104 protein-coding genes (1 of these 104 running past the window's edge) are annotated in these 115343 nt (G+C 64.9%); 44 read left to right on the top strand and 60 right to left on the bottom strand.

The window, feature by feature from the left end; genetic code table 11:
- The 3 genes from hydA to LY622_RS06510 all read right to left on the bottom strand — a co-directional run.
- Positions 1–1418, bottom strand: a 1418-nt coding sequence (hydA, locus tag LY622_RS06500; protein WP_234290138.1) for a dihydropyrimidinase, incomplete at its 3' end; no start/stop codon positions are given.
- Between the two features lie 70 nt (positions 1419–1488).
- Positions 1489–1905, bottom strand: coding sequence for an allophanate hydrolase-related protein (locus tag LY622_RS06505; protein ID WP_234290139.1), 417 nt, complete (start codon positions 1903–1905; stop codon positions 1489–1491).
- A 115-nt stretch (positions 1906–2020) separates the two neighbouring features.
- On the bottom strand, positions 2021–2755 hold the full coding sequence (locus LY622_RS06510) for a maleate cis-trans isomerase family protein (protein WP_234290140.1): 735 nt from the start codon (positions 2753–2755) through the stop codon (positions 2021–2023).
- Between the two features lie 271 nt (positions 2756–3026).
- On the opposite strand from LY622_RS06510, the gene LY622_RS06515 reads away from it, so the two are divergent.
- From LY622_RS06515 to LY622_RS06535, 5 genes are all read left to right on the top strand, one after another.
- A complete protein-coding gene (locus LY622_RS06515) occupies positions 3027–4025 on the top strand; it encodes a TRAP transporter substrate-binding protein (RefSeq protein ID WP_234290141.1) in 999 nt (332 codons plus the stop codon).
- Entirely contained in the window at positions 4022–4576 is a 555-nt protein-coding gene (locus tag LY622_RS06520) for a TRAP transporter small permease (protein ID WP_234290142.1), read from the top strand. Before LY622_RS06515 ends, LY622_RS06520 begins: the two co-directional genes overlap by 4 nt.
- Positions 4573–5856: a TRAP transporter large permease gene (locus LY622_RS06525; RefSeq protein ID WP_234290143.1), complete on the top strand. Its 1284-nt coding sequence runs from the start codon at positions 4573–4575 to the stop codon at positions 5854–5856. The genes LY622_RS06520 and LY622_RS06525 overlap by 4 nt, the downstream gene beginning before the upstream one ends.
- Positions 5857–5947: 91 nt before the next feature.
- A complete protein-coding gene (locus LY622_RS06530; RefSeq protein ID WP_234290144.1) occupies positions 5948–6709 on the top strand; it encodes an aspartate/glutamate racemase family protein in 762 nt (253 codons plus the stop codon).
- 57 nt (positions 6710–6766) lie between these two features.
- Entirely contained in the window at positions 6767–7447 is a 681-nt protein-coding gene (locus LY622_RS06535) for a GntR family transcriptional regulator (protein WP_255762361.1), read from the top strand.
- A 74-nt stretch (positions 7448–7521) separates the two neighbouring features.
- Here the strand turns inward: LY622_RS06535 and LY622_RS06540 are convergent, their stop codons facing one another.
- The 3 genes from LY622_RS06540 to puuE form a co-directional block, all read right to left on the bottom strand.
- On the bottom strand, positions 7522–8007 hold the full coding sequence (locus LY622_RS06540) for an ureidoglycolate lyase (RefSeq protein ID WP_234290146.1): 486 nt from the start codon (positions 8005–8007) through the stop codon (positions 7522–7524).
- A 232-nt stretch (positions 8008–8239) separates the two neighbouring features.
- The gene (locus LY622_RS06545) at positions 8240–9073 is read right to left on the bottom strand and encodes a bifunctional allantoicase/(S)-ureidoglycine aminohydrolase (protein WP_234290147.1); all 834 of its coding nucleotides are present in this window, start codon (positions 9071–9073) and stop codon (positions 8240–8242) included.
- A 207-nt stretch (positions 9074–9280) separates the two neighbouring features.
- Positions 9281–10213 (bottom strand): allantoinase PuuE, encoded by a 933-nt coding sequence (puuE, locus tag LY622_RS06550; RefSeq protein ID WP_234290148.1) that lies wholly within the window; start codon positions 10211–10213, stop codon positions 9281–9283.
- A gap of 606 nt (positions 10214–10819) precedes the next feature.
- Between puuE and LY622_RS06555 the strand changes: the two genes are divergently transcribed.
- The gene (locus LY622_RS06555; protein ID WP_234290149.1) at positions 10820–11587 is read left to right on the top strand and encodes an aspartate/glutamate racemase family protein; all 768 of its coding nucleotides are present in this window, start codon (positions 10820–10822) and stop codon (positions 11585–11587) included.
- A 94-nt stretch (positions 11588–11681) separates the two neighbouring features.
- A complete protein-coding gene (locus LY622_RS06560) occupies positions 11682–13058 on the top strand; it encodes an NCS1 family transporter (RefSeq protein WP_234280260.1) in 1377 nt (458 codons plus the stop codon).
- A gap of 324 nt (positions 13059–13382) precedes the next feature.
- On the opposite strand, the gene LY622_RS06565 is transcribed toward LY622_RS06560, so the two are convergent.
- The 8 genes from LY622_RS06565 to uraH all read right to left on the bottom strand — a co-directional run bounded on the left by LY622_RS06565 (position 13383) and on the right by uraH (position 21903).
- Positions 13383–14390, bottom strand: a complete 1008-nt coding sequence (locus tag LY622_RS06565; protein ID WP_234290150.1) for an ABC transporter ATP-binding protein — start codon at positions 14388–14390, stop codon at positions 13383–13385.
- Complete coding sequence (locus tag LY622_RS06570) at positions 14387–15460, bottom strand: ABC transporter ATP-binding protein (RefSeq protein ID WP_234290151.1); 1074 nt, start codon at positions 15458–15460, stop codon at positions 14387–14389. The genes LY622_RS06565 and LY622_RS06570 overlap by 4 nt, the downstream gene beginning before the upstream one ends.
- Positions 15457–16353, bottom strand: a complete 897-nt coding sequence (locus tag LY622_RS06575) for an ABC transporter permease (protein WP_234290152.1) — start codon at positions 16351–16353, stop codon at positions 15457–15459. The genes LY622_RS06570 and LY622_RS06575 overlap by 4 nt, the downstream gene beginning before the upstream one ends.
- 18 nt (positions 16354–16371) lie before the next feature.
- Complete coding sequence (locus LY622_RS06580) at positions 16372–17325, bottom strand: ABC transporter permease (RefSeq protein WP_234290153.1); 954 nt, start codon at positions 17323–17325, stop codon at positions 16372–16374.
- A gap of 60 nt (positions 17326–17385) precedes the next feature.
- The gene (locus LY622_RS06585) at positions 17386–19014 is read right to left on the bottom strand and encodes an ABC transporter substrate-binding protein (RefSeq protein WP_234290154.1); all 1629 of its coding nucleotides are present in this window, start codon (positions 19012–19014) and stop codon (positions 17386–17388) included.
- Positions 19015–19329: 315 nt separating this feature from the next.
- Positions 19330–20079: a GntR family transcriptional regulator gene (locus LY622_RS06590; protein WP_234290155.1), complete on the bottom strand. Its 750-nt coding sequence runs from the start codon at positions 20077–20079 to the stop codon at positions 19330–19332.
- 135 nt (positions 20080–20214) lie between these two features.
- Positions 20215–21423, bottom strand: coding sequence for a urate hydroxylase PuuD (locus LY622_RS06595; RefSeq protein WP_234290156.1), 1209 nt, complete (start codon positions 21421–21423; stop codon positions 20215–20217).
- Between the two features lie 126 nt (positions 21424–21549).
- Positions 21550–21903 (bottom strand): hydroxyisourate hydrolase, encoded by a 354-nt coding sequence (gene uraH / locus LY622_RS06600; protein WP_234290157.1) that lies wholly within the window; start codon positions 21901–21903, stop codon positions 21550–21552.
- 172 nt (positions 21904–22075) lie between these two features.
- On the opposite strand from uraH, the gene uraD reads away from it, so the two are divergent.
- The 3 genes from uraD to LY622_RS06615 all read left to right on the top strand — a co-directional run bounded on the left by uraD (position 22076) and on the right by LY622_RS06615 (position 25109).
- A complete protein-coding gene (uraD, locus tag LY622_RS06605) occupies positions 22076–22603 on the top strand; it encodes a 2-oxo-4-hydroxy-4-carboxy-5-ureidoimidazoline decarboxylase (RefSeq protein ID WP_234290158.1) in 528 nt (175 codons plus the stop codon).
- A 383-nt stretch (positions 22604–22986) separates the two neighbouring features.
- Positions 22987–24378, top strand: coding sequence for a uracil-xanthine permease family protein (locus LY622_RS06610; protein ID WP_234290159.1), 1392 nt, complete (start codon positions 22987–22989; stop codon positions 24376–24378).
- A 110-nt stretch (positions 24379–24488) separates the two neighbouring features.
- Positions 24489–25109 carry a phosphoribosyltransferase gene (locus LY622_RS06615; protein ID WP_234290160.1) on the top strand — a complete coding sequence of 207 codons (621 nt, stop codon included), beginning with the start codon at positions 24489–24491 and terminating at the stop codon, positions 25107–25109.
- A gap of 184 nt (positions 25110–25293) precedes the next feature.
- On the opposite strand, the gene LY622_RS06620 is transcribed toward LY622_RS06615, so the two are convergent.
- Both LY622_RS06620 and LY622_RS06625 read right to left on the bottom strand, forming a co-directional pair.
- Positions 25294–25722, bottom strand: coding sequence for a phasin family protein (locus LY622_RS06620; RefSeq protein WP_234290161.1), 429 nt, complete (start codon positions 25720–25722; stop codon positions 25294–25296).
- A gap of 101 nt (positions 25723–25823) precedes the next feature.
- Positions 25824–26531, bottom strand: coding sequence for a glutathione S-transferase N-terminal domain-containing protein (locus tag LY622_RS06625; RefSeq protein ID WP_234290162.1), 708 nt, complete (start codon positions 26529–26531; stop codon positions 25824–25826).
- A gap of 371 nt (positions 26532–26902) precedes the next feature.
- Here LY622_RS06625 and LY622_RS06630 point away from each other — a divergent pair, with 371 nt between their 5' ends.
- Entirely contained in the window at positions 26903–28603 is a 1701-nt protein-coding gene (locus LY622_RS06630) for an L-lactate permease (RefSeq protein WP_234290163.1), read from the top strand.
- Positions 28604–28704: 101 nt separating this feature from the next.
- Here LY622_RS06630 and LY622_RS06635 read toward each other — a convergent pair whose 3' ends face one another.
- The 8 genes from LY622_RS06635 to LY622_RS06670 form a co-directional block, all read right to left on the bottom strand.
- On the bottom strand, positions 28705–29973 hold the full coding sequence (locus tag LY622_RS06635) for an amidase (protein ID WP_234290164.1): 1269 nt from the start codon (positions 29971–29973) through the stop codon (positions 28705–28707).
- Positions 29970–31007, bottom strand: a complete 1038-nt coding sequence (gene ltaE, locus LY622_RS06640) for a low-specificity L-threonine aldolase (RefSeq protein ID WP_234290165.1) — start codon at positions 31005–31007, stop codon at positions 29970–29972. Before ltaE ends, LY622_RS06635 begins: the two co-directional genes overlap by 4 nt.
- A gap of 104 nt (positions 31008–31111) precedes the next feature.
- Entirely contained in the window at positions 31112–34108 is a 2997-nt protein-coding gene (locus LY622_RS06645) for an FAD-binding and (Fe-S)-binding domain-containing protein (protein WP_234290166.1), read from the bottom strand.
- 30 nt (positions 34109–34138) lie between these two features.
- Positions 34139–35344, bottom strand: coding sequence for a pyridoxal-phosphate-dependent aminotransferase family protein (locus LY622_RS06650; protein ID WP_234290167.1), 1206 nt, complete (start codon positions 35342–35344; stop codon positions 34139–34141).
- A gap of 189 nt (positions 35345–35533) precedes the next feature.
- On the bottom strand, positions 35534–36817 hold the full coding sequence (locus LY622_RS06655) for a TRAP transporter large permease (protein ID WP_234280227.1): 1284 nt from the start codon (positions 36815–36817) through the stop codon (positions 35534–35536).
- The gene (locus tag LY622_RS06660) at positions 36814–37401 is read right to left on the bottom strand and encodes a TRAP transporter small permease (RefSeq protein WP_234280226.1); all 588 of its coding nucleotides are present in this window, start codon (positions 37399–37401) and stop codon (positions 36814–36816) included. The genes LY622_RS06655 and LY622_RS06660 overlap by 4 nt, the downstream gene beginning before the upstream one ends.
- 89 nt (positions 37402–37490) lie before the next feature.
- On the bottom strand, positions 37491–38471 hold the full coding sequence (locus LY622_RS06665) for a TRAP transporter substrate-binding protein (protein WP_234290168.1): 981 nt from the start codon (positions 38469–38471) through the stop codon (positions 37491–37493).
- 145 nt (positions 38472–38616) lie between these two features.
- Positions 38617–39078 (bottom strand): GlcG/HbpS family heme-binding protein, encoded by a 462-nt coding sequence (locus tag LY622_RS06670; protein ID WP_234290169.1) that lies wholly within the window; start codon positions 39076–39078, stop codon positions 38617–38619.
- 273 nt (positions 39079–39351) lie between these two features.
- Here LY622_RS06670 and LY622_RS06675 point away from each other — a divergent pair, with 273 nt between their 5' ends.
- A complete protein-coding gene (locus LY622_RS06675; protein WP_234290170.1) occupies positions 39352–40035 on the top strand; it encodes a GntR family transcriptional regulator in 684 nt (227 codons plus the stop codon).
- A gap of 45 nt (positions 40036–40080) precedes the next feature.
- Here the strand turns inward: LY622_RS06675 and glcC are convergent, their stop codons facing one another.
- A complete protein-coding gene (gene glcC / locus LY622_RS06680; protein WP_234290171.1) occupies positions 40081–40917 on the bottom strand; it encodes a transcriptional regulator GlcC in 837 nt (278 codons plus the stop codon).
- Between the two features lie 213 nt (positions 40918–41130).
- Between glcC and glcD the strand changes: the two genes are divergently transcribed.
- The 5 genes from glcD (at position 41131) to LY622_RS06705 (ending at position 46101) form a co-directional block, all read left to right on the top strand.
- Positions 41131–42618, top strand: a complete 1488-nt coding sequence (gene glcD / locus LY622_RS06685; protein WP_114477010.1) for a glycolate oxidase subunit GlcD — start codon at positions 41131–41133, stop codon at positions 42616–42618.
- An 11-nt stretch (positions 42619–42629) separates the two neighbouring features.
- On the top strand, positions 42630–43751 hold the full coding sequence (gene glcE, locus LY622_RS06690; RefSeq protein WP_234290172.1) for a glycolate oxidase subunit GlcE: 1122 nt from the start codon (positions 42630–42632) through the stop codon (positions 43749–43751).
- Positions 43752–43771: 20 nt separating this feature from the next.
- Positions 43772–45031 (top strand): glycolate oxidase subunit GlcF, encoded by a 1260-nt coding sequence (glcF, locus tag LY622_RS06695; RefSeq protein ID WP_234290173.1) that lies wholly within the window; start codon positions 43772–43774, stop codon positions 45029–45031.
- A 191-nt stretch (positions 45032–45222) separates the two neighbouring features.
- Positions 45223–45624 carry a heme-binding protein gene (locus LY622_RS06700; RefSeq protein ID WP_234290174.1) on the top strand — a complete coding sequence of 134 codons (402 nt, stop codon included), beginning with the start codon at positions 45223–45225 and terminating at the stop codon, positions 45622–45624.
- Between the two features lie 225 nt (positions 45625–45849).
- Entirely contained in the window at positions 45850–46101 is a 252-nt protein-coding gene (locus tag LY622_RS06705; protein WP_223136012.1) for a PA2433 domain-containing protein, read from the top strand.
- 47 nt (positions 46102–46148) lie between these two features.
- On the opposite strand, the gene LY622_RS06710 is transcribed toward LY622_RS06705, so the two are convergent.
- Positions 46149–47078: a choline sulfate utilization transcriptional regulator gene (locus LY622_RS06710; RefSeq protein ID WP_234290175.1), complete on the bottom strand. Its 930-nt coding sequence runs from the start codon at positions 47076–47078 to the stop codon at positions 46149–46151.
- A 137-nt stretch (positions 47079–47215) separates the two neighbouring features.
- Between LY622_RS06710 and betC the strand changes: the two genes are divergently transcribed.
- The 5 genes from betC (at position 47216) to LY622_RS06735 (ending at position 53290) form a co-directional block, all read left to right on the top strand.
- Positions 47216–48778 (top strand): choline-sulfatase, encoded by a 1563-nt coding sequence (gene betC / locus LY622_RS06715; RefSeq protein WP_234290176.1) that lies wholly within the window; start codon positions 47216–47218, stop codon positions 48776–48778.
- A gap of 129 nt (positions 48779–48907) precedes the next feature.
- Positions 48908–50548 (top strand): BCCT family transporter, encoded by a 1641-nt coding sequence (locus LY622_RS06720; protein ID WP_234290177.1) that lies wholly within the window; start codon positions 48908–48910, stop codon positions 50546–50548.
- Between the two features lie 55 nt (positions 50549–50603).
- A complete protein-coding gene (locus LY622_RS06725) occupies positions 50604–50870 on the top strand; it encodes a DksA/TraR family C4-type zinc finger protein (protein ID WP_234280214.1) in 267 nt (88 codons plus the stop codon).
- Positions 50871–51011: 141 nt separating this feature from the next.
- On the top strand, positions 51012–51911 hold the full coding sequence (locus LY622_RS06730; protein WP_234290178.1) for a DMT family transporter: 900 nt from the start codon (positions 51012–51014) through the stop codon (positions 51909–51911).
- 164 nt (positions 51912–52075) lie between these two features.
- Positions 52076–53290 (top strand): GGDEF domain-containing protein, encoded by a 1215-nt coding sequence (locus LY622_RS06735; protein ID WP_234290179.1) that lies wholly within the window; start codon positions 52076–52078, stop codon positions 53288–53290.
- A 66-nt stretch (positions 53291–53356) separates the two neighbouring features.
- On the opposite strand, the gene LY622_RS06740 is transcribed toward LY622_RS06735, so the two are convergent.
- The 5 genes from LY622_RS06740 to LY622_RS06760 form a co-directional block, all read right to left on the bottom strand.
- Entirely contained in the window at positions 53357–54124 is a 768-nt protein-coding gene (locus LY622_RS06740; RefSeq protein WP_234290180.1) for a glutaredoxin family protein, read from the bottom strand.
- 53 nt (positions 54125–54177) lie between these two features.
- Positions 54178–55026: a carbohydrate ABC transporter permease gene (locus LY622_RS06745; protein ID WP_234290181.1), complete on the bottom strand. Its 849-nt coding sequence runs from the start codon at positions 55024–55026 to the stop codon at positions 54178–54180.
- A gap of 16 nt (positions 55027–55042) precedes the next feature.
- Positions 55043–55930, bottom strand: a complete 888-nt coding sequence (locus LY622_RS06750) for a carbohydrate ABC transporter permease (RefSeq protein ID WP_234290182.1) — start codon at positions 55928–55930, stop codon at positions 55043–55045.
- A 170-nt stretch (positions 55931–56100) separates the two neighbouring features.
- Positions 56101–57393 carry an ABC transporter substrate-binding protein gene (locus LY622_RS06755; RefSeq protein ID WP_234290183.1) on the bottom strand — a complete coding sequence of 431 codons (1293 nt, stop codon included), beginning with the start codon at positions 57391–57393 and terminating at the stop codon, positions 56101–56103.
- The gene (locus tag LY622_RS06760; protein WP_234290184.1) at positions 57390–58574 is read right to left on the bottom strand and encodes an ABC transporter ATP-binding protein; all 1185 of its coding nucleotides are present in this window, start codon (positions 58572–58574) and stop codon (positions 57390–57392) included. Before LY622_RS06760 ends, LY622_RS06755 begins: the two co-directional genes overlap by 4 nt.
- A gap of 219 nt (positions 58575–58793) precedes the next feature.
- Between LY622_RS06760 and LY622_RS06765 the strand changes: the two genes are divergently transcribed.
- Together LY622_RS06765 and LY622_RS06770 are read left to right on the top strand one after the other, a co-directional pair.
- A complete protein-coding gene (locus LY622_RS06765; RefSeq protein ID WP_234290185.1) occupies positions 58794–60377 on the top strand; it encodes a bifunctional GNAT family N-acetyltransferase/carbon-nitrogen hydrolase family protein in 1584 nt (527 codons plus the stop codon).
- A gap of 4 nt (positions 60378–60381) precedes the next feature.
- Positions 60382–61233, top strand: coding sequence for a M90 family metallopeptidase (locus LY622_RS06770; protein ID WP_234290186.1), 852 nt, complete (start codon positions 60382–60384; stop codon positions 61231–61233).
- Here the strand turns inward: LY622_RS06770 and LY622_RS06775 are convergent.
- The 10 genes from LY622_RS06775 to ltnD form a co-directional block, all read right to left on the bottom strand.
- The gene (locus tag LY622_RS06775; protein ID WP_234290187.1) at positions 61222–62109 is read right to left on the bottom strand and encodes an NAD(P)-dependent oxidoreductase; all 888 of its coding nucleotides are present in this window, start codon (positions 62107–62109) and stop codon (positions 61222–61224) included. The genes LY622_RS06770 and LY622_RS06775 overlap by 12 nt on opposite strands.
- A 51-nt stretch (positions 62110–62160) precedes the next feature.
- Complete coding sequence (locus tag LY622_RS06780; protein WP_234290188.1) at positions 62161–63621, bottom strand: aldehyde dehydrogenase family protein; 1461 nt, start codon at positions 63619–63621, stop codon at positions 62161–62163.
- Between the two features lie 27 nt (positions 63622–63648).
- Entirely contained in the window at positions 63649–64923 is a 1275-nt protein-coding gene (locus LY622_RS06785; protein WP_234290189.1) for a TRAP transporter large permease, read from the bottom strand.
- Positions 64920–65522, bottom strand: a complete 603-nt coding sequence (locus tag LY622_RS06790) for a TRAP transporter small permease (RefSeq protein ID WP_234290190.1) — start codon at positions 65520–65522, stop codon at positions 64920–64922. Before LY622_RS06790 ends, LY622_RS06785 begins: the two co-directional genes overlap by 4 nt.
- A 60-nt stretch (positions 65523–65582) precedes the next feature.
- Positions 65583–66590: a TRAP transporter substrate-binding protein gene (locus LY622_RS06795; protein WP_234290191.1), complete on the bottom strand. Its 1008-nt coding sequence runs from the start codon at positions 66588–66590 to the stop codon at positions 65583–65585.
- A gap of 71 nt (positions 66591–66661) precedes the next feature.
- Positions 66662–67624 (bottom strand): D-erythronate dehydrogenase, encoded by a 963-nt coding sequence (denD, locus tag LY622_RS06800; protein ID WP_234290192.1) that lies wholly within the window; start codon positions 67622–67624, stop codon positions 66662–66664.
- Positions 67625–67650: 26 nt separating this feature from the next.
- Positions 67651–68445, bottom strand: coding sequence for a 2-oxo-tetronate isomerase (gene otnI / locus LY622_RS06805; RefSeq protein WP_234290193.1), 795 nt, complete (start codon positions 68443–68445; stop codon positions 67651–67653).
- Between the two features lie 50 nt (positions 68446–68495).
- A complete protein-coding gene (gene otnC / locus LY622_RS06810) occupies positions 68496–69143 on the bottom strand; it encodes a 3-oxo-tetronate 4-phosphate decarboxylase (RefSeq protein ID WP_234290194.1) in 648 nt (215 codons plus the stop codon).
- Positions 69140–70450: a 3-oxo-tetronate kinase gene (gene otnK, locus LY622_RS06815; protein ID WP_234290195.1), complete on the bottom strand. Its 1311-nt coding sequence runs from the start codon at positions 70448–70450 to the stop codon at positions 69140–69142. Before otnK ends, otnC begins: the two co-directional genes overlap by 4 nt.
- A 2-nt stretch (positions 70451–70452) precedes the next feature.
- Positions 70453–71388: an L-threonate dehydrogenase gene (gene ltnD, locus LY622_RS06820; RefSeq protein ID WP_369413778.1), complete on the bottom strand. Its 936-nt coding sequence runs from the start codon at positions 71386–71388 to the stop codon at positions 70453–70455.
- 119 nt (positions 71389–71507) lie between these two features.
- On the opposite strand from ltnD, the gene LY622_RS06825 reads away from it, so the two are divergent.
- Together LY622_RS06825 and LY622_RS06830 are read left to right on the top strand one after the other, a co-directional pair.
- A complete protein-coding gene (locus LY622_RS06825; RefSeq protein ID WP_234290196.1) occupies positions 71508–72539 on the top strand; it encodes a LacI family DNA-binding transcriptional regulator in 1032 nt (343 codons plus the stop codon).
- An 81-nt stretch (positions 72540–72620) separates the two neighbouring features.
- Positions 72621–73310, top strand: a complete 690-nt coding sequence (locus tag LY622_RS06830; RefSeq protein ID WP_234290197.1) for a TVP38/TMEM64 family protein — start codon at positions 72621–72623, stop codon at positions 73308–73310.
- 12 nt (positions 73311–73322) lie between these two features.
- Here the strand turns inward: LY622_RS06830 and LY622_RS06835 are convergent, their stop codons facing one another.
- Complete coding sequence (locus tag LY622_RS06835; RefSeq protein WP_234290198.1) at positions 73323–74243, bottom strand: LysR family transcriptional regulator; 921 nt, start codon at positions 74241–74243, stop codon at positions 73323–73325.
- Between the two features lie 126 nt (positions 74244–74369).
- Between LY622_RS06835 and LY622_RS06840 the strand changes: the two genes are divergently transcribed.
- From LY622_RS06840 to LY622_RS06855, 4 genes are all read left to right on the top strand, one after another.
- Positions 74370–75251, top strand: a complete 882-nt coding sequence (locus tag LY622_RS06840) for an alpha/beta fold hydrolase (protein ID WP_234290199.1) — start codon at positions 74370–74372, stop codon at positions 75249–75251.
- Between the two features lie 10 nt (positions 75252–75261).
- On the top strand, positions 75262–76335 hold the full coding sequence (locus tag LY622_RS06845) for a tartrate dehydrogenase (RefSeq protein ID WP_305038564.1): 1074 nt from the start codon (positions 75262–75264) through the stop codon (positions 76333–76335).
- Between the two features lie 212 nt (positions 76336–76547).
- Entirely contained in the window at positions 76548–76994 is a 447-nt protein-coding gene (locus LY622_RS06850; RefSeq protein ID WP_234290200.1) for a YHS domain-containing (seleno)protein, read from the top strand.
- A 146-nt stretch (positions 76995–77140) separates the two neighbouring features.
- Entirely contained in the window at positions 77141–77581 is a 441-nt protein-coding gene (locus tag LY622_RS06855; RefSeq protein WP_234290201.1) for a hemerythrin domain-containing protein, read from the top strand.
- Positions 77582–77782: 201 nt separating this feature from the next.
- Here the strand turns inward: LY622_RS06855 and LY622_RS06860 are convergent, their stop codons facing one another.
- Positions 77783–78679, bottom strand: coding sequence for an SAM-dependent methyltransferase (locus LY622_RS06860; protein ID WP_234290202.1), 897 nt, complete (start codon positions 78677–78679; stop codon positions 77783–77785).
- A gap of 101 nt (positions 78680–78780) precedes the next feature.
- On the opposite strand from LY622_RS06860, the gene LY622_RS06865 reads away from it, so the two are divergent.
- The 8 genes from LY622_RS06865 to iadA all read left to right on the top strand — a co-directional run bounded on the left by LY622_RS06865 (position 78781) and on the right by iadA (position 86252).
- The gene (locus LY622_RS06865) at positions 78781–79326 is read left to right on the top strand and encodes a lipocalin family protein (RefSeq protein ID WP_369413779.1); all 546 of its coding nucleotides are present in this window, start codon (positions 78781–78783) and stop codon (positions 79324–79326) included.
- A gap of 112 nt (positions 79327–79438) precedes the next feature.
- The gene (locus tag LY622_RS06870; RefSeq protein WP_234290203.1) at positions 79439–80425 is read left to right on the top strand and encodes a succinylglutamate desuccinylase; all 987 of its coding nucleotides are present in this window, start codon (positions 79439–79441) and stop codon (positions 80423–80425) included.
- 260 nt (positions 80426–80685) lie between these two features.
- On the top strand, positions 80686–81456 hold the full coding sequence (locus LY622_RS06875; protein WP_234290204.1) for an ABC transporter ATP-binding protein: 771 nt from the start codon (positions 80686–80688) through the stop codon (positions 81454–81456).
- Positions 81457–81467: 11 nt separating this feature from the next.
- On the top strand, positions 81468–82169 hold the full coding sequence (locus LY622_RS06880) for an ABC transporter permease (protein ID WP_234290205.1): 702 nt from the start codon (positions 81468–81470) through the stop codon (positions 82167–82169).
- 1 nt (position 82170) lies between these two features.
- Positions 82171–82890 (top strand): ABC transporter permease, encoded by a 720-nt coding sequence (locus tag LY622_RS06885; protein ID WP_066452012.1) that lies wholly within the window; start codon positions 82171–82173, stop codon positions 82888–82890.
- 126 nt (positions 82891–83016) lie between these two features.
- Positions 83017–83784 (top strand): transporter substrate-binding domain-containing protein, encoded by a 768-nt coding sequence (locus LY622_RS06890; RefSeq protein WP_234290206.1) that lies wholly within the window; start codon positions 83017–83019, stop codon positions 83782–83784.
- 454 nt (positions 83785–84238) lie between these two features.
- Entirely contained in the window at positions 84239–85024 is a 786-nt protein-coding gene (locus LY622_RS06895; protein ID WP_234290207.1) for a transporter substrate-binding domain-containing protein, read from the top strand.
- A 79-nt stretch (positions 85025–85103) separates the two neighbouring features.
- A complete protein-coding gene (iadA, locus tag LY622_RS06900) occupies positions 85104–86252 on the top strand; it encodes a beta-aspartyl-peptidase (RefSeq protein ID WP_234290208.1) in 1149 nt (382 codons plus the stop codon).
- Here iadA and cadR read toward each other — a convergent pair whose 3' ends face one another.
- Positions 86253–86711 (bottom strand): Cd(II)/Pb(II)-responsive transcriptional regulator, encoded by a 459-nt coding sequence (gene cadR, locus LY622_RS06905; protein ID WP_234290209.1) that lies wholly within the window; start codon positions 86709–86711, stop codon positions 86253–86255. It abuts the gene before it with no gap.
- Between the two features lie 82 nt (positions 86712–86793).
- On the opposite strand from cadR, the gene LY622_RS06910 reads away from it, so the two are divergent.
- Positions 86794–89013, top strand: a complete 2220-nt coding sequence (locus tag LY622_RS06910) for a heavy metal translocating P-type ATPase (protein ID WP_234290210.1) — start codon at positions 86794–86796, stop codon at positions 89011–89013.
- A 35-nt stretch (positions 89014–89048) separates the two neighbouring features.
- On the opposite strand, the gene LY622_RS06915 is transcribed toward LY622_RS06910, so the two are convergent.
- The 8 genes from LY622_RS06915 to LY622_RS06950 all read right to left on the bottom strand — a co-directional run bounded on the left by LY622_RS06915 (position 89049) and on the right by LY622_RS06950 (position 98035).
- Positions 89049–89771 carry a glutamine amidotransferase-related protein gene (locus LY622_RS06915; protein ID WP_234290211.1) on the bottom strand — a complete coding sequence of 241 codons (723 nt, stop codon included), beginning with the start codon at positions 89769–89771 and terminating at the stop codon, positions 89049–89051.
- Positions 89772–89880: 109 nt separating this feature from the next.
- The gene (locus LY622_RS06920; protein ID WP_234290212.1) at positions 89881–91065 is read right to left on the bottom strand and encodes an iron-containing alcohol dehydrogenase; all 1185 of its coding nucleotides are present in this window, start codon (positions 91063–91065) and stop codon (positions 89881–89883) included.
- Between the two features lie 27 nt (positions 91066–91092).
- The gene (locus LY622_RS06925) at positions 91093–92478 is read right to left on the bottom strand and encodes an aldehyde dehydrogenase family protein (RefSeq protein ID WP_234290213.1); all 1386 of its coding nucleotides are present in this window, start codon (positions 92476–92478) and stop codon (positions 91093–91095) included.
- Positions 92479–92485: 7 nt separating this feature from the next.
- Positions 92486–93865: a glutamine synthetase family protein gene (locus LY622_RS06930; RefSeq protein WP_234290214.1), complete on the bottom strand. Its 1380-nt coding sequence runs from the start codon at positions 93863–93865 to the stop codon at positions 92486–92488.
- A gap of 104 nt (positions 93866–93969) precedes the next feature.
- On the bottom strand, positions 93970–95034 hold the full coding sequence (locus tag LY622_RS06935) for a TRAP transporter substrate-binding protein (protein WP_234290215.1): 1065 nt from the start codon (positions 95032–95034) through the stop codon (positions 93970–93972).
- Positions 95035–95097: 63 nt separating this feature from the next.
- The gene (locus LY622_RS06940) at positions 95098–96420 is read right to left on the bottom strand and encodes a TRAP transporter large permease (RefSeq protein WP_234290216.1); all 1323 of its coding nucleotides are present in this window, start codon (positions 96418–96420) and stop codon (positions 95098–95100) included.
- The gene (locus LY622_RS06945; RefSeq protein WP_234290217.1) at positions 96417–96920 is read right to left on the bottom strand and encodes a TRAP transporter small permease subunit; all 504 of its coding nucleotides are present in this window, start codon (positions 96918–96920) and stop codon (positions 96417–96419) included. Before LY622_RS06945 ends, LY622_RS06940 begins: the two co-directional genes overlap by 4 nt.
- A 155-nt stretch (positions 96921–97075) precedes the next feature.
- Complete coding sequence (locus LY622_RS06950) at positions 97076–98035, bottom strand: LysR family transcriptional regulator (protein WP_234290218.1); 960 nt, start codon at positions 98033–98035, stop codon at positions 97076–97078.
- Positions 98036–98205: 170 nt separating this feature from the next.
- Between LY622_RS06950 and LY622_RS06955 the strand changes: the two genes are divergently transcribed.
- Positions 98206–99003 (top strand): TraX family protein, encoded by a 798-nt coding sequence (locus LY622_RS06955; protein ID WP_234290219.1) that lies wholly within the window; start codon positions 98206–98208, stop codon positions 99001–99003.
- On the opposite strand, the gene LY622_RS06960 is transcribed toward LY622_RS06955, so the two are convergent.
- From LY622_RS06960 to LY622_RS06970, 3 genes are all read right to left on the bottom strand, one after another.
- Positions 99004–101364 carry a putative bifunctional diguanylate cyclase/phosphodiesterase gene (locus LY622_RS06960; RefSeq protein WP_234290220.1) on the bottom strand — a complete coding sequence of 787 codons (2361 nt, stop codon included), beginning with the start codon at positions 101362–101364 and terminating at the stop codon, positions 99004–99006.
- A 113-nt stretch (positions 101365–101477) separates the two neighbouring features.
- Positions 101478–102308 (bottom strand): cytochrome b5 domain-containing protein, encoded by an 831-nt coding sequence (locus LY622_RS06965; protein WP_234290221.1) that lies wholly within the window; start codon positions 102306–102308, stop codon positions 101478–101480.
- Complete coding sequence (locus tag LY622_RS06970) at positions 102305–103600, bottom strand: ferredoxin reductase family protein (protein ID WP_234290222.1); 1296 nt, start codon at positions 103598–103600, stop codon at positions 102305–102307. Before LY622_RS06970 ends, LY622_RS06965 begins: the two co-directional genes overlap by 4 nt.
- Positions 103601–103765: 165 nt before the next feature.
- Here LY622_RS06970 and LY622_RS06975 point away from each other — a divergent pair, with 165 nt between their 5' ends.
- The 4 genes from LY622_RS06975 (at position 103766) to LY622_RS06990 (ending at position 110217) form a co-directional block, all read left to right on the top strand.
- Entirely contained in the window at positions 103766–105208 is a 1443-nt protein-coding gene (locus LY622_RS06975; RefSeq protein ID WP_234290223.1) for an ethylbenzene dehydrogenase-related protein, read from the top strand.
- On the top strand, positions 105205–105756 hold the full coding sequence (locus LY622_RS06980) for a DUF2231 domain-containing protein (protein WP_234290224.1): 552 nt from the start codon (positions 105205–105207) through the stop codon (positions 105754–105756). The genes LY622_RS06975 and LY622_RS06980 overlap by 4 nt, the downstream gene beginning before the upstream one ends.
- Positions 105757–105911: 155 nt before the next feature.
- Complete coding sequence (locus tag LY622_RS06985; protein WP_234290225.1) at positions 105912–107933, top strand: PhoX family protein; 2022 nt, start codon at positions 105912–105914, stop codon at positions 107931–107933.
- Between the two features lie 259 nt (positions 107934–108192).
- Entirely contained in the window at positions 108193–110217 is a 2025-nt protein-coding gene (locus tag LY622_RS06990; RefSeq protein WP_234290226.1) for a PhoX family protein, read from the top strand.
- A gap of 131 nt (positions 110218–110348) precedes the next feature.
- Here the strand turns inward: LY622_RS06990 and LY622_RS06995 are convergent, their stop codons facing one another.
- From LY622_RS06995 to LY622_RS07015, 5 genes are all read right to left on the bottom strand, one after another.
- Complete coding sequence (locus tag LY622_RS06995) at positions 110349–111461, bottom strand: 5-(carboxyamino)imidazole ribonucleotide synthase (RefSeq protein WP_234290227.1); 1113 nt, start codon at positions 111459–111461, stop codon at positions 110349–110351.
- A 10-nt stretch (positions 111462–111471) separates the two neighbouring features.
- Positions 111472–111984, bottom strand: coding sequence for a 5-(carboxyamino)imidazole ribonucleotide mutase (gene purE, locus LY622_RS07000; protein ID WP_234290228.1), 513 nt, complete (start codon positions 111982–111984; stop codon positions 111472–111474).
- 118 nt (positions 111985–112102) lie between these two features.
- Positions 112103–114124: a TRAP transporter permease gene (locus LY622_RS07005; protein ID WP_234290229.1), complete on the bottom strand. Its 2022-nt coding sequence runs from the start codon at positions 114122–114124 to the stop codon at positions 112103–112105.
- A 30-nt stretch (positions 114125–114154) separates the two neighbouring features.
- Positions 114155–114667 (bottom strand): DUF1850 domain-containing protein, encoded by a 513-nt coding sequence (locus LY622_RS07010; RefSeq protein ID WP_234290230.1) that lies wholly within the window; start codon positions 114665–114667, stop codon positions 114155–114157.
- A gap of 31 nt (positions 114668–114698) precedes the next feature.
- Positions 114699–115343, bottom strand: the 3' portion of a protein-coding gene (locus tag LY622_RS07015; protein ID WP_234290231.1) for a TAXI family TRAP transporter solute-binding subunit. Its footprint extends 315 nt past the window's final position; 645 of the gene's 960 nt are visible here — the last part of the coding sequence; its start codon lies beyond the right edge, outside the window — the gene reads right to left on this strand; it ends in the stop codon at positions 114699–114701.

Raw genomic sequence — 115343 nt, forward strand, 5'->3', positions numbered from 1 at the left:
TTAGCCACACCACGAGGCCGGGCCGGCTGTGGCTTGTCACACTTCAGGAAGCGCCCATGTCCCGGCACGGCGGTCGGTTCACCGTCGCGGGACACCACCTGGCCGCGGCACAGGGCAAGCACCGGCCGCCCGGTAAGCTCTAACCCCTCATAGGGGGTGTAGTCCACGGCATGGTGCAGGGCCGCGTTGCGCACTGTGGTGCGGGCCTCAGGGTCCCATAGGGTCAGATCGGCATCGCTGCCGATGGCGATGGTGCCCTTGCGGGGATAGAGGCCATAGATCTTGGCCGGGTTGGTGGCGGTCAGCGCAACGAAGCGGGTGGCATCGATGCGCCCCTTCACCACCCCCTCGGAGAAGAGGATCGCCAGCCGCGTCTCGAGCCCCGGAATCCCGTTGGGGATATGGTGGAAGCCGGCCTCGTCTCCATGCAGCTTCTTGCCCTGAGGGTCATCGTAGCGGAAAGGGGCGTGGTCCGAGGAGAAGACCTGGAAGACGCCACTCTCCAGCGCCTGCCACACCGCCTCCTGGGCCGCCTTGTCGCGGGGGGGCGGGCTGCATACGCACTTGGCGCCCTCGAAGCCCTCCTTGTCCAGATCGGCGGCGGTGAGCATCAGGTACTGGGGGCAGGTCTCGCCGTAGACCCGCAGGCCGCGTCCCTGGGCCCAGCGGATCTGCTCGATGGCCTCGGGACCGGACACATGCACGATCAACAGTGGCACGTCGATCAACTCCGCCAGGGAGATGGCGCGGTGGGTGGCCTCACGCTCGGCGATCGCCGAATGCGCCACGCCGTGGTAGAACGGCGACGTCTGTCCCTGGGATTCGAGCAGTTCAGTGAGGTAGGCGATGCAGTCGGCGTTCTCGGCATGCACCATCACCATGCCGCCCTCGCGGCGGGCCATGGCCAGCACCTCGAGGACCTCCCGGTCATTGAGCTTGAGGTCGTCGTAGGTGAGGTAGATCTTGAAGGAGCTGTAGCCCTCGGCGATCAGCGCCGGCAACTCCTCCTTGAGCACCGTCTCGGTGGGGTCCGTGACGATCATATGGAAGGCGTAATCGATCAGCGCCTGGCCCTCGCTGCGGCGGTGATAATCCGCCACCGCGGCACGCAGGCTCTGCCCCTTCTGCTGGGCGGCAAAGGGGATCACCGTGGTCGTCCCACCGCAGGCCGCCGAGCGAGTGCCGCTCTCGAAGCCGTCGGCCATCACCGCGCCGTCGCTCAGGGGCTGATCCAGATGACAGTGGGCATCGATGCCGCCGGGCATTACCCAGAGGCCGTCGGCGTCGATCACCTCCTCGGCGCCCTCCAGGCCCTGGCCAAGGGTGACGATGCGCCCATCCTTGATGCCGATATCGGCGTGGTAACGATCGGCGGCGGTGATGATCAGGCCGTTCTTGATCAGGGTATCTAGCTGCATGATGTCACTCTCTTGTTATATTGATTGGCAGGTGCGCGCGGTTCGGCCCGCGCGAGGCGCCGACGCTCCCTCAGACTGGCGCGGGCCGATCACCCCGGCCCCGCCGTCCCGCCGTCGTTGTCAGCGTCTTCAGGTAGTTCAGCCAGCCGCCATGCCGGGTGATATCCACGACACCCGGCCGATCGATGGCGGCGTCGCGCAGACGCATGCTCAGGGCGCCCGAACCATCTTCCAGCTCGATGATGGTCAGCTCGAGTTCGTCCGGCTCATTCGGCAGCAGGCCTTCGCGCAGCTGGGAATGGGAGAGCGCGTAGAGCTCTCCCGGGACTCTCTCCCCTGCAGATGCCACGGGGAGCAGGCCGGGAAACTCGTCCCTCACCGAGTAGAAGCGATAGCGGGGGGCCGTCTCGATCGCCCCCAGGTATCGGGCTCCCTCCAGCGCAAAGCTGAGACTGCCGCCCGACATGGCCTGCCCGTTGACAAACATCCTCAGCACTCTCTCCTGGGGGGGCATACCTACCTCCTGCTCGTTGTCAGCCTGCCAGCCTGTCAGCCGGCGTGTGTTGTCGAGTCACTGCACCTGTGAGTGTCCTGGGGTGGCGTCAAGGGCCCAGCCGCGGGTCCTGGAAGAGGCCGCCCCAGCCCTGGATGCAAGTGGTGTCCTCCCCCGCAAGCTGCAGAGACTTCCATACCGCGACGCTCACCGAGTCATAGATTGGAATGCCCAGCTCCTGCTCCAGCGCCGGCACAATGGCGGCACCTCGCATATTGGTGCACAGCAGAGTAATGGCCTGGGGATGGCACTGAGCCACCTCCCGCACCAGCCCCGCCAGCGTCGCTTCGTCGTATTCCGAGAAGGAGAAGTTGCCACGGTCATTGAGGTGGCGCTCCGCCACTACCTCGATGCCCTCGGCAGCGTAGTTAGCGACGATGGCCCCCTGGATTTCATCGAGATAGGGCGTCACCAGTCCCAGTCGGGTCACCCCGGTGCGTGTCAGGATCTCGTTGAGCGCCAGCACACTGCTGGTGGCTGGCACCCCGGTCATCTCGGCGATAGCGGCGCACAGCTGGCGATCGGTTTCGAAACCCAACCAGCTCGCCGAGGTGCCGCTCCAGGCGATAACGTCCATCCGCGCGTCGTTGAGCAGCCGTGCCGCCTCCAATTGGGGCGTAGGATCGAACGCCTGGTCCGGGCCGCTCAGTGAGGTCTCCTTGACGGTGAAGCGCTGGAAGTGGGCTGTGACCCGAGGAAAGAGCCCTTGAAGCAGGGCCGCGGTATAAGGCTCTAGCACAGTATTGGAGGAAGGCGTCAGCATGCCCAGCAGGGTACGATTCATGGCTGGCTCCGGAGCTGTTATTGATATTCTGTATACAAAAACCTCACACCCCAACAGATTCGCACAGCCCTGATTTTTTGCAAGAAAAACCTCATTAAATCCAAATTTTCATGAAAATAAAAATATTATTCCATTGTTTTTTAAGAGTTTTTAAAAAAACTGTATTCTATGTTTTGTATTTTCCTGGAAGCTCCGCTAGGGTTCAGAAGGTCGCCCACACAGAAATGCAAGGCGATCGGCAGCCCACTCGTGAAAACAAAAGGAATCCTGTATGACAACAACAACACGACTCGCAAAACGTTCTGCAGCCATTCTGTTGGCGCTCGGCCTAGGCTCTCCCCTGCTCGTCAGTGCCGAGACCCTGCGCTTCAGCGGTAACTTCCCCGATGACCACTCCAGCAGCCGGGCAATGGAGATCTTCCGGGATACCCTGGCCGAGCGTACTGACGGCGACTTGAGCGCCCAGCTGTTCCCCAACATGCAGCTAGGCGGCGCCAGCGAGAACGTCGATCAGGTTTCGTCTGGGTCCATCGCCGGCACTTGGGTCGGCATCGCCTTCCTGTCGCGTACCGTGCCGGAGCTGGAGGCACTGAGCCTGCCCTTCGCCTTCGCTGATCGCGAGGATGCCTTCGCCCTGATCGATGGTGACGTCGGCGAACTGCTCGACGAGAAGCTGGCCGAGAAGGGATTCGTGGCGCTGGGCTATATGGAGCTGGGCTTCCGCCATGTGACCAACAACGAACGCCCCATCGAAACCGTCGAAGACCTCAACGGTCTGAGAATCCGCCTGCAGCCCAATCAGACTCACCTGGACACCTTCCGTGCCATCGGCGCCAGTCCGATCTCAATGGATATAAGCGAGGTCTACGGTGCCCTGCAACAGGGGGTGCTGGACGGCCAGGAGAATCCCTACAGCATCATCAGTACCCGCCGACTGGACGAAGTGCAGGGCCATCTCTCCGATACCGGCCACTTCTACGACTTCATCGTGGTGGTGGCCAACCGCAACGTCTTCAATCGGCTAAGCGAGGAAAAGCAGCAGGCCGTGCGCGAGGCCATGGCCGAGGCGGTGGCCTGGCAGCGGCAGACCGCCGCCGAAGAGGATGAGGCGGCCCGGGCGACGCTGATCGAACGGGGCATGCAGTTCACCCCGATCAGCGACGAGACTCGCGCCGCCCTGCGTGAGGCCAGCCAGGGTGTGGTGGAGCAGCTGCGCGACAGAATCGGTACCGAGGTCGTCGACCGGGTGCTCGAGGAACTCACGTCATGACTTCCGCCTGGCACCAGCTGGAGGCGCACGCCTCCAGCCCGGTCAAGCGCCACTTCCTGCATGGCCTGGTGCTGCTCGACCGGACATCCTATTACGCCATTCTGGTGGCCATGGGCATGATGACCCTCCTCGTCTCGGCCCAGGTGTTCACCCGCTATGTGCTCTCCAGCTCTATCGACTCCGCCGACGAGCTCTCGCGGCTGTTCTTCGTCTGGGCGATCTTCCTGGCCATTCCCCACGGCATCAAGGTCGGCATACATGTAGGTATCGACGCCCTGGTCTCCCACTTGCCCGAGGGGCTACAGCAGCGACTGGCGCAACTGATGGCCCTGTTCGGTGCCGCCATGATGGCGGGACTGTTCTGGATCAGCCTGGGAGCGGTGGCCAGCAAGTGGCAGGAGCTGATGCCCACCCTGCCGATCACCGCCGCCGTATTCTATATCGCCGTGCTGGTCTGCGCCGGCCATAGCTGCCTGCATCTGGTGGCTCAGGCCCTGCGCCTGGAGCCACTTCCCAGCGCCCCGACCCACCGTGGAGGGCTGCCATCATGACTCCTGCCATCGTCTTTACCTTCCTGAGCTTCGCCCTGCTGCGGATGCCACTGGCCTTCGCCTTGGGCTTGGCCTCCCTGGTGGGTCTCTATGTGGGTGGCATGGATTTCTCGATACTCCCTCAGCGCATGATGCACTCGGTCAATAGCTTCCCGCTGATGGCTATCCCGCTCTTCATGCTGGCCGGCGAGCTGATGGTGGCCGGCGGCGTCCTGCAGCGCCTGGTGGACTTCGCCAACTCGTTGATCGGTCGCATACATGGTGGACTGGCCCATGTCGCCATCGTCGCTGGCATGGTACTGGCGGCTGTCAGCGGGGCCGCCGTGGCCAGTGCTAGTGCGTTGGGCAGCTCACTGGTGCCCTCCATGCGTCAGCAGTACGGTACCGGCTACAGCAGCGCAGTGGTAGCCTCCGCCGCCAACCTGGGGGCCATCATCCCGCCCAGCAACGCCATGATCGTCTACGCCTTGATGGCTGGGTCATCCGTGTCGGTAGGCGGACTCTTCATGGCAGGCGTCGTACCCGGAATCATCTTGGCGGTGGGTTTCATGGGACTGGCCAGCTTCATCGCCATGCGCCGCCGCTACCCGCTAGGCACCGAGAGCAGGATCGGCCTTAAGCACGTGCTGGTGCAGACCTGGCGCGCCCTACCGATTCTCTTGATGCCTATCGTCGTAGTGGGCGGCATCGTTGGCGGTGCCTTCACCCCTACCGAGGGAGCTGCCATCGCGGTGGTCTATGCACTTCTCATCGGCTTTTTCGTGACCCGCAAGCTGCGCATCTCCGACCTGCCCAAGGCGATGTTCAATGCTGCCGTGACCGCGGCCATGGTAGGCGCCTTGATTGCCTTCGCTTCCACAATGACCTTCGCCTTCACCCTCGACCTGATCCCTCTGCAGCTTTCCCAATGGGTGCAGAACTTCACCCAAGATCCGCTGGTGTTTCTGCTGCTGGTCATGGTGCTGCTGATCGGGGTCGGCATGTTCATCGAGTCCAACGCCGCTTACATCATGCTGGTGCCGCTACTAGCGCCCATTGCCTTGGCATATGGTATTGACCCACTGCTGTTCGGATTCCTGTTCGTCATGAACTTGGTGGTAGGCATGATGACACCGCCGGTGGGTGTGCTGCTGTTCGTGATGTGCGGCATCTCGAAGATAAGCCTCAACGAGCTGATGAAAAGCGCCTGGCCCTTCATCGTTTTCCAATATGTGGTGCTGTTCGCCTGTATCGCTTTTCCCGGCATCGTCACCTGGTTGCCGCGGGCACTAGGGTACTGACTGCTTCTGCCTCCGGCTCCAAACAGGGGCCGGGGCTCTTTCTTTAAGCGGCGCGGGCTAACCCGCCACGAACATACTTAGTGAGCACGCCATGAAACTACTGGTCATCAATCCCAATATCTCAACCGATGTCACTGCCCTGATCGAACGAGAGGCCCGCCGCAGCATCCGCCCCGGCACCGAGCTGACCATGGCCACCGCCCCTTTCGGTGTGGCCTATATCGAGACCCGCGCCGAGGCCCAGATCGGCGGCTATGCCGCAATGCAAATTGCCGCAGAACAGTATGAAGGTCATGATGCCGTGGTGGTGGCGGCGTTTGGCGATCCGGGTCTTACCGCCCTGCGTGAGATCCTGCCGATCCCGGTAGTGGGGATGACAGAGGCAGCACTGGTAAGCGCCTGCCAGCAAGGAAGCCGTTTTTCGGTGATCGCGATCTCCCAGCGCATCCAGGCCTGGTACCGGGAAACCATAGCCGGCTACGGCTTCTCCGATCGCTTAGCCAGTATTCGCGCTCTGGACGAGCCCTTGGCCCATATCGGTCGAGTGCAGGAGGATCAAGGCGAGCGCCTGGTGGCTCTGGCCGAGCGGGCGGTACATGACGACGGTGCCGATGTCCTGATCCTTGCCGGGGCGCCCCTCGCCGGCCTAGCCCGCGATGTAGCTACACGCCTGCCAGTACCCGCCCTCGATGGTGTCACCTGTGCGTTGCATCAGGCTCAGGCCATGGTCAACTTGGGGGCGCCAGCACCCTCTGCAGGCAGCTTTGCCGCTTTGCCCAGCAAGCCCTGCCTTGGTCTGCCTGAGAAACTGGTAAAGTTAGTAGGCCGTCAAGTACTGACTAATCGCATCTGACTGGAATTCCATTGTATCAGTGGGGAAAATTGAACCATCCAGTCAAGAGGATAGCCTATGAGTACAGATTCCCCTGCGGGTGTGGCCCGCATCACTGCACCAACCTTGGCTCAAGAAGCCTACCAGACCCTGCGCCGACTTATCGTACGGGGCCAACTACCCCCGGGTGAGCTACTTCAGGAGCCCACCCTCTGCGCACAGTTGGGCATCTCCCGAACCCCTCTAAGAGAGGCCCTGAAGCGTCTGTCTGCAGAGGGGCTGGTGGTAATGCCCCGCAACCGCCGGGCTCGGGTGGCCCCGATTGACGCCAAGGAGCTGGACCATCTTTTCGAGGTAGAGGCTGGCCTGGAAAGCCTGGCCGCCGGCCTGGCCGCAAAACGCATGACCAATACTGAACTCAAGCGCCTCGAAACCTTGCAAGAACGTCTTGAGCGACTTCTGGTGAAGGGCGACCGCAATGCCTATTTCGAACTCAACCAGCGCATCCATGGATTGATCGTGACTGGCGCTAAAAACCCAGCGCTGGAGGAGACCCACCAAGGCTTGCTAGGGCGCCTGGAACGAGCGCGCTATCTAGCCTTGGATCGCTTGGGCCGCTGGCAGGAGTCGACTGAGGAGCATCGCCAGATCCTTGAGGCACTGAAGGCCCGGGACAGTGACCTGGCCCAGCGCCTACTGGCTAACCATATCCGACATACCGGGGAGGCGATTTCCTGCATAAACCGTCCCCCCTCTTGATGCCCTGACATCCTGCTGGAAAGCAAGAAGGGCCCTACCGCCTGGAAGAGCCACTTGCTTGGCAGCACCTTGAGTCAGAGGCTGACTCGCAGCGCCAGCGGGTGCTCATCGCAGTTATTGCCCTCACCGCCACGGTCGACGACCAGGAACTCCCCCTGTCGCTCGAGCACCGATTGGATCGCATGCCAGGTCCCGGCTCGATAGTTCACTCCCTGGCGGCCATCGGTGACGAAGGCGCGCACCTCGTCCGGGTCGATGGTCTCCCCCGGCGGGGCCACCACGATCACGAAACGCTCCTCGTGCAGCGGCATGAAGGCCTGGCTGCCCTGGGGATGACGCTCCAGGAAGTCGAGTTCGAGCGGCAATTCGATGGGCTCGCTGACGAAGATACTGATCAGCGTCCGAGCCTGCTCACCAAGGGTTTCTACCTTCGCCAGGTCGTGGTAACGACGGGTGCGCCCGGCGTTGATGTGAAAATAGTCGGCCGTGCGCGTGTCGATGACGTCGCCGAAGGGGGCGAAGGCCTCCGGTGTCAGCGGTTCGGCTTTCAGTTCCAGCATGAGGACTCCTTCATCTCAGCCATAGTGGCTTATTGTATGGCGCGGCCGTTCTACCGGCCCCAACGCAGCGAACCAAGCGAGAGGCGCCGGGGACAGGTTGGAGAAGGGGTCCGATGCCAGGGATGGCATCGGTAGCGCCCAGGGAGGGGTTCACAGCGCCCCCTCGAAAACCTGTCGCCGGCAAAGCCTCGAACGGTGCCACGACTGCAAGCGCCAAGCGCCAAGCGCCCTTTCAGCGAGCGCCCAGGCGCAGCGCCGGGTGGCGGTTCACGTCCTTGTAGAGCAGGTAGCGGAACGGCCCGGGGCCGCCGGCGTAGCAGGCCTGGGGGCAAAAGGCGCGCAGCCACATGAAGTCGCCGGCCTCGACCTCGACCCAGTCCTGGTTGAGGTGATAGACCGCCTTGCCCTCCAACACATAGAGCCCATGCTCCATGACATGGGTCTCGTCGAAGGGGATCACGGCGCCGGGCTGGAAGGTGACGATGTTGACGTGCATGTCATGGCGTACGTCGGCCGGGTCGACGAAGCGAGTGGTGGCCCAGCGCTCGTCGGTGTCCGGCATCGGCGTCGGCGCGATATCGTTCTCGTTGACCACGAACGCCTCCGGCACCTCGATGCCCTCGACGAACTCATAGGCCTTGCGCACCCAGTGGAAGCGCACCGGGGCATCGGACTCGTTGCGCAGCTGCCAGTGGCTGCCCGGTGGCAGGAAGGCGTAGCCGCCCGCGGCCATGCGGTGGCGCTCGCCGGCCAGCGTCAGGGTCATCTCCCCTTCCACCACGAACAGGACGCCCTCGGCCCCGGGATCGAGCTCGGGCTTCTCGCTGCCGCCCCCCGGCGACACCTCCATGATGTACTGGCAGAAGGTCTCGGCAAAGCCGGAGAGCGGCCGTGCCAGCACCCATAGCCGGGTGTTGTCCCAGAACGGCAGGTTGCTGGTGACGATATCGCCGAACACCCCCTTGGGGATCACGGCGTAGGCCTCGGTGAAGACTGCTCGGTCCGAAAGCAGCTGGGTCTGGGGCGGATGCCCCCCGCGGGGGGCATAATACGTGCGTTGGCTCATGATGCGTCCTGAAAGAATGCCAAAGATAGCGCTCTAGCTATCGTGACGGGTGCGTCTTTCGGGGCTGAACCGTCGACAGGCCTTCGAGGAGGCGCTGTGAACCCCTCCCTGGGCGCTACCTTCGCCATCCATGGCGAAGGACCTCCTCTTCGGCCTGTCCCCGGCGCCCCTCGTAAAGCAGCTAGGCTGTCCTGTCGGGGTTCGACGTCAGCGCGCCGGTGCCGGGTGATGCTCGGCCCAGTGCCGCGCGATGTCCACCCTGCGAGTCACCCAGACCCGGTCGTGGGCCTCGATATGGTCGAGAAACCGCTGCAGGGCGCGGAATCGGCCGGGGCGGCCCAGCAGCCGGCAGTGCATGCCCACCGAGAGCATTTTCGGCGACTCCTCCCCTTCCGCATAGAGCACGTCGAAGGCGTCGCGCAAATAGCTGAAAAAGTGGTCGGCGGTGTTGAAGCCCTGGGGCGCGGCGAAGCGCATGTCGTTGCTGTCCAGGGTATAGGGCACGATCAGGTGATCGTGTTCGCGACCCTGGCTATCCGCCTGGCGAGTCCAGAACGGCAGGTCGTCCCCGTAGTAGTCACTGTCATAGAGGAAGCCACCCTCGTCGAGCACCAGCCGTCGGGTGTTCGGGCTATCACGGCCGGTGTACCAGCCCAGCGGCTTCTCGCCATAGAGGCGCTGGAAAATCTCCATCGCCTGCTGCAGATGCTCTCGCTCGACGTGCTCCGGCACGTCCTGATAATGAATCCAGCGATAGCCGTGGCAGGCGATCTCATGGCCCAGCTCCTTGAAAGCCTGGGCCACTTCCGGGTGACGCTCCAGCGCCATGGCAACGCCGAACACCGTCAGCGGCAGGCCGCGCCGTTCGAACTCGCGCAGGATGCGCCAGACCCCGGCCCGGGAGCCATATTCGTAGATTGACTCCATGCTCAGGTGGCGGTCGGGAAACGAAGGGGCACCGATGATCTCGGATAGGAACTGCTCGGACCCCGAATCGCCATGCAGGACGCAATTCTCGCCGCCCTCTTCGTAGTTGAGCACGAACTGTACGGCGATCTTCGCCTTGCCGGGCCAGTTGGCGTGGGGGGGCGTGCGGCCATAGCCGATCAAGTCGCGGGGATAATAACTGCTTACGCTCATCAAGGACGTTCCTCTTGTTCTTTCTGGCTGGTTCTTCCTGGCTGGTTCTTTCTCGCCAGCCCTTCCTGGCTCGCTCTTCCTGCCTCACGGGGCCAAGGCGCTGCCTGGCAACATCATGATGCGACAATTAATGTATACAATAGAAAAGTATACTGTACCCACTCCTATTGCAAGGCATCGGCACCAACCTATTGAAGGGCCATTGGAGCCATGACATCTGGAACCGCTGCCGCTCTTACTCCTCATAGCATTAGCTTTTGTATACAAAAAATCAAGGCAACGTACTCGATATCTACCTATATCGCCGAATGCACCCGTCCCCTCGCAGCGCAGGCTGACAGCTGGCGTCACCACCCGGACAATAGTGTATACAACAACTTCTCCTCATGGTCGCCAATACCCTATGTCCTTTCAGAAATACGACCTAGGTCTAACGGCCAGAAAACGCTGAAATTCCTGCATTAATTGAATAAACATTTGTTTTTGAACAATAAAAACTCATGATCAGCACATCAACGGAATGCTTGCGCACACGACGCTGCCCGTCTATCTTGTGTACAAAGACATTTCATTTTGTTCACAACAAATCTCACCGCGGAGTTCCCGATGCAGATACGCGTCATCAACCCCAACACCACCCTGGCCATGACCGCGAAAATTGGTGCGGCCGCCCAGCGCATAGCCGCGCCAGGCACACATATTGCCGCCACTCAGCCCGCCAGCGGCCCGGTTTCCATCGAGAGCCACTTCGACGAGGCGATCAGCGCCGTCGGCGTGCTGGAGGAAGTGCTGGCCGGAGAGCGTGAGGGGGCGGACGCCTATGTCATTGCCTGCTTCGGCGACCCGGGGCTGATGGCCGCCCGTGAGCTGACCCGTGCCCCGGTGATCGGAATCGCCGAGGCGGCCTTTCACATGGCCGCCCTGATCAGCACCCGCTTCTCCATCGTCACCACCCTGGGGCGTACCGGCATCATCGCCGAGCACCTGCTGGAGCAGTATGGCTTTCGCCATCACTGCCGACGGGTCCGTGCCGCCGAGATCCCGGTGCTGGATCTGGAGGAGAACGGGGAGATGGCGCTGAATCGCATCATCGACGAGTGCCGTCGCGCCCGAGACGAGGACAACATCGGCGCCATCGTGCTTGGCTGCGGCGGCATGGCCGACCTGACCGAGGAAATCAGCCGGGCGGTAGGGCTTCCCGTCATAGAGGGCGTTACCGCCGCCGTGAAGCTGTCCGAGGCGGTGGTCGGCCTGGGGCTTGGCACCAGCAAGCATGGCGACCTGGCCTTCCCAAGACCCAAGGCCTTTACCGGCCAGTTCGAGCACTTTTCCGGCCTGACACCCATCGGCCGGGCACTCCCCAAGCAAGAGTAAGCACCACAGAAAGCCGCCAGCGGAATAGCGGCCCTATACGGCACGGACGACCGACAACGATAAATTTGGCAAACATCCTTGCGAGGACACAATAATGAGCGATCCGACAGCAAAGGCGCAGCCCGGCGCCCCGGACATCACTTTGGGCACGACACATGACGCCACCAAGGGCATAGGGGAGGAGAGCCTGGCCCCCCAGCAGACCCGCATCATGGGGCGGCCCTCCTACTTCCTGGCCTGGTTCGGCGGGTGCGTATCCATCGGCACCTTCGCCATGGGCTCCAGCGTGGTCGGCACGCTGAACCTGATCCAGGCGACACTCGCCATTGCCATCGGCTGTTTCGTGATCGGCATCGCGCTCGCCATCAATGGCGCAGCCGGCTACAAGTACGGCATCCCTTTCATGGTTCAGGCGCGCAGCGCCTTCGGCTTTGCCGGCACACGCATACCCGGCCTCGTCCGCGCCGTTCCCGCCGTGGTGTGGTACGGCTTCCAGAGCTGGATCGGGGCCGGTGCGCTGAACATGGTATCGGCCACCCTGTTCGGCTTCGACAACCTGATCTTCTACTTCATCACCTTCCAGTTCCTGCAGATCGGCCTCTCGGTAATGGGCTTCCAGGGCATCAAGTGGCTGGAGAACATCGGCAGCGGTTTCATCCTCGTCTCGCTGATGTACATGTTCTATGCCACGGTGCAGCGCTATGGCGATGAGCTTTCCGCCAACCTGCTGACCATGGAAGGTTCATGGGGCATGCCGTTCTGGGGCGCCACCATGCTGTTCCTGGGTATCTACAGCACCATGATGCTCAACGTCAGCGACTACTCCCGCGAGCACAAGAAGGGAACCGGCCCGGGCCTGCTGACCACCATCTACGCCATGTCGATCCTGCCCTGCACCATGTTCATGGGCCTGATCGGCTTCATGGTCTCGGAAGCCACCGGCACCGCCGACCCCATCCAGGTCTTCGCCAATGCCGTGGACAACACCCCCCTGCTGATGACCACCCTGCTGTTCATCGCCTTCGCCCAGGTCACCACCAACGTGCTCAACAACGTGGTGCCGCCGACCTACGTGCTGATGGACGTGTTCAAGCTGAAGTTCCCCATCGCCACCGTGATCGTCGGGCTGCTGGCCTTCGCCACCTTCCCCTGGAAGCTGGTGCAACCGGAATCCGCCGCCGGCCTGCAGCTGTTCGTGCAGACCTACTCCGCCTTCCTCGGCCCGATCTTTGCCATCCTGGTCGTCGACTACTACATCATTCGTCGCCGCACCCTGGATATCGGCAAGCTGTATGACGAGACCGGTCCCTACCAGGGCGTCAACTATGCCGCACTGATCGCCACCGCCGTCGGCATCGTGTCCGCCCTGACCTTCTCAGCCGTCTCCTGGTACGCCAGCCTGATCCCCGCCGGCATTACCTACTACCTGTTGATGCAGCACTGGGGCCCCTGCCAGCGCTTCCGTCAGTGATCCCGCTCCGCCCGGCCACGGCCGGGCGGGCGATCACCGCCTCCGGCTTGATGACCGGCCACATCCGAATCCAGACTGCCAAACCTATTCCCACTCATGCAGAAGCCCCGAGCCTAAGGCTCGGGGCTTCTGCATGAGTGGGAATGGCCAAAGGGTCCACTGACGCCCGCATGATGCGGCTCCCACCCGACTACTTGTTAAAACGCCAGGAAGACTTCACCCTCCGTCACATCGGGCTTACCGATGGAGAGGGAGGCCTCGATGGCCTTGAGGTGGCGGCTCATGAAGGCAGCGGCGCGCTGCCTCCGCGATGCGACTCAGGCATCACGCCCCCAGCCGATAACAGGCCGCCCAGTGAGTGTCGCTCAACGGCCGGACGATCGGCACCGCCGCCAGACAGTCGTCGGTCGCCTGCGGGCAGCGTGGCGCAAAGGCACAGCCCCGCGGCAGTTCGGCAAGGTCGGGCGGCGCGCCGGGAATCGCCTGCAGCCGCTGGCCGCGCTGCGCGCCCGACGCACGCGAGGCCATCAGGCCCTGGGTATAGGGGTGACGCGGCTGCCCGATGATCTCCTCGACCTTCCCCGACTCGACGATGCGCCCGGCATACATCACCGCAATACGATCGGAGACCTCGTTGGCAACGCCCATGTCATGGGTGACGAAGATCACCGACATCCCCAGCTCGCGCTGCAGGTCGCGCAGCAACAACAGAATCTGGATCTGCACCGTGGCGTCCAGCGCCGTCGTCGGCTCGTCGGCGAGCAGCAGCTTGGGCCGGCAGGAGAGCGCCAGCGCGATCATCGCCCGCTGACTCATGCCCCCGGAAAGTTCATGGGGATAGTTGGCCAGGCGGCGCTGGGGCGAGGGGATGCGGACCAGTTCGAACAGCTCCAGCGCCCGGGCCATGCCCTCGCGCCGGCTGACGCCTTCATGCCGACACGCCGTCTCGGCGATCTGCTCGCCGATGCGGTAGACCGGATCGAAGGCCAGCATCGGCTCCTGGAAGATCATCGATGCCGTGCGACCGCGAAAACGGGTCAACTGGCGCTGTGACATGGCCAGCACGTCCTGGCCATCGACACTGACCCGGCCCGAGATCTGCGTGCGCCGCTCCGGCAGCAGGCACATCAGGGTACGCAGGGTCACGCTCTTGCCGGAGCCGCTCTCGCCGAGAATGGTCAATACCTCGCCGCGGCCGAGAGTCAGGTCGACCCCGTTGACGGCGTGCACCTGGCGGGTCGGGGTGCGAAAACGCACCGTCAGGTCGGTGATTTCCACCAGCGGGGCCTGAGTCGCGGCAGCGGCGGCGGGCTTGGCAGCAGCTAGGGTCATGTCGGGCTCTCCTCTGACAGGCGCTTGATGGGGACGGCACCGGCCATGACCTCATCGGCACGCCGGCAGGCCACCTGATGAGCCGTACCGCAGGCTTCGAGCGCCGGCTCCGCGGCGCGGCAGGCCTCCTCGACCATCGGGCAGCGCGGGCAGAAGCGACAGCCCGGCGGCAGGTCGATGGGGTTGGGCGGGTCGCCGACGAGCGGCGCCTGCTCGGTGCGCTGGTCGGGATTCATCGACGGCATCGCCGACAGCAGCGCCCGGGTATAGGGATGCGCCGGGGCGCGATATAGCGCCTCCACCTCGCCCATCTCGGCGACCTTGCCGAGATACATCACCATCACCCGGTCGCTGATGTAACGCACCACGTTGAGGTCGTGGGAGATGAACAGATAGGTCAGGCCATACTCCTGCTTGAGATCCATCAGCAGGTTGAGCACCTGGGCCTCCACCGACTTGTCGAGGGCCGACACCGCCTCGTCGAGGATCAACAGCCGCGGCTCCAGCGCCAGGGCCCGGGCGATATTGACCCGCTGGCGCTGGCCCCCCGACAGCTCGTGCGGATAGCGATGCGCGAACAGGCTCGCCGAGAGGCCGACCTGGTCAAGCAGGCGCCGCGCCCGCTGGCGCGATTCGCGGCGCGTCACGCCGTGCACCTGGGGGCCGAAGGCGATGGAGTCCTCGACGCTCATCCGCGGGTTGAGCGAGGCATAGGAGTTCTGGAACACCATCTGCACCTGGCGCCGCATCGCGCGCACGGAAATGCCGCCGTACTGGCCGATCGGGTCGCCGTCGAAGACCATCTCGCCGTCATCCGCGGCCAGCAGGTGCATCAGCAGGCGCGCGGTGGTCGACTTGCCGCAGCCGGACTCGCCGACGATCCCCAGCGTCTCGCCCTTGAAGACATCGAAGTCGACGCCGTCCACGGCGTGCACCCGGGAGGCCTGGCGGCCGAATCCGCCCCGGGCAATGGTGAAGTGTTTCTTGAGACCGCGCACCCGCAACAGCGGCTGCGCCTTGCCGCCGCGGTCCAGTGAGGCGCTCCCGGAGAACGATTGCGATTTCATCATAGCTTGACGTCCATGGCCGAGCGCAGCCCGTCGCTGAGCATGTTGAAGCAGATCGACACCGTGAAGATCATCATCCCCGGCAGCACCGCCACCCAGGGATTGACGTAGATGGCATCGCGCATGGTGTTGAGCATCAGCCCCCACTCCGGCATCGGCGGCCTGGCCCCCAGGCCCAGGAAGGAGAGGCCCGAGGCGAGGATCATGCTGACGCTGATCAACGAGGTGGCATAGACGAAGATCGGCCCCAGCACGTTGCCCAGCACATGGCGGCGGATGATGGTCAGGCTTCGGGCGCCGCTGGCGCGGGCCGCCTCGATGTAGTCGACGCTGCGTACCTGGGTGGTCACGCTCTCCGCGACTCGGGCGATGGGCGGTATGAAGACCACCGTCAGCGACAGCAGCGAGTTGACCAGCCCGGCCCCCAGCGCACCGGCCAGCGCCACGGCCAGCAGCACCGCGGGGAAGGCGTAGAAGACATCGATCACGCGCATGATCACGCTGTTGGTCTTGCCGCCGACGAAGCCGGCGACGATGCCGATGGCGCTGCCGATCACGAAGGCGTTGATCACCGGCATCACGCCGATCAGCAGCGACAGCCGGGCACCGTGAATCAGCCGCGACAGCACGTCGCGACCCAGCTCGTCGCTGCCCAGGGGAAAGCCCGGCGAGCCGATCGGCTGCAGGCGACTGAGCATGCTGGTCTGGAAGGGGCTGGCCGGCGCCACCCACGGCGCAAACACCGCTGCCAGCACGATCAGCAGCAGCACGATGGCGGACACCAGGGCCACCGGGTCGCGGCACAGGCGGCCGAACACCGAGCGCCAGTAGCCCTTGACCGGCGCCGAGGGAGGCGCCTGGGAGGCGGCCTGGCCGCCCTCGAGGGTAAGTGACATAGCGTACTCCTCGGCCGTTCAGCCGCGCTGGATCCGGGGGTCCAGGCGCGCCTGGGCCAGATCGACGATGAGGTTGAGCATCACGAAGAACAGCGCCAGCACCAGGATGGTGCCCTGCAGGATCGGCAGGTCACGCTGGAAGATGGCGTTATTGAGCAGCAGGCCGGTACCCGGCCACGAGAACACCGTCTCGACCAGGATCGACCCACCCAGCAGATAGCCCAGCTGCAGCCCCATCACCGCCAGGGCCGTGGGTGCCACGTTCTTGACCACATGGCGAAACACCTGACGCTCGGCCAGGCCCTTGGCGCGCAGCGCCTCGACGAACTCATGGGCCAGGATATCGGCGACCATGGCACGCACCGTGCGCGTGACCACGCCCATGGGGATCACCGACAGGGTCACGGCAGGCAGGATCAGGTGGCGCAGATAGGCCCACTCGAAGGCCCAGTCGCTGGAGCTGCCGGGCCCGGCCCCCGAGGAGGGCAGCCAGTTGAGCTCCACCGAGAACACGATCACCAGCAGCATGCCCAACCAGTAATGCGGCACGCTGACGCCGCCCACCGCGATTCCGGTGACCAGGCGATCCAGCAGCGAGCCCTGGAAGTAGCCGGCCAGGGTGCCGAACACGCAGCCCAGGGTGAAGCCGATCAGCGAGGCGGCCACCGCCAGCAGCAGGGTGTTCTTCAATGCGCTGAACACTTCCGCGGTGACCGCCCGGCCGTTGGCCGCCGACAGCCCCAGGTCGCCCTGCACCGCGCGCAGCACCCAGCGGCCGTACTGCTCCGGCAGCGGGCGGTCGAAGCCATAGGCGCGCTGCACCATTGCCACCACCTCGGACGGCGCATCCGCCGACACCACCGCGTCCATTGGATCGCCCGGGGAGAGGTGAACCAGCGAGAAGCAGAAGAAGCTCACTGCCAGCGTAATGGGAATGACGTAGAGCACGCGCTTGAGGAAATAGATAGGCATGCGATCTCCAGGCGGGCAGCGGCACGGCGGCAACCTTCTGCCGCCATGCCGCTGCGCGGCTCACTCTTCGATGTAGACCGGGGTCAGGTCCTGGAACCAGTTCTTGGACTGCACGAAGCCCTGGACACGCGGGTTCATGGCCCGCGGCCCCACGTCGTGGGCCACCCACAGCCAGGCCGCGTCGTCGACCATGCGCGCGTGAAACTCGGCCAACAGCGCGTCCTGGGCCTCCTGGTCGAAGGTCACCTTGGCCTCGTCGAGCAGACGGTCATACTCGGGGTCATCCATGTAGCCCCAGTTGAAGCCGTTGGGCGGCGCCATGCTGGAGTGCATGAAGCGATAGAAGGCCGCGAAGGGGTCGAGCCAGCCGAAGGTGATGTTGGTGGCATGCGCCTCGAGGCTGGTCTGGTGATCGGCGCCGCGCCGCCAGTTGGGGAACAGCGACTCCCAGTCCAGCACTTCGAACTCCAACTGGATGCCGACTTCGGCGAGGTTCTGCTGGATATACTCGTTCATCGCCAGCGGCTGCATCTGGCCGGAGCCGGAGGTGGAGATCAGCACCTTGATCTCGACCGGGTTATCCGAGCTGTAGCCGCTCTCCGCGAGCAGGCGGCGTGCCTCGTCGGGGTCGTGGCCGATCTCGAACTCGGGCTCGCCGAACCAGGGATGACCCGGGGTCACGGTACCCACCGCCGGGACCATCATGCCCCCCAGCAGCGCTCCGAGGCCTTCACGATCCACCGCCAGGTTGGCCGCCTTGCGCACGTTGATATCGCGCCACGGGCTGCCCTCGAGCATGGAGAACTGGTAGGGCCAGGTGTGCGGATAGGGGTTGCTGGTGATGGTCATGCCCTGGGATTCCATGCGCGCGATGGCGTCCGCCGCCGGCGATTCGATCCAGTCGACCTGGTCCGACAGCAGCGCCGAGGTGCGGCTACTCGACTCCGGCATGGGCAGCAGCTCCACGCGGTCGACCTGCGGCACGCGATCGGCATCCCAGTAATCGGCAAAGGGTTCGAGCACGGCACGCTCACGGGGCACCAGGCGCGTCAGTTTGAACGGTCCGGTACCGGATGGCTGACGGGCAAATTCATCCCAGTCGCCGTCCAGCGCTTCCCACTGGGCCGGGCTGGAGAACAGCAGGAAGGTCAGCTGATAGGGGAACCAGGCATCCGGCTCGCTGGTGGTAAAGCTGATGGTGTAGTCGTCGACCTTCTCGTAGCCGTCCATGGAGGGGATGCGGCCACGCACGTTGCCGGCCTGGCGGGCATCGAACTGCGGCGAGTCCTCGTCGTAGACCTTGTCGAGATTCCAGATCGCGGCATCGGCATTCCAGTCGCTGCCGTCGTGAAAGGTGACCCCCTCGCGCAGGTGGAAATACCACACCTGCTGGTCATCCTCGTCGACCTCCCACGACTCCGCCAGGCCCGGCGTCAGGCCACTGACCTCGTCGGCGGACGACATGTCCCAGTTGATCAACGCATCGTAGATGGTGTAGCCGACGAAGCGATAACCCTCGAAGCCGCTGTCCGGCTGGCCGGTGGTCAGCGGAATGTCCGACGCCGTCATCGCGATCCGTAGTGTCTGCTCGGCCTGGACGGTCGTCGGCGATGCCAGGGCGGCGAGGCCGATGCTCAGGGCGGCGGGGGCCGCCCAGCGCCAGGTTTGCGCACTCTTGTTGTATACCATTTTTGCACTCTCCCCTCGTGGGTTTACCAGACAGGCAACGCGGCATCGCCTGTACTGCCGGGAGAGTTAATGCAAAAGTGAGGCCAGAATTGGATTGACCACCGTCATTGAGCAGACGAAATTTTCGTCTCCTAAAATACAAAACAAGCAAATATCGTATACGACAATGGCTTGGCTTTCCGCGACTCAATGCCGCTGGAGACCAGAAGCCGTCACGCCCGGCAAAGAGACAGGGCGGTACGCCGGGCCTGATGCACCAAAAAGTGGCATGCAGGCCGGTGAAGGCACCGTCACAGAGCGCGCGATGCCAAACGGTCAGCCGCTGGTAAAGATGCGCTGCAGATCGGGCACCTCCTCCTCCTCCTCGACGATGGAGAGGGAGGCCTCGATGGCCTTGAGGTGGCGGCTCATGAAGGCGGCGGCACGTTCACCGTTGTGTGCCTCCAGATAGCCGATCAGGTCGTCGTGATCGTGAGACTCGCAGCCCAGGTGGCCGGGGTTGCCGTAGACGGCAAGGATCAACGAGGAGCGTGAACAGAGTTGACCGACGAACGTCGCCAGCGTCGCATTGCCGGAGAGCCGGGCCAGGCGCTCGTGGAAGGCGGCGGAGAGCTTGATGGCACGGCTCTGTTCGCCGGCCTTCAGCGCCTCGCGTTCACGATTCGCCATGTCACGCAGCTCACGGACATCCTCTGGCGTAATGCGTCGGGCAACATCCGGCATCAGGCCGCACTCCACCATCTGCCGGGCATCGAAGACATCCTTGGCCTCTTCGGCCGTGGGACGGGTGACGCTGGCCCCGCGGCGCGGCGTCAGCGTGACCAGCTGTTCCATGGCCAGACGCTGAAGAATCTTGCGGATACCGGTACGGCTGATGCCGAACACCTCGGCCAGCGCATCCTCGCGCAGCCGGGCGCCGGGCTTGAGGCGATGCTCGATGATGGCATCGCTGATCGAGCGATAGATCGTCTCGTGCCGCTCGGCACCATCGCCGTTCTTTCCCAGGCGTCGGGGGGGCGCCTTGCCCGCCGCCTCGCCATCGGCAAGGCTTTGCCGCTGATTCATGGTATCCCTCCTTATGGGCCCTGCTATGGCAACCATTGTATACGCATCGTGGCTCGACAATGAACCTGACTGAAACGTACACAGCCCGCCTTGTGGCGGGCTGTGTATCGATCACAGGGGCGGCATGCCCCCGGGTCATTCCGACCAGGCGGCGATTATCTCGCGCTCCTCGTCGGTCATGCCGGTCATGTTGCCCAGCGGCATATACTTGCTGGCCACCACCTGCTGGATCTGGCTCTTCTGACGCAGGATCTGGTCCTCGCTGTCATAGGCGATACCGGCCGGCGGTGCGGCAAAGCCAGGCTGAGTCGGCTCACGGGAGTGGCAGGCGACACAGTGCTGATCGATCAGGGCATGAACCTCCTCGAGCTCGGGACCATCGGCTGCCGTATCCCTGTCCGTCGCCGCGGTCTGCCCGGCAGGCATCCCCATCCAGAACGCCGCCAGGATCAGTGCCACGCCCGCCACGGGATACGCCGGCTGTATCTTGCCCGCGTGCATCAGCACGAAGAACTGGCGGATCAGTGCGCCGGCAAAGATGAACAGCGACATCAAGATCCAGGCGTGCTCATGGTTGTAGGCGAAGGAGTAGTGGTTGCTGATCATCAGCAATACCACCGGCAGCGTGAAATAGGTGTTGTGCACCGAACGCTGCTTGCCACGCTTGCCGTCCAGCGGATTGGGCGTCTCGCCCGCCTTCATGGCGTTGACCATGCGGCGCTGGCCGGGAATGATCCAGAAGAACACGTTGGCCGACATGGCGGTTGCCATCACCGCACCGGTCAGCAGGAAGGCCGCCCGACCGGAGAACATCTGCACGCTCAGGTAGGCCACGACCACCATCATCACCGCCACCGCGATGCTGAGCACCCCGTCGCGGGTCATATCGGGGCTGATGCGCTTGCACAGCTCGTTGTAGACGACCCAGCCGCCGACCAGGAACACCAGTGCCAGCACGTTGGCCTGCCAGCCACTCATATTGGCCGCCCACTCCCAGTTGGCATTGGGGTTCACCAGGTAGAAGCCCGGATTGAACATATAGAGGGTGACGAATAGTGCAAAACCCGACAGCCAGGTGGTGTAGGACTTCCAGAACGACCAGTGCAGCTCGTCGGGAAGCTTGGCCGGGGCCGTGGCGTACTTCTGGTTGTGATAGAAGCCGCCGCCGTGCACCGCCCACATCTCACCGAAGACGCCCTTCTCACGATCTTCTGCGGCCTTGGGCTTCTTAAGGCCGTTATCCAGCATTACGAAGTAGATCGACTCGCCGATCCAGGCGATGGCGGCGATGACGTGCAGCCAGCGCAGCATGAAATTTGCGAAGTCGAGTAGGTAGGCTTGCATGAGGGGATTCTCACATTGCTTGATTGTTGTTGAGCGACCCGGTGCTGGCGAACATCGTGCCACCGGTGATCAGCCGACCACCACACGACCGCCTGTGCGGGCGGCCGGGGCAAAGAGCCGCCGTGATCAGCTGCCGCGGTAGGTGGAATAGCCATACGGCGACAGCAGCAGTGGCACATGGTAGTGCTGTGACGCATCGGCCACGCCAAAACGCAGCGGTATCACGTCCAGGAAGCGGGGCTCGTCAGCTGCCACCCCCTGGCGTCGCAGATAGGCACCGGCATGAAAGACCAGCTCGTACTCGCCGGCCAGGAAGTCGTCTCCTTCCAGGATGGGCGCATCGCAGCGACCATCATCATTGGTCACGACACTCTTGAGACGTGTGCGCTGCTCACCTTCCAGCCGGTAGACCGCTATCTCGATCCCCTCGCCGGGCTGGCCCTTCGCTGTATCCAGAACGTGCGTTGTCAGTCGTCCCATCGGTTTCTCCCATGCTTGGCTGGCGATGCTACCGTTGTCGGTGCATCATGGTAACTGGAAGCATGAAGACAGTTTTAGCTCTTTTTATAGTACATTTCAAAATTTTTTTGTATACACTTTCCCATGAGGTTTAATAAAACCTGTTCCCCGACCACTACTGAGGAGACCCACGATGAGTGACAAGACCCTCGAACCGCGCCCCAGCTCCCTCGACCGCCAGGCATTCGTCTCGCAGTACGGCGACATCTATGAGCACTCCCCCTGGGTCGCCGACCTGACCTGGCAACAGGGCCTCGACGGCGAACAGGACACCCCGGCCGGGCTAGCCGAGGCCATGGGACGAACGCTGAGAGAAGCGCCGGTGGAAAGGCAGCTGGAGGTGATCCGCGCCCACCCCGACCTTGCCGGCAAGGCCGCCATCGCCGGTGAACTGACCGATGACTCCACCCGTGAACAGGCGGGTGCAGGGCTTGACCAGTGCACACCGGAAGAGATGGCGCGCTTCCAGCGACTGAATGACGCCTACAAGGCCCGCTTCGATTTTCCCTTCGTGATGGCCGTCAAGGGTAGCGATCGCCACGCCATTCTCGACGCCTTCGTGGCTCGCCTGGAAAACACACCGGAACAGGAACGCCGCACCGCCATCGAGCAGATCAACCGCATCGCCCGCTTCCGCCTGGAGGCTCGTACCGACGGGTGATCGCCGAAGCGCCGGCACGTTGCCGGCGCTGAGCCCCTTTGCCGGCTGTGCTTGAGATGCCTGCCGCCCCCTCTTCCTGGCCGCCCCCTATCCCCTCCCGCCCTCCTTTCACGCGCTGGCCCGACTCATGCTTCCCGTCGACTCGTCGCCTCTCGCTCAGCGGCGATGAAGAAGAGTTTGACGGCAGGAACAGGGCGCCCAAAATATGACCAAACGGTCAGGATATGGGCCGTATCGAATTGTTTATAAAGAAAAATTCCAGGGGACGCTGAAAAATACACCTGGAGTGTCTTTCAAAATCACATCGATTGTGTACATTTAATTCACGCCCTGGCGCCAGAAAGAAGCGCCTATGGATACAATAACAAGTCTGAGAGCCTGACATGACCGATGCCGAGCACGCTTCCTTGCAGAAGAAACCCTCTCGTACCATCAACCAGAACCCCGACGCCATGCCGCCGCTGGGCAAGGCAATCCCGCTGGGCATCCAGCACATCATGGCGATGTTCGCGGGAAACGTGACCCCGCCCATCATCATTGCCGGCGTTATCGGCGCCACCACCGGTGAGCAGATCTTCCTGATCCAGGTGGCGCTCTTCGTGGCCGGGATCGCCACCCTGATCCAGACCATCGGCATGGGTCCCATCGGCGCGCGCCTGCCCATTGTTCAGGGCACCAGCTTCGGCTTCCTGCCGGTGGCCCTGCCCCTGGCCGGTACTTTCGGCCTGGCTTCGGTGCTGGGCGCCTCCTTGATCGCCGGCCTATTGCAGGTGGGCCTGGGCGCCTTCCTCAAGAAGATACGCCACTGGTTCTCCCCGGTGGTCACCGGCATCGTGGTACTCCTGATCGGCATTACCCTGATGCCGGTGGGCCTCAACTACGCCGCTGGCGGTGTGGGGGCCGATGACTTCGCCTCCCCCACCAACCTGGGCCTGGCGCTGTTCGTGCTGGTGGTGACCATCGTCGTTCATCAGTTCGGCCGCGGTTTCCTCAAGGCCTCCTCCATTCTGGTGGGGCTGGTCAGTGGTTACCTGGTCTCCATCGCCCTGGGCATGGTGGACTTCTCCAGCGTCAGCAACGCCGCCTGGTTCGCCTTCCCCAAGCCCCTCCAGTACGGACTGGAATTCCACCTGACCGCGATTATCGGCATGACCCTGATCATGTTTGTCGTCGGCCTCGAGACCATCGGCAACATCTCGGCCATCACCATCGGTGGCGCCGGCCGTCAGGCCAAGGACCGCGAGCTCTCCGGCGGCGTGATGGCCGATGGCGTGGCCACCTCCTTCGCGGCCATCTTCAACACCCTGCCCAACACCGCCTACGCCCAGAATGTGGGTCTTATCACCCTGACCGGCGTGGTCAGCCGACACGTGGTGACCATAGGCGGCATCCTGCTGATCTGCATGGGCCTGTTCCCGAAGCTGGGTGGCCTGGTTGCCGCCATGCCCCACGCGGTGCTGGGCGGCGCCGGGGTAGTCATGTTCGGCATGATCGCCTCGGCGGGCCTGAAGATCATCCAGGAGTGCGAGCTCAACCAGCGCGCCATGCTGATCATCGCCGTCGCCCTGAGCCTGGGCATCGGCCTGCCGGCAGTAGAGCAGATTGCCGAAACCATGCCCGGTCAGCTCGGCCTGCTGCTCAAGTCCGGCCTGGTGCCCGCCGCACTGACTGCGCTGCTGCTCGACGCGATCCTGCCCGGAAAACCGAAGCGCGAGCCCATCGAGACCGAAGTGGCGGTCGCTGCCAAGAGCGAAGAAGCCAAATCCAACCTTTGAGGAGACCCCTCGCTTTACAGAACGCCGCCGGATGGCCTCCGGCGGCGTTTTTTCAAGCTGGATGAATTGCTCGCTACACTGTGGGTAAGACCGCTTTCCGGAGATTTCCCATGTTCCGCGACCGTCTCGATGCCGCCAGGCAGCTTGCTCAGCGACTGGAGCACCTGAAGGGGCACAACCCGCTGATCCTGGCTATTCCCCGTGGTGGCGTGCCCATGGGACGTCATCTGGCCGATGCGCTGGAAGGTGAGTTGGACGTGGTGCTGGTGCGCAAGATACGCGCGCCGGGCAGTCCCGAATTCGCCATCGGTGCGGTGAGCGAAGATGGCAGCATGAAGCTCGATGATGCCGCTTCGCATTTTCCTCCCGAAGCCGTGGAGCGCGAAGTCGATCGCCAGCGCCAGCTGTTGAAGGAGCGCCGGGAGCGCTACAGCCCGGTTCGCCCACCGATACCGCCCGAGGGCCGAGTGGTGGTGGTGGTGGACGATGGCAGCGCCACCGGCGCCACCATGGAGGCCGCCCTGAAGACGCTGCGTGGCCGTCCCGAACGGCTTATCGCCGCCATGGGGGTCGGCGCTCCCAGCGCCGTGGCACGCCTGGAAGCCGTGGCGGATGAAGTGGCCTGCCTGGAGATACCCCGGGGCTTCATGGCAGTCGGCCAGTTCTATGCCGATTTCGGCCAGGTGGAGGAAGAGGAAGTCGTCGAGCTGCTGAACCCCTCGTCCGGCTGAAACGGGCCGTCAGGCGTCCCTCTCCACGCACTACGCACTACGCACTACGCACTACGCACTACGCAAGAGACCGCCATCATACGCAAAAGACCGCCATCCCGAAGGATGGCGGTCTCTACCCAGGCTTGAAGGCCTGATCCGGCTCGTTGCTGCTGAGCTTGTCTGGCGCTCTTGCCCGGAGGCCTTACTTGCTGGCCTGGACCTTCTTGACGGCATCTTCTGCCAGCTTCTGGCCATTCTTGACGTTTTCTTCCGCCAGCTTCTGGCCACTCTTGACGTTCTCTTCCGCCAGCTTCTGTCCCTTTTGCAGGAACTCCTGACTCAGGGTGACCACCTTCTGGGTGTCGCCCTGCAGGCGCTCGCCCAGATCCTGAACGGCCTTCTGCTGATCGGCCACGACCTGCTTGAGGCCTTCGGCGTCCTTGACGTCGATCCAGGCGCGGGCCTGGGCCAGGCTCAGGTCAGAGTAGGTGCGGAAGGCATCCAGTTGGGCAGCCATCAGCTTTTCGTAGTACTCCAGCGTCAGCGAGCCATAGGCACGCGCCGGCGCGACAAACAGGCTCTCGAACTGCTGAGTGGCTTGCTCGGTTGCTTGCTCGGTAGTCTTGCTCATGAAACACCTCCAGTACGGTTCGGGTAGCCAAGGCTGGTTCCCATCCGAAACCGCCTTGTTGCGATGCAGCATAGCAAGCATTTTTGTGCACTGCAACATATTCAGCGGTAGGCACCCTCGACATCGGTCACGCGCATGGCGCTGCGGCCAAGGCCGCCGTGCAGGTCGAGCATGCGTTCGAGCCATCCGTATACCGGATCGGCGTTGGAAACCAGGTCGGCACTGGAGACCACGCGTGCCCACATGAAGCTGCCGAAGACGAGGTAGTCGGCAGCGGCAGGGGCTGCTCCATCGATGAAGTCCGATTCCTTCAGTTGGCCACGCAGTGGCTCGAGGGCGGCATCCAACTGCGCGAGCCCCTTTGCGGGGGAGTGAAATTCTTCGAGAGCACGCCCGAAGCGCTTCTCCCGCGTCTCGCGAAAATAGTCACGATCCTTGGGATGGATGGCATTGAGCAGGTCCATGATGATGGTCCGCATCATCGCCGGCGCCAGGGCCCGCTCGGCATAGTGCTTGAAGAACCGGGCACGGGCCTCTGCCACCCCGTCAGCCAGCAGCGGTGCGCCGGGATAGCTGTGATCCAGATAGCGCAGGATCTCGTAGCTGTCGGCAATGGTCCGATCACCGTCGACCAGCACCGGCACCTTGTCGGAGCCGGAGAAGGCCAGCGCCTCCTTGTCGGTGAAATACCAGGGGCGGGTTTCCACCGTCAGTCCCTTGTGTGCCAGGGCGTAGCGAACCCGCCAGCAGTAGGGGGAGAAACGCAATTCCTCATCGATACCGCAGAGTTCGTAGAGAACCATAGCCATGCCGTCTCCTCGCTTTTGCCGGGGGTCATATAACGTAGGGGTCATATAGCGATAGTGCCAGCCTTTCCCCGACGATACCAATCCATCGCCTGTCACCTCGCAGTGGCTCTCTTGATATCCATTAGTCTAAATCCCCGATGACGATCAATGCCGACATCGATCCAAAAACTACAGATAAATTATTGTTTATCTTTATTTAATAGAAAAAACAGGGTGCAGTTTAATTAGAAAAATATTGGTAATACCAATTAACCATGATTGGAAATGCGGGCCATCTGCCCGTATCGTCCACTCCCATCGCGATGGTTCAAGGCCCAGCACTGAGCCGTCACCCGACTCCTGAACACGAGACAGCGAGGTAACGTCAGCTCATGACGGACACGACACTTGCCCTACTCGCCTTTACGCCGCTGATCCTGGCCGGCGTGCTGCTGATCGGCCTGCGCATGCCGGCGAAGACCGCCATGCCGGCGGTCTATGTGGTCACCGCCCTCATTGCCCTGCTCGCCTGGGACATGAGCTTCAACCGAGTACTGGCCTCGACCCTCCAGGGCCTGATCCTCACCGTGTCGATCCTGTGGATCATCTTCGGTGCCATCCTGCTGCTCAACACCCTGAAGCACTCCGGCGGCATCACCGCGATCCGCAAGGGGTTCTCGGGCATCAGTCCCGACCGTCGCGTCCAGGCGATCATCGTCGCCTGGCTGTTCGGCTGCTTCATCGAGGGCGCCTCCGGCTTCGGCACCCCGGCCGCCGTGGCCGCCCCACTGATGGTGGCACTCGGCTTCCCGGCCCTGGCCGCCGTGGTGGTGGGCATGATGATCCAGTCCACCCCGGTCTCCTTCGGCGCCGTGGGCACACCGATCGTGGTGGGGGTCACCGGGGGCATCAACCGCGATGGCATCACCGAGGCACTGGAAGCCGGCGGCTATACCTGGCTGGAATACTTCCGCTTGATCGCCGCCGAGGTGGCCGTGATCCACGGCATCGTCGGCGTCCTGATGCCGCTGATCATGGTGGTGATCATGGTCAAGTTCTTCGGCGCGAATAAATCCTGGAAGGAAGGCCTCTCCATCGCCCCCTTCGCGCTCTTCGCCGGCGTGGCCTTCGTGGTGCCCTACATGTTGGCGGGCGTACTGCTCGGCCCGGAGTTCCCGTCCATGATCGGCGCCGGCGTGGGCCTGGCCATCGTCGTGCCTGCGGCGCGCAAGGGTTTTTTGATCCCCAAGGACACCTGGGATTTCCCGGATGCCAAGAGCTGGCCGGACGCCTGGATCGGCAAGCTGGTGATCAAGACCGAAGACATCGTGGGCAAGACCCCGATCACCACCTTCATGGGCTGGCTCCCCTACGTGCTGCTGGCCGTGATCCTGGTCGCCTCCCGCACCATCGACCCGTTCCGCGAAGCGCTTCAGTCTCTGAGCTTCGGCTGGAGCAATATCCTCGGTGAGGCCGGGGTCTCCGGCGCCATCCAGCCGCTCTACCTGCCCGGTGGCATCCTGCTGATGGTGGTGCTGCTCACCGCCCTGCTCCACAAGATGCGCCTGGGCGAGCTCAAGGCGGCCTTCGGCGAGTCCTCGAAGACCATTCTCGGTGCCGGCTTCGTGCTGATCTTCACCATCCCCATGGTGCGGATCCTGATCAACTCCGGTGTCAACGCGGCGGACCTGGTCTCGATGCCGGTTGCCATGGCGCAATTCGTGGCCGACGGGGTGGGCAATATCTATCCGTTCTTCGCCCCGGCCGTGGGCGGCCTGGGCGCCTTCATCGCCGGCTCCAATACCGTGTCCAACCTGATGCTGGCCGAGTTCCAGTTCAACGTGGCACAGCAACTGGGCGTTTCCACCGCCATGATGGTGGCGCTACAGGCCGTGGGCGCCGCCGCGGGCAACATGATTGCCATCCATAACGTGGTCGCGGCGTCTGCCACCGTGGGGCTGCTCGGGCGCGAAGGGGAAACCATCCGCAAGACGATCCTGCCGACGCTCTACTACCTGATCTTCACCGGGATCATTGCCATGATCGCGTTCTATGTGATCGGCGTCACCGACCCGCTGATGCGTGCCGGCTGACCCTTTCCGGAAGCGCAGCAGACAGCCCCCATGGCCTCGGCCATGGGGGCTGGTTCGTTGATGAATCGGAATCGGGAGCAGATCGCCGGGCAAGTCCGGTGCTATTCATCCAGAGCGCGAGCGTAGCGTCCTAGCCGTGACAGCAACTCGTGGCTATACCCCAGGAGTACTGAATCGCGATAGCGGGGGGCAATCAACTGCATACCCACAGGCATCCCATGATGCCCACTCTCGATGGGTAACGAGATGGTTGGTAGCCCCAGCAGTGTCCAGGCGCGTGAGTAAAGGGGGTCTCCCGTCGAAATGCCCGATGCCAACGGAGCCACGTTCACCGCGGATGGTGAAAGCAGCAGGTCTACCTCCTTGAAAAGCGCCACGACACAGCGCTGTAGCCTCTCCGCTTCCTCTCGTGCGCCACAATACTCATCGAGGGTGATGGCAAAGCCGCGCTCGAGAATCTCGCGAAGCTTGTCGCTCATGTCGTCGGCATGCTGGAAATAAACGTCGGCGAGACAGTGTGATGACTCAAACGCCATTACCAGGCTCTGCAACTCGACGAGCCGATCCAGTTCCCTGGCATGACCAAGCGACGAGGTGATCGCGACGCCTTCGGCGCTCAGTCGCTGACAGGTCCTGTCGAGTGCACCCTCGACATCCCGGTCCAGGTCGCCATCGGACGGCACGCGTATCACGCCGATCTTCAGGCCCGCAAGGTCGAGCCGGGCCAGTGGGGCAAACTGAGTGCAGGTCAGAGCGGCGTGCACCAGAGCGATGTCGTCGACGGATCGCGCAAAGTAGCCAACGGTATCCAAGGTTTCACTGAAAGGCCTGATGCCGGCTCGTGAAATGAGGCCATAGGTAGGCTTGAAACCGATCACATTGCAGTAACTGGCCGGCCGGGTGATGCTGCCAGCTGTCTGGGTACCAAGGGCAATCGGCACCATGCCATCGGCCACCGCCGCGGCGGAGCCACTGGAAGACCCGCCCGGGGTCCTGTCGAGATCATAGGGGTTGCGCGTCTTTCCCGGTGAGAAATAGGCGAACTCCGTACTGACGGTCTTGCCCATCACAAAGGCACCCGCATTCTTCAGCAGCGCCACTGGCGAGGCATCCGAAACCGAGCGGTCGCAGCGGATGTAGTCGGTACCCCAACGCGTGGGGAAGTCACGGGTGTCGTAGATGTCCTTGATACCGACGGGGATGTTCTGCAGCAGCCCTTTACCGTGGGAGACTCGCTGTGGGGCGGCCAGGCATTCCCACGCCTGGACCTCACCCTCCCGCTGGTGAATCCTGTCGAAGCATGACGCCAGGTACTCACTGCCTGACAGCGACTTGTCCGCCATCCGCTGCAGGGCTTCGACGGCGGTCACTGGGCCCCCCGGAGTGCCGTGGTGTGGTAGTAATCGTTCACCGCCGCGACCGTCCGCTCGATATCGTCGGCAGTCACATCGAGGTGGGTCACCAGCCGGGTAACCGGCGCCACCGCCACCAGGATGCCGTGCGCCTCGAGATGGGCCTGCACCCCCCGGCAGTGAGCCTCGGGAAAGGCGGCGAAGACCATGTTGGTATCGCAGGCACGCACCTCTACGCCCGGCACGTCTACCAGGCCCTCGGCCAGGCCCTCGGCCAGGCGCCGGGCATTGTCGTGGTCCTCGGCCAGGCGTTCGACATGGTGCTCCAGCGCATGGTGACAGCCCGCCGCCAAGAGCCCCGCCTGGCGCATGCCGCCGCCCAACGTCTTGCGCCAGCGCCTCGCCCGGGCAATGAATGCCTCGTCGCCCAGCAGCAGCGAGCCCACCGGCGCGCCAAGCCCTTTTGAAAAGCAGAGCGATACCGAGTCGAAGCCCTGGCACAGCTCGGCGAGTGAGCGCCCGGAGGCCACCACGGCGTTGAACAGTCGTGCGCCGTCCAGGTGGGTGGCCAGCCCATGCTCATGGGCCAGCGCCGTGGCACGACGGGTATAGGCTTCCGGCAGCACCTTGCCCCGGAAGGTGTTCTCCAGCGCCAACAGCCGGGTGCTGGCATGATGAATGTCGGCTCCCTTGATGGCCGCCTGCACCCTCTCCAGCGGCAGGCTACCGTCCGGGTCATGCTCGATGGGCTGGGGCTGGATGCTGCCCAGCACCGCCGCACCGCCGCCCTCGTCGCGATAGATATGCGAGAACTGGCCGGCGATATATTCGTCGCCCCGCTGGCAGTGCACCATGAGGGCCGCCAGGTTGCTCTGGGTCCCCGAGGGGAAGAACAGTGCGGCCGCCATGCCGGCTCTCTCGGCCACCACCGCCTCGAAGGCGGCAACGCTGGGGTCATCGCCCCATACATCGTCTCCCACCGGTGCCCGGGCAATCGCTTCGCGCATGGCCGAAGTGGGTCGGGTCACGGTGTCACTGCGTAGATCGATCATTGTCGTCCGTCCTCGTCACGACGAAAGGGGCGACCCCTGTCGCCCCTTTCCATGGTGCCTGGCCATGGTGCCTTGCCTTGATCATGATGCCTGGCGGGTTCGCCTCAGGCCAGTGCCTGCTCCAGCAGCCGAGCCACGTGGATCGCCTCACGCCCCGCGCCATCCTTGATCTGGTGGCGACAGCTGGTGCCATCGGCCACCACGACGGCCTCGTCACCGGCCTCCCGGATCGCCGGCAGCAGCGACAGCTCGGCCATTTCCATCGAGGCGTCATAGTGTTCGACCTCGTAACCGAAACTGCCGGCCATGCCGCAGCAGGAGGACTCGATGGTCTCGACCTCGAGTTCGGGAATCCATGACAGCACCTGCTCGATGGGGCGCACGGCATCGAAGGCCTTCTGATGACAGTGGCCGTGAAGCATGACGCGCCGGTATGCCAGCGGCTTGAGTTCCAGCGGCAGTTCCCCGGCCTCACGCGCCTTGACCAGGAACTCCTCGAACAGACAGGCCGCCTCTGCCAGTGCCCTCGCCTCCTCGCCGAACCCATACTGCAGGAACTCGTCACGCATGCTGAGCAGGCATGACGGCTCGAGGCCGACAATGGCCATGCCACTGTTCACATAGGGCATCAGCGCCTCCAGCGTCCGCTGCGCCTCGGCTTTCGCCTTGTCGAACTGGCCGGACGAGAGGTAGGTGCGCCCGCAGCACAGCGGTCGCTCGCCCTGCTTCACGTTGAGGTGTACCTCGTAGCCGGCGGATTCCAGCACGCGCTTGGCGGCCCTGGCGTTGTCTCCCTCCATATAGTTGTTGAAGGTATCGACGAACAGGAGCACCTCGCGGGTCGCCGTCTCCTGCGCGGTGTGCGCTTCAGCCAGGAAGTTTCCAGCAAAGGCCGGCAGCGCGCGCTCCGGTGCCAGCCCAAGCCCGCGCTTGACCCCACGGGCGATGAAGGGGATCCGCTCGATTCCGTTGACCAGGGCGGAGAACCGGCTCGCCCAGGGCGCGTAGCGCGGCATCTCGCCGACCATGCGGTCGCGCAGCGACAGCCCCTTGACCCGCACCCGGGCGCTACGCGCCTCGATCTTGAACTTGGCCATGTCGACCCCGGTGGGGCAGTCCCGCCGGCAGCCCTTGCAGGAGACACAGAGATCCAGTGCCTCCTTGACGTCATCGCTGGCCAGGCCCTCCTCGCCCAGTTGACCGGAAAGCACCAGCCGCAGGGTATTGGCACGCCCCCGGGTCAGGTGTTTCTCGTCACGGGTGATGCGGTAGCTCGGGCACATGGTGCCGGCATCGAACTTGCGGCAGTGGCCGTTGTTGTTGCACATCTCCACCGCCATGGCCAGGCCATGGGTGGGGTCGCCGGCGCTGCCTGGTTTACTCTGCTCACCGGTCAGCGGGTCGCGCCTGACGTTCCACGCCGACCAGTCGAACACCGGCGTCACCGGAATCGCCCGGTAATCCCGGGGGAATCGAAAGTAGCGGTCGTCGTCCATCTTCGGGGTGTCGACGATCTTGCCCGGGTTGAAGCGATTGTCCGGATCGAAGAGCCGCTTGACCTCGCGGAAGGCGTCGTTGATCGTGGGCCCGAACTGCCAGGCCACCCACTCGCCGCGGCAGAGGCCGTCGCCGTGTTCACCGGAGTAGGCGCCCTTGTACTCGCGCACCAGTGCCGACGCCTGCTCGGCGATCTCGCGCATCTTGCCGGCGCCGTCGCGACGCATGTCGAGGATCGGGCGCACGTGCAGGGTGCCGACGCTGGCATGGGCGTACCAGGTGCCCTCCGTCCCATGGCGGTGAAAGACCTCGGTGAGCTTGTCGGTATACTCGGCCAGGTGCTCCAGGGGCACCGCGCAGTCCTCGATGAAGGAGACCGGCTTGCCGTCGCCCTTCATGCTCATCATGATGTTGAGCCCCGCCTTGCGCACGTTCCACAGCGCCTTCTGCTCGGCGGGCTCCGGCATGTCGACCACGCTGCCGCCCAGCCCCAGGTCGCCCATCAGCTGGTTGAGCGCGCGCAGCGACGCCAGCTGTGTCCCGCGATCCTCGCCGGCGAACTCCACCAGCAGCACGGCCTCGGGCTTGCCGATCAGGGCCTTTTCGATCACCGGACGAAATGCCGGATTCTCCAGCGACAGATCGATCATGGTGCGGTCGACCAGTTCCACCGCGGTGGGGTCGAGCTTGACGATATGCTGGGTGAAATCCATGGCCTGGTAGAAGGTGGGGAAGTTCACCACCCCGAGCACCTTGTGCTCGGGCAGCGGCGAGAGCCGCAGCGTGATGCGGCGACTGACCGCCAGGGTACCCTCCGAACCGACCAGCAGGTGGGCCAGATTGACCCGGCCAGCCGGGTCGTAAGGCTTGGGGTTCTGGCAATCGAACAGGTCCAGGTTGTAGCCGCCGACGCGGCGCAGCACCTTGGGAAAGTGATCGCGTATCTCGGGGCCGACCCGCTCGGCGATGGCCCGTACCTTGTCGGCAATCAGGCGCGCCCGGCTACCCTCGGCCAGCTCCTCGACGAAACCGAAGCTCGCCTCGCCTCCGTCGGCCAGCAGGGCATCCACGCCGAGCACGTTGTGGACCATATTGCCGTAGCGGATCGAGCGCGAGCCGCAGGAGTTGTTGCCGGTCATGCCACCCACGGTGCACTGGGCGCTGGTGGAGACATCCACCGGAAACCAGAGCCCATGGGGCTTGAGCCAGGCATTGAGATGATCGAGCACGATCCCGGGCTCCACCACCACCGTGCGTGCCTCGGCGTCGAACTCGACCACCTGGTCGAGCCAGCGGGTGGTGTCGATCACCAGCGCCTCACCCACCGTCTGGCCGCACTGGCTGGTGCCCGCACCCCGGGGCAGCACCGGGGCGCCGGCGTCCCGGGCGATGGCCAGTGCCAGGGCCAGGTCCTCCTGGTGGCGTGGTATCACCACCCCCAGCGGCATCACCTGATAGATCGAGGCGTCTGTCGAGTAGCGGCCACGCGATGCATGGTCGAACAGTACCTCGCCTTCCATCTCCCGGGAAAGGCGAGCCGCCAGCTCAGTCACTGGCTTGATCCGCGCATCCGGGGAAGGGGTCTTTCCCGTCATAGACGTCATTCTGCCTTCCTCAGCCATGTCAGGATGGGCTCACCTGGCGTCGAGCGGATGCCGGGCAAAGTAGTCCAACGCCGCCACCACGCCACTATCCTTGAGCGGCACGCCGCTGAGTTTCATGCCGGCTTCACAGCCGCCCAGGGTGGCGATCAGTGTCAGGTCGTTGCAGTCGCCCAGATGGCCGATGCGGAACATCCTGCCCTTGACCTTGCCCAGGCCCATGCCGAGCGACAGGTCGAAGCGCTCGTAGATGATCTTGCGCACGGCATCGGCATCGACACCATCCGGCATCATCACGCCGGTCAGTACCGGGGAGTAGAGCGCCGCGTCCTGGCACTGGATCTCCAGGCCCCATGCCGCCACCGCCGCACGCACCCCGGCCGCCCAGCGCTGGTGGCGCGCAAGCACATGGTCGAGCCCCTCCTCGAGCAGCATGTCCAGCGACTCGTTGAGGCCATAGAGCAGGTTGGTACTCGGCGTATAGGGCCAGTAGCCGTTCTGGTTGGCCTCGATGATCTCGTCCCAGGCCCAGAAGCTCTTGGGCAGCTGCGCCTCGCGACTGGCAGCGATGGCCTTGTCGGATACGGCATTGAAGCTGATGCCCGGCGGCAGCATGAGCCCCTTCTGGGAGCCGGAGATCGTCACGTCCACGCCCCACTCATCGTGGCGATAGTCGGCGCTGGCCAGCCCCGAGATGGTGTCGACCAGCAGCAGTGCCGGGTGGCCCACGGCATCGATGGCACGACGCACCGCCGTGATGTCGCTGGTCACCCCGGTGGAGGTCTCGTTGTGCACCACGCAGACCGCCTTGATCTCATGGCCGCCGTCTTCCCTCAGGCGCGCCTCGATCATGTCCGCCTGCACCCCCTGCCGCCAGCCTTCCGCTCCCGGCAAGCCGAGGAACTCGGGTTCCAGGCCCAGGCGCAGCGCCATCTTCTGCCACAGGGTGGCGAAGTGGCCGGTCTCGAACATCAGCACGCGGTCGCCCGGTGACAGGACATTGACCAGCGCCGCCTCCCAGGCGCCGGTTCCCGAAGCCGGGTAGATGACGACGGGGTTCCCGGTCTTGAAGACCTGCTTGATCTTGTCGAGCAGCTCACGCCCCAGGGCACCGAACTCGGGGCCACGATGATCGATGGTCGGCAGGCTCATGGCCCGCAGGATGCGATCCGGCACCGGCGAGGGCCCGGGGATCTGCAGAAAGTGGCGACCCGAAGGGTGGTAGTCCAGATTCAACATGGCAACGTCTCCAAAGCAAGACTCTTGTATTTTTGATAAAGAATTCCGTCAGCCGCCTGACAAACCGCTGCTTGCCGCTCTCCTGCCCGCAGGCCATGAGCGACGAATCGGACATGCCCGGTAGCTCCTCGCCGGCAGGCGGACAGTGGCACAAGGCCTCCAGCCTGCCGGCAGAGGCTGGGCTCATCTCTAGCGGTAGAAGAACTCCACCAGTGCCATCGGAATGGCGGGGATGTAGGTCACCAGCAGCAGGATGAAGAGCAGCACGGTGATGAAGCCGAGGTTCGAGCGGGTCACCGACCAGACATCCGTCCTGGCGATCGAGCAGGCCGTGATCAGCACGCTCGCCACCGGCGGGGTCTGCTGTCCGATGGCCAGGTTGAGACAGACCACCAGGCCGAAGTGGACCGGATCGATGCCGGCGGCACCCACCAGCGGCATGACGATGGGCACTACCAGGATGATCGCCGCCGCCGAGTGCAGGAAAAGCCCGATCAGCAGGAAGAAGACGTTCAGCATCATCAGGATGGCGTACTTGTTATCCGTCAGGCCGAGCACCGCCTGGGCCAACTGCTGGGGCATGCGCATCTCGGTCAGGAATACGCCGATCAACGCCGAGGCCGCCACCAGCAGCATCACCACGGCGGTCTGCTGGCCGCCGTCGATGATCGCCTTGTAGAGGGTGCGCATGTCCAGCTCACGGTAGATCACGGCGCTGATGAAGATCGCCGCCGCGACGGCGAGCCCTGCCCCTTCAGTAGCGGTCACGAAGCCGCCGAAGATGGAGCCGAGGATGATGAGCGGCAGTGTCAGGGCCCAGCTGGCTTCCTTGGCGGTCTGCTTGACGCGCTTGAACTGGAACACCTCTTCCACCGGCCAGTCGTACTTGCGGGCGTAGTAGTAGCTCAGCGCCATCAGGCCACCGGCCCCCAGCAGCCCGGGCACGATGCCGGCCACGAACAGCTGGACGATGGAGGCGCCGGACATGACGCCATACAGGATCATCGGGATGGAGGGTGGAATGATGATCGCCAGGGACGCCGAGGAGGAGGTGACCGCCGCAGCGAAGGGCGCCGGGTAGCCGCGCTTCTTCATCGCCGGGATCAGCACCGAGCCGGTGGCGGCCACGTCGGCCACCGCGGAGCCGGAGATCTCGGCGAAGAACAGCGAAACGCCGATGTTGATCATCGCCAGCCCACCCCGGATGAAGCCGAACAGCGCCGAGGCAAAGGCGATCAGGCGCTTGGAGATGCCGCCGGTGTTCATGATGGCCCCGGCCAGCACGAACATCGGGATGGCCAGCAGCGGGAAGCTGCTCGCTCCCTCGAACATCGTCAGCCCGATGTTGGGCAGCATCTCCAGGCCCTGGTAGGCGACAATGGCCACCGTCGCCACGATCGCCAGGGCCACCGCGATGGGCAGGCCCATCAGGATCAGCCCCAGCAGGCCAATTATCATGAAGGGGAGTGTCATGGCTGATCCCTCTTGGTCAGTGCATCCGCGGTGAATCCGGCCCGCGCATTGTCACGTTCGGCCTCGGCGATGGCGTGGCGGATCTCCTCCTCTTCCTGGGTGAGGCCCGAGCGCACCCTGGCCAGGTGAGCCGGCATGCTGAGCAATTGGGCGATGATGAACAGCGCCGCCCCGATGGGAATGACCGACTGGGTAAAGGTGAGCGGCACCCAGCGCAGGGTGATCAGCGCCATGCCCTGCATGACATCGAGCACCACCAGGCCGGCCCAGCCGAGCACCAGGAAGAAACCGATGAACAGCGACTCGGTGAGATAGGCAATCGGCATGCGGATATGCACCGGCATGGCGGCCAATACGCCATCGACGCCGATATGGCCACGCTTGAGCGCCGCCAGCGCCCCGGCGTAGTAGGTCAGCCAGACCAGCATGATGGCGGCCACCTCGTCATACCAGGAGGGGGTGCGCCAGGCGTAGCGGGTCACCACCGCATAGAGCACCACCAGCGTCAGCGAAACCATCAGCACCACCGTGATGATCTCGAGAAGGCGCTCCAGGATGCGGGAAACAGTATTCACGGTACCCATGGCTCTCGACTCGTTCAGGAAAGTGGACAGGAGCCCCCACGCCGCCTGACGGCGCGGGGGCGGGAGCCTTGCGGGTGACGCAAGGCGGGTCAGGAGTCGTTACCGAGCTCCAGCACCCTGTCGATCAGCTCCTGCGAGCCGGGTACCTCGTTGGCGAAGGCCTCGTAGATGGACCCGGATGCCTCGATGAAGACCGAGGTATCGACCTCGTTGACCTCGGTATTCGCCTGGCGAATCACGTCGATCAGGTCCTCGTCGAGCTGGGCGGCATGCTCGTAGACGAATGTCTGGGTCTCCTTGGCCGCCTCGATGATGATCTCCTGGATCTCATCGGGCAGGTTGTTGAAGCGGCGACCGGCGGTGAGATAGGCCGGCGTGTAGACGTGGCCGGTAAGGGAGAGGTAGTCCTGCACCTCCTGGAAGCGCTGGCCGACGATCTGCGCCAGGGGGTTCTCCTGGCCGTCCATGACGCCGGTCTGCAGGGCCATGAACACCTCGGAGAGCGACATCGGCGAGGGCTCGGCACCCCACTCCTCGAACATGCGCACGCGCCAGACGCCCTGGGGTACCCGCAGCTTGATGCCACGCAGGTCTTCGGGCGTGTTGATCGCACGCCGATTGTTGGTGATATGGCGGAAGCCGTTCTCCCACACGGCCAGGATGCGATAGCCGTTCTGTTCGGCTAGCGGCGCCAGGGTCGGCCAGACGATCTCCTCCTCGACCCGCTTCATGTGCTCGCGGTCCTGGATCAGGTAGGGCAGTTCGAAGAGGCCGAACTCGTCCGCCACCGAGGACATGATGGTGGAGGGCAGCGCCAGGTCGACGGTACCCAGCCGCATGCGCTGCAGCAGCTCCGAATCGGTACCCAGCTGGCTGGAGCCGAAGACCACCACCTCGTAGGGCTCAGGCAGGCGCTCATTGACAAGCTCGGCGAAGTGGTTGGCGGAGTCGGAGAACAGGGAGTCGGGGCCTCCCACATGGCCGAAGGTGATCTCGCGGGCCTGGGCCTGCAGCGATACCGACGCCACCGCGATGGCGAGCGTGGTGACAGCGACACGTTGGAATAGCATGGCGTGTTACCTCATTGTTCTAGTATTGACGCTTTGGTGGGCTGGCTTGGATAGACGCAGATGAAAATTGAATTCTTTATTCTAAATGCGTCTTCAGCCTAAGCTAGTCCTAACCGAGAAGAGGTGTCAAGTCAGCTCGTCCGACTCATAGCGGTTCGAGGCCGTGGACCAGGCCCGCTGACTCGATACCCGCGATGGCAGCACTCTCGTCCTCGGCGGAAGAGGCGCCACTGACGCCCACCGCGCCGATAACGCGCTCATCGGCATCGAGGACCAGCACGCCCCCGGCGACGGGGATGAAGTGCCCGCCCGACGCGGTGGACACGCTGGCGAGAAAGGCGGGACGCTCGGCGTTGCGCGCCCCCACCACTCCGCTGGCCACACCGATGCCAAGCGCGGCAAATGCCTTGCCCTGGGCAACGGGGAAGCGCAACGGGGCGCAACCATCCTCGCGTTCGGCGGCGACCACATGACCTCCGCCATCCAGCACCACGGCGGTCAGCGGCTCTGTGCCGGCACGCCGGGCCTGGGCGAAGACGCCGTCGAGAATGGCTCTTCCCTGCTCACGAGTGAGTTGGACGCTGCTGCGAAAGACCTTGCCGGCCATGGGGTGCTCCTTGTTGTTATGTCGCTGGGGTTATGTCGCTGGAGTTATGTCGCTGGTATTGGCTCGCTTCGTTGCTGTGTCACTGGTATACCCCTCTGCATTCGCTGGCACCGCTTGGCGGCATCAGAGAAGCTTGAGAGAATTTTGAATTCATAATACCTTTCAGGGTGTGCCGTCAACCGCGCAGTGTGCTTGAATACCAGGCAGGAGAAGCAGCGGCGATCGCCATGCAGGGAAATCCCACGATAGCGACCGCGGACAAGGAAACAGACCATGACCAAGATTCAGCCTCGTACCCTCTATCGTGAGGTCGCCGACCGCATTCGAGACCTTATCGAGCATGGGGAACTGGCCCCCGGGGAGCGCATCTCCGAGAAGCAGCTGTGCGAGAATTTCGGCGTATCGCGCACGCCGCTGCGCGAAGCGCTCAAGGTGCTGGCCTCGGAGGGCCTGGTGGAGCTGCTGCCCAACCGGGGCGCCCGCGTCAAGCAGTTGACCTACAAGATGGTGAAGGACACCTATGACCTCATGGGTGCCCTGGAAGGGCTTTCGGGCGAACTGGCCTGCCAGCAGATCAGCGATGAAGGCATCGCGGCGATCTGCGCGCTACACGAGCGCATGCTGGTGCATTATCACAATCGTGAACTGCCGGAATATTTCCAGGTGAACCAGAGGATCCACGAGAGCCTGCTGGCCGCTTCGAACAACGATGTGCTGCTGGAGATGTACAACAATCTCAGCCAACGGGTGAAGCGGGTTCGCTACTCCAAGAAGATGACCGAAAGCTATTGGCGCCGCGCCGTACAGGACCATGAAGAGATGATCGCCGCGCTCAAGAAGCGTGACAGCAAGCGGCTGGGCCAGGTGCTGCGCGACCACCTGTGCAACAAGCTCGAGGTCGCCTCGATCGCCGGCGTCATCGACGACGGGGAGACCCGCAACGCGGCGAACTCCTGACCGCTGGCTATCGGCCGTGCTCCCGACCGGGAGCTCCAGCACTGGTCACTGCCACTCCTTCAGGCGCATGGCCGAGCGCTCCAGCCGCTGGTCTTCCGCTTCGATCTCGTGCAGCTGCTGACCGATACCGGCGAGGTGGTCCAGGGCCGCGCGCTTGGCGGCCTGGGGCTTGCCCTCGATGATGGCCCGATAGAGTCGGGCATGCTGGCGGTTGATCATTTCGCGCGGGGCCTCGCGGTGGTAGAGGTTCTTCACCGAGGCGAACACCGAGCTGAGCAGCAGATCGGTAAGCGTCTGCAGGGTATGTACCAGCACGGGGTTGTGAGACGCCTGGCAGATCGCCAGGTGGAAGGCATGATCCAGGTGTGCCAACTGCTCGACCTCGATCTTCGGGCACTCCTTCACGTAATCGATCATGGCTTCATAGCGGCGCTGGATCAGCACGCGGTCGCTGGGTGTGGCACGTTCGGCGGCCAGCTTCGCCGACTCCCCCTCGAGCAGTGAACGCACCTCGAGGAGATCGTACAGCGTGCGCGGATGGTCGCGCAGCAGGTGCATCAAAGGGCTGTCGTCCCGCCCCGGGACCAGGTCGGCCACCACCGACCCCCGCCCCTGTCGCGTCACGATGATGCCCTTGCTACGCAGCGCGCGCAGCCCCTCTCGCAGCGAAGAGCGCGATACGCCCAGCCGCTCGCAAAGCCGACGCTCAGAAGGCAGCAGCTGCCCCGGCCGGAAAACCCCGTCGAGGATCAGGTGCTCGAGCCTTGCGGCCACCGCATCGGGGGTGCGCGTCGGCAGGGCAAGCTCGTCGGACTCCCTGGTACCCACCGGCTCCGTGGCGCCCCATGGCGCGACCTCCCGAGTCCCCGATTCCTTTGTCATGAGGTGATCTCCGCAAGCCGCCAGAGCAGGATCGTCATTGACCGGCTGTCATCGAACGACTAATGGTATATGGTGGAAATATTTTCCAATATAGTCGAAAACAACTGGTCATACCAGCAGACCGGAAGCTGGACAGCGAGTCGGTTAGCGCGCAGATTGGGGCTTTAGCACGATCACAACTCCTGCCGCCATGACTCTCAATGAGGCGTCTCCATGAATATCCTCTACGATGAACGACTCGATGGCGCGGCGCCGCAGCTGGACAAGACCGCCATCCGCGACAGTCTCGCCCAGGACGTACCCGGCCTGACGCTGCTGCATCGTGAAGAAGACCTGCACCCCTTCGAGTGCGACGGCCTCTCGGTCTATCGCACTCTGCCCATGCTGGTGGCGCTGCCAGAGACCCTGGCGCAGGTCGAACAGCTGCTCAAGACCTGCCACCGCCTCGGTGTGCCGGTGGTGACCCGCGGTGCCGGCACCGGCCTCTCGGGCGGTGCCATGCCGCTGGAGCACGGCGTGCTGCTGGTGCTGTCGCGCTTCAGCCGCATCCTGGAGATCGACCCCGAGGCGCGAATTGCCCGGGTCGAGCCCGGTGTACGCAACCTGGCCATCTCCGAGGCGGCCTCACCCTATGGCCTCTACTACGCCCCGGACCCCTCTTCCCAGATCGCCTGCTCCATCGGCGGCAACGTGGCCGAGAACGCCGGCGGCGTGCACTGCCTCAAGTACGGCCTGACCGTGCACAACGTGATCAAGGTCGAGGTACTGACCATCGAGGGCGAGCACATGACCCTGGGCAGCGATGCCCTGGACGCCCCCGGCTTCGACCTGCTGGCGCTGTTCAATGGCTCCGAGGGCATGCTCGGCGTGGTCACCGAGATCACCGTCAAGCTGCTGCCCAAGCCCGAGACCGCCAAGGTGCTGATGGCCAGCTTCGATGACATCGAGAAGGCCGGCAACGCCGTGGGCTCGATCATCGCCGCGGGCATCATTCCCGGCGGCCTGGAGATGATGGACAACCTGGCCATTCGCGCCGCCGAGGACTTCATCGGCGCCGGCTATCCGGTGGAGGCCGAGGCCATCCTGCTCTGCGAACTGGATGGCGTCGAAGCCGACGTCGATGACGACTGCGAGACCGTTCGCCGCGTACTCGAGGCGGCCGGCGCCACCGGTATCCAGCAGGCCCGCGACGATGCCGAGCGCGCGCTGTTCTGGGCCGGTCGCAAGAACGCCTTCCCGGCGGTGGGCCGCATGTCGCCGGACTACTACTGCATGGACGGCACCATTCCGCGCCGTGAACTGGCCCGGGTGCTCAAGGGCATCTCCGACCTGTCCGAGCAGTACGGCCTGCGCGTGGCCAACGTCTTCCATGCCGGCGACGGCAACATGCACCCGCTGATCCTGTTCGATGCCAACACCCCGGGCGAGCTGGACGAGGCCGAGGCGCTGGGCGGCAAGATCCTGGAACTGTGCGTCGAGGTGGGCGGCACCATCACCGGCGAGCATGGCGTCGGCCGCGAGAAGATCAACCAGATGTGCGCCCAGTTCCGCCCCGACGAGCTGGCCACCTTCCGCGCCGCCAAGGCCGCCTTCGATCCGACGGGCCTGCTCAACCCGGGCAAGAACATTCCCACGCCGGCCCGCTGCTCGGAATTCCGCACCATCAAGAGCGCGGCAGCCGACCCCGCCAAGCAAGGCTGACTGGAGTGACCATGGACAAGACAGCAACGACACCCCATGACCATGACGCCAGCGAGTCATTGGCAGAGCGCATCCGTCAGGCGAGTGCCACCGGCACCCCGCTGCGCATCGTCGGCGGCGATACCCGCGGCTTCTACGGCCGTCCCACAGAGGGCGAAGTGCTATCCACCGCCGAGCACCGGGGTATCACCTTCTACGACCCGGTGGAGCTGGTGGTATCGGTACGCAGCGGCACTCCTCTCGCCGAGCTCGAGGCCGCCCTCGCCGAGCAGGGGCAGATGCTGCCCTTCGAGCCGCCACGCTTTGGTGAAGCGAGTACCGTGGGCGGCATGGTCGCCACCGGTCTCTCCGGCCCCCGCCGCCCCTGGGCCGGCAGCGTGCGCGATTTCGTACTCGGGGTCCGGGTGATCGGCCACGAGGGGATCGAGCAGCGCTTCGGCGGCCAGGTGATGAAGAACGTCGCCGGCTACGACCTGTCGAGGCTGATGGTCGGCGCCCAGGGCACCCTCGGGCTGCTCACCGAAGTCACCTTCAAGGTGCTGCCTCGGCCCGGCGCCAGCCGCAGCCTGCACCTGGATATCTCACTCGAGGAGGCGCGCAACAGGCTGGCCGACTGGGGCCGTGAACCGCTGCCCATCAGTGCGGCAGCCTGGCTGGAGGGCGCCCTGCATATCCGCCTGGAAAGCGGGCCGAGCTCCGTGGCCGCCACCCGCGAGCGTCTCGGCGGCGATGAGCTGGATGAAAACTTCTGGCCCGCGCTACGGGATCTGAAGCTGGACTTCTTCGGCCAGGGTGACGCCTCCGCCAGGGCCAGCGACCGGCCCCTGTGGCGCCTGTCACTGCCCCATCGCACGGCCTCGCTGGGGCTCGCCGACGCAGCGGAAGCCTCGATGATCCACGACTGGGCCGGCGCCCAGTGCTGGGTCAGGAGTGCCATCGATGCCGAGACCCTGCGCAGCGCCTGCCGGCGCGTCGATGGTCATGCCACCTACCTGGGCGCCTGTGGAGGGCCGGGAAGCGACGAGCCCTTTACCCCGCTGCCATCGGTGCTGCTGAAGTATCACCGCAACCTCAAGGCCGAGCTCGACCCCAAGGGCATCTTCAACCCGGGCCGGCTCTACGCGGCGTTCTGAGACGTATCGAGGAAACCTACATGCAGACGCACTTTACCGAGGAAGACCTCAAGAAGCCGCACATCCGCGAGGCCGACCGCGTGCTGCGCAGCTGCGTTCACTGCGGCTTCTGCAACGCCACCTGCCCTACTTATCAATTGCTGGGCGACGAACGCGACGGCCCCCGGGGACGCATCTACCTGATGAAGGAGATGCTGGAGAACCCCGACGACGACGTGAACGTCACCGAGCAGACCCGGCTGCACCTGGACCGCTGCCTGACCTGTCGCAACTGCGAGACCACCTGCCCCTCCGGCGTGGAGTACCACAAGCTGCTCGACATCGGCCGCGCCGAGATCGAGCGGCGGGTGCCGCGCAAGGCTAGCGACCGCGCCCTGCGCTATGGGCTGCGCAAGGCCCTGACCGATCCCAAACGCTTCCAGGCGCTGCTCAAGCTGGGCCAGACCTTCAAGCCGCTGGTGCCGGGGAAGCTCAAGGACAAGCTGCCGCCCAAGCCGGTGGATGCCGGGGCACGGCCCGAGGGCAAGAGACACGAACGCCAGATGCTGATTCTCGAAGGCTGTGTACAGCCGGGGCTCTCGCCCAACACCAATGCCGCCACGGCAAGGGTGCTGGACCGCCTGGGCATTGGCCTCACCCCGGCTCCCGAGGCAGGCTGCTGTGGCGCTGTGGATTTCCACCTCAACGCCCAGGACGACGGCCGAGCCCGCATCCGCGCCAATATCGACGCCTGGTGGCCACACGTTGAGGCCGGTGCCGAAGCCATCGTGCAGACCGCCAGCGGCTGTGGCGCCTTCGTCAAGGAGTACGGCGAGATGCTGGAGGGCGACCCCGAGTACGCCGAGAAAGCCCGACGGGTCAGTGAGCTGGCCCGGGATCTCGTCGAAGTGCTGCGCGACGAGGAGCTGGAAGCGCTGAAGGTGAAGGAGAGCCGCAAGCTCGCCTTCCACTGCCCCTGCACCCTGCAGCATGCCCAGAAGCTCGGTGGCGCCGTCGAAGGCGTGCTGGTCAAGCTCGGCTTTTCGCTGACGCCGGTACAGGATGCCCACCTCTGCTGCGGCTCGGCGGGCACCTACTCCATCACCCAGCCGGAGCTCGCCACCCAGTTGCGCGACAACAAGCTCAACGCCCTGGAAGCCGGCAACCCGGAGCTCATCGTGACCGCTAATATCGGCTGCCAGACACACCTGAACGGCGCGGGGCGAACGCCCGTCAGGCACTGGATAGAAATCGTCGACGAGACGTTACAACCTGCAGCGAGCACGGCCCTCGGCCAATGAATCTACCAACCCGAGGGGCGCCGGGGACAGGCCGTAGAGGAGGTCCGATGCCATGGATGGCATCGGTAGCGCCCAGGGAAGGGTTTACAGCGCCTCCTCGCAGGCCTGTTGCCGGAACAGCCCCGGTGATTCAGCCACTGGGGTAGCTATTAATTCAGTACAGCAACACTCATCCCAAACAGGAGATCACCATGAACACCAAGCCCGCACTCACCCTCACCGACGTCAACGCCATCCTCGATGCCGCCCAGCAGGAGGCCGAAGCCAACGGCTGGCTGGTCACCATCGCTGTCGCCGACGACGGCGGCCACCTGCTCGGCCTGCGCCGCCTCGACGGCACCGCCCCCTTCACTGCCAATGTGGCCGCCGAGAAGGCGCGTAGCGCCGCCATGGGCCGCAAGGAGACCCAGGTCTTCGAGGAGATGATCAACAACGGTCGCACCGCCTTCGTTTCCGCACCGCTACAGGCACTGCTCTCCGGTGGTGTGCCGGTGATCGTCGACGGCCAGGTCGCCGGCAGCGTCGGGGTTTCCGGCGTCAAGCCCGACCAGGACGTACAGGTGGCCAAGGCAGCCATTGCCGCCATCGGCTGAAGTCCAGGCCAGGCCAACCTCGCAAGCGCCCTGCTGTTGCATGACAGCGGGGCGTTTCTGTCCTGTGCAGTTGGCCCGGGTTATCTATACTGACAGCGGCCGAACCGATGGCTCGCCGGCACCGCATCACGTCGGATAAAGCTGGCTCAGAAAGACGGTTCCGGCCGAGGCACTGCCTATCCATTCGGACCAGCCGACCGGCTGCGTTCAAAGGAGATATCGACAATGATAAAGACACTGTTTGCCGCACTGGTATTACTCGCCTTCGCCTTTCCGGCCTGGGCCGCCAGTTGCCCCATGCTGATGGGCGAGATCGACGAGGCCCTGCAGGACGACGCCAAGGTCGCCCAGCTAAGCGAGGCCGAACTCGAGCAGGTCAACGAGCTGCGCCAGGAGGGCGAGGAAGCCCACAATGCCGGCGACCATGCTCGCTCCGAAGATTTATTGAACCAGGCCAAGGAAATCCTCGGCGTTTGACCGGATACCGGACGGGGGCCGTTTTGCCCTCGTCTGGCTTCCTTTCTTCACAGCACCGTGTGCTTGTCCTGGGCTTCCTCGGCACAAGCCAGTACCCATTGTTGCAGCGCTCGCTTCGCCTCACCCGACGTATCCGGCCGCGCATCGATCAGCCCATAGCCACGCGACGAGCGCAGCCCCAACTCCTGCAGACCGACCAGCATGCCACTCTCGAGCATGTCATCGACCAACCCTCGCCATCCCATCCCGATGCCCTGTCCGGCGATCGCCGCCTGAATCAGCAGCGTGTAGTTATTGAACGTCAGCTCCGGGGATTCCAGATAGCCGATGCCTGCCAGTTGCTCGAAGTAACTCGGCCAGTCCAGCCAGCTCTGCCCCTGGTCAGCGGTCAAGGCCAACAACGGCAGCTCGGCAAGTCGCTCGGGAGACTCGATCGGCCCGTGCTGCTGCAGGAAGCCGGGGCTGCAGACCGGAAGGACCTCCTCGTGGAACAGTCGCGGCACGCCGGACGCCAGGGTCCGCTCGTCACAGAACAGGATGGCCACGTCGACCTCCTGGGTGCGCCAGTCGAGCACGCCCTGGTTGGTCACGATGCGCACGTCGATATGCGGATGTGCTTTACGGAAGCTCGGCAGCCGCGGCATCAGCCAATAGGCTGCGAACGAGAAGTCGGTGAGGATGTTCACATGCGGGTGTCGGTACCTGTGCTGGAGCCGATCGATGGTGTCATCGATGATCGCGAACCCCTCCTGCACACCGGCGAACAGCGCCTGCCCCGCCTCGGTCAATCTTACCCCGCGATAGATGCGCTCGAACAACGGCATGCCGAGCTGCTCTTCAAGGGCCCGGACCTGCTGGCTGACCGCCGACTGGGTCGAGCGCAGCTCTCTCGCCGCGGCCGTGAAGCTGAGGTGCCTGGCCGCCGCCTCGAACACCCGCAAACCGTTTGGCGATGCTCTCCCACCTACCCCCATCATTAGCTCACCTAATATGTTCCATAAAAATTCAGCGAGTTTACAGGCCATGAGATTAGCAGGGAGACTGTCATGCTAGCCAGCCGCGGTTTGGCTCGAGCATGAAACCCTAGCGCGCAGCAACGAGCAAGAGAGGCCCCATGACGCCCAAGCAGCCCAACATCCTGTTCCTGATGGCCGACCAGGTGGCGGCCTCTGCCCTGCCCTTCTACGGGCACCCCCTGGTCAAGACTCCGCATCTGTCACGCCTGGCGGCCGAAGGCGTGGTCTTCGATTCGGCCTACTGCAACAGCCCGCTATGTGCACCGTCGCGCTTCACGCTGATGGCCGGCCAGCTGCCGTCGCGCATTGGCGGCTACGACAACGCCGCCGAGTTCGCCGCCGACATCCCCACCTTCGCCCACTACCTGCGCGATGCCGGCTACGCCACTGCGCTCTCGGGCAAGATGCACTTCTGCGGTCCCGATCAGCTGCACGGCTTCGAGGAGCGCCTGACCACCGACATCTACCCGGCCGACTTCGGCTGGTTCGTCGACTGGGAAAACTTCGACGAGCGACCGAGCTACTACCACAATATGTCATCGGTGATTCAGGCCGGCCCCTGCGTGCGCTCCAACCAGCTCGATTTCGACGACGAGGTCACCTTCCGCGCCAAGCGCTTTCTACACGACTATGTTCGCAACAACACCGCACGCAACAACCCGGCCCGCAACGGCGAGCGGCGCCCCTTCTGCCTGACGGTGTCGCTGACCCACCCCCACGACCCCTACACCATTCCCCGGGAGTACTGGGACCGCTACGACCACGACGCCATCGACATGCCGCGTGTACCCTACTCGCGGGAATTGACGGACCCGCACTCCCAGCGCCTGCGTCATGTCTATCAGTTCGACGAAGACACCGTCAGCGACGAGCAGATCCGCAACGCCCGCCACGCCTATTACGGAGCGCTGAGCTACGTCGACGACCAGATCGGCGAGGTACTGAAGGCCTTGAAAGAGACCGGCCTCGACGAAGACACCATCATCGTCTTCTCCGGAGACCACGGCGACATGCTCGGCGAGCGCGGCCTCTGGTACAAGATGAGCTGGTTCGAGGACTCCGCACGGGTGCCGATGATCGTCCACGCCCCCGGCCGCTTCACCCCGGGCCGGGTGCGCGAGTCGGTGTCGACCATGGACCTGCTGCCGACCTTCGCCGAGATCGCCCACGACGGCACCGCACCGGAGTACGCCGTGCCCATCGACGGTCGCAGCCTGCTGCCGCACCTGACCGGCACCGGCGGCCATGACGAGGTGATCGGCGAATACCTCGGCGAGGGCGCCATCGCACCGCTGCTGATGATCCGACGCGGGCGCTACAAGTTCGTCCACACCGCACCCGACCCCGACCAGCTGTTCGACCTCGAGGCAGACCCGCTCGAGCTCAACAACCTGGCCGAGGACCCCACCCACCTGGAGCTGTGCAAGCAGTTCCGCGACGAGGTCGCCAGCCGCTGGAACTATGAGCGGTTGCACGGCGAGGTGATCGCCAGCCAGCGACGCCGCAAGCTGGTCTCACGGGCGCTCATGCAGGGCAAGGTCACACCCTGGGACCACCAGCCGTCGTTCGATGCCAGCGTCCAGTACATGCGCAACACCATCGACCTGGACGATCTCGAACGGCGAGCGCGCTTCCCGTTGGCCAGCGACACCCATGCATGACACCCTACGCCTGCCGTCCTCGCGGTGGGCTAGACTGTTCTCCTGATACCAAGGCTCCACATTTATGAGAAAGCCCTGCGAATTTATAACCAATAATTTAATAAACTAATAATCAAGGAGGAATAACTCATGAGCTCCCCGAGCGACCCCTCGTCACCTCCCGGGGCCAACGACATGCAAACCGATTATGTCGTTGGCCAGGATAACGTCGAAGGAACACTGGGCCCCATCGGCTTCGATATCCACAACCGGGTCTTCGCCGTATCGGCACTCGCATCGGTCGTCTTCATCATCCTCACCCTGCTGTTCCCGGAACGGGCGGGAAATCTCTTCCAGTCCATCGTCGGTTTCTCTACCGGCACCCTGGACTGGTATTTCATGATAGTGGTCGACTTCTTCATCCTGTTCTGCCTGGCGCTGGTCGTCTTGCCCTATGGCTCGGTCCGGCTGGGCGGTCCGGATGCCCGCCCCGAGTACGGCTATCTCTCCTGGTTTGCGATGCTGTTCGCCGCCGGTATCGGCATCGGGCTGCTGTTCTTCGGCGTGCTGGAGCCGGTCTACCATGCCAACGTCTCGCTGCCGCTGGGCATACCGTCTCCCTTTGGCGCCGATGGAGCCCTGAACCCAGAGGCCATTCCCGAGGCCACGGCCATGGGGCTGGCGGGCACCTATCTGCACTGGGGCATCCACGGCTGGGCCGTCTATGTGGTGATGGCCCTGGCGCTGTCCATTTTCACCTACAACAAGGGCCTGCCCTTCTCGATTCGCTCGGCCTTCTTCCCGATCCTCGGCGATCGCGTGTGGGGCTGGTGGGGCCATGCGATCGACATCCTGGCGGTGTTTTCCACCCTGTTCGGCCTCGCCACATCGCTGGGGCTTGGTGCCCAACAGGCCAATGCGGGGATGAATTTCGTCTTCGGCCTGGAGGTCAGCACCACCGCCCAGGTCATCATCATCCTGCTGGTGACGGCGGCGGCACTGGTGTCTGTGTGGCGCGGGCTCGAGGGCGGCGTGAAGAAGCTTTCCGAGATCAACATGGTCCTGGCGGTGCTGTTCTTCTTCTTCGTGCTGTTTGCCGGCCCCACCCTGGTGGCCCTGAGCGGCTTCTGGACCGGGCTTACGACCTATGTGAAGGAGTTAATACCCTTGTCGGCACCGATCGGCCGTGACGACGACGCCTATCGCCAGGCCTGGAGCATCTTCTACTGGGCCTGGTGGATCAGCTGGGCACCCTTCGTCGGCATGTTCATCGCGCGAGTGTCGCGCGGGCGTACGGTTCGCGAGTTCGTGCTCTGTGTACTGCTGATTCCCAGCCTGTTCATCTTCATCTGGATGGGCGTCTTTGGCGCCACGGCACTGGATCAACTCTACGCCAGCCCCGACACCAGCCTGGTCAAGGACTACGTGATCGACAACTACAGCCCCGAGCTGTCGCTGTTCGGCATGCTCAACGAACTCCCGTTGACGGGCCTGATGTCGACCCTTGGCATCGTGCTGGCGCTGATTTTCTTCATCACCTCGTCGGACTCCGGCTCCCTGGTGATCGACACCATCACCGCCGGTGGCAAGATCGATGCGCCCAGGCCTCAGCGGATGTTCTGGGCAGCGGTGGAGGGGTTGATTGCCATCGTGCTGCTGATCGGCGGCGGCCTGTCGGCGCTTCAGGCGGGGGTGACGGCGACGGCGATTCCGTTCTCGATCGTGATGCTGTTGATGTGCTATAGCATCATCAAGGCGCTGAATGGCGAGCTGCGTCACAAACCCTCTTGAGGGACATTGACTGCGTTACTGAAACGGCTTGGTGAGAGCCAAAGGAGGCGACAGCATGGCAGGGGGCTGGTCAAGAGACGGCGCCGAGCAGGAGCAGATCGAGAGTACGGTGGAGGACGCGCTGCAGCGGGTACGCAGCCAGCTTCCCACCGGCGAGAGCCGGAAGCACTGCGAGGAGTGCGGCGACGAGATTCCCCAGGCTCGCCGCGAGGCGATCAAGGGCGTGCGCCTGTGCATTGCCTGCCAGAGCGAGCGGGACAAGCAGCAGACGACCTACAGCGGCTACAACCGTCGCGGCAGCAAGGACAGTCAACTGCGCTAGGCCTACTGACGCGTCGCCCGCCGACTCGAGAGGCCGATATCATTAGCCTTCTCATGACTTGCAGCCTCGTCTCAGCACGATATGATGACAGCTCTACAGAGCCCCGCCCACGCGGGGCTCTGCTTTGTCAAAGAGGTCGCCATGCCGCTGCTCTATTTCCTCGCCCCGCTCGGTGCGGTGCTGATCTGGTCGGGCAACATGACCATCAACCAGCTCACCGTGGGCTCCATCGCCCCCAGCAGTATCGCCTTCCTGCGCTGGGTGCTGGCACTGGCCGTGCTCACGCCCTTCGTGCTGCCGTCCGCCTGGCAGCATCGCGATGCCATCCGCCGCCACTGGCCAAAGCTTGCGGTGCTGGGCCTGATCGGCATGGCACTGTGGCAGGGCCTGGCCTATGTCGCCGCCGAGACCACCTCGGCCACCAACATGGGCATCCTTGCCGCCATGGTGCCGCTGCTCACCGTACTGCTCAGCGCGTTGATCCTGCGCGAGGCGCCGAGCCTCGGTGGCACCCTGGGCGGCATCGTGGCGCTGTTCGGCGTTACCGTACTGCTGGGGCGAGGCAACCCACTCTCGCTGCTGCAGCTGGAAGTGGCCCTGGGCGACCTGCTGATGGTGGTCGCCGCCACCTGCTACGCCCTCTACGGCGTCATGCTCAAGCGCTGGCCGCTGGACCTGCCGCCCTGGGTCGTGCTCTACGTGCAGGTCTGCTTCGCCGTGCTGTTCCTGCTGCCCGGCTACCTGCTGGGGCCGATGACGCCGGTGGACGGCCATAATGTCTGGCTGATTCTCTACGCCGGCATCCCCGCCTCGATCGTCACCACCTTCCTGTGGATGCGCGCCATCCGCCAGATCGGTGCCAGCCAGGCGAGTATCTTCATCAACTTGATGCCACTGTTCAGCGCCCTGATCGCCATGGCCTTCCTGAACGAGCGGATCGCGCTGTTCCACCTGGTTGGAGGCGTGCTGGTACTGGCGGGTGTCATCATGGCGCAGACGTTGACCCAACCCCTGATCCGCAAGGCAACCCGCAACGTATGACCCAGGACACCACGCCGCCAAATCGAGCCCATGCCTTCGCCATGGGTGGGCGTGCGGGAGAATGACAGACGCAAGAAAAAAGTAAAGTTAGGCTTTTGCCGGCCGATATCCCTTCCTGAGCACCAAGCCAAAGAAATGGTGCCATTCACGTGGGGGAGCCGGCTGTGAAAGAGACCTTGCTGCAAGCCGTTGAGTCGAACCTGAGCAGGCCCTGGTACCGCCTGCGCTTCAGCCCGGCGGTGGAAGCACGCTTCGAAGCCGACACCTCAGCTCGGCGCAGTCGTCACCTGCTGATAGCCGGCATCGTGGCGCTGGTCATCTACTGCCTCTTTATCTTCAACGACTATGTCATTCGTCCAGAATCATTACACACCGCTGCCTGGATCCGCTTCGGCCTGATGACTCCCTTGGGTATCGTGGCCCTCTATTGTGTGCACCGCGGCCTGCCACCAGCCATGCGAGAGGCGACAATGTCCGCCACCATGATCGTGGCGATGATGCTCTCCAACGTGATCTTCGTCCTGTCCACATCCCCTTATTCGTTTCTCGATACCTTCTCGTTCGGCCTGATCCTTGTGGTGGGCAACATCGTCTTTTCGCTGCGCTTCGGCTTCGCCTTGGCCACATCCCTGCTATGCGGGGTTATCATGGCGGCCTTCGTGGTGCCCTATGACGCCATTGAGAGCCCAGTCAAGATCAACACCTTTGTTGTCTTTACCTCGAGTGCCATCTTTACCCTGGTGGCCAACTACCGCCTGGAGGCCAGCGAACGGCAGTCCTACCTGCTGCTGTTGCGCGAGAAGTTGAAGACCAAGGCCGCGCTGAAAGACAACCAGACCCTGACCAAGATGTCGGCCACCGACCCGCTGACCGGTGTCGCCAATCGCCGCCATTTCGACAGCGCGCTCGCCCAGCGCTGGAACGAAGCCATCACCGAGCAAACGATGCTCGGCATGCTGGTCATCGATATCGACTGCTTCAAGAATTACAACGACCGCTACGGTCACCTGCCTGGCGATGAGTGCCTGCGCCGCGTTGCCACTGACATGCAGAACCATATCCGCCAGGAGATCGACCTGATCGTTCGCTATGGGGGAGAGGAGTTCCTGGTATTGATGCCAAACGCCTCGCCGGCATCGGCAAAACTCGCCGCCGAGCGAATTCGCCAGGGCATACAAGCCTTGGCCATACCCAACCAGGGCGCTTCGCACTCCCCCGTGATCACGGTCAGCATCGGCGTCGCCGTACTTCGTCCATCGGCAACCCAGGCTGCCTCTACACTGCTGAAACGGGCCGACGAGGCGCTCTACCAGGCCAAACGTACGGGCCGCAACCGCAGCGTGCTGGCGTCACTGCAGGATGGCCCGCTGCCCGCGTAGGCCAACGGGAGACGCCAGTGCCGCTACGATGCAGCCGACGACACATCAAGACGGCACGAGCGGCCGCTACAGCACGTACATGCGCAACGGCATCCAGATACCCATGCCGACCATGATCAGGTTCTCGGTCAGCGACACGAAGCCCAGCGGCACCTTGCTGTCACCGCCGACGCAGGCACACTTGAGCTCCCGCTTGTCGACATAGACCGCCTTGAACACCGAGACGGCGCCCACCGTGCCGATGAACAGCGCCACCGGCGCGGCCAACCATACCAGGGCACCGGCCAGCATCAGGATGCCCGCCAGTGTCTCGGCATAGGGGTAGACGTAGCCGTAGCGCACCTGACGCTGGGCCAGCAGGTCGTAGTTGAGGAACATCGTGCTGAAGCTCTCCACGTCCTTGAGCTTCTGCAGCCCCAGCAGGGCCATGGCGATGGCCACGAAATACTCCGGCATCCTCGCGCTCAGCAGGGTGCCGGTCGCCGTCCAGCTGACGGCAAGTCCCAGCAGAAAAGCCGTGGCAAACAGGGCAATTACCGGCTGGTAGGTGGTCTCGTCCTCGCCCGGCGAATCCAGGCCGAAATATTCGCGCAGCTCCTCATAGCCACCGATGCGCCGGCCATCGATGAAGGCCTGAGGCGTCGTATCCACCCCATGCTTTTCCTTGAAATCTTCCGTCTCCTCCCGCGTGGTCAGGTGGTGATCCTCGACATCGAATCCCTTGCGCTCCAGCAGGTCCTTGCTCTTCAGTCCGAAGGGGCACAGGTGCTCCTCCATGACCATACGGTAAAGCTGAGCGTGTTTGCCCTGTCCTGCCGACTGTCCATGAGCCATGACATCTCTCCTTGGGTCATACATTCACCCCAAGGGTAGTCAATCGACCTTTATCAGCGAATTCCCGCCCGCAGGAACGACTGCACGAACTGGCGCTGGAAGAGCAGGAAGGCCACCAGCAGCGGGGCGACACTGAGCAGCGTGGCGGCGCTGACGGTGGCCCAGTTGACCCCGGTCTCCGGCGCCGAGAAGATGCCGAGCCCCACCGTGAGCGGGCGGCTTTCCACCGAGTTGGTCACCACCAGCGGCCAGAGGAAGTTGTTCCAGTGGTGGCTGATCGAGACCAGGCCATAGGCGAGATAGGTGGGCTTGGCCAGGGGCACGTAGACCTTGAGCAGGATCGCCATCCAGCCGCACCCCTCGATCCGGGCGGCGTCCTCCAGCTCGCGGGGTATGGTCTTGAAGGTCTGTCGCAGCAGGAAGATACCGAAGGCGCTGGCCACGTAGGGCAGCCCGATGCCGGTGATGGTGTCGACCAGCCCGAGCGAGCTTGCGATGCGGTAGTTCTCGACGATCAGGACCTCGGGGAAGACGAAGAGCTGGATCAGCACCAGCATGAACAGAATGTCCTTGCCGGGAATCGGGAAGCGCGCGAAGGCGAAGCCGGCCAGGGTACAGACCACGAACTGTGCCATCACCACCCCGGTGACCAGCAGGAAGGTGTTGAGGTAGTAGCGGGCGAACGGCGCCTGGGCCCAGGCGTTGGCAAAATTCTCCAGGGTCACCGGGGCGAAGAGGTCGAAGCGCACCATGTAGGCCGCCGGGTGGAAGGCCGCCCAGAAGGCGTAGAGCAGCGGGAAAATCCAGATCAGCGCCAGCAGCCAGGCGGCGGTGGTCTCCAGGCTGGGTAACCGCAGGGCGAACCGTCTCCTTGCTGAGCTCGTCAGGCTCGACTGCCTCATGAATCGTCCCCCGTGCTCACTGATAGTGGGTCCTGCGGTCGAGGATGGTGAACTTCACCGTGGCCACCACCGCCAGCACCAGCAGGATCACCACGGTGATGGTGGCGGCATAGGTGCGGTCGAAGAAGGAGAAGGCATTCTCGTAGACGTAGTAGAGCAGCAGGTTGGTGGCGTTGTTGGGCCCACCCTTGGTCAGGATGAACAGGTGGTCCACCACCCGCACGGCATTGATCAGCGCGTTGATCAGCACGAACAGGGTCGTGGGCATCAGCAGCGGGAAGGTGACCCGCCAGAAGAAGCTCCAGCGGTCGGTGCCCTCCAGGTCCGAGGCTTCCTTGAGCTCCGGGGGGATGCTCTGCAGTGCCGCCAGGTAGAAGATCATGAAGAAGCCGGCTTCCTTCCAGATGGTCATGACGATGACAGAGCCAAGCGCCACGCTGGGATCGCCCAGCCAGTTGACCCCGGACAGGCCCAGCGCCCCGAGTATCTTGTTGAACAGGCCGATCTGCGGCGCGTAGAAGAACATCCAGATATTGGCGGCGGCGATCATCGGCAGAATGGTCGGGGTGAAATAGGCCATGCGCACGAAGCCGCGCCCAGGCAGGCGGGCATTGACGAATAACGCCATGCCCAGCGCCAGGGCGATGGACGTGGGTATGGTGCCCAGCGCATAGATCAGGTTGTTGCGCGCCACCCGCCAGAAGGTGCGGTCCTCGATCAATAGCGCGTAGTTCTCGAGTCCGACGAACTCCGGCGGTGAGCCGCGAAAGCCGGGCAGGAACAGGCTGTTGACGAGGGTGGACACCGTTGGCAGATAGGCGAAGGTACCCAGCAGCACCGCCGCCGGGAGCAGCAGCAGTGCGCCGTAGATCTGCATGCGTCGGTCGGCGTTGTGGATCAGCATGTCCCTTACCCGTATCGGGGCTGTCCGGGGGCAAGGCCTACGAGGAGGCGCTATGAATCCTTCCCTGGACGCTACATTTGCCATCCATGGCAAATGACCTCCTCTACGACCTTGCCCCCGGCGCCTGCTTGCATCGGTTCAAAGACTCGACGTTACGTCGCCTCGAAGCCTCAACGTGAACGCGCGTAGCGACGCAACGCCGCTTCGGCCTCTGCCTGAGCCTGGTTGAGCGCCTCCTCCGGCGACATCTGGCCGGTCAGCGCCGCCTGTATCGCATTGTCCAGCGCCCGGCGCACGCGCCCGCCCTGGTAGGTGGAGAGCTCCGCGGTGCCGTGCTCGAGCTGGTCCCGGGCCACCGCCGCCGGTGGAAAGGTCTCGACGTAGTCGCGCAGGACCTCGGTCTCGTAGGCAGCCGGGCTCACGCCCATATAGCCGGTCTCGATGGACCAGGCCGCCGCGCGCTCGGGATCGGTCATCCAGCGGATGAAGGTCATGGCGGCGCGCTGCTCGTCTTCGGTGGTGTCGTTGAAGATGTAGAAGTTGCCACCGCCGGTGGGGCTGCCGCGCTGGGTGTTCATGGGCAGCATGGCCACGCCGAAGTCGAACGAGGCCTCGTTGCGCACGGCGGTGAGGTTACCGGTGGTGTGCCACATCATGGCCGTGGCCTGTTCGATGAAGCTCTGACGCAGGGTGCCCCACTCGATGGTGCCATCGGGCATCGCCTCGTGCTCCTGGGTCAGCGACACCCAGTACTCCAGCGCCTCGATGGAGGCAGGGTCGTCGAAAAAGACCTCGGTGCCATCCTCGCTCATCAGCCGATGCCCGTTCTGGAAGGCGAAGGCCTGGAACATCCAGTAGGGGTAGCCGGTGGAGGGCACCATGACGCCCCACTGGTCGCCGCCGCTGGCCTCGCGCACGGCAGCGGCCATTTCGGCCATCTCTTCCCAGGTTTCCGGCGGTGTCTCGGGGTCGAGCCCGGCGGCTTCGAAGGCCTCCTTGTTCCAGTAGAGCACGATGGTGGAGCGCTGGAACGGAATGCCGTAGGTCTGGCCGTCGAGCTGGCCGTTTTCCATCAATCCGGGGTAGAAGCTATCGAGCCATTCGCGCTCCTCGTCGGTCTCGAGAAGATCGTCGAAGGCGACGATGGCATCCTGCTCGATCAGGTCGAAGAGATCGATGGAGAAGAGCACCGAGAGCTGCGGTGCATCGCCCGCCTCGATGGCCGACATCGCCCGAACCCGGGTGTCGTCATAGTTGCCGGCATAGATGGCATTCACCGAGATGTCGGGATGATCGGCCTGGAAGTCGGCGACCAGGCCGTCGATGACATCGGTCAGCGCTCCACCGACGGCGATGGGATAGTACATGGTCAGCTCGACCGGATCGTCGGCCACGGCCTGACCGGCGCTCAGCAGGCCGGCAGCGGCCAGGCCGCAGAGGGTGGGAGCAAGGCGTGTGTTCATGGGTTGACTCCTGGTGAGTATTTTCCGGAAGAACCGCGCGGGGTCTGTACCCCGCTTCTCTGCGCTGCTTGAGTCTGCCTCAGGCGACCGGGGGCCGCAGACAGGTCATACCCCTGGAGCGCCAGGCGTTGCCCGTCTCCAGAATCGAAGAAGTGGGTCGCCCAGGGCGCCCACTGAAGGCGGCAGGCCGCCCCCCTGGCCACGCCGGGCACGCCATCCAGGCGCGCACGCAGCTCCTGGCGGCCCACCTTGAGCCGCACGATGCTGTCGGCTCCCAGGTACTCGGCATCGACCACCTCGGCCGGCACGCCACTGGCATCAGCGGGCAGTACGACGATGTCTTCGGGACGTACCCCCAGCAGGTGCCCCTTGGCGTCGTGGGACGCCACGCTGCAGCGCGGCTCACCCTCGATGACGGCCCCATCGGCCGCCGCGGCGAGTGTCACCAGGTTCATGGCCGGGCTGCCGATGAAGCTTGCCGCGAAGGCCGTGGCCGGCCGGTTGTAGAGTTCATCGGGGGTCGCGTCCTGCACGATGCGCCCCGCCTCCATCAGGATGACCCGGTCGCCCATGCTCATGGCTTCCACCTGGTCGTGGGTGACGTAGATCACCGTCATGCCCAGCCGCTGCTGCAGGGCCTTGATCTCACGGCGCATCTCGCCACGCAGCCGGGCATCGAGGTTGGAGAGCGGCTCGTCCATCAGGCAGATGGGGTGCTCGGAGATGATCGACCGGGCCAGCGCCACACGCTGGCGTTGCCCGCCCGAGAGCTGGGCCGGCTTGCGGTCAAGGTAGGCGGTGAGATCGACCAGGTTTGCCACCCGGGCAAGGCGCTCTTTGCGCTCGGACTTGGGCACCTTGCGGCTGCGCAGGCCGAAGACAATGTTGTCGGCGACGCTCAGGTGGGGAAACAGCGCATAGGACTGGAACACCATGCTCAGGCCGCGATCGCCGGGTGGCAGATGGGTCACGTCGCGCTCGCCGATGCGGATGCGTCCATCGCTGGCCTGCTCGAGGCCGGCGATCATGCGCAGCGTCGTCGACTTGCCGCAGCCCGAGGGGCCCAGCAGGATCACGAACTCGCCGGGTGCGACATCGAAGGAGATCCGGTCCACGGCGGCCTGGCCACCCCAGGTCTTGCTCACGTCTTCGAGCCGGATGCGCTTGTTGTCGTTGTTCATGGCACGCCCGTTATTATTGTCACGACAGGTTGAGAACGTTTTCTCGTCTGAATCAGCGTAGCCGCACTTCGGCCTCTTTGCGGTGCATCTTGACTCGCTGATATGACAGGCGCATGACGCCATTGCCGCTTGCCTTCAAGGCCGCAGCCGGCGCCTACCGCGGCCGACCCCGTGACCATGCTAGACTTCGTCTTTCACCCTGACAGGAACCGACGCGCCATGTCCCTCGAAGACCTGCATCTGAACCTGCGCAACCTGACGCAGGACGACTACCCTCAGCTCAAGATTCTGATGGATGCCGTCTACGACGATATTGGTGGCGCCTGGCCACAGCACTCCATCGACCGACTGATCCAGGAGTTTCCCGATGGCCAGATCGCCATCGAGGACGACGAGAGGCTGATAGGCGTGGCGCTGACCGTGCGGGTCGACTACGACGAGTTCTCCAACCCTCACACCTACGATGACCTGGTGGGCAACCGCGAGATCATCCTCAACGATCCGCAAGGCGATGCCATGTACGGGCTGGATGTGCTGATCCATCCCGACTATCGCGGCTACCGGCTGGGGCGCCGCCTCTACGAGGCGCGCAAGGAGCTGTGTCGTTCGCTCAACCTGCGCGCGATACTCGCCGGCGGGCGTATCCCCAATTACCACGAGCACGCCGGGGAACTCTCGCCCACCGAGTACATCGAGCTGGTTGCACGCAAGGAGATTCATGACCCGATTCTCTCCTTCCAGCTGGCCAACGACTTCCAGGTCAAGCGGCTGTTGCGCAAGTACCTGCCGGAAGACGAGAAGTCCCAGGGCTACGCCACCCTGCTGGAGTGGAACAACATTCTCTTTGAGCCCGCCGAGCGGGTGCTGGAAAACCGCCCCACCCAGGTACGTGTCGGCGCCGTGCAGTGGCAGATGCGCGAATGCGCCTCGGTGGAGGTGGTACTGCAGCAGGTCGAGTACTTCGTCGACGCCCTCTCCAGCTACCAGAGCGACTTCGCCGTCTTCCCGGAGCTGTTCAATGCCCCGCTGATGGGGCTGCAGGACCGCGCCACCCAGCAGGACCAGCTCGCCGCCATCCGCTTCCTGGCCGGCTTCACCGAGCAGTTCAAGACCGAGCTGTCGCGCATGGCGGTCTCCTACAACATCAATATCGTCGCGGGTTCGATGATTGAAGAGGGTGAGGACGACCGGCTCTACAACATCGCATACCTGTGTCATCGCGACGGCACCATCGAAAAGCAGGCCAAGCTGCACATCACCCCACAGGAGCGCCGGGAGTGGGTGATCGAGGGCGGTGACGAACTGCGCGTGTTCGAGACCGATGCCGGCCGCGTGGGCATCCTGATCTGCTACGACGTGGAATTTCCCGAGCTCGGCCGCCTGCTCGCCGACCAGGACATGGACATCCTCTTCGTGCCCTTCTGGACCGACACCAAGAACGGCTACCTGCGGGTGCGCCACTGCGCCCAGGCGCGGGCCATCGAGAACGAATGCTACGTGGTGCTGTGCGGCAGCGTCGGCAACGTGCCATCGATCCGCAACCTCGACATCCAGTACGCCCAGTCCTCGGTATTCACACCCTCGGACTTCGCCTTCCCCCACGACGCGGTGCTCTCGGAGACCACGCCGAATACCGAGATGGTGATCTTCTCGGACCTGGACCTGACCCGGCTCACCGTGGTGCGCGCCGAAGGCTCGGTGACCAACCTCAAGGACCGGCGCAAGGACCTGTTCGACCTGCGCTGGCGCGACTGGTCCTGGAAGTCCGGCAGCCTGACGCCGGGCAATCCCGAGGAGAACTGAGGCCATGTTCGGTCGCCTTCGCCGCTGGCGGGCCGAGCGCTTCGCCTCGCGTCATCCCTTCCCCGAGGCGGCCTGGGCCGAGGCCCGTGCACGCCTGCCGCTGCTGGCGGCGCTGGGCGATGAGGAGGCCGACCGCCTGGGCCGGCGTGCCTGGCACTTCCTGCACCTCAAGCGGCTGAGCCTGCACCCCGAGCTGGCCGGCCGGACACCCTTCGACCTGCCGGCACAGCTGGCGCTCTCCGCCCAGGCCTGCCTGCTGACCCTGGGCTGGCCCTTCGACGACCATGTCGACGCCTTCAGTGGGGTGCACGAACTGCAGATCCTGCCCGAGTCGTTCCGCCGCCATGTGGAGGAGTTGGACGAGTTCGGTGTGATGCACGAGTACGTGGATGAGCGGGCCGGCGAGACCTCGTCCCAGGGGCCGGTGGTGCTCGCCTTTCCCGACCTGATGGAGAGCGGCGGCCTCGACGGCTTCAACGTGGTGATCCATGAGCTCGCCCACAAGCTCGACCTGGGCAACTCGCTGGACGTCGACGGCTTCCCGCCGCTACCCCGGGACATCGACCCGAAGGAGTGGCACCGGGTCTTCATCGGCGTATGGGACGACCTCCAGGCACGCCTCGAACGTGGCGAGGAAACACCCATCGACGACTACGCCGCCAGCCATCCGGGGGAGTGCTTCGCGGTGTGCTGCGAGTACTTCTTTACCGCGCCCGATATCCTCCACGAGGCCTACCCGGCACTGTATGAGCTGCTGACACGCTACTTCCGCCAGCAGCCGCTGGCACGGCTGCCAGAGGGTCACACCGCTGCCCCCCGGGAGCCTCGGGGAGACCAGGATCGATCAGCCCTGTGACGGCCCCAGCAGGCCAACCAGCTCCGGCACGGGGCGGTCGGCATGGCCGGCATCGCTCATCGACTGGTAGAGCGCCAGCACCGCATCGGCCACGCCGCGCTGGGCGTCGAGGTCTTCGGTCATGGTGCGGTAGTAGCCGATATCCTTGAGGCCGTTGGCCACGCTGAAGCGAAAACCGGAGGCGTCGCCATCGGCGATGTAGGGCCGCAGGCGCTCCAGGATCACCCCGCCACCGCCGCCCTTGCCCAGCACGTCGAGGAAGGCAGCGTCGTCGATACCGGCCCGCCGTGACGCCGCGGCGGCCTCGGCCAGCACCGCGGTGAAGCCCAGCGAGACGAAATTGTGCAGCAGCTTGAGGGTATGGCCGGCGCCAACCTGGCCGGCATGGGCGATGTTCTCGGCAAAGCACTCGAGCAGCGGTTGCACCTCGGCGAACAGCGCCTCCGGTGCACCGACGATGAGGTTCAACCGGCCCTCCTCCGCCTCCTTGGGGGTGCGGGTCATGGCGGCATCCATGAAGCGCCCGCCGGCCGCCTCCACCCGGGCGGCCACTCGCTCGGTGGAGCTGGGCAGCGCCGTGGAGCAGTCGACAACCACGCAGCCCGCCCGCAGCCCTTCCAGCACCCCGCCGGGCTCGAACAGCACCGCCTCCACCTGGGGCGAGCCGGTCACGCAGAGAATGACCACATCGGCGGCCTCGGCCACCTCGCGGCCGCTAGCCTTCGCGGTCGCCCCGGCGGCGCGCAGGTCGTCCACGGGCTGGTTGCCGGGGTGGTCGAGAAAGCAGAGCGTATGCCCTCCTTTCAGGATGTTCGCGGCGATACCGTGGCCCATCAGGCCCACGCCCACCAGGCCGACTCGAAATAGCTGACTCATTATATTGCTCCTCTGGTTCATCCCGCGGTAAATCGCGGACCGGCGGCTCGCTCAGCCGTGCTTGATAGCCACGGTCTTGAGCCGGGTATAGCTCTTCAGGCCTTCGAATCCCTTCTCCCGGCCATGCCCGGAGCGGCCGACACCGCCGAAGGGCAGCTCGATGCCACCCCCGGCGCCGTAGTTGTTGATGAATACCTGGCCGCTGCGAATCCCCCTGGCCAGGCGCAGCTGTCGTCCGCCGTCGCCTGTCCAGATGCCGGCACAGAGGCCGAAGTCGGTGGCATTGGCCAGCCGCAGCGCCTCGGCCTCGTCGGCAAAGGTCTGCACTGCCAGCACCGGGCCGAACAGCTCCTCCCGGAGCACTTCATGGCCGTCGGGAATCTCCGCGAGGATCTGCGGTACCACGAAATGGCCGCCATCCGGGGCGCCAGCGGCCAGCTGCCCCTTCGCCGCCACGCGGATACCGTCCTCGGCCGCCGCCGCCAGCCGTGCCTCCAGCTTCGCCTTCTGGCGGGCGTTGATCAACGGGCCGCAGTCGGCATCCGCCTCACCGGCGTCGCAGCGCAGCGCCGAGAAGCGTTCGGCCAGCGCTCCCAGCATGGCCTCGGCGCAGCTCGCCTCCACCAGCAGGCGACTGCCCGCCGAGCAGGTCTGGCCGGCGTTCTGGACGATGCCGCGCACCACCGCCTCCAGCGCGGCCTCCATGTCGGCATCGGCGAAGACGATCTGCGGCGACTTGCCGCCCAGCTCCATGGTCACCGGCACATGATGAACGGCGGCGGCCTGGGCCACCTGGGTTCCCGTTTCCGGCGAGCCGGTAAAGGAAAGGTGGTCGATGCCGGGGTGAGCCGCCAGGGCGGCACCCGCCTCCCGCCCGAGCCCGGGCACCACATTGAGCACCCCGGGCGGCAGCCCGTTCTCGTAGGCCAGCTGGGCCAGGCGCAGGCCGCTGAGGCAGGCATCCTCGGCCGGCTTGAGCACCACGGTATTGCCGGCCGCCAGTGCCGCCGCCACGCAGCGCCCGAAGATCTGGGCGGGATAGTTCCAGGGAATGATCTGCGCGCAGACCCCATAGGGCTCGCGCAGGGTCATCACCGCAAAGTCGTTCTCGAAGGGAATGGTCTCGCCGTGCAGCTTGTCGGCGGCCCCGCCATAGAAGCGGAAGTAGCGGGCGCAGGCCGTGATATCGCCCCGGGCCTGGGTCATCGGCTTGCCGGTATCGGCGCACTCGAGTGCCGCCAGATTGGCGTGATCGGCCTCGATCACCGCGGCGAAGGCGAGCAGCCATTCACTGCGGCGGCGGGCCGACCAGCACGCCCAGTCGCCCAGCTCGCCGGTAAAGGCGCCGCGGGCGGCGACGACCGCCGTCTCGACCTCCCACGACTGACTGCGGGCAATCTCTGCGATCACCTCGCCGCTGGAGGGCGCCTGCACCTCCAGCCGCTCTCTCGTGGCGACCCATTCACCGGCGATAAGGGCGTCGCTGGGGGGCATGGCAGGGAAGAATGACATCACGATTTCCTTGTTGTTGTTCGCTATTCAATAGACCAGCCGCACCAGCCCCATGGAGATCCAGGGCATGTAGGTGATCGCCACCAGGCAGGCGAGCACCACCAGCACGAAGCGCACCAGCCACGGCAGCATCTCGTCGATGGTGATCCTGGCCACCGCGCAGGCGGCAAACAGGTTCACCCCCAGCGGCGGCGTGATCATCCCCAGGGCCAGGTTCACCACCATGATCAAGCCGAAGTGCACGGGATGAACCCCGAACTGGATGGCAATGGGCGTCAGGATGGGCGCCAGCACCAGGATGGCCGCCGAGGTCTCGATGAACATGCCCACCAGCAGCAGCAGTACGTTGACCGCCAGCAGGAACGCCATGGGGCTGTCGAACACCTCGGTCACCCAGCCGGCGATCTGGGACGGCAGGCCGGTGCGGCTGAGCAGGAAGCTGAACAGCGACGCCGCCGCAATGATCAGCATGACCGCCGCGGTGGAGATGACGCTCTGCCGCAGGATCGGCCATAGGTCGTCCAGCTGCAGCTCGCGGTAGTAGAAGCCGCCGACGATCAGCGCATAGAACACCGCCACCGCCGACGCCTCGGTGGGGGTGAACACCCCGCCGTAGATGCCGCCGATCACCACCACTGGCATCAGCAGTGCCGCCCAGGCACGCTTGAACGAGATCATGAAGCTCGTGCTGTCCTTGTGGTCATCAAGGCCGTAGCCCCGCACCTTGCAGAACAGGTAGAGGAACAGGATCAAGGCGCAGCCGATCAGGATGCCGGGGCCGATGCCGGCGAGGAACAGCTGGCCGATGGAGGTGTCGGTGCTGACGCCGAACAGGATCAGGGGAATCGACGGCGGTATCAGCACGCCAAGCTCCGCGGAGGAGGCCTGGATCGAGGCCGCCAGGGGCTTGGGGTAGCCATGCCTGACCATCGCCGGTATGAGGATCGCGCCGATGGCGAAGGTGGTGGCGACGCTGGAGCCCGACACCGCGGCAAACATCATGCAGGTCAGCACGCAGGTCATGGCCAGGCCACCCTGGATGCCGCCGACGATGGACTTGGCCAGGTCCACCAGGCGCCGGGAGATGCCGCCCGCCGCCATCAGGTTACCCGCCAGGATGAAGAACGGGATCGCCATCAGCGGGAACTTGTCGATGCCGATGAACATCTGCTGGGGTACCAGCAGCAGCGGCAGCCGGGAGAAGAACTCGATGCCGATGATCGAGGCCAGAACGATGGAGACCGCGATCGGCACGCCGAAGGCGAAGAGAATGATCAGCGAGAGGCCGATGACCAGATTCATGGCTGGGGTCCTCCCGGACGGGAGCCATCTGGCGTCATCTCGGAGCCGACGACCTTCCGGGCCTTTTGCACCGCCGGGGACTCCAGCTCGGGGCTGGCTTCGCGCCCCTCGGGGCCGATCATCTCGCGACCGGTGATCTGGGCGAGGATGCGTGCCATCACCGCGACAATGGCGAAGCCGGCACCGGTGGGAATGGCCGCATAGGCCCAGGACATCGAGATGTTCATGCCCGACATCGTCTGGTTGCTGACGCGCATCGTCATCTGGATGCCGAAATGGATCAGCACCGCCAGCACCAGCAGGCAGCAGCAGACGATGACGATTTCCAGCAGCAGCATCAGCCGCTGCGGCACGATCTTGTAGATGGCTTCGACGGCCATCATGTAGCCACCCCGGAAGGTGGCGGCCGCCGCCATGAACACGCACCAGATCATGGCCGTCCTGGAGGCGACCTCCGACCAGGTGGAGGGGGCGTTGAACAGGAACCGGGTCAGCACCTGATAGAACCCCAGGGTCACCGACACGACCAGCATGGCCACCGCGGCCAGCATGGCCAGGCGCGTCAACTGGCGCTCAAGGCGAAGAAACAGCGAGACCATTGGGAATCACCATGACCAGAGGGCTCCCGGCGTCGTGCCGGAAGCCCGGGGTGGGAAAGGTCAGCAGTTGCCGGCCTCGGCCTGGATGCGCTCCAGCATCTCGCTGCCGTGCTGGGACGTGAAGATCTCGTAGGCGGGCTGCACCGCTTCCTGGAAAGGGCCGATATCGATGTCGGTCTTCACCGTCATGCCGTTCTCCTCCAGCAGGGCGACACCCTCTTCCTCGAGGCGCGACACCTCGCCACGGGTGGCTTCGGCCGACGCACGAGCCGCCTCGCGGAACCACTCCTGCTCCTCCTCGCTCAGGCCGTCGAACATGATCGGCGAGCCCAGCATGATCGCCGGCGAGTAGACGTGGCCGGTCAGCGACAGGTGGTCCTGCACTTCCCAGAAGTTGGTCGCCACGATCACGGTGATGGGATTCTCCTGCCCATCGACGGTGCCCTGCTGAAGCGCAGTGAACAGCTCCGGGAAGGCCATCGGGGTGGGCCGTGCGCCCAACTGGCGAAAGGCTTCCTGATGGACCTCGTTCTCCATGGTGCGAACGCGCAGCCCATCGGCGTCCGCCGGTGAGAGCACCTCACGCCGGCTGTTGGTCAGGTGGCGAAAGCCGTTCTCGGTCCAGGCCAGGCCCACCAGGTCGTGCTCGCCTATCTTGCCGAGCAGCTCGTCGCCCAGCTCACCGTCGAGCACGCAGCGCGCCTGATCGTAGTCCTCGAACAGGAAGGGCAGGTCCAGCACATAGGTTTCCGGCACGAAGTTGCCCAGCGGGCCGGTGGAAGTGATGACCAGGTCCACGGTGCCGATCTGCAGGCCCTCGATCATCTCCCGCTCGCCGCCCAGGGAGCCGGACGTATGCTCGTTGACGGTAAAGGCCCCGTTGCTCAACTCCTCCAGCCGCTCCTTGAAGGCCCGTGCCCCGACGGCATAGTGCGAGGTGGAGGAGAGCGTATGGCCGAGCGTGATCTCCTGGGCCGCCTGGGCCTGGAAGGCCATGCCGGCCAGTGCCGCCGCGGTGACGGTTCCGATGGCGCTAGAGAGAGTGCGGCGTGCGAATCGTGTTTTCATTGTTCTGTTACCTCGTTTTTCGTGGAACACCGTTGGGTTTGCTGGTAGGCCCGTCTCGGACGGGCGCGCTGTCACGCCTCCGCTTTCAGGTAGGCATCGACGATTTCACGCAGGTCGCCATCACCCCGGAAACCGAGTTCCCGGGCGCGACGCGTGGTGAAGCGGGAGGGCCAGCCGGACACGATGGCCGAAATGCGCGGGTCGGGCTCATGGCGTACCAGGGCGAGCGCCTCGTCGCCCGCCACCTGGCGCAGCGTCTCGAGCATCTCCGCCACGCTGACCGTGATGCCCGGCAGCATGAAGGCGCGGAAGGGCCCCAGGGCGTCGCCGGCCACCTCGGCACCGTGGACCAGGGCCTCGACCACCTTCTGCGGCGACATCACGAACATCGCCAGATCGGTGGGCACCGGGCAGACGGCCGCTTCGCCGTTCAACGGCTCGCGCAGGATGCTCGAGGCGAAGCTCGACGCCGCCGCGTTGGGGCGCCCCGGTCGAATGATGATGGTCGGCAGGCGCAGTACCCGGCCGTCCACCAGCCCACGCCGGCTGTAGTCGTTGATCAGCAGCTCGCTCATGGCCTTCTGGGCACCGTAGGAGTTCTGCGGCTGCAGTGCGGTCATGTCGTCGACCACCTCGGGCAGCTCGCCGCCGTAGGCGGCCACCGAACTGGCCATGACCAGGCGTGTCCCGGCAAGGCCGTGGGCGTGACACCCCTCGAGCAGTGCCCGGGTAGCATCGAAGTTGACCCGCATGCCGAGCGCCAGGTCCGCCTCGGCGGCGGCGCTGACGACGGCCGCCAGGTGATAGATCACATCCGGCTTGGTGGCCAGCACCGGGTCGAGGCCGCCCGGCTCGGTGATATCCAGCGCCAGGCGCGTTACCTCGACGCCGTCGGCGGCCGCCACCGGCGGCTCGACCATGTCGATGAGCGTCAGGCGGCGAATGGCCTGATCAGCCAGCGTGCCACGGGACAGCAGCCGCGCCACGAGCCGCTGACCGAGAAAGCCGGCTGCGCCGGTAATCGCTATATGCATTGAAGCCTCGCAGTCATTGTCATTGATCAGGTTTTCAGGCCGTGGGCCCGCCCCCACCCCAGCCCTTGGCGGGTGCCGGCGGCGGGGCGATACTCGCAGCCCACCCAGCCGTCGTAGCCGAGCGCCTCGAGACGCAACAGGATCGCCGGGTAATGGACTTCGCCCACGTCGGGCTCATGGCGCTCTGGCACACCGGCGATCTGGACATGGGCGATGGCCGGGAATTGCCGCTCCAGATGGCGAGTCAGGTCACCCTCCATGACCTGGCAGTGATAGAGATCGAACTGCAGGCGAAGGTTGTCGGCACCCACCGCCTCCAGCACTGCCATGGCCTGGGCCTGGCGCGACAGGAAGTAGCCCGGCATGTCGCGGGTATTGATCGGCTCGATCAGTACCTGCCGCCCCGCCTTGGCGGCTTCCCCGGCGGCGAAGCGCAGGTTCGCCACATAGGTCGCCTGATGATGGGCCCGGGTATAGGCATCGGCATCCACCGGCAGCAGGCCTGCCATGGCGTGTACCCGCGGGCAGTCCAGCGCCTCGGCGTAGCGCAGCGCCTCGATCACGGCATCGCGGAATTCCGCCTCCCGCCCCGGCAGGCTCGCCAGCCCGCGCTCCCCCGCCTCCCAGTTCCCGGGGGGCAGGTTGAAGAGCACCTGCTCCACGCCGGCCTCGCGCAGGGCGCTCGCCAGCACCTGGGGGTCGTGGTCGTAGGGAAACAGGTATTCCACGCCGCGGAAGCCCGCGTCGGCAGCCGCCGCGAACCGGTCGAGAAAGCCATGTTCGGTAAACAGCATGGTGAGGTTGGCGGCCAGTCGGATCATCGCTAGTGTCCCAGTGTTTGTGCCTCAGGATTCGTGCCTCGGGATTCGTGTCAGTCGCGGGGAAAGCGCGCTTCGAGTTCGGCCACCTGCTCCGGCGTCAGGCAGCGCGGGTTCTCCCCGCGCAGCAGCAGGAACAGCCTGGCGGTCTCTTCCAGCTCCTCGGTGGCGTAGACCGCCGCCTCCAGCGTCTTGCCGGCCACCACAGGGCCATGGTTGGCCAGCAGCACCGCGCTGTGCTTGCCTGCCAGCCCGCGCACCGCGTCACCCAGCGCAGGGTCGCCGGGCAGGTGGTAGGGCACCAGGGGCAGCTTGCCCACCCGCATCACGTAGTAGGCGGTCAACGGAGGGATGCAGTCGCAGGGGTCGATCTGCGGCAGGCAGGAGACGGCCACCGAATGGGTCGAGTGCAGGTGCACGATGGCACCGGAGCGGGGCCGCTCCTCATACATCGCCATGTGCAGGAAGCTCTCCTTGGTGGGCCGGTCGCCGCTCAGCAGCCGGCCTTGCCCGTCTAGCCTCGAGATACGGGCGGGATCGAGCCGCCCCAGGCAGGCATTGGTCGGCGTCATCAGCCAGCCGCCATCGTCCAGCCGCACGCTGATATTGCCGCTGGAGCCCATGGTCAGCCCTCGCGAGAAGAGCGATTCGCCGAGGGTCGCGATCTGCTCGCGCAGGCCGTTCTCGTCGTGCACGCTCATGGCGCGCCCTCCGTCGTCAGTACCTCGAAGGCGCGGGTGAAGAAATCGGTGTCGCCGAAGTTCCCGGACTTCAGTGCCAGTGACAGCGGCGCCTCGCGCCCGGCCAGGGTGGCCTGGGTCCAGGGGACACCCGGGGCGATCTGCTCGCCGATGCGCATGGCGCGTACCCCCAGGGCCGAGACCACCGCCCCGGCCGTTTCGCCACCCGCCACCACCAGCCGCCCTACCCCTTCGGCGACCAGGCTGCTGGCAAGTGTGCTCAGTGCCGCCTCGACCAGCTCGCCGGCCCGCTCGACGCCCAGCGCCTGCTGCGCCTGCCGAACCCGCTCGGCATCGGCAGAGGCGTAGAGCAGCACCGGGCCACCGCCAGCCAGCGCCCGGCGGGCAAAGGCCAGCGCCTCGCCCAGGTGGGCGTCGCCTTCGGCCAGGGCCTGGGGGTCCAGGGCGAAACCGGAGTGTCGCGCCAGGAAGTGATCGACCTGGGCCAGCGTTGCCGTCGAACAGCTCCCTGACAGCACCAGGGCACTGCCCGAGGCGGGCGCCAGCTGCCCGGGGTCTGTCAGCTCATCGAGCCAGCCACGCTGCCGATACTGCGCCGGCAGCATCTGGCCCAGCCCGGAGCCGCCGGTGACCAGGGCAAAGTCCGCCACGGCAGCCGCCAGGGTGGCCAGGTCGCCTTCGTCCAGGGTGTCGCAGACCGCCCGGCTAACGCCCTGCTGTGAAAGTTTGTCGAGGTGTCTCCGGGTGGCCTCGCTGCCCTGTGCAATCACCGAGCGCGGCACCAGGCCGACGGGTTGCGAAGTCTGCCGCGCCAATACCCGGACCAGGTCGGCATCGCGCATCGGGGTAAGCGGGTGGTGCTGCATGCCGCACTCGTTGAGCAGCCGGTCGCCGACGAACAGGTGACCCTGATAGACCGTTCTCCCGTTGACCGGGAAGGCCGGCACCATCACCGTCTGGCGAGCGCCGAGTCGCTCCGCCAGGGCGTCGCTGACCGGGCCGATGTTGCCCTCATCGGTGGAGTCGAAGGTGGAGCAGTACTTGAAGAAGAGCTGACGCACTCCCTGGGCCTGGAGCCACGCCAGCGCCGCCAGCGAATCGGCGACGGCCTTGTCGACCGGGCAGGAGCGGGACTTCAAGGCGATGACGACGGCATCGACGCCCCGGGAGGTATCCACCAGCGCTTCGAGCGGAAGCTCGGGTACACCGTTCAGCTGCACGCAGCGCATGCCGCCGCGCACCAGGTTGTTGGCCAGGTCGGTGGCCCCGGTGAAGTCGTCGGCGATGGCGCCCAGCACGATAGCCACGGTCAGCTCTCCTCCGCTTTGCCGGCCGCCCCGGGCAGGGTGATGCCCGACAGCCGCTGGTACACCTTGATCACCGCCGCATCGTCCTCTCGTCCGAAGCCGGCCCCCTTGGCAGCGGTGAACTGCTGCAGGGCGCTGGCCGCCACCGGCGTCGCCATGGCCAGCTCACGCCCCGTGTCATGAACGATGTTGAGATCCTTGACGAAGATGTCGACGGCGGACAGCGGGGTATAGTCGCCGGCCAGGATGTGCGGCACGCGATTCTCGAACATCCAGGAATTGCCCGCCGAGTGGGTGATGACCTCGTGAACGGTGTCGGGGTCGAGCCCCATGCGAATCCCCAGGGCCACGGCCTCCGCCGCCGCGGCGATATGGACGCCGGCCAGCAGCTGGTTGACCAGTTTCATGCTGGAACCGACCCCCGCTGCATCGCCCAGGCGGTAGACGGTAGCCGCCACGGCCTCGAGCACCGGCTCGGCCTTGGCGAATGCCGCTGCGGAACCCGACGCCATCACCGAGAGCTGACCGGAGCGTGCCTTGGCCGCGCCACCGCTGATCGGTGCATCGAGCATCTCGAGCCCCTCGGCCGCCAGGCGCTCGCCCAGCCGGCGAGCTACGCTCGGCGCCACGGTGGCGCACTGGATCACCAGGCCCCCCGGTGCCATGCGGCCCACCAGCCCCTGCTCACCGAACAGAACCTGCTCGACCTGGTCCGCATTGACCACGACCACCAGCACCACATCGCAGCGCTCGGCCAGTTCGGCGGGCGTCGCAACGCCAAGGCCACCGCTCGCCTCGAAGCGCTGACGCGCCGGCTCGCTCACATCGCAGCCGATGACAGCGCTCCCCTTCTCCAGAAGGGTCAGCGCCACTCCCATGCCCATGGCCCCGAGCCCAATGACACCGACTCGTGATCCGCCTGCCGACTTGTCGTTCACCTGTCGCCTCCTGTCCGGTTGCTGTCAGTGTCATCGTGTTAGCGCTACCATGTTAGCGCTAACATAGTTTTAGATGATCGCCAGTGCAGCAGCAAGCGAAGTGCCAAGGAGTACGACTAATGTCGGACAAGCGAAGGTCGACACGCCGCCGGCGCGGCTCGGAACAACCCACCCTGCAGCAGGTGGCGGATGCCGCCGGCGTCTCGGCGATTACGGTATCGCGAGCACTGAACGCGCCCGAACGCGTCAATGCCGCCACCCGGGTCAAGGTCCTCGCCACCGTCGAGCGACTCGGCTATGTGCCGAACCTGGTGGCAGGCAGCCTCGCCTCGGCTCGCTCGCGCTTTATTGCGGTGATCGTGCCGTCACTGGCCAACGCCGTCTTCATCGAGGTCATCCATGGGCTACAGGAGACCTTCGAGCGCGAGGGCTATCAGATCCTGCTCGGCAACACCGACTACGACATCGAGCGTGAATACCAGCTGATTCGTACCTTCCTCGGCTGGTCCTGCTCGGCGCTGGTCACCGCCGGCCTGCGCCACAGCGAAGCGTGCCGAAGCCTGCTGACCCACTGGGACAAGCCGATCATGGAGGTGATGGAACTGGGTGACGCCCTCGACCTGAATGTGGGCCTGGATCATCACGAAGCCGGGCGTTGCATGGCAAGGCACCTGCTGGCGCAGCAATACCGGTCCGTCGTCTATGTGGGCGCCTGCCTTGACCGGGACTACCGGGCCAGGATGCGCTTCGAGGGTCATCGCGAGGTGCTGCATGCCGCAGGACTGGAGGCACCGATGATCGAGCTGGACCAGCTGGGCAGCCTGGATGCCGGTGCTAGCGGGCTCGAGCGTGTGCTGTCGCGATATCCGAGCGCCGACGCCATCCATTTCGCCAACGACGACCTGGCCACCGGCGCACTGCTGAGGGCCCAGCGGCTGGGCATGACCATACCGGGCGACATCGCCATCGCCGGCTTCAACGGACTGCCCCTGGGCCAGCATGTCACCCCGCGGCTGACCACCATCCGCTCCCCCCGGGAAAACATGGGAAGGCTGGCGGCAGAGGAGGTGTTGAAACGACTCGACGCCAAGCGGGTGACGCGTCGGCGCCACGACGTGGGCTTCGAGCTGCTGGTCGGTGACAGTACCTGAGGCACCGCCGCCAGCCGAACCATTTGGCCTCCCGGCGCGAGCCACCTATGCTTTAGCCTTACCCCTGCGCAGATCGCAACGATGCCGCGTTCGGCCCTGATCATCCTCGCTTCTCTTGCGGTCCTCGTCCCGCTGGGGCTGCTGTGGCAATGGCTGGCTGCACGCGACCTGTTCGATGCCAACACCCTGTTCGCCCTGCTGCAGGGTTCGCTGGCCTGGCGCGACCGGCCCTGGGCCGGCGCCGTGGTGGTCGCGGTCTTCGTGGCCGCCTCACTGGTGCTTTTCCCGCTCAGCGTGCTGGTGGTACTGGCGGGCCTGGTCTTCGGCCCGGTGTGGGGGTTCGTCTATTCGTTCATCGGTACGCTCCTGGGTGCGATTGCCACATTCTGGCTGGGGCGCTGGCTGGGGCGCGACGCCCTGCTGCTCTACGGCGGAAAGCGGCTGCTAGGGCTTTCGCGATACCTGGCCGGGCGCGGCGTGCGCACCATAACCCTGCTCAACCTCTTGCCCCTGGCGCCGTACACGCTGACCAACCTGCTCGCCGGCGCCTTTCACATCCGTTTTCGCGACTACCTGCTGGGCACCCTGATCGGTGCCACGCCAGGGCTGGCCGGCATCATCCTGCTCAGCAGCCAGCTCGGCACGCTGCTCTCCGCCGAGGATCGTCATGAGCTCGCCTGGGCGGGCGCTGGCATCATCGCGGGCCTGGCCTTGCTGTACGGTCTCAAGCGCTATGCCGATGCCCGCCAACGGCGCCGACACCGAGGCTGAACCCACCGGCCATCAGGCTCCGCCCGCCATCGCCGGCACCCTCCCCGGCATCTCCCGTTCGAGGAAGTCGACGAAGGCGCGAATGCGCGCAGGAACATGCCGCCGTTGCTGATAGACGGCATGAAAATCGGCCCGCACCCCTCGCCACTCGGGGAGCAGCTCGATCAGGGCACCCCTTGCCAGGTGCTCGTGCACGTCCCACCAGGAGCGCAGTGCGATCCCATGACCATCCAGCGCCAGCCCCACGATCACCTCGCCATCATTGCTGGCCAGCGGCCCCGCCACCTTGACCGCCTGCTCGACATCGCCACCGCGGTGGCAGAACCGCCACACCGCGTAGTCGCTCTCGTTTTCGCGCAGGACCAGGCAGGGGTGAGCCGTCAGGTCGTTCAACGAGGCAAGCGGCGCCATGCGCGACACATAGGCGGGTGCGGCACAAAGCACCCGGCGGTTGACGAGGATACGCCGAGCTACCAGGCGCGAATCGGGTGGCTCGCCCACGCGTATGCCGATATCGAACCCCTGGTCGCCGAGGCTCAGCGGATAATTGCTCAGCTCGAGCACACCCTCGACGCCGGGGTGCCGGGTGCAGAAGGCCGAGAGCAGCGGTGCCACGTGGTGGCGGCCGAAGCCGAAGGTGGCGTTGACCCGCAGCGGCCCGGACAGCGCCGCCTGTTGCTCGCCCAGGGCCTCTTCCAGCTCGGCAAGCTCCTCCAGGATTGCCGCCCCCCGCGCCAGGTAGCGCTCTCCCTCGGCGGTCAGCGTCAGCCTGCGCGTGGTGCGGCTGGCCAGCTCCACGCCGAGACGCGCCTCCAGCACCTTGAGGCGCTTGCTGACCGCCGACAACGACAGCCCCAGCTCCCTGGCCGTGGCGGTAAGGCTACCGGCGCGGGCCAGCTGCCGAAAGAAGGCGAGATCGTCGAGCTGCGTCATGCTTTCTACACCTCAGTTCAACAATATATTGCCATTGAGCCTGATTATCACCTTCCTGCCAATGACTACACTGTCCTCACCATCCTGAATCGTGTTCGCATGAATCGGTCAGACAGGAGCACCGCCATGTTCGAGGAGTATCGATCATTCTCGATCGACAATAACGGTATCCGCATACCCGGCCTCATCGGCGGCTCGGGACCACCGTTGTTGCTGCTTCACGGCCACCCCCAGACCCATCTGATCTGGCATCGCCTGGCCGAGTCGCTGGCACGCCACTTCACGGTGGTGGCAACCGATCTGCGTGGCTACGGCGATGCCTCCAAGCCTCCCGGCGAGCCGGGTCACGCCAACTACAGCAAACGGGCCATGGCCGCCGACCAGGTCGCGGTAATGCACGAACTGGGCTTCGAACGCTTCCTGCTCTGTGGCCACGACCGGGGCGGACGGGTGGCCCACCGCCTGGCCATGGACCACCCTGAGGCGGTGGAGAAGCTGATGCTGCTGGATATCGCTCCCACCCTGGCAATGTACGAGAAGACCGATCGTACCTTCGCCACCGCCTACTTCCACTGGTTCTTCCTGATCCAGCCGGCACCATTGCCGGAAACACTGATCGAGGCATCCCCGGCCGACTACATCACACGCACCATGGGCGGACGTCACGCCAACCTCGATGCCTTCGACCCGGCCGCCATCGTCGAGTACCAGCGTTGCCTGGCCCAGCCAGGAGCCGCCCATGCACTGTGCGAGGACTATCGCGCCTCGAATACCATCGACCTGGAACACGACAGCGCCGACCGCGAGGCCGGGCGCCGCATCGCCTGCCCCTTGAGTGTGCTATGGGGGCAGCACGGCATCATCGAGCGCTGTTTCGACCCGCTGGCGGAGTGGCGTGCCGTCGCCGAGCGGGTCGACGGCGAGGCCCTGCCCTGTGGCCACTACATTCCCGAGGAAGCGCCGAGTGCGCTGCACGACCATATCCTTCAATTCATGAAAACGGCATGAGGAACTGACCATGACCCATCGTATCGCCGTCATCCCCGGTGATGGCATCGGCACCGAAGTGATGCCCGAAGGCCTGCGCGCCCTGGAAGCCGCCGCCAAGAAATTCGGCATCGACCTGGCTTTCGAGCATTTCGATTTCGCCTGCTGCAACTACTACGCGAAGCACGGCCAGATGATGCCCGACGACTGGTTCGACCAGCTCAAGGATTTCGACGCCATCTTCTACGGCGCCGTGGGCTGGCCTGACACCGTACCGGACCATGTCTCTCTCTGGGGGTCGCTGCTGCAGTTCCGCCGTCAGTTCGACCAGTACATCAACCTGCGCCCCTGCAAGCTGCTGCCCGGTATCAAGAGTCCCCTTGCCGACCGCAACCCCGGCGACATCGACTTCTACGTGGTGCGCGAGAACACCGAGGGCGAGTACTCCAGCGTCGGCGGCAAGATGTTCGAGGGCACCGACCGTGAGGTGGTGATCCAGGAGACGGTGATGAGCCGCCACGGCGTCGACCGGGTGCTGAAGTACGCCTTCGACCTGGCCCAGAGCCGCCCGCGGAAGAAGCTCACCTCGGCCACCAAGTCCAACGGCATCGCCATCACCATGCCCTGGTGGGACGAACGCGTGGAGGCCATGTCCAGCAACTATTCGGACGTCAGCGTCGACAAGTTTCACATCGATATCCTGACCGCCAATTTCGTCCTGCATCCCGACTGGTTCGACGTGGTGGTGGGCAGCAACCTGTTCGGCGACATCCTCTCCGACCTGGGCCCAGCCTGCACCGGCACCATCGGCGTGGCCCCCTCGGCCAACATCAACCCGGAAGGCAAGTTCCCCAGCCTGTTCGAACCGGTCCACGGCAGTGCACCGGACATCGCCGGCAAGGGTATCGCCAACCCCATCGGCCAGATCTGGTCCGGGGCGATGATGCTCGAGCACTTGGGCCACGCCGAGGCCGCCAAGGCCATCGTCGATGCCTTCGAAGCGGTACTGGCCGAAGGCGACGCCAGCCTGCTGACCCCTGATATCCGCGGCCAGGGAACCACGGAGACCCTGGGCCAGGCCATTGCCCAGCGCTTGGCTGAATGACCACTGACCTTAGTTGATCTGCATCAACTTGACGCGGAAAACGGGAGGCGGCGGTCGAGCAGCTCCGCCTCTCCTTGATCGTGACAGTGCACTCGCTGCAATGGGATGTGGCCGAGGGCCGGGCCGAAACCAGCCAACCAACATCGCCTGTAAGGCTATGGGCCATTTCCCGACAGACACCTCGTGAACGATTTATCGCGAGGAGGCGAATCATGAAGCGTACAGGTTGGTGGATGGCAGCGACCCTGATGATCGGCGTGGCTTGGTCCATGGGGGCTCTCGCCGAGGGGCGCATCTTTACCCGCGATGGCCTGGCCATCGGCGGCACGGATCCGGTGGCTTATTTCACCCAGGGTAAGCCGATCCAGGGTTCGCCCGGCTATCAGTTAGAGTGGCGTAATGCCACCTGGCAGTTCGTGTCGGCAGAGCATCGTGACCGATTCCAGGCGGCCCCCGAGACCTATGCACCGCAGTACGGTGGCTGGTGCGCCTGGGCGGCGGCACGCGGTGAGGCCGCAGCAACCATTCCCGAGGCGTGGAAAATCGTCGACGACAAGCTCTATCTGAACTATAACCGACGGATCCAGCGACGCTGGGAGAGCGACATTCCCGGCAACATCGAGGCGGCCGATGAGCACTGGCCGAATATCTTCCAGTAGTGCCCCGAGCTGAGCCGCGCGGCTTCGCCGGTAAAGGCATTTGCCAACCCCACCGGCCAGGGCTGATCCGGGCCATGATGCTTGAGCAGCTGGGACAGGCGATTGTAGGGTGACGGTGATCGCCCCTCCATGACAGGAGAAAATCCATGACAATCTTCGAGGCACTGCGACAAGACCACGATATTCAACGCGATCTGCTCGCCCGCCTGATGGAGACACAGGGCGACAGCGAGGAACGGCATGCGCTGTACCGCCAGGTACGCGACGAATTGAAGCATCACGCCGCCGCCGAGGAGCGAGCCCTCTACATCCCCATGATGGCCATCGACCTGACCCAGGAGAAAGCACGGCACAGCGTGGCGGAACACCACGAAATCGACGAGATGATCGAAACGCTGGATGCCACCGACTACGCCTCCCCGGGCTGGCTGGCCAACGCCAAGAAGCTGAACCACCTGGTGCTGCATCACCTCGATGAAGAAGAACAGGAAGTCTTCCAGCTAGCCGGGCGCGGCCTGGCCAGCGAGCAGAAGACAGCGCTGGCCGATGACTATCTCGAGGAAATGGCCAGGCAACGTAGTGCATGACGTTCATGCGGCCCGGCCGACGGCGCCTCGGCAACCCCTCGTCGTACCAGTGACGCATGAGAACACCCCGAAGGCTGGATTGGATGTCCAGATGTCGGGCTGCTGCTGAAAACGGAATATGTCAGCCATGGCTGATAACTACAGCGCAGGAAGCATCTGCGTGGAGGAAAGTGAACGTTTTGTCCTCTCCGTTCGAATTCGTCAATTCATGACACGCCAGACCCCTTCGAGAATGCGCACCTTGCCTGCGGCGAGATTGTCACGCAGGTTACGCCCCATGATGGGAAACACCTCCCCGAAAATCTGCTCCGGCCCCGGCAATCCGTGGCCCTTCTCGAGCGCGTCATCAAGGCGACTCTCACGTCGGCTGCGCACCTGTCGCCAGGCCAGGGCCGCATCAGTTACATCATCCACCCTCAGCGGCTCGAAGCCGGATAGCGCCATGGCGCGCTCGAGCTGCTCCCGACTGCGCAGATGGCTGGTGGCAGGCGTACGTGCCCAGGGAACCGGAAGTGCCAGCGGCTCGGGGTTGTCACCGGCAACGACCTCATGCAACAGCACGCATCCACCAGGCGCCAGCAGGCGCTGCCACTCCGCCAGCACCCGCGGTACGTGCGGCATGTTCATCAGCGCATGCTGGCACCACACCCGGTCGACGCTGTCCGGGGCCAGGGGCACACTGGCGGCATCGGCACACAGGAAGCGGGTACGATCGGTCAGGCCGGTTGCCGCGCTGAGCCAGCTCGCCACTTCCACGAAGGCCGCCGTAATGTCGACACCCACCACGTTGCAGCCGTACTCGGCGGCCAGCAGACGGCCGGCGCCGCCGGTGCCACAGCCGACGTCGAGCACCCGTTCACCGCCTTGCAGCTCTCCCATCGCCGCCAGGGAGCGGCTTGCCCGGCGCCCGCCAAGATGGAGCTGGTCGATGCCGGCCACCTCATCGACACTCAGATGGTCAGGGTCGCAACCGGCATCAACAAAGGCGTTGCGCAGCCGAGCCAGCAGGCTCCCACCTTCGCTCGTGGTCGCGGCATCGTAATGCGCATTGAGCCACCGGACATGATCCGGGGAGTTGTCACCGTGAGCGGTTGGCATGGCAGGCTCCTCGCCTTCAGGATTGAATGGTGCCAGCTTAGGCCTCGTTGGCGCCCATCCCCATTGGCCAAAGGTCTGCACGCCCCTCGACAGGAGAACCCATGAGCCCACGCATCGCCAGGATCGCCGCCCTCTCCATTAGCCTGATGCTGAGCGCATGTACCGGAACCCCCAAGGGCACGCAGCCGGTCACCGGCTTCGAACTCGAACGCTACCTCGGCCAATGGTATGAGGTTGCCCGCTTCGACCACTCCTTCGAGCGCGGACTGGACTGCGTCACCGCCGACTACTCCCTGCGCGATGACGGCGGCGTGCGGGTCATCAACCGCGGCGTGAACCTGGAAACCGGCGAGGAGAACGAGGCGGAGGGACGCGCCTACTTCGTCAGGGACGAGCGCGTGGCCCATCTCAAGGTGAGCTTCTTCGGGCCCTTCTATGGTGGCTACAACGTGCTGGCGCTCGACGACGAGTATCGCTGGGCACTGGTATCGGGCCCTACCCGCGACTACCTGTGGGTTCTTGCCCGCGAACCCGAACTCGACCCGACCGTTTACCGTGCGCTGGTCGAAGATGCCGAACGCATGGCCTTCCCCGTGGATGAGCTGATCGAGGTTGAGCAGGGCGATGCCTGCAACGACTGGCGGTAGCCCCAGTTTCAATATCGCACCCGGGCTTTCACCAGCCCGACGCCGGGGCTTGTGGGGAACGTTCATCAACGGGAAGGTAGCTCAGAATTCACGACACGATCAGGGCAGGGCCATGCTGGCGGAATGGATCGAGCTGAGTCTGGAGGGGACGGCACCCACCGAGCGTACAGGACGCATGGCGGGTGGACGTTTTCTGATTCATGCCCCGGGCATACTCGAGCTGATTCCCGATTCGGCTGGCAAAGACGCCCAGGCCTGCGTTCTCTCCGCGGGCATCCACGGCAACGAGACCGCTCCCATCGAGCTGCTGGGCCGCTGCTTGGCCCGACTCGAGGCGCGGCTTCTCGCAGTGGGCGCACCGGTGCTGGTGATTCTGGGCAACCTGGCATCGATTCGTAGCGGCAAGCGCTATGTGGAAACCAATCTCAACAGGCTGTTTCGTCGAGAGTTGGACGAAGAGGGCAGGGAACCCGAGCGAGCACGGGAGCTGATGCGCGCCGTCGATGGTTTCTTCGCGCGCCATGCACAGCTGCCCCGACTGCACTACGACTTGCATACGGCGATTCGTGACAGCCGTTATCCACGTTTCGTGGTCGAGCCTTTCGGCGAGACGCCCACCCGGGCCGAGCAATGGACATGGCTTGCCGGGGCGGATATCCAGGCGGCACTGCATCAGCACCGCCACAGCTGGACCTTCTCCCACTACTCGAAGCATTATCACCAGGCCCAGGCCTTCACCCTGGAGCTGGGGCGCGCCCTGCCCTTCGGTCACAACGACCTGGCGGCCCTCGCCCCGATGGGCCGGCTGCTGGAAGACCTGATTGCGGGACGAAAGCCAGCCCAGGCGCCGGCGTCGCAGATGGCCTTCTTCCGGGTCGCCCATGAGCTGATGCGGGAATCCGAGTCGTTCCGGCTCTGCTTTGCCGACGATACGCCCAATTTCACCGAGTTCCCCCCCGGCACACGACTGGCCGAGGACGACAAGGCAGGGCCCTTCATCGTCGGAGAGACCCCTCTGAGCGTGGTATTTCCCAATGCCCAGGTCGAGCTGGGGGCCCGGGCAGCACTGCTGGCGACCCGGGCCGAGCAGCCTGTCTGAACGAGCGTCGCAACCCAAGGCATCGGAGCCAAATTCCCCTATTCACGATATCATTGACAGTAAAAATAACGGCTATACAACAATAATCTGGAGCAATCTGATGACAAAGCGCACCGACCCATACAGCCAAGGTCGAATGGCACCCACCCCCGACCAGCCTGGTCAAAGCATCCTGGCCTGTTAGAATCGCCCCTTTTTCATGCCTGCACGCTTAACCGGCCCGTCGCTGCTGGCGACCCGTCCCGACCTGGAGTCCACCCATGGCCGATACCCCGATTCCTCTCGAAGTGCGCAACATCAAGAAGCGCTTCGGCGATACCGAAGTGCTCAAGGGCCTCTCGCTGCAGGCCAGGAAAGGTGACGTCATAACCTTGATCGGGGCCTCCGGCTCCGGCAAGAGTACTTTCCTGCGCTGCATGAACCTGCTCGAGCAACCCGACGACGGCGACCTGATCGTCCACGGCGAAGCGGTGCAGTTCAAGCAGACCCGCCATGGCCGCGAACCGGCCGACTGGAAGCAGGTGGTGCGGATGCGCGCCAAGCTGTCGATGGTATTCCAGAGCTTCAACCTCTGGGCCCACATGACGCTGCTCGAAAACGTCATCGAGGCGCCGATCCATGTGCTCGGCAAGCCGAAGAAGGAAGCCATCGAGCAAGGCCGTGCCCTGCTTGAGCGTGTCGGGCTGACCGCCCGTGCCGATGCCTACCCGGCACAGATGTCCGGTGGCCAGCAGCAGCGCGGCGCCATTGCCCGGGCGCTGGCCATGGACCCGGAGGTGATGCTGTTCGATGAGCCCACATCGGCGCTGGACCCGGAGCTGGTGGGCGAGGTGCTCAAGGTCATGCATGGCCTGGCCGACGAGGGGCGCACCATGGTGGTGGTCACCCATGAGATGGGCTTCGCTCGCGACGTCTCCAGTCAGGTGATCTACCTGCACCAGGGCCTGGCTGAAGAGGCAGGACCGCCTCAGGACGTGCTGGTCAACCCCACCTCGCCGCGGCTCAAGCAGTTCCTGGCGCCGAAGTACTGAGGAATTCCACCATGCTCGACCTACACGGCTATGGGCCCCGGCTACTGGAAGGTGCCGGCGTCACCATCCAGCTAGCGCTGCTGTCACTGATACTGTCCATCATACTGGGGCTGCTCACCGCCAGTGCCAAGATGTCGCGCAGCTGGCTGCTGCACAAGGTTGCCACGCTCTACACCACGGTGATTCGCGGCGTGCCCGACCTGGTGTTGATGATGCTGCTGTTCTTCGGTGGCCAGATGGCATTGAACGTGTTGACCGATATGATCTACGACCGCTTCGGCGTGGACTGGTACGTCAACCTCAATGCCTTTGCCGCCGGGGTCATCACCATCGGCTTCATCTTCGGCGCCTACATGGGCGAGACCTTCCGCGGCGCCTTCATGGCGGTGGATCACGGCCAGATCGAGGCCGGCAAGGCCTACGGCATGAGCCCCTGGCTGGTGTTCCGGCGAATACGCTTTCCGCTGATGATGCGCCACGCCCTGCCCGGACTCTCCAACAACTGGATGGTGCTACTCAAGACCACCGCTCTGGTGTCGGTGATCGGCCTGACGGATATGGTGCGCGTGGCCGCCGAAGCCTCCCGCGCCACCCATGAACCGTTCACCTTCCTGTTGCCGGTTGCAGCCGTCTACCTGTTGATCGCCAGCCTCTCGGAGTGGCTGTTCGTCCGACTGCAGAAACGCTACAACGTTGGCTTCGGGGAGCACTGATATGGAATGGTTCAATGCGCTACTCGCTGACAATCGCATCTTCACGCCCAACACTATCGCCTTCTACTGGGAAGGCCTGGTAACCACCACACAGCTGGTGTTCCTGTCGCTGCTGGTAGGACTGGTGCTCGCAGTGCCGCTGGCCATCGGGCGCAGCTCCCGGCACCGCTGGATCAGCCTGCCAATCTACGTCTATACCTACGTCTTTCGCGGCACGCCGCTGCTGATCCAGCTCTATATCATCTACTACGGCGTCGTCTTCTTCGATGGCATCCAGGAGACCTTCCTCTGGCCGATGCTGAGAGAGGCGTTCTACCCGGCGCTGATCGCCTTCACGCTGAACACCGCGGCCTATACCACCGAGATATTCCGCGGTGCCATCAAGGCCACGTCACGCGGCGAGATCGAAGCGGCCAGGGCCTATGGCATGTCGCCGGGCTTGACGATGCGACGCATCATCCTGCCCAGCGCCTTTCGCCGGGCGCTGCCGGCCTACGGCAACGAGGTAATCTTCATGCTCCATGCCAGCGCCATCGCCAGCGTGGTCACGCTGATGGATCTCACCGGCGCCGCCCGCTTCGTCTATGCACGTTTCTATGCGCCATTCGAGGCGTTCCTGTTTGCCGCGGCGATCTATCTCTGCCTGACGTTCGCCATCCTGTTCTTCTTCCGTTGGTTGGAGAAACGTCTGCTCGCTCACCTCCGGCCGCAGAGCGGCTGATGTGGCAACGTCAAACAGGCGTTGGAAAATTCACGCCCGTGGGCTTTCGGCCCTGGCGTGGCTGCGCTAAATTCAGGCGCGACGTCACCGTAAAACGGTGCACGAAATGACAACAAGGAAACCATCATGAAAAAACTGCTGACCGTCTCCCTCCTGGGCCTGGCCATTGCCGCCGGCACTGCCCAGGCTCGTGATTACGACCACGTGCGCTTCGGCGTCGACGTACCCTACGAGCCGATGGAGTACCGTGACGCCGACGGCGAGCTGACCGGCTTCGACATCGAACTGGGCAACGCCCTGTGCGCCGAGATCGGTGTAACCTGCGAGTGGATCGAACAGGAGTGGGACGGCATCATTCCCGGCCTGCTGGCGCGCAACTACGACGCCATCATGTCCTCCATGACCATCAATGACGAGCGCCGCCAGACCGTGCTCTTCTCCGATCCCTACATCACCATCCCCGGCGCCTGGTTCGCCCCCGCCGGCAGCGAGATCGAAGAGATCAATGAAGAGGCCCTGGCCGACAAGAGCATCGGCGTGCAGCGTGGCACCACCTTCGACAGCTACGTCACCGACAACTACGGTGGCGTAGCCAATATCAGCCGCTACTCCACCGCCGACGACATGGTGCTTGATCTGCAGTCACAGCGCCTGGACCTCGTCTTCCTGGAGTTCATCGTCGGCCAGGTCACGCTGCTCGAGAACCACGAAGGCGAGTACCAGGTGGTCGGTGAAATGGTCACCGAACCCGAGGAGTACTTCGGCGAAGGCTTCGGCATCGCCTTCCGTCTGCGCGACGAAGCGCTCGCGGAACGCTTCAACGAAGCGCTGGCCACCCTCAAGGAAGACGGCACCTACGACGAGATCTTCGAGCGCTACTTCGGCGAAGAGTAAGCCTTCACGGTAACCTCGATACCCGTCACAAGGCCACGCCATTCCGATGGCGTGGCCGCTTGACAGGCCAGGCGCGTTCGCGCATGTTTGGCAGGTCGCCTTGAAAAGAGCGAGAGGTTCTTCCCATGATCATCAATGGTGGTTTCGTTGAGAGTTTCTATCTCAGCGAATGGTTCGACGAATAGCCCCCTTCCGGCCAGCCCCTGGCCCGGCACGCCAGTGCCTCGTTCTCTGCCGTCCTCCTCGTGATCCAAGCCATGGCCCCGGCTAACGCCTGCCCATGACTGCGCTCCGTCGATAACGGCTCCGGCTTCACGGCCAATTCCCAGCAGTTCATCAACTGCCTACCAACAAGCACAAGCTGCCTGTGCGCAGCATTCATGCGCTCATGACATGCACCGAAGACATGCGATTACGGCATGCACTCGTGCCATGTCCTTTTGGAGAGAGTCCCATGCGTTATTCATCCTTCTTGCTGACCGCCACCCTTGGCGCCACCCTGGTTGCCGGTACCGCCCAGGCTCGTGATTACAGCGAAATCCGCCTCGGCGTCGACCTGCCTTACGAGCCGTTCATGTATCGCGAGGCCGATGGCGAGCTGACCGGTTTCGAGATCGAGCTTGGCGAAGCCGTGTGTGACTATCTGGAAGCCACCTGCACCTGGGTGGAACAGGATTGGGACGGCATCATCCCTGGCCTGCTGGCACGCAACTACGATGCCATCATGTCGTCGATGTCGATCAACGAGGAGCGTGCCCAGCAGGTACTCTTTTCCGAGGCCTACTACACCACGCCCAGCGTCTGGGTAACTGCGCTGGACCGGGAGATCGACATCGACGACCGCGCCAGTCTCGAGGGGCTGGTCGTGGGCGTGCAGCGTGCCACGCTGCAGGACAACTATGTCACCGAGCTCTACGGCGATGTGGTGGAAGTGCGCCGCTACACCGGCGGCAGCGAGGTGGTCACCGACATGCGTGCCGGTCGCCTGGACCTGGCCTTCATGGACTACCCGGTGGCGGAGTCCAACATGGCGATTGACACCGACGAGAGCGAATTCAAGCGGATCAGCGACTTCATCAAGGAGCCCTCACATATCTTCGGCGAGGGCGTGGGCGTGGCCTTCCGCAAGCGCGACCAGGCACTCGCGGACGACTTCAACGAGGCCCTCGCCGCCCTCAAGGAAGACGGCACCTACGACGAGATCATGAACCGCTACTTCAGCTACGATATCAAGCTATAGGTTCTGCCGCGGCAACGCCTTCGAACGCCGGCCCTGCCGGCGTTCGCTGCTTCCCAACCACGCTGAATCAGGACCCTGTATGCTGACCCTGCTGAAGAATGCCCGCCTCTTCGCTCCCGAGCCCCTGGGGCTCTGTCATCTGCTGATTGTCGATCAGCGCATCGCCGCCATTGTGTCGGCCGATGCCGAACCGCCCGTCAGCGGTAGCGCCGTCGAGGTGATCGACCTGGAAGGCCGCCGGGTCATTCCCGGCCTGGTCGACCCGCTGGTGCACTTCATCGGCGGCGGCGGCGAAGGTGGCTTCGGCACGCGCACCGCCGAACTCACCCTCGAGGACGCCCTGGCCTCAGGCACCACCACCCTGGTCGGCGCGCTGGGCACCGATGCCCTGACTCGTACACCGGCCAACCTGCTGGGCAAGGCCCGGGAGCTCGCTGCGGGAGGCCTGACCACCTACTGCTATACCGGCTCCTACCAGCTGCCGCCAGTGACGCTGACCGGCTCCGTGGGCAGCGATATTCTCTTCGTGCCGGAATTCATCGGCCTGGGGGAAGTGGCGATCAGCGACCACCGCGGCTCCCAGCCCAGCGCCTTCGAGCTCGCCCGGCTGGCTTCCGAGGCACGAACCGCCGGGATGCTGGCCGGCAAGTCGGGTATCGTCTTCATCCATACCGGCGATGCCCCCACGCATCTGGAACCGCTGCGTGAGGCCGCCCGCACCAGCGCCATTCCGGTGGCCCAGTTCCTGCCCACCCATATCAATCGAACGCCTTCGCTGTTCGAGGATGGCCTGCGCTTCGCCCGCGAAGGGGGGCGCATCGACTTCACCACCAGCACCACGCCGGAGCTGCTGGCCGGCGGCGAAGTGCCGGCATCGGAAGCCGTGGCCCGGGCTCTGGAAGCCCGCGTGGAGCCGTCGAGAATCACGCTCTCATCGGATGCCAATGCCTCGCTGCCCCAGTTCGACGAGGCACGCCGCTTCGTCGGCCTGAGGGCGGGCCGACTGGGCAGCCTGTTCGAGGTGCTGGGGCAATGCGTCAACGACCATGGCATTCCGCTGGAGCGCGCCATCGGCGTCGCCAGCACCCATGCCGCCGACGCCCTCAAGCTCCCACGCAAGGGGCGCCTGCAGGCGGGCAGCGACGCCGACCTGCTGGTACTCGCCGACAACGGCTGGGTGCTCGACGAGGTGTGGGCGCTGGGCAGGCGGGCTTTTCAGCGGCAGTGATCAACCGCCACGGTGAGCGCCGGCCACATGGCTGCCGCCGTTCAGGTTGACCGCCCCCTCACCCGGCCGCTCCTGCGACAGCTCCTGCAGAATGCCGCAGTGGCTGGAGTCGGTTTCGCCGTTGCAGCGAGAGCGCAAGGTTGCCAGTGCTTCTTGCAGCGCCTGCAGCTGCTCGATGCGGGCCTCGACGTGGGCCAGGTGGTCGTCGATCAGACCATTGACGGCATTGCAGGGCTGACGCGGATGGTCATGGTAGTCGAGCAGTGTGCGGATCTCGTCCAGGGTCATATCCAGCGTGCGGCAGTGGCGGATGAAGCGCAGCCGCTCGGCGTGGGGCTCGGCGTAGAGCCGATAGTTGCCACTGCTGCGGGCCGGCTCGGGCAACAGCCCTTCCCGCTCATAGTAGCGGATGGTCTCCACCGGGCAGCCCGTACGGGTGGCCAGCTCGCCGATCTTCATTTCATTCCTCCAGGATTTTTCTTGACCCTGTAGTGGCTACAGGGTGTGTCATCAGCATAGACGATGACAAGGAAGCTCCACCATGCTCGAGAAGACCGACGACTGCTGCGCTCCCCTCTCGCCTCGCTCCGGTAGTGAACGACCGACGCCGCCACCCGCGGGTACACGAGCCCTGCGGCTACGAATCGAGGCCATGGATTGTCCCACCGAGGAGGCGCTGCTGCGCCGGGCGCTCTCGGACGCCCCTGGCGTCGAGGCGCTGGAGTTCGACCTGATCGGCCGGGTGCTGACCGTGCATCACCGTGATGCCGACGAGGAAGCGATCCATCGACGCATCGCCGCCACCGGCATGACACCGCAGGTGGCGAGCCCGAGCCACCGCCCACCCGGGGCCGCCACCAACGAACAGGAGAACTGGTGGAAGCTGGGCATGGCTGCGACTCTCGCCCTGGCCGCCGAGGCCAGTCACTGGCTGGGCCTGGCCGAACCCTGGCTCGCTGCCGCACTGGCGCTGGCGGCCATCGGCATGGTCGGCCTGCCCACCTGGAAGAAGGGTTTCATTGCCCTGCGCCACCGCACCCTCAACATCAATGCGCTGATGAGCGTGGCGGTGACCGGCGCACTGCTGATCGGACAGTGGGCCGAAGCCGCCATGGTGATCGTGCTGTTCACCCTGGCCGAGCGTATCGAGGCACACTCGCTGGGCAGGGCGCGACGCGCCATTCGCGACCTGCTCTCGCTGGCCCCGGAAACGGCCAACGTGGAGCAGGCCGACGGCGGATTCATCCGGCAGGCCGCAGACGCCGTTGCCGTCGGCAGCCGGGTTCGCGTGCAAGCCGGCGAGCGCCTCGCCCTGGACGGAGAGGTGGAGCTAGGCACGCCCACGCTGGATGAATCCCCCATCACCGGCGAGAGCCTGCCCGTGGACAAGCACCCCGGCGACAGCGTCTTCGCCGGCAGCGTGAACCGCAACGGCGAATTCACCTATCGCACTACCCGGGCCGCCAGCGATACCACGCTGGCGCGGATCATCCACGCCGTCGAGCAGGCCCAGGGGCAACGCGCCCCCACCCAGCGCTTCATCGACCGCTTTGCCGCCATCTATACCCCCGCGGTCTTCGCCATGGCGCTGCTTACCGCCCTGCTGCTGCCCCTGTTGTTCGGGGTGACCTGGCTGGAAGGTATCTATCGTGCCCTGGTACTGCTGGTCATCGCCTGCCCCTGCGCCCTGGTGATCTCCACCCCCGTGACCATCGTCAGCGGCCTCGCGGCGGCAGCCAGGTCCGGCATCCTGATCAAGGGCGGCACCTTCCTGGAGCAGGGCCACCGCCTGCGCATCCTGGCCTTCGACAAGACCGGTACCCTGACCCGGGGCGAGCCGGCCCAGCGTCACTGGCAAGCACTCGATGCCGGCCTGGCGCCGGAGGGCCGCGAGCGGCTTCACGCCCTGGCGGCCGGGCTCGCGAGCCGTTCCGGCCACCCGGTCTCCGCGGCCGTGGCACAGGCCGCTGCGCACGCCGGCATCGCGCCGCTACGGGTGGAAGAGGTCAATGAGCAGCCCGGCCTCGGCGTCGTCGCGACGCTTGAAGGACGCCCGGTATGGCTGGGCAATCGCCGCCTGCTTGCGCAATTCGCTCGGCTGACGAGCGACGCCGAGCGTCGCATTGCCGAGTACGAGGCACGTGGCGAGACGCTGGTGATCCTCGGCGAGGGCGACCGTCCTGTGGCACTGTTTGCCGTCAGCGATCCGCTGCGTGGAGAGAGCCAGGCGGCCATCGCCGCACTGCAGGCCCGCGGCATCAGGACGATGGTGCTCAGTGGGGACAACCCGACCAGCGTCGCGGCCGTCGCCGCCGAGGCCGGCATCGACGACGCCTACGGGGCTTTGCTGCCGGAGGACAAGCTGGCGATGATCGACGCCCGGGCCCAACAGGGTGTCGTCGGCATGGTGGGTGACGGCATCAACGATACCCCCGCCCTGGCCCGGGCCGACATCGGCTTTGCCATGGGCGCTGCAGGCAGCGACGCCGCCATCGAGACCGCCGACGTGGCACTGATGGACGACGACCCCCGCCGGTTGGTCACCTTCATCGACCTGTCGCGGGCCACCCGCCGGGTCCTGATCCAGAACATCGCCTTGGCCCTGGGCATCAAGGCGATATTCATGATGCTCGCCTTCACCGGCCACGCCACCCTGTGGATGGCGGTATTCGCCGACATGGGCGCCAGCCTGATCGTGGTGGCCAATGGCCTGCGCCTGCTCAACGCAGCGCGTGCCTTACCAGGGAAGGGTGCGCGATAGCCGGGCAGGATGGGGCAGCGCACCGGCGGCGGTGCTCAAGCATCCCTGCCTTCCATGGCACGCTTCATGAAGTTGAGGATCCAGCGCACCATCAGGGTGTCGTCCACTGGCGCCGAGAGCGAAGCCTCTCCCTCGCGTACCCGCTCTTCGCCCACCAGCTCGGCGCGCAGCGCCATCAGGTCCCGCGAATAGGGCTTGGCGAACTCCGGATGGCCCTGAACGCCGAGGAAGTGCGCGCCGATCTGAATCAGATAGAAGGGGCAGAACTCGCTGCCGGCGAGCACCCGGGTTTGCGGTGGCAGTTCGCTGACCTGATCCTGATGGCTGACAAGCAGGTCGAGGCTCGGCTGCCAGGGCGCCATCCACTCCGCTCGTGTCTCGACACGGTTGAACGACATCCCCACGCCCCAGCCCTTGGGGCTCTTCACCACTGCGCCGCCCAATGCCTTGGCCATCAACTGATGGCCGAAGCAGATGCCCACCAGCGGCTTGCCCGCCTCCCACAGCCGCCGCACGAAGCCGCAGAGGTCATCGACCCAGGCAAGGCCGTCATTGACGCCGTGCTTGGAGCCGGTGGTCAGCCAGGCATCCACCGCATCGATATCGTCGGGAATCTCGCCATCCTGGCAGCGCCAGACGACGAACTCGAGCGCCGGGTCGACCTTATGGAAGAGCGCGGCGAACATCTCCGGATAGTTGCCATGGGCCTCGCGCAGCTCAGGCGCCACATCATCGCACTGCAGAAGCCCTATACGCATCGCTCAGTCTCCCTGTGGGGGTTACGGCCACCCTGTTTACGGTCGTCCTTCCTGTTTACCGTCGTCCTGCTGATTAGAGTCGTCCTGCTGATTACAGTCGCCCTGCTGATTACAGTCGCCCTGCTACGGCGGAAACGAAGATATCGCGGTAGTCATCGGCAGTGAACTTGATCGGGTTGGAGCCCGATGACGGGTCGGCCACGGCCATATTGCCCACCTTGTCGGCCTGGCGGATATCGATGCCGAGGTCGGCCAGGGTATGCGGGATGCCGAGCCGCTCGCGCATTTCCAGTACCCAGTCGATCACCGCCGCCGTGCCCGGCTGGTCCAGGTCGAGGTAGCGGCCCAGGCGCACCATGGGCTCGCCGATGGCGCGCTCGTTGGCACGCAGCACATAGGGCATCAGAATGGCGTTGAGCGTTCCGTGGTGGGCGTCATGCAGCGCGCCGAGCGGATGCGCCAGGGCGTGCATCGCCCCCAGGCCGCGCTGGAAGGCGGTAGCGCCCATGCTCGAAGCCACCAGCATGTTCATGCGCGCCTCCAGGTCGTGCCCGTCGGCATAGGCGCGAGGCAGATAGTGATAGATGCGTCGCATCCCCTCGACCGCGATGCCCTCGGCCATGGGGTGGTAGAGCGGTGAGCACCAGGCTTCCAGGCAGTGGGACAGGGCATCCATGCCGGTGGCGGCGGTCATCGCCGGTGGCAGCCCCACGGTCAACTCGGGGTCGAGGATCACCATGGCCGGCACCATGCCCGGATGGAAGATGATGCGCTTGACGTGCTCGACCTCGTCGGTGATCACCGAGGCACGCCCCACCTCCGAACCGGTTCCCGCCGTGGTGGGCACGGCAATGATGGGCGCAATGGCCTGGGCATCGGCGTTCTTCCAGTTATCGCCGATATCCTCCAGCGACCACAGCGACAACCCTTCCCGCTGATTGGCCATCAGCGCCACGGCCTTGGCGGCATCCAGCCCCGAACCGCCGCCGAAGGCGATCACGCCGTCATGGCCGCCGTCCCGAAAGGCTGCCATGCCGTCGAGGACGTTCTTCCCGGTGGGGTTGCCCTTCACCTGGCTGAAGACGGCGATGCCGAGCCCGCTGTCCTGGCAGGCTTGCACGCTCTCCTGCACCATCGGCAGCGCGGCGAGGCCGGGGTCGGTGATCAGCAGCGGTGCCTGCATGCCGAGCGCCTTGCAGGCCGCGGGCAGCTCGCGGATGCGGCCCACCCCGGTGAGGATATTGGCGGGGTAGTTCCAGCCCGTGGTGAACGGCTGCATATCCGGATGATTCATATTGAACTCCTGGGCGGTGCTGCCCGTTCAGGCATGCTTGAGGTGGAAGGACTTGGGCCGCGTCAGCGTCTCGTAGCCCAGCCGCGAAAGGGAGCAACCGCGCCCCGACTGCTTGACGCCGGTCCAGGCCAGCTCCGGGTCGAGGTAGTCGCAGCGGTTGGTGAAGACGGTACCGGCGTCGAGCCGACGGGCCAGCGCCGCCCCGATGGCCCTGTCGCGGGTGAACACCGCCGCGGTGAGCCCGAAGTCGCTGTCGTTCATCAACGCGACGGCTTCGTCGTCGGAGTCCACCGCCATGATGCCCACCACCGGGCCGAAGCTCTCTTCGGTCATCACCCGCATCGAGTGATCGACGCCGGTCAGCACCTGGGGCGCCAGGTAGGCGCTGCCCGGCACCGAGAGCGGATAGTCGCCGGGGTCGATCCAGGCCCTGGCCCCGGCGGCGACCGCCTCCTCGATCTGGCCGCGCACGAAATCCGCCGCCGCCGGCCGCACCAGCGGACCCAGGGAGGTGGCAGGGTCGGTGGGATTGCCGAGCCGAAGCTGCCTGACCCAGGCCACGGCACGCTCGACGAAGGCATCGAAGATGTCGCGGTGCACATAGAGACGCTCGATGCCACAGCAGCTCTGCCCTGAATTGAAGAAGGCCCCGTCCATCACCCCGTCGACGGCGGCATCCAGATCCACATCGGGGCGGATATAGGCCGGGTCCTTGCCGCCCAGCTCGAGCCCGGTGGCAATGAATCGCCCTGCGGCGTTGCGCTCGACCATCGCCCCGCCGGGCACCGATCCGGTGAAGGAGACATGGGCGATGCGGCGGTCCTGGATCAGGTCTTCGGTGGCCTCGTGGGAGAGATGCAGGTGCTGGAAGACCCCTTCCGGCAGCCCGGCCTCGTCGAAGGCCTGCTGGAAGCGCTCGGCGCACAACGGCGTCTGCGCCGAGTGCTTGAGGATCACCGCATTGCCGGCCATGATCGCCGGCACCACCGCATTCACCGCGGTCATGAAGGGGAAGTTCCAGGGCGCGACGATGAACGACACCCCCAGCGGCTCGCGGGTGATATAGCGGCTGAAGCCCGGCTTGTCCTGGAGCACGATGGGGGCGAGCGCGTCGTCCGCCAGCGCAATCATGGTGCGCGCACGCTCCTCGAAGCCACCGATCTCGCCCGCAGCGGCGGCGATCGGCCGCCCCATCTGCCAGGTCAGTTCCTCTGCCAGCGCGTCGCGGCACGCCACGAAGGCATCCACCATGCGCGAGCAATACCGGGCACGCTCGGAGAGCGGCACGTCGCGCCAGGCCCGCTGCGCCGTCACCGCCCGCGCCAGCGTCGCCTCCACCAGGGCCGGATCGGCCTGTTCCCGTTCGACGTAGACCGAGCCGTCGACGGGGGAAATCGTCTTCTGTATGGCCATAACCACCTCAAATGATTTCGAAATAGCGATCCAACTCCCAATCAGTAATATGTCGCCGGAACTGCCGCTCCTCCCATTCGCGAGTCGCGGCAAAATGCTCGACGAAGTCGTCGCCGAATAGGGTCCGTGCCGACCCCGAGGCCTTGAGCCGCTGGGCGGCTTCCCACAGGGTCTGCGGCAGGGCCTGGCTGGCGGGGTCGGTCAGCTCGTAGGCGTTGCCGCTCACCGGCTCGCCCGGCTCGAGCCGCTGCTCGATGCCATGCAGCCCGGCACCGATTGCCGCGGCAAGGGCCAGGTAGGGGTTGGCGTCGGCGCTGCCCAGGCGATATTCCACCCGCTGCGACTTGGCGCTGCCCGGTATCACCCGCAGCGCCGTGGTACGGTTCTCCACCCCCCATGTGGCATCGGTGGGTGCCCAGAAGCCGGGGATCAGGCGGGTATAGCTGTTGACGGTCGGAGCGAACATGGCCAGGAATTCCGGCATCAGCTGCTGCTGCCCGGCCACGAAGTGACGCTGGATCTCGCTCATCTGGTGCGGCTTGTCGGCATCGAAGAAGGCCGACTCGCCGCTGTCGATGTGATTGAGCGACAGGTGGATATGACCGCTCTGGCCGGGGTAGTCTGGCGACCACTTGGCCATGAAGGTGGCCATCAGGCCGCGACGCTGCGCCCACACCTTGGTGAACGTCTTGAACAGCGCTCCCTTGTCGCCGGCGGCCAGCGCCTCGTCGACGCCAATGGCCGCTTCCAGCACGCCGGGGCCGGTCTCGGTATGCAGGCCTTCGATGGGGAAATCCATCGCCTCGGAGAGCGCCAGCAGTTCGTGATAGAGCTCACTGTGGACCGAACTCCTGAGCATCGAATAGCCCATCATGTCCGGGGTCAGCGGCTTGAGGTTGCGAAAGCCCTTTTCGCGGATCGACTCCGGTGTCTCCTGGAACAGGAAGAACTCGTACTCCAGCGCACCGTGGGCAATGAAGCCCATGTCGCGGGCCTTGGCCAATACGCGCCGAAGCAGTCCGCGCGGGCAGATCGCCTCGGCGGGGCCGGTAAACTCGGCGAGAAACAGCAGCATGTCGCCTTCGCAGGCGAGGTCGCGGCAGCTGTCGGGCAGGATTCTCAGGCCGGCATCCGGATAGCCGGTGTGCCAGCCGGTGTACTTGACGTTGTCGTAGAGCTCATCCTTGCTGTCCCAGCCCAGCACCACGTCGCAGAAGGCGAAGCCCTCCTCCAGGGCGTGGAAGAACTTGTCGCGGCGCATGTACTTGCCGACCATGACCCCGTCGATATCGAACAGGCCGACCTTGACGTGGCTCAGGCCGCGCTCCTCGACGATGCGCCGGGCATCCTCCGCACTCTTGATCTCTCTTGCCTGAAGTCGGCTCATGGTCTCTCCCTCTGCTGCCCTGTTGTTGTCATTCGATGCCCCGGCGATGGCTGGACGGGGCAGGCGGCGAGCGCCGCCTGCCCCACGGGTTCACTGCCTGACGCTCAGCTGTAGCGGTAGGGAGGACCGGCCTGCTGCATGGTCTGGCGGTAATCCTTGAGGATCTGCACCACCCGCGCATTGCGATCGCTCTGTTCGGCGATCTCGTCCCAGAACTCCAGCGCCGCATCCTCCAGGGTCTGCCACTCCTCCTCGGGGATGGAGGTCAGCTCCAGTTTGCCACCGGTGGTGCGATAGTGCGCCTCCCCCCACCAATACCAGTGCTGCCGATAGTAGTGGGAATTGTCCATGCACAGCTTGAACAACGTCTGCAGGTGCTCGGGGACCTCGTTCCAGCGGTCGGAATTGGCAAAGTAGGAGCCGGCCCAGGCCCCGGAAATGTTGTTGGTGAGGTAGTAGCTGGCAACGTCGGCCCAGCCGACGGTGTAGGCCTCGGTGATTCCCGCCCAGGCGATCCCGTCGAGCTCCCGGGTCTGCATGGCGACCTCGATGTCTTCCCAGGGCAGCGTCACCGGCACCACGCCGAAGCGGCTCAGGAAGCGCCCCGCCGTGGGGAAGGTGAAGACGCGCTTGCCACGCAGGTCTTCCAGGCTGCGGATCGGGTCGCGGGTCACGAAGTTGCAGGGATCCCAGGCCCCGGCGCCGAGCCAGGTGACGCCGTCGACCTCGGCGTAGGCCTCCTCCCAGATCTCCTTGAGCCCGTAATGGTGGAACAGCGCCGGCACGTCCAGGCTGTAGCGCGAGGCGAAGGGAAAGTAACCGCCGAAGACCGAGACATCCACCGGCGCGGCGATGGAGTCGTCGTCGCTCTGCACCGCGTCGATGGTGCCGCGCTGCATGGCACGGAACAGCTCACCGGTGGGCACCAGCTGGTCGGCATAGAAGAGCTCGATCTCCATCTCGCCGTTGGCGGCCTTGTTGAAGGCATCGATGGAGGGCTTGATGACGTGGGCCGCCAACGCCGGCCCGGCGTAGGTCTGCATGCGCCAGCGAATGGGGGCCCGCGACTGGGCGTGGACGTAGGGGGCGCCGACGGTGGCCGCCCCTACGGTGGCGGCGGTAGCGACCCCGGCCTTCTTGAGAAAGTCCCGCCTGTTGCGATTGGTCATGATCATTCTCCCGATCTGGTTTGTTGTTGTTTCACTTGCCCACGGCCAGGCACCAGGAAAGCGTCAGTAGCCGTAGTAGAGCTCCGGCAGCCACAGCGCCAGCTGCGGGAAGACGGTGATCAGGCCCAGCCCCAGGAGCATGATCATCACGAACGGCCAGACGCTGCGGTAGATGTCGCCGAGCGACACCTCCGGCGGCGCCATGGCACGCATCAGGAACAGGTTGTAGCCGAACGGTGGCGTCATGTAGGCGATCTGCACGGTGATGGTGTAGAGCACGCCGTACCACACCGGGTCGAAGCCCAGGCTCACCACCAGCGGCACATAGAGCGGCGCCACGATCACCAGCATCGCGGTATCGTCGAGGAACATGCCCATCAGGATGTAGGAGAGCTGCATCATCAGCAGGATCTCCCAGGGGCCGAGGCCCATGCGGTCGAGAAAGACGTTCTCGATCGCCCGCACCGCCCCCAGGCCGTCGAATACGGCGCCGAAGCTGAGCGCGGCGAGGATGATCCACATGAACATGCAGCTGATGCCCAGGGTGCGGCGCACCGTGACCTCGATCACGGCCCGGGTCAGGCGTCCCTTGAACAGCGCCGCCAGGGTCGCCGCGAAGGCGCCATAGGCGGCGCTCTCCACCAGGCTGGTGATCCCCATCAGGAACAGGCCGGTCATCGAGAAGAAGATCAGCAGCGGCAGGATACCCGCGCGCAGCAACTTGAGCTTCGCGCCCAGGCTCATGTTGCGCTCCTCGGGAGGCAGGGCCGGCCCCAGGCTCGGCTGCAGCCGGCAGCGCACCACGATATAGATCACGAACAGCGCGGCCAGGATCAGCCCCGGAATGGCCCCGGCCAGCCATAGCTTGCCCACCGGCTGGCGGGCGATCATGCCGTAGAGCACCAGCACCACGCTGGGCGGCACCAGGATGCCCAGCGAACTACCCGCCTGGATCACCCCGGTCACCATGATCTTGTCGTAGCCGCGGCGCAGCAGCTCGGGCAGCGCGATACTGGCACCGATCGCCATGCCGGCCACGCTCAGGCCGTTCATGGCCGAGACCACCACCATCAGGCCGATGGTGCCCACCGCCAGGCCGCCCCGCAGCGAGCCCATCCAGACATGGAACATCTCGTAGAGGTCGCCGGCGATGCCCGACTCGGAGAGCATGTAGCCCATGAACACGAACAGCGGCAGGGTCAGCAGTGGATACCAGTTCATCAGCACGAAGCTGGCATTGAACGGCATCTCCACGCCGCCATCGCCCCACAGCAGCAGCGCCGAGGCGGCGCCGACGAAACCGATGACGCCGAACACCCGCTGGCCGGTCAACAGCAGCAGCATCATGCTCGAGAACATCATCAGCGCGATCATCTCGTAGCTCATTCGGCCTCCTCCGCATAGATGTCCTGCCCGCGGGCGGTGGCGACATCCTTGAAGAAGGTCGCGACGGCCTGCAGCAGCATCAGCAGGATGCCGATACACATGATGATCTTGATCGGCGCCAGCGGCGGCGCCCAGGCGGAGTAGTTGCGCTGCCCGTACTGCAGCGCGTACTGGGTGCTGGAGATGCCGCCCAGCAGCAGCGTGACCAGGAAGAAGATCAGGAAGAGGATGGTGATGGCATCGACCAGCGCCTGGGTGCGAGGCGTCCAGCGGCTATAGAAGAGGTCCATGCGTACATGGGCCCCCATCTGCATCGCATAGGCCCCGCCCAGCAGGTAATAGCTCACCAGCATGAACTGGGACATCTCCACGCCCCACATCAGCGGGCTGTTGAGCACCGTGCGCGAGAAGGAGGCATAGAGCAGCAGCCCCATCATGACGAAGACCAGGTACATGATCACCCGGCCCACCCCGCGATTGAGGCGGTCGACGAGGCGCACATAGCGTCTTATTGTTCTTGGCATCTCGGGGAAAGCCCTGTGCGGCTTGAAACATTGCGTTTCAGTCTTGGCCGCTCTTTCCCCGGACCGCAAAGAGCATCGGTGTTGGTGACGCAGGGACTATCGATAAAAACGATAGTGCACCATCTGGGGGCTCAGGAGCGGGTAGAAACCGCCTCGGAGAGCCATGGCAGGGCCTGGTCGAGCTGGCGGCGGAAACGTTGCTCCAGCAGGCGGCGGCTGTCCCGGGCCAATAGCGCGGGCAGGTCGCCCAGCTCATCGCGACGCGAGACCAGGGTCAATTCCCGGGTGAGCGGCGCCACCGGCAGCGGCGCCACCTGGACCCTGAGGTTCTCGAGCCCGGCCTGGTAGAGGCACAGCGGCGTGGTGATGGTCCAGCCGGCCCCGGCGCTGACCAGACGCAGCACCGCAAAGGTGTTGTCGAGATGCAGCCGGGCCGGCAGCTCCAGCTTGTTCAAGCGCAGATGGCGCTCGATGGCCTGGCCGATCAACGACTGCGGCGTGTAGCGCACGAAATCGAGCTGACGGGCGATCCAGCGCAGGTTGTCCAGCGGCCCCGTCCAGCCGAGCGGCACCACCAGCACGAAGGGTTCGCGTAGCAGGGCATGGCGCTCCAGGCCATCGTAGTTCTCGAGTCGGTCGTCGGAGACGATGATATCCACATGGCGGGTCAGCAGGGCATGGCTGTGCATATGTGACAGCCCGGTGGTCAGCGTGTAGTCGCGGGTATAGCGCTTGATCAGCTCGATCAGCGGCTGGCCGACCGCGGTGGCCAGCGAGTCGACCAGCGCCAGGCGAACCTGGTGCAGCTGGCCGAAGGCACCCGACACCAGTTCACGACGGGTGCTGCGCGCCTCCTCCAGTAGCCGCCGGGCACGGTCGTAGAAGAAGCGGCCCGCGCTGGTCGGCTCCAGGGGCCGGGTGTTGCGCTTGAACAGCGTCACGCCCAGCCCCTCCTCGAGGTTGGCCAGGCTCTGCGACACCGACGACTGCTTGAGTCCCAGCCGCCGGGCGGCGGCGCTCTGGCTGCCCTGTTCCAGAGTCTCGACGAAAATCTCCATGCTGCGCAGATCGAATCCGAAGCCGCTTCGCATTACTCTCCCCCTTTGCACGCTCGCGCCGACGGCATGTCCGGAACCATGATCGGCATTGCCCGGTCAATCTCTGGTAATGCCACGCTGTCATCGCTACTGTCAGCCAGGCCAGCGTCACAGCTGTCATCACAACTTTCATCACAACTGTCATCAAAAACATGGAGGTCGCGATGACCACACAGGCCGCCGCTGTGCCGGCGACGGATCGCCCCGCCTCGACCTGGACCGGTTGGGGCCAGTGGCTGGCGCTGGCCACCATGACCATCGACCACCTGACCCGCTACGCGCTGCCCACAGGCTGGCAGCTCGACTGGGCAGGCTCGTCGATCGGGCGCATCGCCTTCCCGCTCTTCGCCGCCATGGTCGCCTGGCACGGGCTGTTCAATACCCGCAACCCCCTGCGCTACGCCCGGCGTATCCTGGTGATCGGCCTGGTGGCCCAGCTGCCCTACATGATGATGCCCCGGGCATCGGATGCCTTCATCCTCAATGTCTGCTTCACCCTGGCGCTGGGCCTGGCCTGGGGCACCTGGCTGCGCAGCCTGCTGGCGCGCTATCAGCAGGGCAAGTTGGACGTGCCGCTGGCACTGGGTGTTGGCGTCTCATTGCTCGGCTGGTATGTGGCCGGCAACTGGGTGGAATACGGGCACCGTGGCCTGCTGTTGATTCCGCTGCTCATGCTCGCCTTCCATCAGCTGCACGGCGCCGGCGAAGCGCTGGGCGAACGCCTGCTCGCCGTCACCATGGCAGCACCGGTGCTGGTGGTGGCCGGGCTGATGAATAGCTCCGACATGGCCAAGTCCTTCACCGTGGCCACCTGCCTGGTGGTCCTGTGGCTGGCCGCCGGCGCCCACCGCCTCACGCCCAGCGTGCCGAGCGCCATGCCGCGCCGGCTGTGGCTGGCCTGGTACCCCGGCCATTTCATGCTGATCGCCGCCTGGCTCTGGGCAAGCGGTGGCCTGGGCTGATCAGTCGGTGATCTGACCGGAGCCAGCCGATTCCTGGCAGCGGGAGAGAAGCTGTTCCAGCGCTTCCGCGGCCATGGGTCGATGAAAGTGGAAGCCCTGGAAGCGCCGACAGCCGCGGGTCAGCAGGAAATCCAGCTGGGCCTCATTCTCGACACCCTCGGCCACGACCTCGATACCGAGGTGCTGCGCCATGGCCAGTATCGTCTCGACGATGGCGGCATCGTTGCTGTCGGAGTCCAGGTCACTGACGAAGCTGCGGTCGATCTTCAGTTCGTCCAGCGGCAGGCACTTCAGGTATGTCAGGGAGGAGAAGCCGGTACCGAAATCGTCCAGGGCAAGATTGACCCCCAGCCGCTTGAGCTGATGCATGCGATCCACCGCATCACCCAGCCCGTCGATCATGATGCTCTCGGTCAGCTCGATGGTCAGCCGCGACGAGGCGACGCCATGGGTCCCCAGCACCCAGGTCACACCCTCGACGAACCCCGGCTGGGTGAAGTGTCGCACGCTGATGTTGACCGAAAGACATGGCAGCGTCTCGACCGGCAGGCGAGCCAACAGCTCGCAGCAGCTATCCAGCATCCAGGTCTCGAGCTCGACGATAAGGTCGCTCTCCTCGGCGATGGCGATGAAGACTTCCGGCGAGATCCAGCCGTGAGTCGGGTGCTGCCAGCGCATCAGCGCCTCGACGCCGACAATGCGCCCCTCCTGGTCGAGCTGGGGCTGGAAGTGGGTACAGAGCTGATCTTCCGCCAGGGCCCGGCGCAGCGCCTGCTCCATCTCCAGGCGCCAGGTGATCTGGGTCTGCATCGCCGGCTCATAGCCGCACACCTGGGCCCGGCCCTTGACCTTGGCCTGGTACATGGCGGTATCGGCATGCCGCAGCACATCGCCCACGTCATCGTCGACGGCGAGAGGAAAGAGGGTATAGCCGATGCTCGGCGTGACGCTGATTCGATGGCCCTCGAGGTCATAGACCTTGCGCAGCGAGGAGAGAAGATCCCTTGCCATCTGCTCGGCCCGCACCAGCTCGGCCTGCCGGTCGCCCGACAGGGCCGGCACCAGCACAACGAACTCGTCACCGCTGAGCCGCGCCGCCATGTCGCCATCCTGCATGCTGACCAGCAGCCGCTTGCTTAGCTGCCTGAGCAGCTCGTCGCCGATGGCGTGGCCCAGTGAATCGTTGATCATCTTGAAGCGGTCGAGGTCGAGGAACATCACCAGGCCAAGGCGACCGTCATCGCGACGGTCCCGAATCGTGGACGCCAGGGTCTCGATCAGCAGGCGGCGATTGGGTAGCTCGGTCAGCTGATCGAAATAGGCTTGGCGGTGAATGGTCTCTTCGGCTCGCTTGCGCTCGGTGACATCCTCGATCAGCGCCACGCCGCCGACGATGGCCCCATCCTCGTTGCGCAGGGCATTGTAGAAGGCACGAAGCGGCGTCTGCTTGCCGCTGACAATCGCGCGATAGGTTCCTTCGTAATAACCAGTCCCGCTGATCAGCGACTGGCGAACCGCGCGGGAGACCCGCTTGTCCTCCAATTGCTCCAGCAGGTTCAAGCCCTGCAAACGATCTCGACTGGTCCCGAGGATATCCAGGCACTTCTCGTTGAAATCGACGACGCGCCCTTCCCGGTCGAAGTGCATCACCCCCAGGGGCGTGTGGCGGAAGATGGCACGATGGCGACTCTCGCTCTCACGCAGCTGCGCCTCCCGTGAGGTGACGGCCAGCCGCAGGGCGATATTGTCGCTGATGATGCGGTAGAGCCGATGGCTGACCGTCAGCAGGAGCCCCAGGAACAGCACAACCATGGCAGCGAGCAGCCAGGAGAACGGCGACCCATGAAATAGCAGCTGGCCCAGCAGTGGCAAGACGACAGGCAGGATGAAGACGGGGGCCACCCACCACACCGAAGAGAGGGTGGTCATGCCACCGGCGGCGACCCCGGTCAGCACGATGGTCAGGGCGGCAAGCTGGCCATGGTGCTCCATGGTGAACATGAGCAACCCCGCAGCCCCCCATACGGCGCCGGCGATACCGGCACCCCAGGCGAATCGATGCAGCCAGCGCCGCTGGCGACGCCGGCTTGCGGGCAAGCAATGATAATACCAGGCAAGCCCCAGGCGACCGGCGGAGACGACGACCAGCGCGGCCAGCCATCCGATCAGCTGGGCGGCCGACAATAACGGCCACATGGCGGCGACCAGCAGGCACGCCCCCAGCACGCTGGCAAGCACCGGCTGCCACAGCCGCTCATAGAGCAGATGCACCTGCTCGTGAACGAGCTGGTGGCGCTGTGGGAAGGTTGCCAGAGGCGCAGCCGTGAAGTCGCGACTCTCCTCAGTGGAAGGGACGGGCATGCGATCGTTCCGAATCGATTCAGTCGTTGTAGACCCTATCTTTACCGCATGCCGTTGGATTTGGCGAGGGAGCCGCCCTCAACGCAAGGCGGCCGGGGCACTCCCTGCCGTGTTCAAGGCCAGGAGTAGACGCCTCGATTCAGGCCATCCCGAATCGCCGAGATCACCTTGGCACCGCGCAGCGTGGCACCGCTGTATCCGTCCACGTCATCGACCATGCGCTGGGGCTCGTAGAGCGCGAAGATGCGCGTCACGGGCTCACCCTCGAGCCGCTCGGCGATCTGCTCATACTGCACCCTGACGGGGTAGAGCTCGTCACCCTCCTCCAGCTCCAGGTAGTCCACCCCACGGTAGGCCAGGTGGCGATAGTCGACCGACTCGAAGCGTCCATCGCGCAGGTCGAAGGTGATATTGACCTGGATGACCCCGCGGTCGGTGAAGACACCGCGGTAGTGGCCATCCAGGGGCAGGCCCAGCATGGCACGGTGGAGGCGCTCGTCTTCCGCCGGAGAAAGCGCCCGGTCCGCATCGATCACTTCGGCGTCCGCGTCGGCCGCATCGTCCGGCATTACTGGCTGGCCGTCCTCCCCGACCAGTCGCCCCACCAGAAGGGACTCTAGCCGTGACGCGGCCCGCGGGCTGTGAGGCACGCCGGGACGCTTGTTCTCCCAGCCCTCGGTGGCATCCCTGCCGCACCACTCCAGCATCACCTCCTCCTCGGTAGGGTGGTCGGGGATGTAGTCGGTGACGTCGTAGACCCGGCCGTGAATGGCCTTCCAGCAGCTCTCGGCACCATCATGCTCGGCCAGTTCGTCCCACGTGACGGCGTCGAGCGCTTCGTCGTCGCGTGCCTCGTTATCCGATTGGGATAGCGCACTGGCCGACAGCAGGGTGAGGATACTGGCCAGGAAGGCGATGAAGGCGGTATAGGCGATCTTGTTCATAGGAAATCGAAGACCTCGCTGTGAATGCGTGAGGCAGGAACGCCCTGATCGGTCAGCAGTCGCTGCAGGTGAGCGTTCATCCCCGGGGGACCACAGATGTAGATTTCTCGCTCCGCATAGTCGGGACAGTGATGACGCAGGAAGGCTTCGGTAAGCGGTCCCTGGTCCCGATAATAGTGGGAAGTGTAGGTGAACTCCTCTACCCGCTCGGCAATCTCCTTCAGCTCATCCTGGTAGTAGGCGCGATCGGGACTGTTCGACAGATACAACAGCTGTACGTCATCGCCCTGGCCAAGTTCTGCCATCTCCCGTGCAGCGCCGACGAAGGGCGTGATGCCGATGCCCCCGCCGAACCAGAGCGACTTGCGCGAGGGAAAGTGGCGCTGAAAGAAGTCGCCATAGGGCCCTTCGATCAACACTCGGGAGCCCGGTGTCACCGACTGCAGGGCGTGACTGGCATCACCCAGGTCCTTGATGCCGATTCGCAGCCGAGCGTCGTGAGGGCTCGAGGCGATGGTATAGGGGTGCTCCTCGCCGCGCCCAGCGCTCAAGGACTCGTCCAGTGGCGACAGGTAGACGAACTGCCCCGTCTTATGGGCCATTCGACGACCCTCGGGCTCCAGCACCAGTTCCACCACGCCCCGGGCCAGCGGCTCGACAGCCACGACCCGGTAAGGCAGGCGCGAGAAGCGGGGAGAGAGCAGCTTGCGCCAGACGATGGCGCCCAGCCCGGCGATACCCAGCAGCCACCAGGGCCAGGTCTCACCCGCCAGCAACAGTACGTGACCCAGTCCCAGAAACAGCGCGGCCGCCGATACCAGGTGCAGCCGCTTCCAGCGCTGATAATGCAGGCGGCCGAAGAAGCCAAAGGTAGGCGCCAGGAAGATAACCATGGCCAGCCAGGCGAGCCAGCCCAGCCAGACCGCGCCGTGGGAGACAGGGGGGAAGAGCGTCGCCACCGCCGCGTCCAGCGAGGCGGGCACCGCCGCCAGGGCCAGGGCCAGTACATGCACCATTATAAGGATGAAGGCGCCGAACCCCATCCAGTGATGCAGCTTCCAGAGCCGTACCAGCCCACCGAAGGGACGATCGAAGCCCGGCAGCCGCAGGCTTACCGCTGCCGCCAGCAGCATCAAGGCCAGCCCCAGGATGCCGGTTACCCGACCCACCCAGGTCAGCCACAGCTCAGGCGGCCCACCGAGCCCGCCCAGGCGCGGCAATGCCACCATGAGCGGTAGCAGCAGCGCGGCTATCAAGGCGAGATCGCCCGGTCTCGGTAGTCGTCGCATCATTCCATCCCCTGACTCACCTGCTGCTTATTGTTGCGGATTAGTAGACACATTCAACCTATGTGGCGGATTGTCACGCCTGACTTGATCTGTGTCATGTCGTTAATCGGGGCGTGTCCCACACTGAGATCAGGAAGCTTCCGTTTCCCCCTTGATGCAGGAGATCACATGGCGAGTCATGAGAAGGGCACTAGCCCCTGGCTGGTCCTCGGACTGCCAGTAGCGCTGGGACTGGCCTGGATCACCCAGGGCTCCGGGGTGATCCAGAATGATCCCGAGCACAATATCTGGATTCCCGACGAGCTGACCATGCCGCTGCAGGTGCAGGCCGCCTACAATGGCGAGCAGATCTACTTCCGCTATCGCTGGCCCGCATCACAGCCCCATGTCTATCACGACATGCTGCGCTACGAGGATGGCGAATGGGTCCGCCATGGCAGCTCGGTTCCAGGGCCTGACCCCGCCGGCACCTACGAGGACCGTGTGGCAATGCTGGTGGATGACGGCGGCGTCCCCGAGTTCGGCCGATACGGCGGCTACATCACCGTCGGCAATCAGATGCGCTTCTTCACCAACTCTGCTTCACCGGCTGACGTAGGGGCGCACCCGCACCTGGGCGAAACGCTCGGTGAGAGCGATGTCCGCAAGTACCTGCCAGCCACGCGATCCGATCAGAATGACTGGCGCAGCGTCGTGGACGCCGACGTGCTGGCAATGCAGCGCGAGGCGGGCTACTTCCTCGACCTGTGGCACTGGCGCGCAGGTCGCTCCAATGCCATCGGCGCCTCCGATGACCAGTGGGTCGGCGAATATCGCCACGGCGATGCCGGCACCGGCCCCTTCACCACCAACTGGGACGGCGATAGCCGACAGCCACGCTGGATGCTCGACCCTGAGCAGACCGGTCAGCGCGCCCTGCGCTGGGAGGACGTGACTTCGGGCCACGTCGATTTCGACGGCCTCTACTTCCTGTCGGAGGACAACCGGACCGATTTCGATCCCGACCATGACTGGCAGAACGGCGATGTCATCCCGCGGCGCCTGCTCCGCCAGCCCGCCGGCTCCCGCGGCGATATCATGGTGCATGACGGCCCTGCCCGCTGGGCGGATGGCCACTGGGACGTGACCCTGGTGCGTGCCATGGATACCCGAAGCCCACTGGACGACAAGGCCTTCCGGGAACAGGGCGTTTACGACATCGGCATCGCCGTCTATCGCAACGCCACCGGCAGTCGCTGGCATTACGTATCGCATCCCTACACGGTGGGCCTGGGACGCGAGGCAGACTTTCAGGCGATGGCCTTCGACGGGGACTCGCCGGACTGGTCGAATGACTGGTTCGATATGACCCTTTTCTACCCGGGGCAGGTCGACTGGCCGCTGCTGACCAGCCGCGCCCACGCCGGGGCCCCGGACATCGCGGAGGGCAAGCCGGTGCGCCCCCGTCACAGCGAAAAGCAGCTCGCCCTCTACGGGGTGGAGATGGAATTCAACGACGCCATCACCACCCGCTGGTGGATGACTCTGCTCGCCGGCCTCATCGCCATGCTCGGCGTGACCCTTGCCCTGCTGCCCAGCTTCCGCCCGATTCGCCAAGGAGCCCGCTCATGACCGGCACTCACGCCATGCTCTCTCACTTCCCGATCGGGTTCTGGGCCCTGGCCACTCTGATGATTCTGGTCGGCGCCTTCATGCCCGGCCGGCTCGCTGAGCTCTCCCGCGCCGCCCTGCTACCGGTGCTGGTCCTCAGCCTGCTGGGCGCCCTGGCCACCCTGACCATCGGCTTCCTGATATGGCCAATGGCTGCCAACCTGGCAAGCCCCCTGGCGCGCAACCATATCCTGATGGCGCTCTGGTCGCTGGGCATCTTCACCATGCTCACCGCGCTGGTATGGCGGGCCGGTGACAGCGCCTTCGACGGCGCTCGCCGCTGGGTACTGGTGATCCTGGCGTTGACGGGGGGATTGCTGTTCGCCTCCACCGGCACCCTGGGCGGCCATCTGGTGGGCGCCACCACGGCCTTTTCCGCGGTGCTCGGCCTGATGGGGTGGGAGGTCTATACCACCTTCTACAGTCCGTTGTGGGTCATCGCCGTCATGGTGATCATCGGCCTCGCCCTGGGGGCACTCGGCATCATGAGCCAGCGCAGGAGCGGCTGATCCCAGCATCACCTCCCGTAACTGGCAAGGGCCCCGCTTCGGCGGGGCCCTTGTCGTCCTAAATGCCCTTCCACTGCTTTTTCGCTCGCTTCACGCTGCTGCGGCAATTCCCGCCTAGACTGAAAATTTCCGTGGCGGCATGTGAGACACTCTCAATGAAGCAGCTCCAGTGCGTTGGCACCACCGACCCGGTTCTCGCCGACGGCGACGAGCCCGCCAGCAACCCTTCTTCCAATGACTACTTCGGTGACATTCTTCAGGCTCACCTGAACCGGCGCACCATGCTGCGCGCCAGCCTGAGCGCGGTAGTAGCGGGTGCCATGGCCACTACCCTGCCCTTCGGCTCGGTCTTCGCCAGCAATAGTGGCCTGACTGGACCCAGCCTAGGATTCAGGGCGGTTCCCGTGAGCAATGCCGACAGGGTGAGCGTGCCGAAAGGCTACCGGGTGCAGACCCTCATTCCCTGGGGCACCCCGATCAGCGGCGACATGCCCGCCTTTTCGCTGGAAGCCAGCGGCGATGCGCAAGCCCATCAGGTGGGCAGCCACCACGACGGCATGCACTTCTTCCCTCTCGACGGCAGTTCCCACGACGGCCTGCTGGTGCTCAACCACGAGTATGTCGAACCGCGCTTCCTGCACGCCGCCGCCGCGGGCCTGGTCCTGCATCGCAACGATTTTCCGCAAAATGCAGATGGGTCGCGTGATGCCGACCAGGTGCGCAAGGAGCTCAACGCCCATGGGGTGTCGGTGGTGCGGATACGGAAAGGGGACGACGGCCAGTGGCACATGGTGGCAGATCGCCTCAATCGCCGCATAACCGGACTCACACCGATGCGCCTGGCCGGGCCGGTAGCCGGCACCGAGCATCTGGTGACCAAGTACAGTCCCGACGGCACCATGACCCGCGGCACCCTCAACAACTGCGCCCACGGCGTCACCCCGTGGAACACCTACCTGGCCGCCGAGGAGAACTGGGCCGGCTACTTCGCCAACAGCGACGCCGAGATCGACCGCCGCCAGGCCCGCTACGGCATCGAGACCCGCGACAGCGGCCGCTATCAATGGCACAGGGCAGAAGGCGGCGCCGACGAATACGTGCGCTTCGACGCCAGTTCCCGTGGCGCCTCCGCCAGCGAGGACTATCGCAACGAGCCCCATACCTTCGGCTGGATGGTGGAGATCGATCCCATGGACCCGGCCTCCACGCCGATCAAGCGCACCCACCTGGGCCGCTTCGCCCACGAGGGAGTGATCTTCGCTCCGGCGGTGGAGGGCCAGCCGGTGGTGGCCTACTCCGGCGACGACGCCCGCTTCGAATACATCTACAAGTTCGTCTCCGCCCGGCCCTTTCAGGCCACCAGCGCCGACGGTTCGCTGCTCGACGAGGGCACCCTCTACGTGGCGAAATTCCACGAGGACGGCAGCGGCGAATGGCTGGCGCTCGCTCCGGGCCACAACGGCCTGACGCCGGAGAACGGCTTCGCCGACCTTGCCGATATCCTGGTCAATACCCGCAGCGCCGCCGACCATGCCGGGGCTACGAAGATGGACCGACCCGAGTGGGGCGCGGTCGATCCCGCCACCGGCCAGGTCTACTTCACCCTGACCAACAACGACTGGCGGGAGAATGGCCAGCAGGATGGCGCGAACCCTCGGCCGCAGAACCGCTTCGGCCATATCATCCGCTGGCAGGAGGACGGCACCCACGCCGCCAAGCGCTTCCAGTGGGATATCTTCGTGCTTGCCGGCGACCAGTATGACAGCCGCAACCTGGCAGGCAGTTCACTCGGCCGCGACGCCATCTTTGCCAACCCGGACGGTTTATGGATCGACCTGGACCGTCGTCTGTGGATCCAGACCGATATCGGTGAATCGAACATGAACCGGCGTCGCTTCGCGGCATTCGGCAATAATCAGATGCTGGCGGCCAATCCCGAGACCGGCGAGATCAAGCGCTTCCTGACGGGCCCAGTGGGCCAGGAGATCACCGGCGTGATCACCACCCCGGACCAGCGCACCATGTTCGTCAACGTGCAACACCCGGGTGCCACGACCTCCGCCAGGGATTTCGCCAGGGGGCGCTACCGCAGTCACTGGCCGGAGGGAGGTAAAGCCACCCCGCGCTCGGCAACCCTGGTCATTACCCGAGAAGACGGCGGCATCATCGGCGCCTGAACGCGAACCCACGGCTTACCGTCATGACCACGAAGGCTCCGCCATGGCGGGGCCGTCGTGGTCAAATACAGTACCAAGCAGCGCACGAATATCGCCTCCACGGTCTGCTGCACCGCCTCGCCCAGGTCCTGCAATACCGCCTGGCCTTGCCGCTCATGGTGCTGTCATCGAACCGCCTTCATTCATACATGCTGATGTAATGCGGCGCGGTCACCCTTTCCCAACAGAGTTCCCAACAGACTTCCAATGGAGAGACTCCATGACCCAGCATCAGCGTCCCGGCCACGTCGACACCATCCTTGCCGCCGGCGACGAGCCCGCGAGCAACCCCTCTTCCAACGCCTACTTCGGCGATATCCTTCAGGCCCGCATGGACCGCCGCACCTTGCTGCGTGGCAGCCTGGCCGCCGCCGTGGCCGGCGCCATGGCGACCCACCTGCCCTTCGGCAGCGCCTTCGCCGCCGCAGGCACCAGCGCCCCGGCACCGAGCCTCGGCTTCCAGGCGGTTCCGGTCAGTGCCGCCGACACCGTGGTGGTGCCCGAAGGCTATCGGGTCAAGGCCATCCTGCCCATGGGCACCCCGATCAGCGGCGCCATGCCCGCTTACTCGCTCGCAGCCAGCGGCAAGGACCAGGCCCATCAGGTAGGTAGCCACCACGACGGCATGCACTTCTTCCCGCTGGAGGGCAGCTCCCGCGACGGCCTGCTGGTGATGAACCATGAGTATATAGAGCCGCGCTTCCTGCACGCCGCGGCGGCAGGGCTGGCGCTGGATCGCAGCGGCTTCCCGCAGAACGCCGATGGCAGCCGCGACGACGACCAGGTGCTCAAGGAGCTCAACGCCCATGGGGTGTCGGTGGTGCGCATCCGCGAGGATGACGACGGCCAGTGGCGGGTGGTGGAGGACGCCCACAACCGCCGCGTCACCGGCCTGACCCCGATGCGCCTGGCCGGGCCGGTGGCCGGCACCGAGCATCTGGTGACCAAGTACAGCCCGGACGGCACCATGACCCGCGGCACCCTCAACAACTGCGCCCACGGCGTCACCCCGTGGAACACCTACCTGGCTGCCGAGGAGAACTGGGCCGGCTACTTCGCCAACAGCGACGCCGAGATCGACCGCCGCCAGGCCCGCTACGGCATCGAGACCCGCGACAGCGGCCGCTATCAATGGCACAGGGCAGAAGGCGGCGCCGACGAATACATGCGCTTCGACGCCAGTTCCCGCGGCGCCTCCGCCAGCGAGGACTATCGCAACGAGCCCCATACCTTCGGCTGGATGGTGGAGATCGACCCCATGGACCCGGCCTCGACGCCGATCAAGCGCACCCACCTGGGCCGCTTCGCTCACGAGGGAGTGATCTTCGCTCCGGCGGTGGAGGGCCAGCCGGTGGTCGCCTACTCCGGCGACGACGCCCGCTTCGAATACATCTACAAGTTCGTCTCCGCCCGGCCCTTTCAGGCCGCTAGCGCCGACGGCTCGCTGCTCGACGAGGGCACCCTCTATGTGGCCAGGTTCCACGAGGACGGCAGCGGCGAGTGGCTGGCCCTGGCCCCAGGCGAGAACGGCCTGACGCCGGAGAACGGCTTCAAGGATCTCGCCGATATCCTGGTCAATACCCGCAGCGCCGCCGACCATGCCGGGGCTACGAAGATGGACCGACCCGAGTGGGGCGCGGTGGACCCGGTCACCGGCCAGGTCTACTTCACCCTGACCAACAATACCCGCCGCGAGGAAGGCGACGAGGACGCCGCCAACCCCCGCGCCAACAACAGCTTCGGCCATATCATCCGCTGGCAGGAGGAAGGCACCCACGCCGGCACCCGCTTCGCCTGGGACCTCTTCGTGCTGGCCGGCGACAGCGACGACAGCCGCGACCTGGCCGGCGAGCCGCTGGAGCAGGACGCCATCTTCGCCAGCCCCGACGGCCTATGGATCGACCCGGACCGCCGCGTGTGGATCCAGACTGACATCAGCGAGTCGGTGATGAACACCGGCATCTTCGAGGTATTCGGCAACAACCAGATGCTGGCGGCCAACCCCGAGACCGGCGAGATCAAGCGCTTCCTCACCGGCCCCGTGGGCCAGGAGATCACCGGCGTGATCACCACCCCGGACCAGCGCACCATGTTCGTCAACGTGCAGCACCCGGGTGCCACCACCGAGGCCGACGCCTTCGCGGCGGGCGACCTGGTCAGCCACTGGCCTGACGGCGGTAGTGCCATCCCGCGCTCGGCCACCCTGGTCATTACCCGAGAAGACGGCGGCATCATCGGCGCTTAGGGAAACAAATACCTGCGCGAGCGAATCACTGCGTGACGCTTCATCTCGCTCGTCAATTTGTTTAGCCTTGAAGGTGGAAACACGAAGGCCCCGCTCATGGCGGGGCCTTCTGCGTAGCGCCGTAGCACCGACTACTCGAAGCTGAAACGCGGCTCCGGCGCCTCGGGCAGCAGGGCCGCACAGGCGCGCACCCGCTCCATCAGCGCCTCATGGGTCGACGCCACCAGGTTGACGTGGCCAAGCTTTCGCCCGGGGCGCTCGCTCTTGTCGTAGCGGTGTAGGTGGGCGTCACCGATGGCGAGTATCGCCGCCGGGTCGCCCTCCTGGCCGATCACGTTGACCATGCAGGTGGGCATGCGCGCGGCGGTATCCCCCAGCGGCAGCCCCTGGATCGCCCGCAGGTGGTTCTCGAACTGGCTGGTCACCGCACCGTCCATGGTCCAGTGGCCGGAGTTGTGCACGCGAGGTGCCATCTCGTTGGCCAGCAGGCTGCCGTCGGCGCACTGGAACAGCTCCAGGGTCAGTACGCCCACATAGTCGAGCTCGTCGAGCAGCGCCCGGATATAGCCGTCGGCGGTCTGCTGCACGCTGTCGTCCAGGTCCGGCATCGGCGCCAGCGAATAGCGCAGGATGCCGTCAACGTGCTGGTTCTCGGCCATGGGATAGAAGACCACCTCGCCGTCGCGGCCGCGCACGGCAATGATCGACACCTCACGCACGAAGTCGACGAAGGCCTCGACGATCAGCCGGGGGTGGCCGATGGCACGCCAGGCGTCGGCGGCGTCGGCCGGGTCGCGCAGCACCGCCTGGCCCTTGCCGTCGTAGCCTTCGGTGACCGACTTGGCCACCACCGGGCAGCCCAGCTCCCGGGCTGCCGCCTCCAGCTCGTCGGCATGCTCCACCAGGCGATAGGCCGGGGTGGGGATGCCCAGGCGATCGAACAGCGCCTTCTCCTCGGCGCGGTTCTGGCAGACCCGGATCGCCTCGCTCGAAGGATAGACCGGCCTGACCTCCTCGATGGCCTGGACCAGCGCCACCGGCAGGTGTTCGAATTCATAGGTGACCAGGTCCACCTTGGCCAGGAAATCGTCGAGATGGTGCTGATCCGTATACACCGTCACATCGCCGATCCCCGCGCTGGGGTGGCCGGTGGTGTCGAGGAAGGTGAAGCGGTTGGCCAGGGGGTAGCCGGCCAGGGCCAGCATGCGGCCGAGCTGGCCGGCACCGAGTACACCGATGTTCATCTGGGTCACCTCACTGCGCTTGCGGTCGGGGATCGGGGTTGTCGAGCACCGCCTGGGTCTGCTCGGCGCGGAAGGCCTCCACCGCCTCGCGCACCTTGGCGTCCTGCAGGGCAACGATCTGTGCCGCCAGCAGGCCGGCATTGGTGGCACCGGCCTTGCCGATGGCAAGGGTCCCCACGGCGATACCACCGGGCATCTGGGCGATCGACAGCAGCGAGTCGAGACCCTTGAGCGCCTTGGACTCCACCGGCACGCCGAGTACCGGCAGCGCCGTCTGGGAGGCGACCATGCCCGGCAAGTGCGCCGCACCACCCGCGCCGGCGACGATCACCTGCAGGCCGCGTTCGGCGGCACCCTTGGCGTAGTCGAACAGCAGGTCCGGCGTGCGGTGCGCGGAAACCACGCGGGTCTCATACGGCACACCCAGGCGTTCGAGCATCGCCACCGCGTGTTCCATGACCGGCCAGTCGGACTTCGACCCCATGATCACGCCTACGCGTGGCTGCTCGTTGGAGGACTGCATGTGCGGCTCCCGAATGATGATGCTGGAAAGCGAAGGGCAGGTATTCTAACGGCGCCCGCAGGCGCCGTCATCTTGACCATTCGAACAATAGGCGGCCGAGTGGGCCGCCTACCTCCCCTCAACCGCTGCGGACACCGGCGGCAGCCAGCTCCCGTCGATGAGCGACCCAGTTGCCGCCAATGGCCAGGGTCATCACCACCACGCCCGCAATCTCGGCGGTCAGGTCGGGGTAGAACACCGCCACGATGGCCGGGACGATGGCCAGGCGTGGCAACCACGACATGCGCGTAAAGAGATATCCCTCCAGCGCCGCGGCAAAGGAACAGAGCGCCAGGATCGCGATCAACCCGTTCCAGATCACCACCGGCACCGGGCCGCCGACGATGATCTCCGGATTGAAAACCATGAACAGCGGGATCAGGTAGAGCCCCTTGGCGAACTTCCACGCCTGGAAGCCGGTTTCCATCGGCTTGCTGCCGGCGATGGCCGCCCCGGCGAAGCCCGCCAGGGCGATGGGTGGCGTCACGTTGGAGTCCTGTGAGTACCAGAACACCACCAGGTGGGCGATCAGCAGCGGCACGCCAAACTCGGCGGTCAGCGCCGGGCCCACCAGCACGATCAGCACGATGTAGCTGGCGGTGACCGGCAGCCCCATGCCCAGGATCAGGCTGGCCAGCAGCACCATCAGCAGCGCCAGCACCAGGTTGCCGCCGGAGAAAGCCATCATCATGGAGGAGAACTTCAGCCCCAGGCCGGTGAGCCCCACCACACCGACGATGATACCGGCCACCGCACAGGCCATGGACACCGCCACGGCATTGCGCGCCCCGAGCTCGAGCCCCTGGACCAGCTTGACCAGCCCGGCCCAGAGCATGAGCTTGATGCTGGTGAAGGTGACCGTCTGGCCCTGCTGCGGGGCGACGAAGAAGAACCACAGCGCATAGCGCAGCACGGCCACGACCACCATGGTGATCACCGCATAGAAGCCCACCCGCATCGGCGACATGTTCATCACCAGCAGCCAGACCAGTACCCCCAGCGGCAGCAGGAAGTGCCAGCCATCCCGCATGACCTGGCGCATCTGCGGCAGTTCGGAGCGCGGCAGGCCCTGCATGCCCTGCTTCAGCGCGATGATATGCACGAACAGGTAGACCGTGGCGAAGTACATGATCGCCGGCAGTATGCTCACCTTGACCACGTCCAGGTAGGGCGTATTGGTGTACTCGGCGATAAGGAAGGCGCCCGCCCCCATCAGCGGCGGCATGATCTGCCCACCGGTGGAGGCCGCCGCCTCGATACCCCCGGCCTGATGCGGCTTGTAGCCCAGGCGTTTCATCAGCGGAATGGTGAAGGCACCGGTGGTCACCACGTTGGCGATGGCACTGCCCGAAATCGAGCCCATGCCCGCCGAGGCGATGACCGCGGCCTTGGCCGGACCGCCCCGCTGGCGACCGGTGGCGGCATAGGCCATGTCGATGAAGAACTTGCCGGCGCCGGTGCTCTCAAGAAAGGCACCAAACAGCACGAAGATGAAGATATAGGTTGCCGCAACCCCCAGAGGCAGGCCGAAGATGCCCTCCTGCCCCAGGTAGAGCTGTCCCGCAAGACGGTCCAGGTTATAACCGCGATGCTCGAGGATCCCCGGCATCCACTGGCCAAGCCAGGGCAGTTCTCCGCGGGGGCCGGCGAAGGCGTAGATGATAGCCAGCGCCCCGATAATCGTCATGCCGAAACCCACCGCCCGGCGGCTGGCTTCCAGTACCGTGACCGTGGCGATGCAGCCGACGAGGATATCGGTCTGGCTCCAGAAACCGGCGCGGCTGATGATCTCGTCCAGAAAGAGCACCAGATAGCCACCGGTGACCAAGGCACCGGCGAAGAATATGGCATCGATGAGCCAGCCCAACACGCCGCGCTTGCGACCCGGCCCGAACACCGGAAACATCAGGAACGCCAGCATCATGATCAGCATCAGGTGGATGCTGCGCTGGTAGAAGAGGCCCAGCGGCTGGATGCCCGCCGAGTAAAGCTGGAACAGGGAAAGCCCCACCGCCACGATGGTGATCAACCACAGGACGAAGCGGGGCTGGATGGCGTTGCCACCCGGCATCACCACCGGTGGATTTGTGGACTCGCTCATGGATTCCTCGTCAGACGTCGTCTGGCTAGCTCAGTTGTCGAGCAGGTTTAGTTGAATGCTGACCCGCTGGCCTGCGGCTTCATCGCTCAGGCTGACCCGGTGCGTCTCACCGTCGCGCTGCCATACTAACCGATGATCGACCTCAGGCGAGCCGACCCGCAAGAGATAGCGGTTGCCGGGCACGGGCTCATGGATATTCTCGATCCAGTAGCCGCCCTCCCCGTCGGAGACCTGCTCCCCTCGCCCCAGGGAGTGGCCGAGGCCGGCGGCGAAATCGGGTTGATGGCTGCGCTCGAGCTCCATCCTGCCCTGGTGATGGCGATAGCAGTCGAGCACCGGAAAGTGCCTGACCGAATGGTTCCAGCCCAGGCACCAGCGCCCCCCCTCCGGCATCTCGATGCGCACCAGCACCTCATCCTCGACGCTCCGCACCTCAAGCCACTCGCCGCCAGCGGCCACTGCCGGACCAATCCATAGCGCACACAGCAGCAGGGCGGACCACGTGATCCGCCCTGCTGCCATGTGGCGCACTTCGGGACGCATGTGACGAGCCCCTGGCGTCAACCTCGCTCCATCACGGACGCAGGTCGTCCGGGATTTCGGCCTCGATCTCCTCGAAGTAGCGAATGGCACCGGGGTGCAGCGGCACCGGAGTGGACTCCATGGTGAATTCCACGGTGGTGTCGTTGGCCGCCGGGTGCACGGCGATCAGGTCATCGGTACGCTCGAACAGCAGCTTGGTCAGCTGGTAGGCCAGCTCCTCGTCCATGTCGGAGTTGACGACCAGGACATTGGGAATACTGATGGTCTGCACTGCCTCGTCCATGCCGTCGTACATGCCGGCACGCAGCTCATAGGCAGCGAACACCGGCTCCGCTTCCCGGGCGTTGGCAACCTCCTCGTCGGAAAAGCCGATCAGGCGAATATCTCGAGTAGCGGCCAGGTTGAGGATCGAGCTGGTGGGCGGCCCAACGCTCCAGAAGCCGGCATCGATGTCACCATCGCGAATGGCATCGGCGGTCTCGTTGAAGTTCAGGCGCTGGGGGGTGAAATCGTCGTAGCTGATGCCGTTGGCTTCCAGCAGGGCACGGGCGTTGAGCTCGGTACCGCTGCCCGGGGCGCCGACGGAGACCCGCTTGCCCTCGAGATCGGCCAGGGAATGCACGTCGGAGTCGGCCAGGGTGACCAGCTGCACGGCGTTCGGGTAGACCGAGGCCAG

Origin of the sequence: Halomonas alkalisoli, from assembly GCF_021412585.1 — a bacterium.
GTDB lineage: Bacteria > Pseudomonadota > Gammaproteobacteria > Pseudomonadales > Halomonadaceae > Halomonas > Halomonas alkalisoli.

What these genes read in the sequence shown, in the direction of transcription:
- LY622_RS06505 (WP_234290139.1), bottom strand. Translation starts at nt 1,905, where the DNA reads ATGTTTGTCAACGGGCAGGCCATGTCGGGCGGCAGTCTCAGCTTTGCG.
- LY622_RS06510 (WP_234290140.1), bottom strand. Translation starts at nt 2,755, where the DNA reads ATGAATCGTACCCTGCTGGGCATGCTGACGCCTTCCTCCAATACTGTG.
- LY622_RS06515 (WP_234290141.1), top strand. Translation starts at nt 3,027, where the DNA reads ATGACAACAACAACACGACTCGCAAAACGTTCTGCAGCCATTCTGTTG.
- LY622_RS06520 (WP_234290142.1), top strand. Translation starts at nt 4,022, where the DNA reads ATGACTTCCGCCTGGCACCAGCTGGAGGCGCACGCCTCCAGCCCGGTC.
- LY622_RS06525 (WP_234290143.1), top strand. Translation starts at nt 4,573, where the DNA reads ATGACTCCTGCCATCGTCTTTACCTTCCTGAGCTTCGCCCTGCTGCGG.
- LY622_RS06530 (WP_234290144.1), top strand. Translation starts at nt 5,948, where the DNA reads ATGAAACTACTGGTCATCAATCCCAATATCTCAACCGATGTCACTGCC.
- LY622_RS06535 (WP_255762361.1), top strand. Translation starts at nt 6,767, where the DNA reads ATGAGTACAGATTCCCCTGCGGGTGTGGCCCGCATCACTGCACCAACC.
- LY622_RS06540 (WP_234290146.1), bottom strand. Translation starts at nt 8,007, where the DNA reads ATGCTGGAACTGAAAGCCGAACCGCTGACACCGGAGGCCTTCGCCCCC.
- LY622_RS06545 (WP_234290147.1), bottom strand. Translation starts at nt 9,073, where the DNA reads ATGAGCCAACGCACGTATTATGCCCCCCGCGGGGGGCATCCGCCCCAG.
- puuE (WP_234290148.1), bottom strand. Translation starts at nt 10,213, where the DNA reads ATGAGCGTAAGCAGTTATTATCCCCGCGACTTGATCGGCTATGGCCGC.
- LY622_RS06555 (WP_234290149.1), top strand. Translation starts at nt 10,820, where the DNA reads ATGCAGATACGCGTCATCAACCCCAACACCACCCTGGCCATGACCGCG.
- LY622_RS06560 (WP_234280260.1), top strand. Translation starts at nt 11,682, where the DNA reads ATGAGCGATCCGACAGCAAAGGCGCAGCCCGGCGCCCCGGACATCACT.
- LY622_RS06565 (WP_234290150.1), bottom strand. Translation starts at nt 14,390, where the DNA reads ATGACCCTAGCTGCTGCCAAGCCCGCCGCCGCTGCCGCGACTCAGGCC.
- LY622_RS06570 (WP_234290151.1), bottom strand. Translation starts at nt 15,460, where the DNA reads ATGATGAAATCGCAATCGTTCTCCGGGAGCGCCTCACTGGACCGCGGC.
- LY622_RS06575 (WP_234290152.1), bottom strand. Translation starts at nt 16,353, where the DNA reads ATGTCACTTACCCTCGAGGGCGGCCAGGCCGCCTCCCAGGCGCCTCCC.
- LY622_RS06580 (WP_234290153.1), bottom strand. Translation starts at nt 17,325, where the DNA reads ATGCCTATCTATTTCCTCAAGCGCGTGCTCTACGTCATTCCCATTACG.
- LY622_RS06585 (WP_234290154.1), bottom strand. Translation starts at nt 19,014, where the DNA reads ATGGTATACAACAAGAGTGCGCAAACCTGGCGCTGGGCGGCCCCCGCC.
- LY622_RS06590 (WP_234290155.1), bottom strand. Translation starts at nt 20,079, where the DNA reads ATGAATCAGCGGCAAAGCCTTGCCGATGGCGAGGCGGCGGGCAAGGCG.
- LY622_RS06595 (WP_234290156.1), bottom strand. Translation starts at nt 21,423, where the DNA reads ATGCAAGCCTACCTACTCGACTTCGCAAATTTCATGCTGCGCTGGCTG.
- uraH (WP_234290157.1), bottom strand. Translation starts at nt 21,903, where the DNA reads ATGGGACGACTGACAACGCACGTTCTGGATACAGCGAAGGGCCAGCCC.
- uraD (WP_234290158.1), top strand. Translation starts at nt 22,076, where the DNA reads ATGAGTGACAAGACCCTCGAACCGCGCCCCAGCTCCCTCGACCGCCAG.
- LY622_RS06610 (WP_234290159.1), top strand. Translation starts at nt 22,987, where the DNA reads ATGACCGATGCCGAGCACGCTTCCTTGCAGAAGAAACCCTCTCGTACC.
- LY622_RS06615 (WP_234290160.1), top strand. Translation starts at nt 24,489, where the DNA reads ATGTTCCGCGACCGTCTCGATGCCGCCAGGCAGCTTGCTCAGCGACTG.
- LY622_RS06620 (WP_234290161.1), bottom strand. Translation starts at nt 25,722, where the DNA reads ATGAGCAAGACTACCGAGCAAGCAACCGAGCAAGCCACTCAGCAGTTC.
- LY622_RS06625 (WP_234290162.1), bottom strand. Translation starts at nt 26,531, where the DNA reads ATGGCTATGGTTCTCTACGAACTCTGCGGTATCGATGAGGAATTGCGT.
- LY622_RS06630 (WP_234290163.1), top strand. Translation starts at nt 26,903, where the DNA reads ATGACGGACACGACACTTGCCCTACTCGCCTTTACGCCGCTGATCCTG.
- ltaE (WP_234290165.1), bottom strand. Translation starts at nt 31,007, where the DNA reads ATGATCGATCTACGCAGTGACACCGTGACCCGACCCACTTCGGCCATG.
- LY622_RS06645 (WP_234290166.1), bottom strand. Translation starts at nt 34,108, where the DNA reads ATGACGTCTATGACGGGAAAGACCCCTTCCCCGGATGCGCGGATCAAG.
- LY622_RS06650 (WP_234290167.1), bottom strand. Translation starts at nt 35,344, where the DNA reads ATGTTGAATCTGGACTACCACCCTTCGGGTCGCCACTTTCTGCAGATC.
- LY622_RS06655 (WP_234280227.1), bottom strand. Translation starts at nt 36,817, where the DNA reads ATGACACTCCCCTTCATGATAATTGGCCTGCTGGGGCTGATCCTGATG.
- LY622_RS06660 (WP_234280226.1), bottom strand. Translation starts at nt 37,401, where the DNA reads ATGGGTACCGTGAATACTGTTTCCCGCATCCTGGAGCGCCTTCTCGAG.
- LY622_RS06665 (WP_234290168.1), bottom strand. Translation starts at nt 38,471, where the DNA reads ATGCTATTCCAACGTGTCGCTGTCACCACGCTCGCCATCGCGGTGGCG.
- LY622_RS06670 (WP_234290169.1), bottom strand. Translation starts at nt 39,078, where the DNA reads ATGGCCGGCAAGGTCTTTCGCAGCAGCGTCCAACTCACTCGTGAGCAG.
- LY622_RS06675 (WP_234290170.1), top strand. Translation starts at nt 39,352, where the DNA reads ATGACCAAGATTCAGCCTCGTACCCTCTATCGTGAGGTCGCCGACCGC.
- glcC (WP_234290171.1), bottom strand. Translation starts at nt 40,917, where the DNA reads ATGACAAAGGAATCGGGGACTCGGGAGGTCGCGCCATGGGGCGCCACG.
- glcD (WP_114477010.1), top strand. Translation starts at nt 41,131, where the DNA reads ATGAATATCCTCTACGATGAACGACTCGATGGCGCGGCGCCGCAGCTG.
- glcE (WP_234290172.1), top strand. Translation starts at nt 42,630, where the DNA reads ATGGACAAGACAGCAACGACACCCCATGACCATGACGCCAGCGAGTCA.
- glcF (WP_234290173.1), top strand. Translation starts at nt 43,772, where the DNA reads ATGCAGACGCACTTTACCGAGGAAGACCTCAAGAAGCCGCACATCCGC.
- LY622_RS06700 (WP_234290174.1), top strand. Translation starts at nt 45,223, where the DNA reads ATGAACACCAAGCCCGCACTCACCCTCACCGACGTCAACGCCATCCTC.
- LY622_RS06705 (WP_223136012.1), top strand. Translation starts at nt 45,850, where the DNA reads ATGATAAAGACACTGTTTGCCGCACTGGTATTACTCGCCTTCGCCTTT.
- LY622_RS06710 (WP_234290175.1), bottom strand. Translation starts at nt 47,078, where the DNA reads ATGATGGGGGTAGGTGGGAGAGCATCGCCAAACGGTTTGCGGGTGTTC.
- betC (WP_234290176.1), top strand. Translation starts at nt 47,216, where the DNA reads ATGACGCCCAAGCAGCCCAACATCCTGTTCCTGATGGCCGACCAGGTG.
- LY622_RS06720 (WP_234290177.1), top strand. Translation starts at nt 48,908, where the DNA reads ATGAGCTCCCCGAGCGACCCCTCGTCACCTCCCGGGGCCAACGACATG.
- LY622_RS06725 (WP_234280214.1), top strand. Translation starts at nt 50,604, where the DNA reads ATGGCAGGGGGCTGGTCAAGAGACGGCGCCGAGCAGGAGCAGATCGAG.
- LY622_RS06730 (WP_234290178.1), top strand. Translation starts at nt 51,012, where the DNA reads ATGCCGCTGCTCTATTTCCTCGCCCCGCTCGGTGCGGTGCTGATCTGG.
- LY622_RS06740 (WP_234290180.1), bottom strand. Translation starts at nt 54,124, where the DNA reads ATGGCTCATGGACAGTCGGCAGGACAGGGCAAACACGCTCAGCTTTAC.
- LY622_RS06745 (WP_234290181.1), bottom strand. Translation starts at nt 55,026, where the DNA reads ATGAGGCAGTCGAGCCTGACGAGCTCAGCAAGGAGACGGTTCGCCCTG.
- LY622_RS06750 (WP_234290182.1), bottom strand. Translation starts at nt 55,930, where the DNA reads ATGCTGATCCACAACGCCGACCGACGCATGCAGATCTACGGCGCACTG.
- LY622_RS06755 (WP_234290183.1), bottom strand. Translation starts at nt 57,393, where the DNA reads ATGAACACACGCCTTGCTCCCACCCTCTGCGGCCTGGCCGCTGCCGGC.
- LY622_RS06760 (WP_234290184.1), bottom strand. Translation starts at nt 58,574, where the DNA reads ATGAACAACGACAACAAGCGCATCCGGCTCGAAGACGTGAGCAAGACC.
- LY622_RS06765 (WP_234290185.1), top strand. Translation starts at nt 58,794, where the DNA reads ATGTCCCTCGAAGACCTGCATCTGAACCTGCGCAACCTGACGCAGGAC.
- LY622_RS06770 (WP_234290186.1), top strand. Translation starts at nt 60,382, where the DNA reads ATGTTCGGTCGCCTTCGCCGCTGGCGGGCCGAGCGCTTCGCCTCGCGT.
- LY622_RS06775 (WP_234290187.1), bottom strand. Translation starts at nt 62,109, where the DNA reads ATGAGTCAGCTATTTCGAGTCGGCCTGGTGGGCGTGGGCCTGATGGGC.
- LY622_RS06780 (WP_234290188.1), bottom strand. Translation starts at nt 63,621, where the DNA reads ATGTCATTCTTCCCTGCCATGCCCCCCAGCGACGCCCTTATCGCCGGT.
- LY622_RS06785 (WP_234290189.1), bottom strand. Translation starts at nt 64,923, where the DNA reads ATGAATCTGGTCATCGGCCTCTCGCTGATCATTCTCTTCGCCTTCGGC.
- LY622_RS06790 (WP_234290190.1), bottom strand. Translation starts at nt 65,522, where the DNA reads ATGGTCTCGCTGTTTCTTCGCCTTGAGCGCCAGTTGACGCGCCTGGCC.
- LY622_RS06795 (WP_234290191.1), bottom strand. Translation starts at nt 66,590, where the DNA reads ATGAAAACACGATTCGCACGCCGCACTCTCTCTAGCGCCATCGGAACC.
- denD (WP_234290192.1), bottom strand. Translation starts at nt 67,624, where the DNA reads ATGCATATAGCGATTACCGGCGCAGCCGGCTTTCTCGGTCAGCGGCTC.
- otnI (WP_234290193.1), bottom strand. Translation starts at nt 68,445, where the DNA reads ATGATCCGACTGGCCGCCAACCTCACCATGCTGTTTACCGAACATGGC.
- otnC (WP_234290194.1), bottom strand. Translation starts at nt 69,143, where the DNA reads ATGAGCGTGCACGACGAGAACGGCCTGCGCGAGCAGATCGCGACCCTC.
- LY622_RS06825 (WP_234290196.1), top strand. Translation starts at nt 71,508, where the DNA reads ATGTCGGACAAGCGAAGGTCGACACGCCGCCGGCGCGGCTCGGAACAA.
- LY622_RS06830 (WP_234290197.1), top strand. Translation starts at nt 72,621, where the DNA reads ATGCCGCGTTCGGCCCTGATCATCCTCGCTTCTCTTGCGGTCCTCGTC.
- LY622_RS06835 (WP_234290198.1), bottom strand. Translation starts at nt 74,243, where the DNA reads ATGACGCAGCTCGACGATCTCGCCTTCTTTCGGCAGCTGGCCCGCGCC.
- LY622_RS06840 (WP_234290199.1), top strand. Translation starts at nt 74,370, where the DNA reads ATGTTCGAGGAGTATCGATCATTCTCGATCGACAATAACGGTATCCGC.
- LY622_RS06845 (WP_305038564.1), top strand. Translation starts at nt 75,262, where the DNA reads ATGACCCATCGTATCGCCGTCATCCCCGGTGATGGCATCGGCACCGAA.
- LY622_RS06850 (WP_234290200.1), top strand. Translation starts at nt 76,548, where the DNA reads ATGAAGCGTACAGGTTGGTGGATGGCAGCGACCCTGATGATCGGCGTG.
- LY622_RS06855 (WP_234290201.1), top strand. Translation starts at nt 77,141, where the DNA reads ATGACAATCTTCGAGGCACTGCGACAAGACCACGATATTCAACGCGAT.
- LY622_RS06860 (WP_234290202.1), bottom strand. Translation starts at nt 78,679, where the DNA reads ATGCCAACCGCTCACGGTGACAACTCCCCGGATCATGTCCGGTGGCTC.
- LY622_RS06865 (WP_369413779.1), top strand. Translation starts at nt 78,781, where the DNA reads ATGAGCCCACGCATCGCCAGGATCGCCGCCCTCTCCATTAGCCTGATG.
- LY622_RS06870 (WP_234290203.1), top strand. Translation starts at nt 79,439, where the DNA reads ATGCTGGCGGAATGGATCGAGCTGAGTCTGGAGGGGACGGCACCCACC.
- LY622_RS06875 (WP_234290204.1), top strand. Translation starts at nt 80,686, where the DNA reads ATGGCCGATACCCCGATTCCTCTCGAAGTGCGCAACATCAAGAAGCGC.
- LY622_RS06880 (WP_234290205.1), top strand. Translation starts at nt 81,468, where the DNA reads ATGCTCGACCTACACGGCTATGGGCCCCGGCTACTGGAAGGTGCCGGC.
- LY622_RS06885 (WP_066452012.1), top strand. Translation starts at nt 82,171, where the DNA reads ATGGAATGGTTCAATGCGCTACTCGCTGACAATCGCATCTTCACGCCC.
- LY622_RS06890 (WP_234290206.1), top strand. Translation starts at nt 83,017, where the DNA reads ATGAAAAAACTGCTGACCGTCTCCCTCCTGGGCCTGGCCATTGCCGCC.
- LY622_RS06895 (WP_234290207.1), top strand. Translation starts at nt 84,239, where the DNA reads ATGCGTTATTCATCCTTCTTGCTGACCGCCACCCTTGGCGCCACCCTG.
- iadA (WP_234290208.1), top strand. Translation starts at nt 85,104, where the DNA reads ATGCTGACCCTGCTGAAGAATGCCCGCCTCTTCGCTCCCGAGCCCCTG.
- cadR (WP_234290209.1), bottom strand. Translation starts at nt 86,711, where the DNA reads ATGAAGATCGGCGAGCTGGCCACCCGTACGGGCTGCCCGGTGGAGACC.
- LY622_RS06910 (WP_234290210.1), top strand. Translation starts at nt 86,794, where the DNA reads ATGCTCGAGAAGACCGACGACTGCTGCGCTCCCCTCTCGCCTCGCTCC.
- LY622_RS06915 (WP_234290211.1), bottom strand. Translation starts at nt 89,771, where the DNA reads ATGCGTATAGGGCTTCTGCAGTGCGATGATGTGGCGCCTGAGCTGCGC.
- LY622_RS06920 (WP_234290212.1), bottom strand. Translation starts at nt 91,065, where the DNA reads ATGAATCATCCGGATATGCAGCCGTTCACCACGGGCTGGAACTACCCC.
- LY622_RS06925 (WP_234290213.1), bottom strand. Translation starts at nt 92,478, where the DNA reads ATGGCCATACAGAAGACGATTTCCCCCGTCGACGGCTCGGTCTACGTC.
- LY622_RS06930 (WP_234290214.1), bottom strand. Translation starts at nt 93,865, where the DNA reads ATGAGCCGACTTCAGGCAAGAGAGATCAAGAGTGCGGAGGATGCCCGG.
- LY622_RS06935 (WP_234290215.1), bottom strand. Translation starts at nt 95,034, where the DNA reads ATGACCAATCGCAACAGGCGGGACTTTCTCAAGAAGGCCGGGGTCGCT.
- LY622_RS06940 (WP_234290216.1), bottom strand. Translation starts at nt 96,420, where the DNA reads ATGAGCTACGAGATGATCGCGCTGATGATGTTCTCGAGCATGATGCTG.
- LY622_RS06950 (WP_234290218.1), bottom strand. Translation starts at nt 98,035, where the DNA reads ATGCGAAGCGGCTTCGGATTCGATCTGCGCAGCATGGAGATTTTCGTC.
- LY622_RS06955 (WP_234290219.1), top strand. Translation starts at nt 98,206, where the DNA reads ATGACCACACAGGCCGCCGCTGTGCCGGCGACGGATCGCCCCGCCTCG.
- LY622_RS06960 (WP_234290220.1), bottom strand. Translation starts at nt 101,364, where the DNA reads ATGCCCGTCCCTTCCACTGAGGAGAGTCGCGACTTCACGGCTGCGCCT.
- LY622_RS06965 (WP_234290221.1), bottom strand. Translation starts at nt 102,308, where the DNA reads ATGAACAAGATCGCCTATACCGCCTTCATCGCCTTCCTGGCCAGTATC.
- LY622_RS06970 (WP_234290222.1), bottom strand. Translation starts at nt 103,600, where the DNA reads ATGATGCGACGACTACCGAGACCGGGCGATCTCGCCTTGATAGCCGCG.
- LY622_RS06975 (WP_234290223.1), top strand. Translation starts at nt 103,766, where the DNA reads ATGGCGAGTCATGAGAAGGGCACTAGCCCCTGGCTGGTCCTCGGACTG.
- LY622_RS06980 (WP_234290224.1), top strand. Translation starts at nt 105,205, where the DNA reads ATGACCGGCACTCACGCCATGCTCTCTCACTTCCCGATCGGGTTCTGG.
- LY622_RS06985 (WP_234290225.1), top strand. Translation starts at nt 105,912, where the DNA reads ATGAAGCAGCTCCAGTGCGTTGGCACCACCGACCCGGTTCTCGCCGAC.
- LY622_RS06990 (WP_234290226.1), top strand. Translation starts at nt 108,193, where the DNA reads ATGACCCAGCATCAGCGTCCCGGCCACGTCGACACCATCCTTGCCGCC.
- LY622_RS06995 (WP_234290227.1), bottom strand. Translation starts at nt 111,461, where the DNA reads ATGAACATCGGTGTACTCGGTGCCGGCCAGCTCGGCCGCATGCTGGCC.
- purE (WP_234290228.1), bottom strand. Translation starts at nt 111,984, where the DNA reads ATGCAGTCCTCCAACGAGCAGCCACGCGTAGGCGTGATCATGGGGTCG.
- LY622_RS07005 (WP_234290229.1), bottom strand. Translation starts at nt 114,124, where the DNA reads ATGAGCGAGTCCACAAATCCACCGGTGGTGATGCCGGGTGGCAACGCC.
- LY622_RS07010 (WP_234290230.1), bottom strand. Translation starts at nt 114,667, where the DNA reads ATGCGTCCCGAAGTGCGCCACATGGCAGCAGGGCGGATCACGTGGTCC.